General features: G+C 62.2%; 99 protein-coding genes and 1 pseudogene (2 of these 100 only partly in view). 34 read left to right on the plus strand and 66 right to left on the minus strand.

Annotated elements, in window-relative coordinates; all coding sequences use genetic code 11:
- Nucleotides 1–110 carry the 3' portion of a multidrug efflux SMR transporter gene (locus C0058_RS02880; protein WP_102367994.1) on the plus strand. It extends 196 nt beyond the left edge of the window, so only the last 110 of its 306 coding nucleotides appear in the window; the start codon falls outside the window, past its left edge; it ends in the stop codon at nt 108–110.
- On the opposite strand, the gene C0058_RS02885 is transcribed toward C0058_RS02880, so the two are convergent.
- Nucleotides 103–999, minus strand: a complete 897-nt coding sequence (locus tag C0058_RS02885) for a DMT family transporter (protein WP_102367995.1) — start codon at nt 997–999, stop codon at nt 103–105. The genes C0058_RS02880 and C0058_RS02885 overlap by 8 nt on opposite strands.
- A gap of 97 nt (nt 1,000–1,096) precedes the next feature.
- Here C0058_RS02885 and C0058_RS02890 point away from each other — a divergent pair, with 97 nt between their 5' ends.
- The 3 genes from C0058_RS02890 to C0058_RS02900 all read left to right on the plus strand — a co-directional run bounded on the left by C0058_RS02890 (nt 1,097) and on the right by C0058_RS02900 (nt 3,469).
- The gene (locus C0058_RS02890) at nt 1,097–1,891 is read left to right on the plus strand and encodes a helix-turn-helix transcriptional regulator (protein ID WP_102370215.1); all 795 of its coding nucleotides are present in this window, start codon (nt 1,097–1,099) and stop codon (nt 1,889–1,891) included.
- Nucleotides 1,892–1,954: 63 nt separating this feature from the next.
- Entirely contained in the window at nt 1,955–2,269 is a 315-nt protein-coding gene (locus tag C0058_RS02895) for a PsiF family protein (protein ID WP_003217404.1), read from the plus strand.
- 186 nt (nt 2,270–2,455) lie between these two features.
- Nucleotides 2,456–3,469, plus strand: a complete 1,014-nt coding sequence (locus C0058_RS02900; protein WP_003217402.1) for an AI-2E family transporter — start codon at nt 2,456–2,458, stop codon at nt 3,467–3,469.
- A 134-nt stretch (nt 3,470–3,603) separates the two neighbouring features.
- On the opposite strand, the gene C0058_RS02905 is transcribed toward C0058_RS02900, so the two are convergent.
- The gene (locus C0058_RS02905) at nt 3,604–4,872 is read right to left on the minus strand and encodes an Hsp70 family protein (protein ID WP_003217400.1); all 1,269 of its coding nucleotides are present in this window, start codon (nt 4,870–4,872) and stop codon (nt 3,604–3,606) included.
- A gap of 288 nt (nt 4,873–5,160) precedes the next feature.
- Between C0058_RS02905 and C0058_RS02910 the strand changes: the two genes are divergently transcribed.
- Both C0058_RS02910 and C0058_RS02915 read left to right on the plus strand, forming a co-directional pair.
- A complete protein-coding gene (locus C0058_RS02910; RefSeq protein ID WP_008439071.1) occupies nt 5,161–6,108 on the plus strand; it encodes a DnaJ C-terminal domain-containing protein in 948 nt (315 codons plus the stop codon).
- A gap of 2 nt (nt 6,109–6,110) precedes the next feature.
- On the plus strand, nt 6,111–6,419 hold the full coding sequence (locus C0058_RS02915; RefSeq protein ID WP_003217397.1) for a chaperone modulator CbpM: 309 nt from the start codon (nt 6,111–6,113) through the stop codon (nt 6,417–6,419).
- 5 nt (nt 6,420–6,424) lie between these two features.
- On the opposite strand, the gene C0058_RS02920 is transcribed toward C0058_RS02915, so the two are convergent.
- The gene (locus tag C0058_RS02920; protein WP_102367996.1) at nt 6,425–12,340 is read right to left on the minus strand and encodes an NEL-type E3 ubiquitin ligase domain-containing protein; all 5,916 of its coding nucleotides are present in this window, start codon (nt 12,338–12,340) and stop codon (nt 6,425–6,427) included.
- A 284-nt stretch (nt 12,341–12,624) separates the two neighbouring features.
- Between C0058_RS02920 and C0058_RS02925 the strand changes: the two genes are divergently transcribed.
- Nucleotides 12,625–17,769 (plus strand): dermonecrotic toxin domain-containing protein, encoded by a 5,145-nt coding sequence (locus C0058_RS02925; protein ID WP_102367997.1) that lies wholly within the window; start codon nt 12,625–12,627, stop codon nt 17,767–17,769.
- Here C0058_RS02925 and ureC read toward each other — a convergent pair.
- The 11 genes from ureC to urtA form a co-directional block, all read right to left on the minus strand.
- Entirely contained in the window at nt 17,754–19,454 is a 1,701-nt protein-coding gene (ureC, locus tag C0058_RS02930) for an urease subunit alpha (RefSeq protein WP_003217391.1), read from the minus strand. The genes C0058_RS02925 and ureC overlap by 16 nt on opposite strands.
- A 128-nt stretch (nt 19,455–19,582) precedes the next feature.
- Nucleotides 19,583–19,891 (minus strand): urease subunit beta, encoded by a 309-nt coding sequence (locus C0058_RS02935; RefSeq protein ID WP_003217389.1) that lies wholly within the window; start codon nt 19,889–19,891, stop codon nt 19,583–19,585.
- Nucleotides 19,888–20,418, minus strand: coding sequence for an N-acetyltransferase (locus C0058_RS02940; RefSeq protein WP_102367998.1), 531 nt, complete (start codon nt 20,416–20,418; stop codon nt 19,888–19,890). Before C0058_RS02940 ends, C0058_RS02935 begins: the two co-directional genes overlap by 4 nt.
- A gap of 5 nt (nt 20,419–20,423) precedes the next feature.
- The gene (locus tag C0058_RS02945) at nt 20,424–20,945 is read right to left on the minus strand and encodes a GNAT family N-acetyltransferase (protein WP_003217385.1); all 522 of its coding nucleotides are present in this window, start codon (nt 20,943–20,945) and stop codon (nt 20,424–20,426) included.
- A gap of 9 nt (nt 20,946–20,954) precedes the next feature.
- Nucleotides 20,955–21,257 carry an urease subunit gamma gene (gene ureA, locus C0058_RS02950; protein ID WP_003217383.1) on the minus strand — a complete coding sequence of 101 codons (303 nt, stop codon included), beginning with the start codon at nt 21,255–21,257 and terminating at the stop codon, nt 20,955–20,957.
- Nucleotides 21,258–21,405: 148 nt separating this feature from the next.
- Entirely contained in the window at nt 21,406–22,245 is an 840-nt protein-coding gene (locus C0058_RS02955) for an urease accessory protein UreD (protein ID WP_102367999.1), read from the minus strand.
- Between the two features lie 30 nt (nt 22,246–22,275).
- Complete coding sequence (gene urtE / locus C0058_RS02960; RefSeq protein WP_003217380.1) at nt 22,276–22,974, minus strand: urea ABC transporter ATP-binding subunit UrtE; 699 nt, start codon at nt 22,972–22,974, stop codon at nt 22,276–22,278.
- A 52-nt stretch (nt 22,975–23,026) separates the two neighbouring features.
- Nucleotides 23,027–23,887 (minus strand): urea ABC transporter ATP-binding protein UrtD, encoded by an 861-nt coding sequence (gene urtD / locus C0058_RS02965; protein WP_003217378.1) that lies wholly within the window; start codon nt 23,885–23,887, stop codon nt 23,027–23,029.
- Nucleotides 23,884–24,963: an urea ABC transporter permease subunit UrtC gene (gene urtC, locus C0058_RS02970; protein ID WP_008439056.1), complete on the minus strand. Its 1,080-nt coding sequence runs from the start codon at nt 24,961–24,963 to the stop codon at nt 23,884–23,886. The genes urtD and urtC overlap by 4 nt, the downstream gene beginning before the upstream one ends.
- Nucleotides 24,963–26,465: an urea ABC transporter permease subunit UrtB gene (gene urtB, locus C0058_RS02975; protein ID WP_003217374.1), complete on the minus strand. Its 1,503-nt coding sequence runs from the start codon at nt 26,463–26,465 to the stop codon at nt 24,963–24,965. Before urtB ends, urtC begins: the two co-directional genes overlap by 1 nt.
- Nucleotides 26,466–26,597: 132 nt before the next feature.
- A complete protein-coding gene (gene urtA / locus C0058_RS02980; RefSeq protein ID WP_003217372.1) occupies nt 26,598–27,863 on the minus strand; it encodes an urea ABC transporter substrate-binding protein in 1,266 nt (421 codons plus the stop codon).
- A 297-nt stretch (nt 27,864–28,160) separates the two neighbouring features.
- On the opposite strand from urtA, the gene C0058_RS02985 reads away from it, so the two are divergent.
- Nucleotides 28,161–34,082: a hypothetical protein gene (locus C0058_RS02985; RefSeq protein WP_102370216.1), complete on the plus strand. Its 5,922-nt coding sequence runs from the start codon at nt 28,161–28,163 to the stop codon at nt 34,080–34,082.
- Here C0058_RS02985 and C0058_RS02990 read toward each other — a convergent pair.
- The 11 genes from C0058_RS02990 to C0058_RS03040 form a co-directional block, all read right to left on the minus strand.
- The gene (locus C0058_RS02990) at nt 34,079–35,089 is read right to left on the minus strand and encodes an iron ABC transporter permease (RefSeq protein WP_102368000.1); all 1,011 of its coding nucleotides are present in this window, start codon (nt 35,087–35,089) and stop codon (nt 34,079–34,081) included. The genes C0058_RS02985 and C0058_RS02990 overlap by 4 nt on opposite strands.
- Nucleotides 35,086–36,033 (minus strand): ABC transporter substrate-binding protein, encoded by a 948-nt coding sequence (locus C0058_RS02995; RefSeq protein ID WP_008439045.1) that lies wholly within the window; start codon nt 36,031–36,033, stop codon nt 35,086–35,088. The genes C0058_RS02990 and C0058_RS02995 overlap by 4 nt, the downstream gene beginning before the upstream one ends.
- Nucleotides 36,030–36,818, minus strand: a complete 789-nt coding sequence (locus C0058_RS03000) for an ABC transporter ATP-binding protein (RefSeq protein WP_102368001.1) — start codon at nt 36,816–36,818, stop codon at nt 36,030–36,032. Before C0058_RS03000 ends, C0058_RS02995 begins: the two co-directional genes overlap by 4 nt.
- 139 nt (nt 36,819–36,957) lie before the next feature.
- Entirely contained in the window at nt 36,958–39,063 is a 2,106-nt protein-coding gene (locus C0058_RS03005) for a TonB-dependent siderophore receptor (protein WP_102368002.1), read from the minus strand.
- 152 nt (nt 39,064–39,215) lie between these two features.
- Nucleotides 39,216–40,598 carry a PepSY domain-containing protein gene (locus tag C0058_RS03010; protein WP_102368003.1) on the minus strand — a complete coding sequence of 461 codons (1,383 nt, stop codon included), beginning with the start codon at nt 40,596–40,598 and terminating at the stop codon, nt 39,216–39,218.
- A gap of 116 nt (nt 40,599–40,714) precedes the next feature.
- Nucleotides 40,715–42,787, minus strand: coding sequence for a TonB-dependent copper receptor (locus C0058_RS03015; protein WP_102370217.1), 2,073 nt, complete (start codon nt 42,785–42,787; stop codon nt 40,715–40,717).
- Between the two features lie 93 nt (nt 42,788–42,880).
- Entirely contained in the window at nt 42,881–43,252 is a 372-nt protein-coding gene (locus C0058_RS03020; protein WP_003217356.1) for a DUF2946 domain-containing protein, read from the minus strand.
- 64 nt (nt 43,253–43,316) lie between these two features.
- Nucleotides 43,317–43,799 (minus strand): copper chaperone PCu(A)C, encoded by a 483-nt coding sequence (locus tag C0058_RS03025; protein WP_102368004.1) that lies wholly within the window; start codon nt 43,797–43,799, stop codon nt 43,317–43,319.
- A 46-nt stretch (nt 43,800–43,845) separates the two neighbouring features.
- Entirely contained in the window at nt 43,846–44,241 is a 396-nt protein-coding gene (locus C0058_RS03030) for a DUF2946 domain-containing protein (protein WP_102368005.1), read from the minus strand.
- Between the two features lie 97 nt (nt 44,242–44,338).
- Nucleotides 44,339–44,626, minus strand: a complete 288-nt coding sequence (locus C0058_RS03035; RefSeq protein ID WP_008439033.1) for an addiction module antidote protein — start codon at nt 44,624–44,626, stop codon at nt 44,339–44,341.
- The gene (locus C0058_RS03040) at nt 44,619–44,933 is read right to left on the minus strand and encodes a type II toxin-antitoxin system RelE/ParE family toxin (protein WP_102368006.1); all 315 of its coding nucleotides are present in this window, start codon (nt 44,931–44,933) and stop codon (nt 44,619–44,621) included. Before C0058_RS03040 ends, C0058_RS03035 begins: the two co-directional genes overlap by 8 nt.
- A 644-nt stretch (nt 44,934–45,577) precedes the next feature.
- On the opposite strand from C0058_RS03040, the gene C0058_RS03045 reads away from it, so the two are divergent.
- A complete protein-coding gene (locus C0058_RS03045; protein ID WP_003217349.1) occupies nt 45,578–45,817 on the plus strand; it encodes a DUF6124 family protein in 240 nt (79 codons plus the stop codon).
- Nucleotides 45,818–45,875: 58 nt separating this feature from the next.
- Here the strand turns inward: C0058_RS03045 and C0058_RS03050 are convergent, their stop codons facing one another.
- From C0058_RS03050 to cbiE, 4 genes are all read right to left on the minus strand, one after another.
- Nucleotides 45,876–46,364, minus strand: coding sequence for a PIN domain-containing protein (locus tag C0058_RS03050; RefSeq protein ID WP_102368007.1), 489 nt, complete (start codon nt 46,362–46,364; stop codon nt 45,876–45,878).
- Nucleotides 46,361–46,639, minus strand: a complete 279-nt coding sequence (locus tag C0058_RS03055) for a hypothetical protein (protein WP_003217345.1) — start codon at nt 46,637–46,639, stop codon at nt 46,361–46,363. Before C0058_RS03055 ends, C0058_RS03050 begins: the two co-directional genes overlap by 4 nt.
- A gap of 125 nt (nt 46,640–46,764) precedes the next feature.
- A complete protein-coding gene (locus C0058_RS03060) occupies nt 46,765–47,490 on the minus strand; it encodes a cobalt-precorrin-6A reductase (RefSeq protein WP_102368008.1) in 726 nt (241 codons plus the stop codon).
- Nucleotides 47,487–48,692 carry a precorrin-6y C5,15-methyltransferase (decarboxylating) subunit CbiE gene (gene cbiE / locus C0058_RS03065; RefSeq protein WP_102368009.1) on the minus strand — a complete coding sequence of 402 codons (1,206 nt, stop codon included), beginning with the start codon at nt 48,690–48,692 and terminating at the stop codon, nt 47,487–47,489. The genes C0058_RS03060 and cbiE overlap by 4 nt, the downstream gene beginning before the upstream one ends.
- Before the next feature lie 95 nt (nt 48,693–48,787).
- Here cbiE and cobG point away from each other — a divergent pair, with 95 nt between their 5' ends.
- From cobG to C0058_RS03090, 5 genes are all read left to right on the plus strand, one after another.
- Entirely contained in the window at nt 48,788–50,089 is a 1,302-nt protein-coding gene (gene cobG / locus C0058_RS03070; protein WP_023659365.1) for a precorrin-3B synthase, read from the plus strand.
- Complete coding sequence (locus tag C0058_RS03075) at nt 50,082–50,708, plus strand: precorrin-8X methylmutase (RefSeq protein ID WP_003217338.1); 627 nt, start codon at nt 50,082–50,084, stop codon at nt 50,706–50,708. Before cobG ends, C0058_RS03075 begins: the two co-directional genes overlap by 8 nt.
- Nucleotides 50,708–51,439 carry a precorrin-2 C(20)-methyltransferase gene (locus tag C0058_RS03080; RefSeq protein WP_003217336.1) on the plus strand — a complete coding sequence of 244 codons (732 nt, stop codon included), beginning with the start codon at nt 50,708–50,710 and terminating at the stop codon, nt 51,437–51,439. The genes C0058_RS03075 and C0058_RS03080 overlap by 1 nt, the downstream gene beginning before the upstream one ends.
- The gene (gene cobJ / locus C0058_RS03085) at nt 51,439–53,079 is read left to right on the plus strand and encodes a precorrin-3B C(17)-methyltransferase (RefSeq protein ID WP_102368011.1); all 1,641 of its coding nucleotides are present in this window, start codon (nt 51,439–51,441) and stop codon (nt 53,077–53,079) included. The genes C0058_RS03080 and cobJ overlap by 1 nt, the downstream gene beginning before the upstream one ends.
- A 302-nt stretch (nt 53,080–53,381) precedes the next feature.
- On the plus strand, nt 53,382–54,173 hold the full coding sequence (locus C0058_RS03090) for a hypothetical protein (RefSeq protein WP_008439026.1): 792 nt from the start codon (nt 53,382–53,384) through the stop codon (nt 54,171–54,173).
- A gap of 1 nt (nt 54,174) precedes the next feature.
- Here C0058_RS03090 and C0058_RS03095 read toward each other — a convergent pair whose 3' ends face one another.
- The 13 genes and pseudogenes from C0058_RS03095 to C0058_RS03155 form a co-directional block, all read right to left on the minus strand.
- Entirely contained in the window at nt 54,175–54,771 is a 597-nt protein-coding gene (locus C0058_RS03095) for a MarC family protein (RefSeq protein ID WP_003217330.1), read from the minus strand.
- Nucleotides 54,772–54,982: 211 nt separating this feature from the next.
- Nucleotides 54,983–57,757, minus strand: coding sequence for a hybrid sensor histidine kinase/response regulator (locus C0058_RS03100; RefSeq protein ID WP_003217328.1), 2,775 nt, complete (start codon nt 57,755–57,757; stop codon nt 54,983–54,985).
- Nucleotides 57,758–57,859: 102 nt separating this feature from the next.
- On the minus strand, nt 57,860–59,152 hold the full coding sequence (gene purD / locus C0058_RS03105; protein ID WP_003217326.1) for a phosphoribosylamine--glycine ligase: 1,293 nt from the start codon (nt 59,150–59,152) through the stop codon (nt 57,860–57,862).
- Nucleotides 59,153–59,291: 139 nt separating this feature from the next.
- Nucleotides 59,292–60,899, minus strand: coding sequence for a bifunctional phosphoribosylaminoimidazolecarboxamide formyltransferase/IMP cyclohydrolase (gene purH, locus C0058_RS03110; protein WP_003217323.1), 1,608 nt, complete (start codon nt 60,897–60,899; stop codon nt 59,292–59,294).
- A gap of 81 nt (nt 60,900–60,980) precedes the next feature.
- Nucleotides 60,981–61,301 carry a DNA-binding transcriptional regulator Fis gene (fis, locus tag C0058_RS03115; protein WP_003186237.1) on the minus strand — a complete coding sequence of 107 codons (321 nt, stop codon included), beginning with the start codon at nt 61,299–61,301 and terminating at the stop codon, nt 60,981–60,983.
- Nucleotides 61,298–62,311 (minus strand): tRNA dihydrouridine synthase DusB, encoded by a 1,014-nt coding sequence (dusB, locus tag C0058_RS03120; RefSeq protein WP_003217321.1) that lies wholly within the window; start codon nt 62,309–62,311, stop codon nt 61,298–61,300. The genes fis and dusB overlap by 4 nt, the downstream gene beginning before the upstream one ends.
- Before the next feature lie 185 nt (nt 62,312–62,496).
- Nucleotides 62,497–63,759, minus strand: coding sequence for a DUF3426 domain-containing protein (locus C0058_RS03125; RefSeq protein WP_102368012.1), 1,263 nt, complete (start codon nt 63,757–63,759; stop codon nt 62,497–62,499).
- A gap of 30 nt (nt 63,760–63,789) precedes the next feature.
- Entirely contained in the window at nt 63,790–64,668 is an 879-nt protein-coding gene (prmA, locus tag C0058_RS03130; protein WP_003217316.1) for a 50S ribosomal protein L11 methyltransferase, read from the minus strand.
- Between the two features lie 288 nt (nt 64,669–64,956).
- Nucleotides 64,957–66,318 (minus strand): acetyl-CoA carboxylase biotin carboxylase subunit, encoded by a 1,362-nt coding sequence (gene accC / locus C0058_RS03135; RefSeq protein ID WP_003217312.1) that lies wholly within the window; start codon nt 66,316–66,318, stop codon nt 64,957–64,959.
- 17 nt (nt 66,319–66,335) lie between these two features.
- On the minus strand, nt 66,336–66,797 hold the full coding sequence (gene accB / locus C0058_RS03140; RefSeq protein WP_003217309.1) for an acetyl-CoA carboxylase biotin carboxyl carrier protein: 462 nt from the start codon (nt 66,795–66,797) through the stop codon (nt 66,336–66,338).
- Between the two features lie 25 nt (nt 66,798–66,822).
- Nucleotides 66,823–67,278, minus strand: a complete 456-nt coding sequence (gene aroQ, locus C0058_RS03145; RefSeq protein WP_003217307.1) for a type II 3-dehydroquinate dehydratase — start codon at nt 67,276–67,278, stop codon at nt 66,823–66,825.
- 264 nt (nt 67,279–67,542) lie between these two features.
- Nucleotides 67,543–68,037: pseudogene (locus tag C0058_RS33185) on the minus strand (methyl-accepting chemotaxis protein); the annotation flags it as partial.
- Between the two features lie 1,519 nt (nt 68,038–69,556).
- Nucleotides 69,557–71,227, minus strand: coding sequence for a PleD family two-component system response regulator (locus C0058_RS03155; RefSeq protein ID WP_102368013.1), 1,671 nt, complete (start codon nt 71,225–71,227; stop codon nt 69,557–69,559).
- Between the two features lie 274 nt (nt 71,228–71,501).
- Between C0058_RS03155 and C0058_RS03160 the strand changes: the two genes are divergently transcribed.
- From C0058_RS03160 to C0058_RS03180, 5 genes are all read left to right on the plus strand, one after another.
- Nucleotides 71,502–72,569, plus strand: a complete 1,068-nt coding sequence (locus C0058_RS03160) for a DUF2333 family protein (RefSeq protein WP_003217301.1) — start codon at nt 71,502–71,504, stop codon at nt 72,567–72,569.
- 2 nt (nt 72,570–72,571) lie between these two features.
- Nucleotides 72,572–73,108 (plus strand): NUDIX hydrolase, encoded by a 537-nt coding sequence (locus C0058_RS03165; protein WP_008439015.1) that lies wholly within the window; start codon nt 72,572–72,574, stop codon nt 73,106–73,108.
- A gap of 297 nt (nt 73,109–73,405) precedes the next feature.
- Nucleotides 73,406–73,777: a translation initiation factor Sui1 gene (locus C0058_RS03170; RefSeq protein WP_003217297.1), complete on the plus strand. Its 372-nt coding sequence runs from the start codon at nt 73,406–73,408 to the stop codon at nt 73,775–73,777.
- Nucleotides 73,778–73,989: 212 nt separating this feature from the next.
- Nucleotides 73,990–75,903: an arginine decarboxylase gene (gene speA / locus C0058_RS03175; protein WP_003217295.1), complete on the plus strand. Its 1,914-nt coding sequence runs from the start codon at nt 73,990–73,992 to the stop codon at nt 75,901–75,903.
- A gap of 181 nt (nt 75,904–76,084) precedes the next feature.
- The gene (locus C0058_RS03180; RefSeq protein WP_102368014.1) at nt 76,085–76,948 is read left to right on the plus strand and encodes an alpha/beta hydrolase; all 864 of its coding nucleotides are present in this window, start codon (nt 76,085–76,087) and stop codon (nt 76,946–76,948) included.
- On the opposite strand, the gene C0058_RS03185 is transcribed toward C0058_RS03180, so the two are convergent.
- The 3 genes from C0058_RS03185 to C0058_RS03195 all read right to left on the minus strand — a co-directional run bounded on the left by C0058_RS03185 (nt 76,932) and on the right by C0058_RS03195 (nt 79,337).
- On the minus strand, nt 76,932–78,278 hold the full coding sequence (locus C0058_RS03185; RefSeq protein WP_102368015.1) for an MATE family efflux transporter: 1,347 nt from the start codon (nt 78,276–78,278) through the stop codon (nt 76,932–76,934). The two genes, C0058_RS03180 and C0058_RS03185, sit on opposite strands and share 17 nt — an antisense overlap.
- 164 nt (nt 78,279–78,442) lie before the next feature.
- Complete coding sequence (locus tag C0058_RS03190) at nt 78,443–78,745, minus strand: DUF6124 family protein (protein WP_087693105.1); 303 nt, start codon at nt 78,743–78,745, stop codon at nt 78,443–78,445.
- A gap of 301 nt (nt 78,746–79,046) precedes the next feature.
- Nucleotides 79,047–79,337 (minus strand): hypothetical protein, encoded by a 291-nt coding sequence (locus tag C0058_RS03195; RefSeq protein ID WP_003212934.1) that lies wholly within the window; start codon nt 79,335–79,337, stop codon nt 79,047–79,049.
- 162 nt (nt 79,338–79,499) lie between these two features.
- Here C0058_RS03195 and C0058_RS03200 point away from each other — a divergent pair, with 162 nt between their 5' ends.
- The 5 genes from C0058_RS03200 to C0058_RS03220 all read left to right on the plus strand — a co-directional run bounded on the left by C0058_RS03200 (nt 79,500) and on the right by C0058_RS03220 (nt 83,935).
- Nucleotides 79,500–79,805 (plus strand): MazG-like family protein, encoded by a 306-nt coding sequence (locus tag C0058_RS03200; protein WP_017478435.1) that lies wholly within the window; start codon nt 79,500–79,502, stop codon nt 79,803–79,805.
- Nucleotides 79,802–80,551, plus strand: coding sequence for a methyltransferase domain-containing protein (locus C0058_RS03205; protein ID WP_076017967.1), 750 nt, complete (start codon nt 79,802–79,804; stop codon nt 80,549–80,551). Before C0058_RS03200 ends, C0058_RS03205 begins: the two co-directional genes overlap by 4 nt.
- Before the next feature lie 24 nt (nt 80,552–80,575).
- Nucleotides 80,576–81,181: a DUF4136 domain-containing protein gene (locus tag C0058_RS03210; RefSeq protein ID WP_008439011.1), complete on the plus strand. Its 606-nt coding sequence runs from the start codon at nt 80,576–80,578 to the stop codon at nt 81,179–81,181.
- Between the two features lie 45 nt (nt 81,182–81,226).
- Nucleotides 81,227–81,784 carry a DUF4136 domain-containing protein gene (locus C0058_RS03215; protein WP_003212927.1) on the plus strand — a complete coding sequence of 186 codons (558 nt, stop codon included), beginning with the start codon at nt 81,227–81,229 and terminating at the stop codon, nt 81,782–81,784.
- A gap of 129 nt (nt 81,785–81,913) precedes the next feature.
- Nucleotides 81,914–83,935 (plus strand): pilus assembly protein TadG-related protein, encoded by a 2,022-nt coding sequence (locus C0058_RS03220; RefSeq protein ID WP_250884790.1) that lies wholly within the window; start codon nt 81,914–81,916, stop codon nt 83,933–83,935.
- Here the strand turns inward: C0058_RS03220 and C0058_RS03225 are convergent.
- Nucleotides 83,932–86,679 (minus strand): PAS domain-containing sensor histidine kinase, encoded by a 2,748-nt coding sequence (locus tag C0058_RS03225; RefSeq protein WP_102368017.1) that lies wholly within the window; start codon nt 86,677–86,679, stop codon nt 83,932–83,934. The genes C0058_RS03220 and C0058_RS03225 overlap by 4 nt on opposite strands.
- Nucleotides 86,676–87,116: a TadE/TadG family type IV pilus assembly protein gene (locus C0058_RS03230; RefSeq protein WP_003212919.1), complete on the minus strand. Its 441-nt coding sequence runs from the start codon at nt 87,114–87,116 to the stop codon at nt 86,676–86,678. Before C0058_RS03230 ends, C0058_RS03225 begins: the two co-directional genes overlap by 4 nt.
- A 71-nt stretch (nt 87,117–87,187) precedes the next feature.
- Here C0058_RS03230 and C0058_RS03235 point away from each other — a divergent pair, with 71 nt between their 5' ends.
- Together C0058_RS03235 and C0058_RS03240 are read left to right on the plus strand one after the other, a co-directional pair.
- The gene (locus C0058_RS03235) at nt 87,188–87,673 is read left to right on the plus strand and encodes a prepilin peptidase (RefSeq protein ID WP_003212917.1); all 486 of its coding nucleotides are present in this window, start codon (nt 87,188–87,190) and stop codon (nt 87,671–87,673) included.
- Nucleotides 87,674–87,787: 114 nt separating this feature from the next.
- Nucleotides 87,788–88,576: a response regulator transcription factor gene (locus tag C0058_RS03240; RefSeq protein ID WP_003212915.1), complete on the plus strand. Its 789-nt coding sequence runs from the start codon at nt 87,788–87,790 to the stop codon at nt 88,574–88,576.
- Here the strand turns inward: C0058_RS03240 and C0058_RS03245 are convergent.
- Genes C0058_RS03245 through cpaB form a run of 8 tightly spaced genes read right to left on the minus strand, consistent with a single transcriptional unit; the run spans nt 88,573 to nt 96,018 of the window.
- Nucleotides 88,573–88,845 carry a DUF3613 domain-containing protein gene (locus C0058_RS03245; protein WP_008439006.1) on the minus strand — a complete coding sequence of 91 codons (273 nt, stop codon included), beginning with the start codon at nt 88,843–88,845 and terminating at the stop codon, nt 88,573–88,575. The genes C0058_RS03240 and C0058_RS03245 overlap by 4 nt on opposite strands.
- 22 nt (nt 88,846–88,867) lie before the next feature.
- A complete protein-coding gene (locus tag C0058_RS03250; RefSeq protein WP_032899853.1) occupies nt 88,868–89,590 on the minus strand; it encodes a tetratricopeptide repeat protein in 723 nt (240 codons plus the stop codon).
- A gap of 11 nt (nt 89,591–89,601) precedes the next feature.
- Nucleotides 89,602–90,486 carry a type II secretion system F family protein gene (locus tag C0058_RS03255; RefSeq protein WP_102368018.1) on the minus strand — a complete coding sequence of 295 codons (885 nt, stop codon included), beginning with the start codon at nt 90,484–90,486 and terminating at the stop codon, nt 89,602–89,604.
- Between the two features lies 1 nt (nt 90,487).
- The gene (locus C0058_RS03260) at nt 90,488–91,372 is read right to left on the minus strand and encodes a type II secretion system F family protein (RefSeq protein WP_003212908.1); all 885 of its coding nucleotides are present in this window, start codon (nt 91,370–91,372) and stop codon (nt 90,488–90,490) included.
- An 11-nt stretch (nt 91,373–91,383) separates the two neighbouring features.
- Nucleotides 91,384–92,655, minus strand: a complete 1,272-nt coding sequence (locus C0058_RS03265) for a CpaF family protein (protein WP_008438997.1) — start codon at nt 92,653–92,655, stop codon at nt 91,384–91,386.
- Nucleotides 92,652–93,842 (minus strand): pilus assembly protein CpaE, encoded by a 1,191-nt coding sequence (locus C0058_RS03270; RefSeq protein ID WP_008438996.1) that lies wholly within the window; start codon nt 93,840–93,842, stop codon nt 92,652–92,654. The genes C0058_RS03265 and C0058_RS03270 overlap by 4 nt, the downstream gene beginning before the upstream one ends.
- Nucleotides 93,839–95,062, minus strand: a complete 1,224-nt coding sequence (locus C0058_RS03275; RefSeq protein WP_008438995.1) for a type II and III secretion system protein family protein — start codon at nt 95,060–95,062, stop codon at nt 93,839–93,841. Before C0058_RS03275 ends, C0058_RS03270 begins: the two co-directional genes overlap by 4 nt.
- Before the next feature lie 20 nt (nt 95,063–95,082).
- Nucleotides 95,083–96,018: a Flp pilus assembly protein CpaB gene (cpaB, locus tag C0058_RS03280; protein ID WP_087693096.1), complete on the minus strand. Its 936-nt coding sequence runs from the start codon at nt 96,016–96,018 to the stop codon at nt 95,083–95,085.
- 315 nt (nt 96,019–96,333) lie between these two features.
- Between cpaB and C0058_RS03285 the strand changes: the two genes are divergently transcribed.
- Entirely contained in the window at nt 96,334–96,525 is a 192-nt protein-coding gene (locus C0058_RS03285) for a Flp family type IVb pilin (RefSeq protein WP_008438993.1), read from the plus strand.
- 64 nt (nt 96,526–96,589) lie between these two features.
- Nucleotides 96,590–96,997 (plus strand): response regulator, encoded by a 408-nt coding sequence (locus tag C0058_RS03290; RefSeq protein WP_003212897.1) that lies wholly within the window; start codon nt 96,590–96,592, stop codon nt 96,995–96,997.
- A gap of 115 nt (nt 96,998–97,112) precedes the next feature.
- On the opposite strand, the gene C0058_RS03295 is transcribed toward C0058_RS03290, so the two are convergent.
- The 4 genes from C0058_RS03295 to C0058_RS03315 form a co-directional block, all read right to left on the minus strand.
- Nucleotides 97,113–98,798, minus strand: a complete 1,686-nt coding sequence (locus C0058_RS03295) for a ShlB/FhaC/HecB family hemolysin secretion/activation protein (RefSeq protein ID WP_087693095.1) — start codon at nt 98,796–98,798, stop codon at nt 97,113–97,115.
- Nucleotides 98,799–98,973: 175 nt separating this feature from the next.
- Nucleotides 98,974–100,668 carry a collagen-like triple helix repeat-containing protein gene (locus C0058_RS03300; RefSeq protein ID WP_256579553.1) on the minus strand — a complete coding sequence of 565 codons (1,695 nt, stop codon included), beginning with the start codon at nt 100,666–100,668 and terminating at the stop codon, nt 98,974–98,976.
- Between the two features lie 292 nt (nt 100,669–100,960).
- The gene (locus C0058_RS03310) at nt 100,961–101,809 is read right to left on the minus strand and encodes a MaoC family dehydratase (protein ID WP_003218642.1); all 849 of its coding nucleotides are present in this window, start codon (nt 101,807–101,809) and stop codon (nt 100,961–100,963) included.
- Nucleotides 101,810–101,811: 2 nt separating this feature from the next.
- Nucleotides 101,812–103,164, minus strand: a complete 1,353-nt coding sequence (locus tag C0058_RS03315) for a 3-oxoacyl-ACP reductase (RefSeq protein WP_102368019.1) — start codon at nt 103,162–103,164, stop codon at nt 101,812–101,814.
- A gap of 114 nt (nt 103,165–103,278) precedes the next feature.
- On the opposite strand from C0058_RS03315, the gene C0058_RS03320 reads away from it, so the two are divergent.
- Nucleotides 103,279–104,556, plus strand: a complete 1,278-nt coding sequence (locus C0058_RS03320; protein WP_087693751.1) for an acetyl-CoA C-acetyltransferase — start codon at nt 103,279–103,281, stop codon at nt 104,554–104,556.
- Nucleotides 104,557–104,707: 151 nt separating this feature from the next.
- Complete coding sequence (locus C0058_RS03325; RefSeq protein WP_008438985.1) at nt 104,708–105,607, plus strand: PA4780 family RIO1-like protein kinase; 900 nt, start codon at nt 104,708–104,710, stop codon at nt 105,605–105,607.
- Between the two features lie 145 nt (nt 105,608–105,752).
- Here the strand turns inward: C0058_RS03325 and cueR are convergent, their stop codons facing one another.
- The 3 genes from cueR to C0058_RS03345 all read right to left on the minus strand — a co-directional run bounded on the left by cueR (nt 105,753) and on the right by C0058_RS03345 (nt 108,809).
- On the minus strand, nt 105,753–106,154 hold the full coding sequence (gene cueR, locus C0058_RS03335; protein ID WP_008430758.1) for a Cu(I)-responsive transcriptional regulator: 402 nt from the start codon (nt 106,152–106,154) through the stop codon (nt 105,753–105,755).
- On the minus strand, nt 106,151–108,352 hold the full coding sequence (locus C0058_RS03340) for a cation-translocating P-type ATPase (RefSeq protein ID WP_102368020.1): 2,202 nt from the start codon (nt 108,350–108,352) through the stop codon (nt 106,151–106,153). Before C0058_RS03340 ends, cueR begins: the two co-directional genes overlap by 4 nt.
- Before the next feature lie 76 nt (nt 108,353–108,428).
- Nucleotides 108,429–108,809 (minus strand): hypothetical protein, encoded by a 381-nt coding sequence (locus C0058_RS03345; RefSeq protein WP_087693477.1) that lies wholly within the window; start codon nt 108,807–108,809, stop codon nt 108,429–108,431.
- Between the two features lie 147 nt (nt 108,810–108,956).
- Between C0058_RS03345 and C0058_RS03350 the strand changes: the two genes are divergently transcribed.
- Nucleotides 108,957–109,157: a heavy-metal-associated domain-containing protein gene (locus tag C0058_RS03350; protein ID WP_003211150.1), complete on the plus strand. Its 201-nt coding sequence runs from the start codon at nt 108,957–108,959 to the stop codon at nt 109,155–109,157.
- An 87-nt stretch (nt 109,158–109,244) separates the two neighbouring features.
- On the plus strand, nt 109,245–110,438 hold the full coding sequence (locus C0058_RS03355) for a multidrug effflux MFS transporter (RefSeq protein WP_087693476.1): 1,194 nt from the start codon (nt 109,245–109,247) through the stop codon (nt 110,436–110,438).
- Nucleotides 110,439–110,444: 6 nt separating this feature from the next.
- Here the strand turns inward: C0058_RS03355 and C0058_RS03360 are convergent, their stop codons facing one another.
- The 3 genes from C0058_RS03360 to C0058_RS03370 form a co-directional block, all read right to left on the minus strand.
- Nucleotides 110,445–110,624, minus strand: a complete 180-nt coding sequence (locus C0058_RS03360; protein ID WP_003211153.1) for a hypothetical protein — start codon at nt 110,622–110,624, stop codon at nt 110,445–110,447.
- 145 nt (nt 110,625–110,769) lie between these two features.
- Nucleotides 110,770–111,783, minus strand: coding sequence for a zinc-binding alcohol dehydrogenase family protein (locus C0058_RS03365; protein WP_003211156.1), 1,014 nt, complete (start codon nt 111,781–111,783; stop codon nt 110,770–110,772).
- A 27-nt stretch (nt 111,784–111,810) separates the two neighbouring features.
- Nucleotides 111,811–112,104 (minus strand): putative quinol monooxygenase, encoded by a 294-nt coding sequence (locus tag C0058_RS03370; protein ID WP_003211158.1) that lies wholly within the window; start codon nt 112,102–112,104, stop codon nt 111,811–111,813.
- Nucleotides 112,105–112,221: 117 nt separating this feature from the next.
- On the opposite strand from C0058_RS03370, the gene C0058_RS03375 reads away from it, so the two are divergent.
- Nucleotides 112,222–113,151, plus strand: a complete 930-nt coding sequence (locus C0058_RS03375) for a LysR family transcriptional regulator (protein WP_087693475.1) — start codon at nt 112,222–112,224, stop codon at nt 113,149–113,151.
- A 138-nt stretch (nt 113,152–113,289) separates the two neighbouring features.
- A complete protein-coding gene (locus C0058_RS03380) occupies nt 113,290–113,982 on the plus strand; it encodes a helix-turn-helix transcriptional regulator (RefSeq protein WP_008430768.1) in 693 nt (230 codons plus the stop codon).
- Here the strand turns inward: C0058_RS03380 and C0058_RS03385 are convergent.
- Nucleotides 113,979–113,983, minus strand: partial view of an adenosine deaminase gene (locus tag C0058_RS03385; protein WP_008430770.1) — the end only. The gene runs 949 nt beyond the window's last position; the window shows 5 of its 954 coding nt (coding positions 950–954); its start codon lies beyond the right edge, outside the window; it ends in the stop codon at nt 113,979–113,981. The two genes, C0058_RS03380 and C0058_RS03385, sit on opposite strands and share 4 nt — an antisense overlap.

Raw genomic sequence — 113,983 nt, forward strand, 5'->3', positions numbered from 1 at the left:
GCTCACTGGGCACGGTGTTTCTCGGGTTCGCGTTGCTGGGGGAGAGCCTGACGCTGATCAAGCTGGTGTCGGTGGGCTTGATCGTCGCCGGAGTGGTGGGGCTCAAGTAGCTTCCTGCGCGCTGATATTGCTGCGAACCGGCGTCGTCCAGCGCTCCGACAGAATCACCCCGCCCAGGGTCAGCAAGCCGCCCACCAGGTGATACAGCGCCAGTTGCTCCTTCAACACCACTGCGGCAATCAACGCGGTGATCAGCGGCAGCAGGTTGAAAAACAGCGTGGTGCGGCTTGGGCCGAGAGTCTTCACCGAATGCATCCAGGCCAGCGGCGCGAGCATCGAGGCCAGCAGGCAGGCGTACAGCACCAGCGGGATATTCGACCAGCCAAGGCCGGCCTTGTCGGAGAGCAGGAACAGCGGAAACAACACCACCACCGCCACCAGCACCTGCAGGTACAGCAACACCAGTGGCGGCAAGCGCAGCTGCCATTTTTTCAGCAAGGTGCTGTAGACCGCGTAGGCGAGGGTGGCCACCAGCATCATCGCGTCACCCATATTCAGCCCGTGTTGCAGCAGGGCGCTGAGACTACCGGCGGAAACCACCACTACCACGCCGGCGAACGACAGCACGGCACCGGTCAGGGCGCCGAAGGTCAGGCGCTGGCCAAGGCTGATGATTGCGGCGGTAAGAGCCATCAGTGGCATCAGCGAGAGGATAATGCCCATGTTGGTGGCCGAGGTCAGGTTCGCGGCGTAATACGCCAGGCTCTGGTACACCGCCATGCCCAGCACGCCGAGGATGAAGATCTTGCCCAGGTTGGGACGAATCAGCGGCCAGTTGGCGATGACGGGTTTGAGCATGAACGGGGTAAACAGCAGGCCGGCCAGCAGCCAGCGGTAAAAACCGATCTCGGCAGGGAAAATCGTCCCCACCGCGAGTTTGTTGACCACGGTATTGCCGGCCCAGATAAAAATGGCCAGTAACGGATAAGCGTATTGCATCGAAAAGAACCAATTGCGTCTATGAGCGGTGATTATCCTTTGTCTGGATCGAAGCCTATACTTCGATCCAGCCATCCGACCTTTGTATCCAGACAACATGCTCAAGAAGTACATCAACCTTCCCGATTTTGACCAGTTGCCGGCACCGGTGTATTTCCGTTATTCGGAATTCGAGGCTGACACCCATGCCAGTGCGCACCAGCATGCCTGGGGTTCCCTGGACTACTCGGCCCGTGGCGTGATGCGCTTTGAAGTGGCTGGCAGTCGCTTTATGTCGCCGCCGCAATATGCGGTATGGATCCCACCCAACACCCAGCACAGTTCCTACAACGCCCAGGCGATCGTTTACCGCTCGGTGTACCTGGCGCCCGCCTTGTGCGAGCAATTGCCGGCGCAGCCGTGCACCCTGGCCATCAGCGATATCCTCAAGGCGATCCTCAGTGATTTCGCCGAGCGTGACGTCAACATTCCCCAGAACGAAGCCGACGTGCGCCTGGCCCAGGTGCTGGTAGACCAGCTCAGGCAGGCGCCGGTGCACGATTGTTTCCTGCCGTATGCCAGCCATCCCGGGTTGCTCAGTGTGCTGGAGGGCATGCAGGCCGACCCTGGCGATAACCGCGCGCTGGCCCAGTGGGCGCAGCAGGTGCATGTCAGTGAGCGCACCCTGGCGCGGCAATTTGTGCGTGAGCTGGGGATGAGCTTCGGCGAATGGCGCCAACGCCTGCGGTTCCTGGCGTCGATCGAAGCGCTGGACAGCGCGCGCAGCGTCCAGGAAGTCGCGTTTGACCTGGGATACAGTACGGCCTCGGCGTTTATCGCGATGTTCCAGCGCCAGGCCGGCTGCACGCCGGAGCAGTATCGCCGGACCCATATACGCGGCAGGAAGGTGTAACAGGGTTTGACTACACTGCTGGGGAGGCCGTGCCCCTCGGCACGGTAACAGGGAGAAAACTCCATGAAGATGCTGCGTATTCCGCTGTTGATGATGGGCCTGCTGCTGTGTTCCCAAGGCTTTGCCGCGACTGCCGCACAGACGGCTCAGCAACAAAAAATGACCACCTGCAACGCCGAAGCCAAGACCAGTGGCAAGACCGGTGATGATCGCAAGGCGTTCATGAGCAACTGCCTCAAGGCGGCCCCGGCGGCCAACGACGCCAAGACCCTGACCCCACAGCAACAGAAGATGAAAGATTGCAACGCCACCGCGAAAACCCAGGCGCTGACCGGCGATGCGCGTAAAACCTTTATGAGCACCTGCCTGAAGAAATAATGATGCAGAACTCTGTGGGCGCTGGCTTGCCTAAGATTGCGACCTGACAGTCGATGCCTTTGTTGGCTGACCCACCGCCATCGCAGGCAAGCCAGCTCCCACATTGGACCGCGTTTAGACTTCTCGCTTGATTCACCCAACGCTGGCAGACTGCCCATCCTTTAACGCCGTTCGTTTTGAGGCTGTATGCCAACGTTTTCTCAGCGTCACGTGTTGTTGTTGGTCAGTTGCGTGCTGATTTTTGGCGGGCTGCTGCTGGTTTTGCCATTGAAGTTGCTGCCGAGCCTGCTGGCCGGGCTGCTGGTGTATGAGCTGGTCAACATGCTCACCCCGCAGTTGCAGCGGCTGATCGAAGGCCGGCGTGCGCGCTGGTTGGCGGTAGCCTTGCTGGGAACCTTGATCGTCAGCATCCTGACCCTGATCTTTGCCGGGGCCATCAGCTTCCTGCTGCACGAAGCGGAAAACCCGGGGGCTTCCCTCGATAAGTTCATGGGCGTGGTCGACCGTGCCCGCGGCCAGTTGCCGCCGTTCCTCGACGCCTACCTGCCGGCCAGCGCCGCCGAGTTCCGCGTGGCCATCGGCGAATGGCTGAGCAAACACCTCAGCGAACTGCAACTGGTGGGCAAAGACGCCGCGCACATGTTCGTGACCTTGCTGATCGGCATGGTGCTGGGGGCGATCATCGCCCTGCAACGGGTGCCGGACCTGACCAAGCGCAAGCCCCTGGCGGCCGCGCTGTTTGATCGCCTGCACCTGCTGGTCCAGGCCTTTCGCAACATCGTTTTCGCGCAGATCAAGATCGCCGCGCTGAACACCGCGTTCACCGCGATCTTCCTCGCGGTGGTGCTGCCGTTGTGCGGGATCCACCTGCCGCTGACCAAGACCCTGATCGTGCTGACGTTCCTGCTGGGCCTGCTGCCGGTGATCGGCAACCTGATGTCCAACACCCTGATCACCATCGTGGCCTTGTCGCTGTCGATCTGGGTGGCGGTGGCGGCGTTGGGCTACCTGATCGTGATCCACAAGGTCGAGTACTTCCTCAACGCGCGGATTGTCGGTGGGCAGATCAGTGCCAAGTCGTGGGAATTGTTGTTGGCGATGCTGGTGTTCGAAGCCGCCTTCGGCCTGCCGGGGGTGGTGGCGGGGCCGATTTATTATGCGTACTTGAAGAGTGAGTTGAAGCTGGCGGGGATGGTTTAGGCATTGATGTTGCCTGGACTGGCCCCTTCGCGAGCAAGCCCGCTCCCACATTTGACCGAGTTCCAACTTTGGAATGCAGCCGAATGTGGGAGCGGGCTTGCTCGCGAAGGGCGCGCCACGGTTTCAGCTAAAACTCAGTAGCCGTAGCGCTTGCTGGCCTCAATCGCCAGACCACTGCCAATACTGCCAAAGATGTTCCCTTCCACATGCTGCGCATTCGGCAGCATCGCCGAGATGCTGTGGCGCAGCGCCGGAATCCCGCTGGAACCCCCGGTAAAGAACACCGTGTCCACCTGGGCCACGTCCACCGAGGCGTCGTTGAGCAGTTGCGTCACCGCATTGCGCACCCGCTCCAGCAAGCCATCGATGGCCGACTCGAACAGCGCCCGGCTCAATTCCACGCTCAACCCCGGCTCGACCCGGTCCAGCAGCACATGGCGGCTGTCCTGCCGGGTCAGCTGAATCTTGGTTTCTTCCACTTCCATCGCCAGCCAGTGCCCGGCGCGCTGTTCGATCAGGTTGAACAGGCGGTCGATGCCACCCGTGTCCTCGATGTCGTAGCGCATGCTGCCCAGCGCCAGCTTGGATTTCTGTGAATACACCGAGTTGATGGTGTGCCAGGTCGCCAGGTTCATGTGGTGGCTGGTGGGCATGTAGGCGCCGCTTTTCATGCGGCTGCCGTAGCCGAACAGCGGCATCATGCCGGCCAGCGAGAGCTGCTTGTCGAAGTCGGTACCGCCGATGTGCACACCGCCGGTGGCGAGGATGTCGTCGTGGCGGTTGTCGATCTGGCGGCGCTCGGGCGACAGGCGCACCAGGGAGAAGTCGGAGGTACCCCCGCCGATGTCGACGATCAGCACCAGCTCTTCTTTCTCGATGGTGGACTCGTAGTCGAAGGCCGCGGCAATCGGTTCGTACTGGAACGAGATGTCCTTGAAGCCGATCTTGCGGGCCACGTCCACCAGGGTGTTCTCGGCTTCCTGGTCGGCCATCGGGTCGTCGTCGACGAAAAATACCGGACGGCCCAGCACCACTTCGTCGAACTCACGCCCGGCGGTGGTCTCGGCGCGGCTCTTGAGTTGGCCGATAAACAGCGCCAGCAGGTCGGTGAACGGCATGGCCGTGCCCAATACACTGGTGTCGTGCTTGATCAGCTTGGAACCCAGCAGGCTCTTGAGCGAGCGCATCAGCCGGCCTTCGTAGTTTTCCAGGTACTCGTGCAGGGCCAGGCGACCGTACACCGGGCGGCGCTCTTCGAAGTTGAAGAACACCACCGACGGCAGCGTGATCTTGTCGTCCTCCAGCGCGATAAGCGTTTCCATGCCGGGACGAATCCAGCCGACGGTGGAGTTGGACGTGCCGAAGTCGATACCGCAGGCACGGGCTGGGGATGGGTTTTTCATGTCAATCGGGTTCCGGTTGAAAAACGGCCGCGCAGTGTATGCCACCCGCGTGCAGATGCGTAGGCCGACTATCCGCTAAATACAACGCACTTGTTACCTTGAAAGCCCGGCCTTTGCCCCCAAATCCTCCCCATACGGTTGGTGGCTGCAGGATTCTGCCCGCAGCGCCGATAAACTTCTGACGCACCCTTCGGTCACAAGATTGAGATCGGTCAATCCAGACGCCGCAAACAGGCGCATGCTGTGACGCTGGCAGTGCGATATCGATAATGGATGGTGATGCCCCCGATGGACTTCAAAGACTATTACAAGATTCTCGGTGTAGAACCCACCGCTGACGACAAGGCGATCAAGGCCGCCTATCGCAAGCTGGCGCGCAAATATCACCCGGACGTGAGCAAGGAAAAGGACGCTGAAGCCAAGTTCAAGGACGCGTCCGAAGCCTATGAAGCGCTGAAAAGTGCCGACAAGCGCGCCGAATACGACGATCTGCGCAAATACGGCCAGCATGGCCAGCCGTTCCAGGGCCCGCCAGGTTGGCAGAGCCGTGGTGGCTATGGCGGCGGTGGCCAGGACACCGGCGACTTCTCGGACTTCTTCAGCTCGATCTTCGGTTCGCGCGGCAATGGTTTTGGTGGTGCCCAGGGCCGCAGTGCCGGGCGTCGAGGGCAAGATGTGGAAATGGAACTGCCGGTCTTCCTCGAAGAGACCCTGTCCAACGAGTCCAAGCAGGTCAACTTCCAGGTGCCGCAATACAACGCGGCCGGCCAGCACGTCAGCAACACCACCAAGAGCCTGAACGTGAAGATCCCGGCCGGTGTGGCCGACGGCGAGCGCATCCGCCTCAAGGGCCAGGGCGCGCCGGGGATTGGCGGTGGTGCCAATGGTGATCTGTACTTGATCATCAAGTTCGCGCCACACCCTAAATTCGATGTGGAAGGTGAGAACCTGATCATCACCCTGCCACTGGCCCCGTGGGAGTTGGCGTTGGGCACGGAAGTGGCGGTGCCGACCCTCACCGGCAAGATCAACCTCAAGGTGCCGGCCGGCAGCCAGAACGGCCAGCGCATGCGCGCCAAGGGCCATGGCTTGTTGAACAAGGCCGGGCAGCGCGGTTACCTGTTTGTGCAACTCAAGGCGGTGATGCCGAAAAACACCGACGACGAGGTCAAGGCGTTGTGGCAGGAACTGGCACAAAAAGCCGCCTTCGATCCAAGAGAATCATGGAGTAGCTAACAATGAGCAGTCCCCGTTTGGTTCAAGTGAACATGGCAGAATTCTGTGAGGCCACCGACCTGTCGGTGGCCTACGTGATCGAAATCGTCGAGCACGGCATCGTTGAACCGGTGGGGACCAGTCCCGAGTCCTGGCGCTTCACCGATTACGAACTGGCCTTGGCCAAGCGCGCCTCGGCGCTGCAAAAGGACCTGGAGCTGGAATGGGAAGGCGTCGCCCTGGCGCTCGACCTGCTGGAGGAAGTCCAGCAACTGCGGGCCGAGAACCAGATGCTCAAGCAACGGCTGGGGCGGTTGGTGCAAACGCCCTGAATCCATCAGGTGATGCTGCAGCGCGCCTTGCACGGCACCCAGTCGCGCAGGGTCAGCGAGCGAATCAGTTGCGCCTCGTCCACGGCCAGTTGCAGTTGCACATTTTCAGCCTGGGTTGCGTATGCCTCATCACTGAGGGCGCCCGCATCGTGTTCCTCGGATAACGCATTCAAGCGCACGTCATGGGGCTCCCTCAGGACTCTGAACTCATCGTCATAATGGTTGCGAATAAAGGCCTGCCAGAATTCGCGGCCCAGCAGCGACTGTACGAGCTTCTTGGAGTTGTCCAGTTTTTCTATTGTGATGGCGGCATTATTCAGGATCTGCGGCGCTACCTGTCCCGTTGCGAGGTAGCGGGCATCGTTGGGCTGACCGGGCAGGCCGAGGCGGCGGGCCAGGCCCATGCGATAGGCCAGGCGAATTTCAATATCTTCCAGTTTTTCCAGGGCGGCGACTTTTTGTTCAGGGGTCATGGTCGACGTGCGAATCATGCCTTCTCGAACCCGAATGTCTGCGCTGGCTAATTTTTCCACCTCGTCCAGGCGAAAAAGACCTTTGGCCAACGTGTAGAGTGCCGGTCCCGCCTCGCCATCGGCGGCATAGCGCGTGGCTTGCCACGTCAGCACCTTGGTCTCCATGTCACTGAACACCAGGGCCGACCGATCGCCGCAGCGCGGGTCGCCCGCCAGGTTGAACAGCTCTTCACGCAAGCCATCGTCCCGGGCCGCATAGAGCAATTGCCACAGGCGCGATTGCAGGTCGGTATAGCGGCTGCGGTACTCCGCCGATTCTTTGAGGTTGTCGAGGATGTCGAGGAAGATCTGCGAACCGGGTTTCTCGGCAATCGACTCCCACAGGCTGCGTCGTACGTCGATTTCCTCGGGTGACAGACCATCCATCCAGTGCTGGTATGCCGGCTCCGGTGTGTCGTCCACGATCTGTTCTTGAGGCGCGTGAACCTCGACTGTAGCGGGCTGTGGCGCCCGATAACGCATCGCGCCGGGCTGCCGGCCCGCTGCTGCCTCGCGGTGGAGCAAGGTTGAATTGCTCCAATACTCGACCAACTGCCTGCGGGCTTCGGTGCTCAGCGGGTTGCCGTCGATAAAGGTGACGTTGTTGACGTAGATGAATGCCTCGGCCTCCTCGGGCAGCGGGTTGACCAGGGACTCGGGCAACTGCGTGATGCGGTTCTGCGCCAGGTTAACGATGTCCAACGCCTGATGTGGCCCCAAGCCCTGCGGCCACTCGGTGATCCCGGTGTTTTTCAAATTCACCCTACGCAGGTTCGGCAGGGTTGCGAAGTTGGGGGTACGCGCCAGGGGGTTGCGGCTCAGATTGATGATCTTGAGTGAGGTGAGCCCCTCCAGCAGATCCACGTCGGCCTCGCTCAGGGAAAGTTGGTTGCTCCTGAGGTCCAGGCGGGTAAGCCGAATCATCCGGGCAACGCTGGGCGGGATTGAACGCAACTCTCCGTACGACAGGTCGAGCCAACGGGTGTGACTGAAGTGGCCGAGAAACTCATCCAGGCCGTATACGGATTGCATGTCCTGAAGCTTGATTGACCCAACGTGGCTGAAATCTGCTTCCAGCGCAGGCAAGTCGCCGACTCTCAAGCCGAGTGCTTCAAGGGTGTAGCCGGCGGGAGAACCATCTTGGGCCAGCACTTTGGGAGTCATGCGCCGCCAGCACGCCTTGAGGTCTCGAGCGAATTGCTGGCGATGGTTGGCATCCCCTGCACGCAGGTTTTCGCTGTCGGCAGCCACCAGGAACCGTTGTGTGGCCCAGGCGTTCAGTTGGGTGCTCAAGGTTTGCCACTCGCCTTCCAGGCGCGTCAGTTCAGCCGGCGCCCCGTCGCCTGCGTGCAATACGAATTGCTCGTTTTCCTCCTCGCTGTAGCCGGGAAACAGGTCCCTTATCCGCCGCATTTCGTCGGTGTGGCTCAAGGGTACTTCGAAGGCGCCAGGCTGGCCGCCGTTGCGCCAGCCCGGGCGAGTTTGTGCCAGGCGAGCGATGTACGCCCGCATCTGCTGATTGGCTTGTGGGGTGAATGGGTTGTCACGCAGGCGGGTCATGCGGTTGAGACGGATGCTGGCTTCCACGTTTTCGGGGGCTGGGTTGAGCAGGCTGTCGGGCACCGCGCTCAGGTGATTGCCGGACAGGTCGACTTCTCTCAGCTCCGGCAGTTCCAGCAGGCCTGCGGGCCACTGATTGATCCGGGTGTCACGCAGCTCCAGCTTGCGCAGTCGTAGCAGCGGGCTGAAATCCGGCAGGGTGCCCAAGGGGTTGTCGTTCAGGCACAGTTCTTCCAGGCGGCTCAGGCCGGCCAGTTGGCCGGCGCTGATTTCGCTCAGGCGGATGGCATTTTTCGACAGGTCCAGGTGCGTCAGCGCCTTTATGGCCGTGATTGCTTCGGGCAGTTCGGTCAGCGTATGGCGTCCGATACCGCCGACTTGTTTGAGGGTCAAACGTTTCAGATTGGGGAAGTTGCCAAGGAACTGCCCGGGGCCGTCGGTGAAGCTCACGTAGTCGAGAACCAACTCCTCGACATGGCCAAAATCGGCGTTGAGTTTGGGCAGGTTCACCTGGGCGCTGATTTCCAGTCGGCGCCCGGTGTATGCCCCTGCACGGTCCACGGTCTGTCGACGCCAGCAATCTCTCAACGCATCGGCCACTGACTGCTCCCGGCGTCCCGGGTTTACCTCAAATGGACGCCGGCTCGTATCTTCTCGGGCACTGCGATTCACCCAGTCCTTGAGTGCGCGTTTGAGGGCGGCGTATTGGTCTTCCCGGCGCGTCAACTCAGTGCGCGCATCGCTCCCGAGGGTCTCGATGAAGGCTGTGGCCTGCTCGTCGCTGAACCCCGGATACAGCTTGCGCACCCGCGTATGGGTGCTGCGCAATTGAGTAAGTTTGTGCAGCGGGGAGCCGCCCCGCAGGCGCAGGTCTCCTGCCAAGGGTTTGCGCAGCAGCGGGTATTCCAGCAGCACCGAGCGCAGCTCGTCCCGGGCCAATGGCGTTTGTCGCACCCGCTGCTTCAGGGTGCCGGCGTCCCGTGCGGCTTCGCCAAGTGCTCGACGCTGGCCCTGTTCAAGACGTGCCAGAACGGCGCCATACAGGTCGGTGGCGCCGAACGCCCCGTCTTCACCCATCGCCAGCATCAGCGGCGGTGCGTCGGCCTCTGGACCGACGGCGTCGATCAGTGGCCCCTGTTCGCTGCCCAAGCGGATTTCCACCCGCAGGCTCGGGTCCCAACCCGGCAAGCTGGGCAGGGTATGCAGGGCCAAGCGCAGGCTGTCCGGGCTCTGCAGGGTGTCGAGGAACAAGCCTTCATAGGCCCGTGCCATGCGCACTTGCTGCTGGCTTTCGCGCGCCAGGGCGGTGAGCCTTGGTGACAACTGCTGATGGCCACTCAGCGTGGTTAAATCCGCGTCCGTGGCGGTTTCCAGCAACTGCCTGGCAACCTCCGCCGGCAGGCCGGAAAACCTGTCCATGAGCTGCTGTACCGGGGGCGAGCGAGTCAGGTTATGAGCGCGGTAATCCGCGTCGAACAGCGAGGTCCGACTGTCCCGGGCGGCCTGGGCAACTTCGCGGCGCCACAGCATCGTCTGTTCGTCCAGCACCCGGGGAGTCGGGTCGAGGACCGCCGGATAGGTCAAGCCTCGGTGCGCCACCACGCGCTCGGTGATCGCCGGGTCGGCCAGCGCATAATCCAGCGGGTCGTCACTGCCCATCTTCTCGATAAACGTCTCGATCCGCTGATGGATGCCAAAGCGCGCCAGGCTGTCACTCAACAGGGCGGGCGGCGGTTGCAGGTCCACATGCAGTTGGCGCAGTTGATCGGCGCGAGTGCCACTGGCCAGGCGTGCCTGTTCCAGTTGTGCGTCGCTCAAGCCCCGGGTGCGACAACCCAGGCGGCGCATCAGCGCCGGGCCGTCCCAGGTCAGCGGTTCTTCGCCTTCATGCAGCCAGGCGCCCGCGCCGTTATGCGCCACCTGCGGGGCATAAGCGTCGGAGCGGGTGGGGTGTTGTATGCGATAGGTGTCGCCGTCGGGCTCGGGTTTGACGGCATACAGTTGATCGTCGAGGGGCAGCAGCGGCTGCTGGTCGTGGCTGTGCAAGCCCAGGTCATCAAACGTGGCGTCCTTGGACAATACGACGGGGCTGCGATAAGGCGTAAGGTCCGGCTTCCACAGCCGCTGCTCGCCACCTGGCAAACGAACCGGCTTGAGCCCCTGTATCAACGCGGGTGTAGGCGGTGCAGCGAGTTTTTGCAGGCCTTTCCCCGCACCGGCCAGCAGCGCCATGGCGGCCAGGTTTTGCGCGACGTCGAACCAGTGCGTCTTGGCCGTGTCCCGGTCGCCTTCGCCCCAGTCGATCACACCTTCGAAGGTTTCGTAGAGCAATTGGCCCGCCATGGCGGCCAGCATGATTTCGCCGAGCACCGGGACGAACGCCAGTCCCAGGCCGAGCACGGTAGCGCCGGCCTCCAGCCAACGGGCGATTTTTTGCCCGCGCACCCGGGCGTCGACATCGGCGGTGGGCACTGCCTGGTCGCGTGCATCGCCGAGGGCCTTGTCGCGGCCATGCTCAAACAGGTTGGCCCACAGGTCGACGTTGTCAGCCCACAGGCCCTGTCTTGAGACCACCATCAGGTACAGGTCGGGAGCGCCCGTCTTCACCACCCTGCAGCCGGCTTTCGGGGGCGGAAGCGACTGGGGCATGACCGTCGTAGTCAATACCGGGAAGGCCAGTTGCAGCATTGTCTGGGTCACCGGCGAACGCGCTACTGCGTCGACGGCGGCGGTGGAGTCCGCAGCGGGTTCGGTAAACCGGTTGAAGAACGCCGGCTTGTCATGCTCATTGAGAAACTGGCTGAAAAAATGCTGGTAGCTCGTGGGCGTCGGGCGGTTGTTATTGCCGGATTCGCTTGGCGCTTTGTCGCGCGCCACCCACTGGCGGTTCAGTTCGGTTTTCAGCGCATCAAGGCTGTTGTAGCGCTTGAGCGGGTGCTCCGGATCGTGGGGCAGGTAGACGATGAAGTCGGTGGCATAGCGATATTTTTCCACCGGTGTAAACACCACGCTCCCCATGAGCGCGCGGTCCATCACGCTCAGGCAACTGAACCACACCGGCTTGCCGCCCAGCGTCGGGTTGCGTTCGCCGTCGACCACCTTGAGCACCATGGTGAAGTCATCCGGGAGAATGTCCTGCTTGAGCAGCGCCAGGTACGCCGCAGCCCTGAGGGCATCCTTCTGGCTGGTGATCACGGCGTCGCGCAACCGGGTGGCGGCCGTCTCGTCGGTGGGCAGTAATGTTTCCTTGAGGTGCGCCTGGTAGCGGGCACCCACGTCCAGCGTACGGCACAGCCTGATAAAGGCGGGTACGGTCAGCGCCGGGCTGATCCTGGGAGAGGCGCCTTCCCGGTCCGGGTATTGGGTGAACCCGGAGGCAGGATCGAATGCGCCGTCTTCACCTTCACTGGCTTCAAAGTTATGCAGGGCAGCCTGCACCAGCGACACCTCCAGTACTTTGTATTCGCCGGCCTTGATCCCCAGGGTGCCGAGCCTCAGCGGCTCATACAAACGAAGAGAGGTGCCTTCGACATCCACGGTGAGGTTGAATTGTTCTTTCAGCGCGCCGTTGAGCAGGCCTATGGCGAAGGGCTTGAGTGCCTGGACGTTGGCCAGGTGTTTATCCACCGCGTGTTGGGATTTGAAACTGGTTTCATTGAACCCCTTCAAGGTTCTTCGCTGCAGCGGCGACAAGCTGTCCATCCACTGCGCCTGTTCGAGCCTGGCCTGTTTCAACGCTTCTATGCGGTGGGCCGGCGCCTGTACCAGCCAGTCCGGAATGGCCTGGCGAATGAACGCACTGTTGTCGTCGGAAGATGAGAGGGGAGTAACGGAGGGGGCATCCTGCATGGGGGCATTCCTTTGGGTAAGCAAAGGAAAAAGGCTACTGAAAACCGCTGTGGATTAATAAGTCGAAAAGCCGCTGGATAGCACGCAATAGTTAACGCATCGGCCCCGGATTACCTATGGATCGACGACTTAATTACCCCATGGAAATCCCCCCGTGTGCATCAAGCCTGCCAGCGCTTTTTGAGTGTTCGTCCATGGGGGGCAATCCGTTCAAATAGCTACCGCCGAGTGCCGGGGGCGACTGATTAAGGTCATTGCCTTAATTTCCCTATCGGTACTCGTTTATGCCAGCACCTCAAGCCTCCACCTCGCTCCTGCCGGGCGGCGAAGGGCGTCACTATGCACAGATCAAAGCCGCCATCCCCGAAAGCCTGGTCAGCGCATCTCCTGCCCTGCGTGCAGCCATCACGCAGGCCAAGCCAGAGATCCCCGCCTGGTATGCGGCCACCACCCCGGCACAGAAGGCTGCGCTGCAAAACCTGTTGGAGGCGAGCATCAAGTCTCACACTGCACTGGAGCAAGCGACCGGCAAGGTGCAAGAGGTCAACGCCTTCGCCCGGCCATTGCTTGAAGCCGCGTTGAAGGCCGCCGGGTTTGAGCTGGACGTCAACCAGGTGCATCTGCGCCTCTATGTACCGGTCGAAGGACTAGCGACAGGCTACCGGACCAAGACTTTGTCCCTGTTGCAAGCGGCCTTGAACAATTTTGAAGCGCGCGAGACCCGCGCCGGGTTCTTCGACAGTGCTTCAGGCTTTATCACCGCTCCCGGCGCCGATGGCCGTTTCGAGCGCCATACCACGACCCTGACGATCGAGACCTTCGCCCGGTTATGCCGCGACCTGGACCTGGGCAGGCTGTACCAGGAACACCTCACCACCTACCTGCTGCCCGTGCAAACCGTGTCCAGGAACCTGCTGCGTGAACGCTTTATCACCCGGCAAAAGGACGCCTTCAGAGCCGCCGCCTACGTGGCGTTGCTCAAAGGTGATATTCGCAGCGACGACTACGCGCTACTGCTGCGCATCGCCAATGGCGAGCGACGCATCAAGCACGAAGGCAAGCAGGTCTGGCACCGCTGGCCCAGTATCATGGAACTGCAAATGCACGGCTGCCTCATGATCGACCCGAGCGTGGAGCATGGGTATGGCACCTGGCTTATCGTCTACATCCCCGACCACCCCGAGCACCCCATCAAGCGCTACAAAACCTTTGCCGACTATGCAGAGGAAACGACCCGTGAGCTGACCGCTTACAGACCCGAGGACTATTGGGACAGCAGGGGTGTTCAGGTCACGGCCCACCAACAGTTTTTCTCACGGTTCATCGGGAAAAAATACCTGGCTTACTACTACGGGCGGTTCACCGAGAAACGCGTCGATGAACCGCAAAGGCGCGTGGCCCTGGGCCCTGATCCAGCGTGGCGACAGTACTACGCAAGAAAATCCCTTACCGAACTCCAGGCGATCAACGCCGTCATAAAGTCCCCGCGACATATCAGCCGCACGCCGCAGGACCAGCCAAACCTGAACCTCAACGCCCACCCGATCAAGGGGCTGTGGATCGACGTCGACCCTTGGGACGAGCTGTACGCCGACATGCGCAAGCGCGCACTCGACGATGGGTTGAGCATGGCGATACCCACCGCTCACACCGACGCGGCTGGCCACGACCGGCGGATGGCGCATCTGATGAACATCGGCCTGTTCACCTTGAACCTGGTGTCGATGTTCATTCCGCCCTTGGGTGCACTGATGGCGGTGGTCACGGCCGGGCAACTGCTGTACGAAGTGCTGGAGGGCGTGGTTGAACTCGGCCAGGGTGACCGCGAGGCCGGCTGGGCGCATATCGCTGACGTGCTGGAAAATCTCGCGCAACTGGCGGTGGGCGGCGCTGCGTTGCATATCAGCCTGTCGCCGTTTATCGAAGGACTCAAGGCGGTCAGGCTGCCGTCGGGCAAGGCCCGCTTGTGGAAGCCGGACCTTGCGCCCTATGCGCAGGACATCCGACTGCCGGCAGGCTCGGTTCCCGACCAGGCGGGACTACATACCGTCAATGGGCGCCAGGTGGTGTCGGTGGACGGCAATCGCTACGCCGTGACCGCGCAAGACGAACCGGGCGTGTACCGGGTCCAGCACCCCAGCAGGCCCGAGGCGTATGAGCCTCAGATCGTCAACAACGGTTCTGGCGCCTGGACCCATGAGGCCGATGAGCCCCTGACGTGGCAAGGTGCTCCGCTGATGCGGCGACTGAGCCATGTAATGGAAGGCCTGAGCGATACGCAGTTGGAGCAGGTGCGCAAGATCAGTGACACCGACGAAAGCGTGCTGCGCCGGCTGTACGTGGAAAGCGAGCCCACTCCGGCCATCACACTCGATACGGCGGTGCGCATGCGGGCTTACGGGCGTGCCGAAAGCTTGAGTGGGCAGATCCTTGCGGGGTCGATGTCGATGGACCTGGGTAGCTACGCCGCGTCGTTGATGGTGGAAATGACCGGCTGGCCGCCCGGCAGGACCATCGAAGTATTTGACGGCCAGGGCACCAGCAGGACAGCTGCGTTGTATGGCCAACCTCATGCGCCCGGGACGGAACTGATCAGCATCAGCCGCATAGACCTGTTCGGCGGCAAGCTGCCGGCGTTGATCGTCGAGAGTTTGCCCGAGGAGCAGCTTAAAAACCTGCTCGGCCAGCATATGCCCTACGGGGCCGCGCTGCGTAGCCAGGCGTTGCAGGAACGGCTGGGGATCTATGCCAAACAGTCCCTGCGGCGGGTGTTCGACAGCCTTTACCTCGGGCGATCATCGCCTGGCAGCGCCGAACTGCAACTGTTCGCGCGCGACTTCAAAAGCCTGCCACCGGTCATGGTCGAGGAACTGCTGGAAGGTGCCAGCCCCTCGCAGCGGGCGAGCCTGGTCAACAATCGCAAGATTCCCCTGGAGCTGGCGCAGCAAGCGCGCCAGAAACTTGGGGAATTGCGCCTGGCCCGGGCGTATGAAGGGCTGTACCTGGATGCGTTGGCCAATGCTGACACTGAAGCCCTGGTGCTCAATACCCTTGAGCACCTTCCCGGTTGGCGGGACAGCCTGCGCATTGAAGTGCACGAAGGCTCGGTGAGCGGGCGCCTGCGTGCCAGCTATGGCCTGCCTGGGTCCAGCAACCTCAAACTGCTGGTGCGAGTGGGCGATGGTCAGTATCAGGTGTTTGACACCCAGGGCAACGAGTTACATGGGGTCGATAGCTTGTACGATTCCTTGCAGCACGCACTGCCGGAGGCTCATCGCCAGTCCGTGGGGTTGCCCGAGGTCGGGCAGGGGCCGCAACTTGGAAGGTTGATTCAACAGCACGCCCTGTCCCGTGCCGGCCTGCGCAAGGTGCTGGGCATGCAACCGTTGGGCTCACCCTTTTTCATTTCGCCGCAGCGCTCTTCTCGCGGGCGGATCGGTTATGCCTGGAGTGGTCGTGGTGCGGGCTCCTGGGAGCACAACGTTCGCCAGCGTATCAAAGCCCTCTACCCCACTTTTGACGAAGTGCAGATTGCCCAACTGCGTGCACCTTACACGCCGGCCGACGACACCTGGCTCATCTCTCTGGAGCAGGAGTACGAAATGCTCCGTTCCACCTTGGAGACCTGGGAAGCATCACCGATCCAGGGCTTTGGTGAGGCCAATAGCGCTGAATACCGAGAGCAGCGTGCCATCCGTAAAGAACTGCGCAAGGTGTTGATTCGCGCCTGGAGGCGTAACGGTGAGGTTGATGTGGATAGTTCCGGCAATCCCCTGGGCCAGAAGATCGAAGTGAGCGAGATTGACATACAACCTCAGTTGGCGTCGCTTCCGGCGCTGAGCGCCAACTTTGATCATGTCACTTACCTGGAAATATCCAGTGCGGAACTGACCAATGCCGTCGAGCCTTTCCTGGCTCCCTTTCGCGGCTTGCGCACCCTCAACCTGGAAGACAACCAGCTCACTCGCCTGCCCCTGTTGCTTGAGCATCTGCCCAGGCTTGAGACGTTGATACTGGCGGATAACGAGATTGTGCTGGACGTCGCGGCCGTCAACCGATTGAAGAACCTCACCCGGCTCCAGACACTCGAGCTGGAGTCCAATCCGCTGGGCATGGCGCCGGACATCAGCCGGATGCGCCGGCTGTATCACGTTTCATTGGGCGATACCGGGCAGCGTGGTTGGCCCATTGGGATCTTCGCCAGGCCCCGGCCTCGCGAGTTCAACCTGGACCTGGAAGGTAATGCGCTCGAGGTGCCGATAGTCGAGCCAGGTTCAGCGCAGGCTGCGATTCTTGCGCGCACCCGTGTTACTCGCTCCTTGCTGACGCCCGAAGGCCTTCGCCAGCTCAAGCAGTACATTGCATCTGTAGGTATGGACCCGGAGCGGCAGTTTCCACCCCGAGGGATGCAGGACAGCATCCAATGGAAGTCCGGCCTCACCGACATGCAGTGGAGGGACTTGCAGCCCCTATGGAATGCCTTGGAAGAGTCCAGGGGCGCCGAACCGTTTTTTAACGAAATCCGCAAGTTGAGCGAGTCTGCCGATGCAATGTCGGAAGACTTCGCGCAAGACCTTACGGCCAAGGTCTGGCGAATGTTGCGCGCCATGTACGACGACACCCGGCTGCGTGAGAAGCTTTTCGACATGGCGAGGGCGCCTACCAGCTGCGTTGATGCGGGTGCCCAATTGTTCAATGCCATGGGGATCGAAGTGATGGTGTATGAGGCTTGGACCAACCCTCACCCCGACGTGGTCGAGCAACTGATGTTGACGGTGGCCAAAGGCAGGACCCGGCTCAACAAGCTGGGAGAAATTGCTCGCGCCCGGGTGGCGGCATTGAGTGAGCAAGGCCGCAAGTTCCCCAATGATCGGGACCGGGGAACCGACTCTGCTGGAAACCCCGAACGGGCTATCGACGAAGTGGGGGTCCATCTGGCGTTTTCCACCGGGTTGGCCCAACGGCTTGAGCTGCCCTGGCAATCAGCGGATGTGATGTACCCGGAACCCGACGTCACCCCGCAGATGCTGGACGATGCTTTTGATCGGGTCATGGCATTGGAGGAGGGCGACCTGCTCAGGGATGCGCTCGTCGAGCTGGACTTCTGGGGTGAGTACCTTGAGCGTTCGACGCCCGCGGCCTTTGTCTGGCTGACGCGCAAAAGGGCGGCGCTGGAAGACTTGACGAGTGCCCTGAATGATCTGGCGGCCAATGGTCGATTGCTTGAGTCGCAGAAGATGGCCCTGCGCAATACCCTGCGCAATTCGGCCCTGATGCTGGACAAGTCGGTTGAGGATTTTCCTCCCGGCACGCCCATGCACCAGGACGTCTATGATGCGCTTGCGGTGAAACTGCACGAGGAGCGCAAGGCGATTCTCCAGAGGCTCACTGACGAGGCTCTGGAAATCGCGCTTCAGAACAGAAAGTAACGCTGCGCCATCGGCAGCACATCCGCCGGTTCACACCACAGCAACACACCGTCGGCCTTGACCTGGTAGGTCTGCGGGTCAACCTCGATATCCGGCAGGTAATCGTTGTGGATCAAGTCGGTTTTCTGCACCGCGCGGCAACCCTTGACCACGGCGATCTGCTTCTTCAACCCCAACTGCTCCGGCAGGCCTGCCGCCAACGCCGCCTGGCTGATAAAGGTCAGGCTGGTGGCGTGCAGCGAGCTGCCGAAGCTGGCGAACATCGGGCGGTAGTGCACCGGTTGCGGCGTCGGGATCGAGGCGTTGGCGTCGCCCATCAGGCTTGAGGCAATCGCGCCGCCCTTGAGAATCAGCGTCGGCTTGATCCCGAAAAACGCCGGGCGCCACAGCACCAGGTCGGCCCACTTGCCCACTTCAATCGAGCCCACTTCGTGGCTGATGCCGTGGGTAATCGCCGGGTTGATGGTGTACTTGGCGATGTAGCGTTTGGCGCGGAAGTTGTCGTTGCCTTCGCCGTCGCCAGGCAATCGCCCGCGCTGTTTTTTCATCTTGTCGGCGGTCTGCCAGGTACGTGTGATCACCTCGCCAACCCGCCCCATGGCCTGGCTGTCGGAGCTGATCATCGAGAACGCGCCGAGGTCATGAAGGATGTCTTCGGCGGCAATCGTTTCGCGGCGGATGCGGCTTTCGGCAAAGGCCACGTCTTCGGCAATGCTCGGGTCCAGGTGATGGCAGACCATCAACATGTCCAGGTGTTCGTCGATGGTGTTGCGGGTGAACGGCCGGGTTGGGTTGGTGGAGCTGGGCAGCACGTTGGGGAAGCCACAGGCCTTGATGATGTCTGGCGCGTGACCGCCACCGGCACCTTCGGTGTGGTAGGTGTGGATGGTGCGGCCCTTGAAGGCGGCGAGGGTGGTTTCGACAAAGCCGGATTCGTTGAGGGTGTCGCTGTGGATCGCCACCTGCACGTCGTACTCGTCGGCGACGCTCAGGCAGTTGTCGATGCTCGCCGGCGTGGTGCCCCAGTCCTCGTGCAGCTTCAAGCCAATGGCACCGGCCTTCACTTGTTCGATCAACGGCTCCGGCAGGCTGGCGTTGCCCTTGCCGGTGAAGCCGATGTTCATCGGGAACGAGTCGGAGGCCTGGAGCATGCGCGCCAGGTGCCATGGGCCGGAGGTGCAGGTGGTGGCGTTGGTGCCGGTGGCCGGCCCGGTGCCGCCGCCGATCATGGTGGTGACGCCGCTGGTCAGTGCTTCTTCGATTTGCTGCGGGCAAATGAAGTGGATGTGGGTATCGATGCCGCCGGCGGTGAGGATCATGCCCTCACCGGCAATCACTTCGGTGCTGGCGCCGACACAGATGGTCACGCCGGGCTGGATGTCCGGGTTGCCGGCCTTGCCGATGGCGGCGATGCGGCCGTTTTTCAGGCCGACGTCAGCCTTGACGATGCCCCAGTGGTCGATGATCAGCGCGTTGGTGATCAGGGTGTCGACCACCTCATGGGCGAGCAGTTGGCTCTGGCCCTGGCCATCACGGATCACCTTGCCGCCGCCGAACTTCACTTCTTCGCCGTAGACGGTGAAATCCTGTTCGACTTCGACGAACAGCTCGGTGTCGGCCAGGCGGACCTTGTCACCAACGGTGGGGCCGTACATGTCGGCGTAGGCTTGTCTGGAAATCTTCATGTGTTTAGTTCCTGATCGTTCCCACGCTCTGCGTGGGAATGTCGCCCTGGACGCTCTGCGTCCGCTCTTGAAGGTCGTGACGCGGAGCGTCACAGGATGCATGCCCACGCAGAGCGTGGGAACGATCATTAATCCAGGTCGCCCATGATGCGCCCGGCAAACCCGAACACCCGGCGTTTGCCACTCAGCTCAACCAGTTCCACTTCACGACTCTGCCCTGGCTCAAAGCGCACGGCGGTGCCGGCCGGGATGTTCAGGCGCATGCCACGGCTGGCAGCACGGTCGAACGTCAGTGCGTCGTTGGTCTCGAAAAAGTGATAGTGCGAACCAACCTGGATCGGCCGGTCGCCGCTGTTGGCTACGCTCAGGGTGGCGGTGCGCCGGCCCACGTTGAGTTCGATGTCGCCAGGCTGGATCTGAAATTCGCCAGGAATCATGCAGGTTGCCCCAGGGTCTTGAAGTAGATGGCGGTCGGGGTGTAGCGCCCGTCCGGGCTTTGGCAGTAGTCGGGCAATTCACCGATCTTGGTATAACGCAGCGACTGGTAGAAGGCTTCGGCGCCGGAGCCGGCTTCGGTGTCCAGGTACAGCAGCCCGCGTTTGTACTGGCGGGCGCTCAGTTCCAGGGCGCTCATCAGTTGCTGGCCAAGGCCACGGCGCCGGGCCTCGCTGTGCACCAGCAGCTTCTGCACTTCGGCGCGGTTTAGGCCGTTGGCTTTCATGCATAGCGCCAATTGCACGCTGGCGATGACGTGTTCATCACGCACCACCACCCACAGCAGCAGGCTGCCATCGTTAAGACTGGCCTGCACGCCGTTGAGATAAGTGCCGGCCTGGCCTTCATCGAAGTCGGCCATGAAGCCCACCGATGCGCCGTGCTTCACGGCGTCCAGCAACAGCTCAATCAAACCCGGGCGGTAATGGGCAAAACTTTCGGCATTGACTCGACGCAGTTGGGCGTTCATCGGTGTCACTCCTTGGGCGGCACAGCGCCTGGGTTGAGCGTCAGTTGCATGAAGGTCAGGTCCAGCCAGCGTCCGAACTTGGTGCCGACCTGGGGCATCTGCCCGGTGGTGATGAAACCCAGGCGCTCATGCAGGCGGATCGAGGCCTGGTTGCCGCTTTCGATGGCGGCGACCATCACGTGTTTGTCGCAGGTTTTCGCCCGCTCGATCAGCACCTGCATCAACTGTGGGCCGAGGCCTTTGCCGCGCTGGTCGTTGCGCACGTACACCGAGTGTTCGACGGTGTGGCGAAAGCCCTCAAAGGGCCGCCAGTCACCGAACGAGGCATAGCCGATGACCTGCTCGTCTTCGACGGCCACCAGGACCGGATAAAACTGCGACTGACGAGCGCTGAACCAGGCCTGGCGGTTGCCCAGGTCTACCGGTTGTTCGTTCCAGATCGCCGTGGTGTTGAGCACCGCGTCGTTGTAGATATCGCGAATCCCTGGCAAATCGGCGTGCACCGCATCACGAATCAAAAAGGACATGGTCGGGCCTCAGGCGATGGGTTGGTGGACGGTGACCAGCTTGGTGCCGTCGGGGAAGGTGGCTTCCACCTGGATGTCCGGGATCATTTCCGGGATGCCTTCCATCACCTGTTCGCGGGTGAGCAGGGTGGTGCCGAAGTGCATCAGCTCGGCCACGGTGCGGCCATCGCGGGCGCCTTCCATCAACGCGGCGGAGATGTAGGCGATGGTTTCCGGGTAGTTGAGCTTCACACCGCGCGCCAACCGTCGCTCGGCTACCAGGCCGGCGGTGAAGATCAGCAGTTTGTCTTTTTCCCGTGGGGTCAGGTCCATCGTTCAAGGTCCACTATGAAATACATTCGTAAAAACACCGGAGATCCAATGTGGGAGCGGGCTTGCTCGCGAATGCGGTGTGTCAGTGAATGCATCTTTGCCTGACCCACTGCATTCGCGAGCAAGCCCGCTCCCACATTTTTAATCTTCATGTGCTCCAGATTCTCGGTGATACAGCCTCGCGGCCCAGCACGGCCGGGCGCAGCAGGCGCCACAGTGCGATCAGCCAGGCTCGCGCCAGCAGCGCTTCACTGGCCAGGCAGCGGGCCACCAGCAGGCCGGGCAATTGGGTCAGGTCGCCGCGTACCGGGTGGGGCAGGGAGCGACATTGTTCGAGCAGTTCAGGGTCGATTTCGCCGGTCACCAGCAAGGTCGCAAACACCGGTTGCCCGTCCAGCCCGATGGGTGAGTCGAGCAAACCGTCGGCGCCCACAATGCGCTGGCGCTCATGCCAAATCAACTGGCCGTCGCGGCGGATATCCAGGTGCGACTGGAAGTGCCCGAGGTCGAAACGCTCGCCGCTGGCGGGGCGCCCGAGGGCGACCACGTCCCAGTAAAACAGCCGGGCATCGCCTTGCAGGTCGATGCGGGTGGTGAGTTCGGCCTGGGCGGCGCTGAACACGATGGTCTCCTGCGGCAGCCATTCCAGCGTCGCGCCCGCCTCAACCGTCAGCTCCAGTTTCTGATACGCCGGCCCGCCGGCGCGGTACCACTTGGCCGCGCCGGGGCTGGTCAGTTGCGCCCACGCACCTTCGGCGACATGGGTGCTGATATCGAGACGATCACCGCCGGCAATCCCGCCCGGCGGGTGCACGATGATGTGCTGGCACACCTCGGGGCCTTCGGCGTACAGATGCTTTTGCACCCGCAGCGGGCCGAGGTGGCGGCGCATCACCGGGCGCGTGGTGTCGCCGAAACGCGCGTAGCCGAGTTCCAGCTCGGCGTGCCAGCTTGGGGTGAACAGCGCGGTGGGGGCAGGTAGGGTCATGGTCAGTGCTTATCGTTAGGACGCTACAGATTAGATCGTAACGAGCCCGCGCACACCCTCGCTTTCCATATTTTCTCCACGCCCCTGCTGGACGATTTCGCCCCGGGACATCACCAGGTACTGGTCGGCCAGTTCCGCGGCAAAATCATAGAACTGCTCCACCAGCAGAATCGCCATGTCGCCGCGTGCCGCGAGCTTCTTGATCACCGCGCCGATCTCCTTGATCACCGACGGCTGGATGCCTTCGGTGGGTTCATCGAGGATCAGCAGGCGCGGGCGGCTGGCCAGGGCCCGGCCGATAGCCAGCTGCTGTTGCTGGCCGCCGGACAAGTCACCACCCCGGCGTTGCTTCATTTGCAGCAGCACCGGGAACAGCTCGTAGATGAAGGCGGGCACTTCCTTGGCTTCGGAGCCGGGGAAGCGTGACAGGCCCATCAGCAGGTTTTCTTCCACCGTCAGGCGGCCAAAAATCTCCCGGCCCTGGGGCACGTAAGCGATACCGGCGTGCACCCGCTGGTGCGGCTTGAAGCCGGTAATGGCGCGGCCTTCCCAGTTCACCGCACCTTCCTTGGCCGGCAGTAAACCCATCAGGCACTTGAGCAGGGTAGTCTTGCCCACGCCGTTGCGGCCCAGCAGGCAGGTGACTTCGCCGACTTTTACCTCAAAGGAAAGCCCGCGCAGGATGTGGCTACCGCCGTAGTACTGGTGCAGCTTGTCGACTTGCAGCATGTTCAGTTCCCCTTAATGATCGTTCCCACGCGGAGCGTGGGAACGATCAGGTTCAGCGGCCGAGGTAAACCTCGATCACCCGCTCATTTTCCTGCACCTGTTCCAGCGACCCTTCGGCCAGCACGCTGCCCTGGTGCAACACCGTCACGTGGTCGGCAATCGAGCCGACAAAGCCCATGTCGTGTTCCACCACCATCAGCGAATGCTTGCCCGCCAGGCGCTTGAACAGCTCGGCGGTGAACTCGGTTTCGGCATCGGTCATGCCCGCCACCGGTTCATCCAGCAGCAACAGTTGCGGGTCTTGCATCAGCAGCATGCCGATTTCCAGGAACTGTTTCTGGCCGTGGGACAGCAAGCCGGCCGGGCGATTGACTGAAGCGGTGAGGCGGATGGTGTCGAGCACTTCGCTGATGCGGTCTTTCTGCTCGCCACTCAAGCGCGCCCGCAGGCTGGCCCACACCGACTTGTCGGTCTTCTGCGCCAGCTCGAGGTTTTCGAACACGCTGAGGGCTTCGAATACCGTGGGCTTCTGGAACTTGCGACCGATGCCGGCCTGGGCGATCTGCACTTCGCTCATGCTCGTCAGGTCGAGGGTTTCGCCGAACCAGGCCTTGCCGTGGCTGGGCCGGGTCTTGCCGGTGATCACGTCCATCAGCGTGGTCTTGCCCGCGCCGTTGGGGCCGATGATGCAGCGCAATTCGCCGACGCCGATGTACAGGTTCAAGTCGTTCAATGCCTTGAAACCGTCGAAGCTGACGCTGATGTCTTCCAGGGTCAGGATCGTGCCGTGGCGGGTGTTCAGGCCTTTGCCGGCAGCCTGGCCGAGGCCGATGGCATCGCGGGCGCTGCCCTGGTCTTTATTGGGTTCAAGGATAGGTTCGAGCATAAATTCGGCCGTCGCTGTGATCCTCATTGGTCGCCCCTCTTCTTCAGCAGGCCAATCACACCCTTGGGCAAATACAGGGTGACGATGATGAACAGCGCACCGAGGAAGAACAGCCAATACTCAGGAAACGCCACGGTGAACCAGCTCTTCATGCCGTTGACCACACCGGCGCCCAGCAGCGGGCCGATCAAGGTTCCACGCCCGCCGAGGGCCACCCACACAGCGGCCTCGATGGAGTTGGTCGGCGACATTTCGCTGGGGTTGATGATGCCCACTTGCGGCACATACAACGCGCCCGCCAAACCACACAGCACCGCGCTCAACACCCACACGAACAGCTTGAAGCCACGCGGGTCGTAGCCGCAGAACATCAGGCGATTTTCCGCATCCCGAAGTGCCGTCAGCACCCGGCCGAACTTGCTCTGGGCCAGGCGCCAGCCGATGAACAGGCTCGCCACCAACAACACCACGGTGGCCACAAACAGCGCCGCTCGCGTGCCCGGCTCGGTGATGCCAAACCCGAGGATGCTGCGGAAATTGGTAAAGCCGTTATTGCCGCCGAACCCGGTCTCGTTGCGGAAGAACAACAGCATCCCGGCGAACGTCAGGGCCTGGGTCATGATCGAGAAGTACACGCCCTTGATCCGTGAGCGGAAGGCGAAGAATCCGAACACCAGCGCCAGCAATCCCGGCGCCAACACCACCAGGCACATCGCCCAGAGGAAGTGGCTGGTGCCGGTCCAGTACCACGGCAACTCGGTCCACGACAAAAAGGTCATGAACGCCGGCAGCTCATCGCCGGACGCCTGGCGCATCAGGTACATGCCCATGGCATAACCGCCCAGCGCAAAGAACAGGCCGTGGCCGAGGGACAACATCCCGGCATAACCCCACACCAGATCCAGCGCCAGGGCGACGATGGCGTAGCACAGAATCTTGCCCACCAACGTCAGGGTATAGGCGGAAACGTGCAGCGGATTTTCCGGTGACAACAGCGAGAACAACGGCAGCGCCAGCAGCAGGATCAGCACCACTGCACCGACCGCGACGGTCACCTTGGGGCCGGCCTTTTGCGCGGCCGTAAGCATCAATGGCTGGTTCATCAGTCGATCACCCGTCCTTTCAGTGCGAAGAGTCCTTGCGGGCGTTTCTGGATGAACAGAATGATCAGCGCGAGGATCAGGATCTTGCCGAGCACGGCACCGATCTGCGGTTCAAGAATCTTGTTGGCTATCCCCAGGCCGAAGGCGGCCATGACGCTACCGGCCAACTGGCCGACACCGCCGAGTACCACCACCAGGAACGAGTCGATGATGTAGCTCTGGCCGAGGTCCGGGCCGACGTTGCCGATCTGGCTCAGGGCCACGCCACCGAGGCCCGCTATGCCGGAGCCGAGGCCAAAGGCGAGCATGTCCACGCGTCCGGTGGGCACGCCGCAGCAGGCGGCCATGTTGCGGTTCTGGGTGACGGCGCGCACGTTGAGGCCCAGGCGCGTCTTGTTCAGCAGCAGCCAAGTCAGCACCACCACGAACAGCGCGAAGGCGATGATCACGATGCGGTTGTACGGCAGCACCAGGTTGGGCAGCACCTGGATTCCCCCGGACAGCCACTCGGGGTTGGCCACTTCAACGTTCTGCGCACCGAACACCAGGCGCACCAGTTGGATCAGCATCAGGCTGATGCCCCAGGTGGCGAGCAGGGTTTCCAGCGGGCGGCCGTAGAGGTGACGAATCACCGTGCGCTCCAGGGCCATGCCGATGGCGGCGGTGACAAAAAACGCCACCGGCAGCGCGATCAGCGGGTAGAACTCGATGGCCTGGGGCACGTAGCGCTGCATCAGCAACTGCACCACATAGGTCGAGTAGGCGCCGAGCATCAGCATCTCGCCGTGGGCCATGTTGATCACCCCGAGCAGGCCGAAGGTGATCGCCAGGCCGAGCGCCGCCAGCAGCAGGATCGAGCCCAGGGACATGCCGCTGAAGGCCTGGCCGAGAATCTCGCCCACCATCAGTTTGCGTTTGACCTGGGCCAGGCTGGTCTCGGCGGCGGTGTGCACCGTGGCGTCGGCTTCGACGCCGGGAGCGAGCAGGGCTTCCAGGCGAGTGCGGGCCAGCGGGTCGCCGGTGCCGCCGAGCAAGCGCACGGCGGCCAGGCGCACGGCCGGGTCGGGATCTACCAGTTGCAGGTTGGCCAGGGCGAGACTGAGGGCTGTGTGTACGTCATCATTGGTTTCGCCGGCGAGTTGCTGGTCGAGGAATTTCAGCTGCGCAGGTTGTGCACTTTTTTGCAGAGTCTGGGCGGCGGCAAGGCGCACCTTGGGGTCGGCAGCGAGCAATTCCTGGCTGGCTTGCACGTTGTCGATCAGGCCGCGCAGGCGGTTGTTCAGGCGTACGGTCTTGGTTTCGCCGTTGACGCTGATCTGGCCTTGTTGCAGGGCGTCCACCAGCTCGATGCGCGCCGGGTCGGGCTGGGCGGCCCAGTCCTGGAGCAGCTTGGCTTGTTGCATCGGGTTGGCGTTGATGAAGTCTTCGGCGTCGCTGGCGTGTGCGGCGAGGGGCAGCAACAGCAGGGCGGCGAGGATGAAACGGTATAGGGCAGTGGGCATGGCAGTTTCCTATAGATCGTTCCCACGCTCTGCGTGGGAATGCCGCCTTGGACGCTCTGCGTCCGCTGTGTGACGCAGAGCGTCACGGGATGCATTCCCACGCGGAGCGTGGGAACGATCAGTGCGGCGGTCTTAGTTGCTCTTGACGGCGTAATCCGGCTTCTTGTCGTTGCCAGGGATATACGGGCTCCACGGCTGGGCACGAATCGGCTCCTGGGTCTGCCACACCACCGAGAATTGCCCGTCAGACTGGATCTCGCCGATCATCACCGGCTTGTGCAGGTGGTGGTTGGTCTTGTCCATGGTCAGGGTGAAGCCGGACGGCGCGGCAAAGGTCTGCCCGGCCATGGCTTCACGTACTTTGTCGACGTCGGTGGACTTGGCTTTCTCCACCGCCTGCGCCCACATGTGGATGCCCACGTAGGTGGCTTCCATCGGGTCGTTGGTCACGGCTTTGTCCGCGCCCGGCAGGTTGTGGGCCTTGGCGTAGGCTTTCCAGTCGGCGACGAATTTCTTGTTCACCGGGTTCTCCACCGACTGGAAGTAGTTCCAGGCGGCGAGGTTGCCCACCAGCGGCTTGGTGTCGATGCCGCGCAGTTCTTCTTCACCCACGGAGAAGGCGACGACCGGTACGTCGGTAGCCTTCAGGCCCTGGTTGGCCAGCTCTTTGTAGAACGGCACGTTGGAGTCGCCGTTCACGGTGGAGATCACTGCGGTCTTGCCACCGGCCGAGAATTTTTTGATGTTGGCCACGATGGTCTGGTAATCGCTGTGGCCGAACGGGGTGTAGACCTCTTCGATGTCTTTATCCGCTACGCCTTTGGAGTGCAGGAACGAACGCAGGATCTTGTTGGTGGTGCGCGGGTACACGTAGTCGGTGCCCAGCAGGAAGAAGCGCTTGGCGCCGCCGCCTTCTTCGCTCATCAGGTATTCCACCGCCGGGATCGCCTGCTGGTTCGGCGCCGCACCGGTATAGAACACGTTCGGCGACATCTCTTCGCCTTCGTATTGCACCGGGTAGAACAGCAGGCCGTTGAGTTCTTCGAACACCGGCAAGACCGATTTGCGCGACACCGAGGTCCAGCAACCGAACACCACGGCGACCTTGTCCTGGGTCAGCAACTGGCGGCCCTTTTCAGCGAACAGCGGCCAGTTGGAGGCCGGGTCCACCACTACCGGTTCGAGCATCTTGCCGTTCACGCCGCCCTTGGCGTTGATCTCGTCGATGGTCATCAGCGCCATGTCTTTGAGCGAGGTCTCGGAGATCGCCATGGTCCCGGACAGCGAGTGCAGGATGCCGACCTTGATGGTCTCGGCGGCCTGTACCGTCCAGGTCATGCCCATCGCGGCGATGGATGCCGACAGTGTGAAAGCCTTGATCAAGCTGCGACGCTTCATTGTGCAATCTCCATGACTCAATGATGTGATGAGGGAGTGATTGCAAAGGCTGTGCCGGGGCGCGCAATCGTGGTGCGCGCGAGCCGTGACCGGGCTGTGGGGGTGGGCGATGCACCAATGCGGCGCCAATCAACGCAGGCTGTGCGTGCAGGCGCACCCGGATGGTGCCTGGCGCCCCGAGCCTTAACTATCTAATGCCTGCGTCCAGCCAAACCCTTGAAAGTGAAGCCTGCCTGGTGCCCCCGGCAACCCAGGGGCAGCGCCAGTTTTCTTAACTTCACTCAAGTGACGATGAACATGGACAGTACTCACATTCAAGACGATCAAGTGGCGAGCACGCGCAGGCCGGTTCCCCATCTGGGGCCGGCGTTCGTTACCGATCACGATGCCGCCCATTGGGCGCATCAACAGATCGGCAACCGGCGCGAGACGGTATTTGGCGGGCTGGTTTTCAAGCGTGATGACGGGATGTACCTGCCAAGCGTGCCGGTGGCCGGCACCGCCACTGCATTCGACTTCCAGAGCGACCTGCTCAAGGTCGATGCCAACAGGAATTTCCTGGCGTACGAGGGCCACAGCGTTCACGCCCTGTACAGTTCGCGCGGCGAGGATGGCACCCGACGCTCCGCGCAGATACAGCACTGGACAGGCGCGCAGCGCCGCCTGGATCGCAGCTTTTTCCCCATCAATATCCTGCGCATCATCATCCAGGTGCGCATGCTGTGCACCCGTTACTACCTGTCCGGGTTCTATGGCTCGCTCATCCAGTATGAAAGCAGCGGCTCTGCGACTGAGGCCAGCTTCTTGAACCAGTTGATGGCGGCCAAGCCTGCGGCCGATTTCGACGACTACATCGCCTTTATCAATGAGACGGCCAGGGCCGGCTACCTGCGGGTCATCGTTGCCAACGCCGAGCTGGGTGGAAAGCCTGGCCAACTGCTGGCGCCGTGGACCCTCAATCAAACCCTGTCGCAAATCGGGCAGGACGCACTGGCGCCTCTCGCCAGCCAAGTCAGCCGCCGGTGGCAGGACGCGGTGCGATCAGTCTTGCCGCCGCTGGGGTTTGCACGGCAGGAGAGTCTCTTTGGCTACCTGTACAAAAGCGCGTCGAACCAGTACGTGGCCGAATTTCCGTCGGATGAACTCAAGGCAGCGTTTGCGCTGACCAGTGGCAAGTTGTCACTGCCAAAAGTGCACAAGGCGGACAGTGAGTTTTTGACCTTCGGTATTTACTGCTCCCTATCACCGCAAGCGAAACCGACCGTGGCGAAAGAGTCGTGGCTGGCGGAAAACTTCTTCACGGCTTCTGCGTTGGCTGCCGTGGTGATGATGGCGGGGACCGACGACCTGGGATTGCACTTTTACTTGCGCGCCAACGACGGCGCGCTGCTGATGTACCACTGCACCGGCTCGCAGGCGCAGTCCCAGCTGTTCGCCAATCGCGGCGCGGATCTCGACGGACGCTTGAAGGACGCTACCTTGAGCCCTTCCGAGTTTGTCCGGCAAGTGGCTGCCGTGGGCACGCTGACGGTGGTTGAGCCCGGACGGGTATGGGACAAGGCCGGGGTGGTAGGAGCGCAATGGAGGGCCTTCGCGAAAGTCCATGCGTCGCTGAGCCCTGCCTTCGTCACTGCCGATGATGTCGCACGCTACCTGCATTACAAGGTGGGTTCACCCCACGGCTCTTTTCTCCAGGCTTACATCTTCAAGCGCAGCGATGGGCTGTTTGTGGCCTCCAGGCTGTCAGACCCTGACAGGTGGCTGTCGTTGTGGGGCGGGGCATTGCCCACCGACAACGCTCTGACGCGGGTCGAGCTTGAAGGGCACCAAATGGTTGGCGAGTTCAATCGACCTGTCTACGACCTGGCCGAGGTGCGTGCCAACTATCCTCAAAAAACCTCGCGACAGCTGGCGTTCCTGATCAGTACACCGTCGACTCAAGCGATCGACATGACGCTGGTTTTTTCCGATCAGATCAAGGTGCTTTACACCAGCGGAACGAACGGTACGTTGATCAAATACGCTGTCAGCGGCTCTCGGGCCGAGCGTGAATTCGGCGAGTACCTGGCACAAGTTGAACGCGATGGCCAGGGTGTGGCCCGCGTACAAGGGTTTGACGGCACGCGTGAAGGGCTGATCAAAGAGCTGGTAAAACTCGGTGAGTTGACGGTGCTGCTGGCGGATGAGACCTGGTACAACGTCCAGGGCCGGGTCCCGGCCACCTGGGAACCCGAAACGCCTTTCGCCGCCGCAGCCCCCATTGATACGCCGCTGAGCTGGGTTTTCACTGACCTGGCAACCGCCGCCCGTTATGCCCATGACCGTATGCAGACAACGGCGGATGGCCGGCGAGTCGGTTGCATCCTCAAGCACTCGAGTGCAGAGCAGTATGTGGTCAGCGAGCCTTGCGCACCGATACCCGCCGGCAAAACCCTTTTCGTGTTGGCGAATGTTTTTGGCAATGCCAGCCTGCCGCCAGGCTTCGCCCTGCGTGGCTGGTACTGCCGCAGCGCACCGGACGCCACCGGCATCGGCGCCGAACCCTGGTTGTACGAGGGCTTTATCGACACCACGGATTTTGCCCAGGGGATTGCCGCGCTGCGCATCCACCCCGAGAGCAATCTGGCCTTCTACCTCAGCACGGCGGACGGCGCTCAACTGGCCTATGACGCTTCCGGCTCGGCCGAGGAAAGCCAGCTCTACCAGGTGCTGCCCGATGGCCGGGTGACGGACAACGGGCTGGGGGATGAACTGCGGGCCGCCACCGTGACGCCCCACGAGATGATCCAAAAGGTCGCCGCCGCCGGGGCGCTGTCGGTGTTGCAACCGGGCACGTTGTGGGATGTGGCGGGGCTGGTCGCCGACACCTGGCGACCTTACGCACTGGCACCCCGCCCGCAACTGAGCCGCGGGTTTCTCCAGGTAGAAGACGCGGCACGCTATGCCCACGGGCAAATCGGCAGCTGGCGTGAGGGCGAATACTGCGGCTATATCCTGCAGCGCCCGGACGGTCTCTACGTGGCCACTGAGCCATTGCCGGCCAGCGACGCCGGGCGCTTTGCCCTGGGCGTTGTCTACCCTCAGGACGTCAAGGGCCGCTCACTGCTCCCGCCCGGTCACATGCTCAAGGCCGTGTACGGTTCCAGCCGCGGGGTTTCGTTGCTGGAACCCGAGCGCCTGCAGCGCCCGGGCTGGTCGCGGGACGATGCCTGCCTGGAGGCGCAGATGTTCAGCGCCCTGGACGTGCACACGCTGATCCGCAATCGCCAACAGGTGTCCGTGGCCTACCTGTCGGGCGCCGAAGATTGTTTGCTGGCGTATGACCTGATCGACTCTGCCGCCCAGGCGAACCTGTTCAAGGCGCTCGACCCCTTGCCCCATCGCAGCCCAACGGCCCTCAACCTGGCCAGCGGCACGCTGACGGCGCGGGAGTGGATCAGCCAGGTGGCGGCGGCCGGCAGCGTGCGGGTGGTGCAGGCCAACCCGTTGTGGGGCGCGCCGGGGCTGATCGCCGAACACTGGCGGCCACGCCTGCCGATACCCCGGCGCGAACGTCCGGAGCAGATTGCCTATGGCCCGGTCTGCGCCAGTGCCGCTGACGCGGCTCGGGCACTGCACACGCGCCTGGACCATGAAGCACCGACGCAAACCGGTTTCGGTTTCATGCTCAAGCATCGCGATCAGGACGCCTTTGTCTGCTCCGAGCTTGTACCCGCCTGGGATAGGGCCGGGCTGTTCGCCTTGAGCGCCGTGTTTGCCGTGGATGACGAAGGCGAGTTCATTTACCCCGCGGGTTATCAACTGCACGCCTTGGTTTACCGGCGCAACTGGATGCCACAGGGGCTGACCACCGCCGTACACTGGCTGGCGCAGCATTTTATTTCGGCCGGGGATCTGGCCAGTGCCACCGTCGAGGCCAAGCGCCAACGGGAGACAGGCGCACTGACGGGCTTGCCGGTGTTTATCTCGACACTGGACCAGGCGCTGCTGCAGGTACAAACGCCGGTGGCATCGACGCTGTTCAACCCGGTCCGCCAGCCGTCGGGGGTCTATGAAGACGTGCAGACCTTGATGGCCAGCGGGCAGCTCTCGGCGGTCGGGTTTGTCAACGAAGTGGCGAAGTTGAGCTGGTTGAGCGTTTTGGTGCCGAGCGAATGCTGGGCGTTGGCGGGTAAACTGGATGTCAGCCAGGCCCCATGGACCGCCTTCGCCAACTTTATGCGTCGCCCATTGAGCCCGCTGTTCAGCAACCAGGCCGATGCGGTGCGTTACGTCCACCAACAGCTGGGCACACAGCGCGACACGCTGCAAGGCGGGCTGGTGTTGCAGCGCAACGGCAAGTTTGTCGTGACCCTGGCGGTGCCGGTGTTGAGTGAAGACTTCGACCCGAACGTCATCCTGCCGGGCCTGGACGTCAGCCAGGCGCTGCTGGCCCCTGGTTGGAAAATGGTCGCGCGCTACCGGTCACGTGTCGCCCGGGTGCTGGAGTTCTGGTTACCCTCTGAAGAAAACGCGGTGTATCAAAACCTGTTCTCGACCAAAGTACTGGAGACCGCCCTGAAGTCGGGTCACCTGTGGACCCACGAATACCTGCTGACGCCCGACGGCTCACTCATCGGTTTCAGTACCCAGGACGCCGAGCGCAGCTTGCTGGATTCGGCCCGGCGCAACGAAGCGACGCAGTTGCTCAGCCACCTGGAAACCTCCCTGGCCCCCAACAGCCTGGCGTTGCACGACCCTTACAGCAATGCCGTCGAGCAGCAGATGCGCAGTGGCCGCAAGAGCCCCACCGAGCTGGTCAATCAGCTGGCGCGGGTGGGGACTTTGCAGGTACTGGAGGGCGGCCCGTTGTGGGGCTCTGCCCAGCGTGTGCTGCCGGGCTGGATGCCCGGCCTGGCCTACGTTGCGCCGCAGGCGGCGGTCCATGCCGTGGCGGATCGGCAGCTGGGCCCGGTGTTCAAGCATGCTGACGACGCGGCACGCTATGGTCATCAATACGCCCAGGGGCGCGCCGATTTGAGCTTTGGCGTGATTCTCAAGTCCTCCGACAATGGGCATTTTGTCGCCTGTGCGCCGGTCAAGGGCGACGACCTGGGCTTTGCCCTCGACCGGGCGTTCCTGCGCGGGCAGTTGCCGAGCGGGTACAGCCTGCAAGGCCTGTATCTGAGGCTGCCGCAGCGTGCTGCGCCCGAGTTGCCCCAGGCCGAAGGCTACGCGCAACTGATGGCTCCGGCTGTGGTGCTGGCGGCGCTGAGCTTTTTGCGGGTGGCACAGAGTGAGCGGTTCCTGGCGTTGCATGTGTCATGTGCCGACGGCTCACTGTTTCGGTATCAGGCGGTGAGGATCGACCCGGACTGGGATTCCAGCCGCCGGCAGGCGGCGTATCTGAAACACCTCAACAGTCGTGGCAGCATCGACAGCCATGTGTTGAAACTGGTGGAGTCCGGCGAGCTGCGGGTACTCGACAGCAGCCCGTTCTGGGATGCCTTGTTGCCCCGGATAAAGCGCCTGGCCACGACACTGGCAGTGCGCGATACCCGCATGGCCCTGGGCCCGTTGTGCGCCCACCCGGACGATGCCGCGCGCCAGGTATGGCAACAGGTTGTGCCGCTGGAGCACCAGGCGCGGCTGGGAGCGGTGCTGGGCAACGGCGACAGCGACACCTTCATCGCCGTGCAACCGGTGGCAGACCCGGGCCCCTCGGTGGCCGTGGGACTGCGGCCGGACACACCGGCCTACAAGGCATTGTTCGAAGGCATCATGAACCTCGGCTACCCCGGCACATCGACCCGCTACCCGGCGGGCTACAAGGTGATGGGCGTCCAGCAGTTGTTCAAGCTCGACACCGAGCGCCAGCATCTGGCGGATCGCTACGAAGAAGGCCTGGCCCACAACTTCATTGCCCAGAAGGAAATCCGCGGGTTCATCGAGATGCTGCGCCAGGACAAGATCGCGGGGGCGCGGTACTACTTCACCCCGGTGCACGGCGCGTTGATTGTGTATGAGCCCAGCTATCACGCGGACGAAAGCCAGTTGCTGCGCGATGACTGGATCGACGAAGACACGGGTGTGGTGAAGGTCAAGCCCAGCGAGGTGATCCGCCGGTTGGCGACCTCGGGCAAGCTGACCATCCTGGAAACCGATCGCTTCTGGCAACCCCGCAGCCAGGTGGCGCGGCGCTTGTTGCATGCATTCAAGCAGGCCGACCAGGGGGGTTAACGCCGCCGCATCAGCCCGATAAAAAACAGCCCGCCAATGGCCGCCGTGGCCACGCCGATGGGCAGGTCTTCGGGGGCAATCATTGTGCGGGCCGCCACATCCACCCACACCAGGAACACACTGCCCAACAGCACGCACACCGGCAGCAAACGCCGGTGTTCGGCACCTACAAGGCGCCGGGCAATGTGCGGCACCATCAGCCCGACAAAGCCGATGGAGCCGCTGATGGACACCAGCACGCCGGTCATCAGCGAGGCGATCAGGAACACCTTGAGCCGCACATTGCGCGCGTTCAGGCCCAGGGTCACGGCGGTCTGTTCGCCGGCCATCAGCGCATTCAACGGGCGAGCCATCCCCAGCAGCAAAACCAGCCCCAGCAACACCGTGGCGAAGGGAATGGCCAGTAGTTCCCAGCGCGCCAACCCGAGGCCGCCGAGCATCCAGAACATCACCGCCGAGGCCGCGCGATGGTCGCCCATGAACAGCAGCAAATTCGCCACCGCCATCATCACGAACGACACCGCCACCCCGCACAGCAGCAGGCGGTCACTCTCCAGCCGACCGTTGCGACTGGCCACCGCCAGCACCACGATCATGCTCAGCAACGCACCGATGAACGCGGCGATGGGCAGGGTCAGCAAGCCGATCACTTCACCCACATGCAGCACCACGATCACCGCGCCGAGGGTGGCACCGGAAGTCACGCCCAGCAGGTGCGGATCCGCCAGCGGGTTGCGCGTTACCGCCTGCAACACCGCACCGATCAACGCCAGCCCGGCGCCCACCAGGGCACCGAGCAACATGCGCGGCACGCGGATCAGCCACACGATATGTTCCTGCCCCGCGCTCCAGTCCATCTCGCCAACGCCGAAGGCTTTATGCAGCAGGATCCGCCACACCACGTCCACCGGTACCCGCGCCGAGCCGAACCCCAGCGAGACCACGCACGAGATCAGCAACAACGCGCCGAGGGCACTCAGCAGCAGGGCATAGCGACGGGTAATCATTCGCCGTGAAACCCCTTGGCCAGGGTTTCAACCGCCAGCACGTTGTCGATGCCCGGCGTGGCTTGCACGTAGGGGATGACGATAAAGCGCTGGTTCTTGATCGCGTCCACCGATTGCAGCGCCGGGTTGTTCAGCAGGAACTGCTCTTTTTGCTCGGCGGTGATTTCGCTGTAGTCGACGATCACGATGACCTGCGGGTTGCGCTCCACCACGGTTTCCCAGTTGACCCGGGTCCAGCTGGCGTCCACGTCATCGAGAATGTTGCGCCCACCGGCGGCGTCGATCAGCGCCTGGGGCATGCCCAGGCGGCCGGAGGTCATGGCGCGGTCTTCGCCGCTGTCGTAGAGGAACACGCGAGGCTTGTCGGCCGGCAGGTTTTCCTGCACTTGGGCGACCTGTGCCTGCATCTGCGCGATCAGTGCATTGGCGCGGTCCTGCACGTCGAAGATCTTGCCCAGGTTGCGCAGGTCGTTATAGGTGTCTTCCAGGGTGGCCGCCGGGCGCTTCATCACGAAGGCACAGGACTCGGTCAGCTCGTAGACGTTGATGCCCAACGGTTGCAGGGTTTGCGGGGTGAGGTCGCCACCGACGCGCATGCCGTAGTCCCAGCCGGCGAAGAAGAAGTCGACGTTGGCGTTGAGCAGGGTTTCCACCGACGGGTATTTGCTCGCCAGTTCCGGCAGGCCGTCGAGAATCTGCGCCATTTCCGGGGTGACCGACTTCCAGCCGGTCACGCCGCTGTAGCCGGCCATGTGCGACTTGAGGCCCAGGGCGAGCATCATCTGGGTCATGTTGATGTCGTGGCTGACCGCGTGTTTTGGTGCCTCGGCGAAGGTCACTTCGCGGTTGCAGCTCTGGATTTTCAGCGGGTAATGGGTCGCTTCGGCGAACGCTTGGGAAGTGCCGAGCAGCAACGCGAGAGACAGCAGGGAGCGCAGGATCATGGTTGGGTTATCCAGGTGATTCGGGGGTAGCCGGACAAGGGGTGAGTGTCGATCAATGCTTCAACGCCGAACACTTCGCGCAGTAATTCGGCGGTCAGCACTTGGTGAGGTGTGCCGCTGGCGACGATGCGCCCGTGGTTGATCACGTACAGCCGATCGCAGAACGCGGCGGCCAGGTTCAGGTCGTGAATGCTGGCCAGGGTGCCGATGTTCAGGCGCTTGACCATTTGCAGCAATTGCAGCTGGTAGCGCGGGTCGAGGTGGTTGGTCGGTTCGTCGAGGATCAGCAGTTGCGGTTGCTGGGCCAGGGCGCGGGCGAGGATCACCCGCTGTTTTTCTCCGCCCGAGAGGGTGGCGAAGGCGTGGTCTTCAAAGCCCAGCAGGCCGACGTTATCGAGGGCCTGGCGGATCAGGTCCTGGTCTTCAAGCGTATCGCTGTCGAACAGGCCCTTGTGCGGTGTGCGGCCCATGGCGACCACTTCATCCACCCGCAGGCCGAAGGCGTCGGGAAACTCCTGGAGCACCACGGCAATGCGTTGCGCGCACCACTTCGAGGATTGCTTCCAGACGTTCTGGTGTTCCAGCAGCACCTCACCGTCAGCCGGTTTGCTGAACCGATAGGCGCAGCGCAGCAGGCTGGTCTTGCCGCTGCCGTTGGGGCCGATCAGCCCGACGAACTCACCGGCGTTCACGTGCAAGCTGGCGTCACGCAGTTGGAACTGGTGATGACAGTGCTCGTGGCCTGGTGGGGTCCAGGCGAGGGCGGTGAGGTTGAGTGAGGTCATCTTTACTCTCAGGTCCAACACAGGACAAATGTGGGAGCGGGCTTGCTCGCGAAAGCGGTGGATCAGTAACAGATACAGTGCCTGACACACCGCATTCGCGAGCAAGCCCGCTCCCACATTTGGACAGTGTTGCGTTCAGTTAGAAGGTGTAGTCCGCCGTCACGAAGAACGAGCGCGGCTCGCCCAGGATCCATTGCTGGCCGTCGTTGTATTGGCTGACGGCGTAAGTGCGGTCGAACAGGTTATTCAATTGCAGGCCCAATGTCGTGTTGCGCATGGCTTTCCATGAAACGCTGGCGTCGACCACGGTGTAGCTCGGCACTTCGCTGGTGTTGGCGGTGTTGGCGAAACGCGAGTCTACATAACGCACACCCGCACCGGCACGCACGTCGTCATTGATGGCCTTGCTCAGCCACAGGTTGGCGGTGCGACGCGGCACGTCGGTGGGGCGGTTACCGTCGCGGGACACGGACTGGCCGTTGACCACTTCGGAGAAGTCGTCGTACTGCGCCCGCACGATCGCAGCGTTGGCTTGCAGTTGCCAGGCATCGGGCAGTTGCAGGTCGAGGCTGGCTTCCAGGCCGTTGGAGGATTGCTGGCCGACTTGTTCCTTGAGGGTGGTGCCTGGAACGCTCACCAACAGTTTCTTTTTGACGATGTGGTAGGCCGCCAGGGTCCATTCACCACGGGAATCCCAGAACGCCTGCTTGAGGCCGATCTCGGTTTGCTTGGCGGTGGACAGGCCGAACTGCTGCTGGCTCGGGCTCAGGGTGATCAGGCTGCCAACGCCGTCAGTGCTGGTGGCGTATTGGCCGTAGACCGAGGTGTCCGGGGTGATCGCGTAGACCAGGCCGGCTTTCCAGTTGTTGCCGGTAAAGGTCTTGTTGGAGTCGCTGCCATCCACCAGGGAGTCACTGTCGATGTGCAGGTAATCGCGGCGCACGCCGGTGATCAGCGACAGTTTATCGGTCAGTTGCAGGCGGTTTTCGGCGAACGCGGCCAGCTGTTTGGTGGTGCTGACGGACTGCGGGACGAAGGGGCTGGCGCTTTCAAACGGCTTCGGTACCGGGTGGTGGATGTCCACCGGTTGGCCGGCGCTCGTCAGGTCATCGAACGGCGAGTTGCTGGCCAGGCGGAAGCGAATGCGGTTGTACTCCACCCCCGTCACCGTCTGGCTGTCGAGGCCGAACAGCGTGTGCTTGAAAGTGAAGGTCTGGCGGTCGCCCACCTGTTCCTGGTTGTGCTTGATGCCCAGGTAGCTCTGGCGCACCAGGCCGCCGTCGACGTAGTTGTAGCTCTCGGCGTTCTGCCAGCGCCGCTGGTTTTTCAGGTAGGACAGTTCGTTGGTGGCGGTGACGTTGTCGTTGATCTGCCACTCGCTGGTCAGGCGCGTCCACTGGTCGTTGTAGTGCTGGATATCGTTGCTGACGTTGTAGTTCTTGTCCCGCAGGCCCTTGTGCAACTGGCCGTTGATCAGCGGTGTGCCGTAGTCGTTTTGCGGGGTCTGGTCGCCGTAGTCGGAGGCCAGGGTGAAGCTCAGGTTATCCGCCGCCTGCCAGCGCAGGGCACCGCTGACGAAGTCGCTGCCGGAGTCGCCACGGTCGATGAAGCCGTTGCTGCGCAGGCGGTTGATGTTCAGGCGATAGCTCAGGGTGTCGGTCAGCGAGCCGCCGCTGTCGAGGGCTTGCTGCTGGCGGTCATAAGAACCGTAGCCCAGGCGGATATGGTTTTCGATCTCGCCCTCGAAGGGTTTCTTCGCGATGGTGTTGATCACCGCGCCGGTGGCGCCCTGGCCGTACATCACCGAGGCCGGGCCGCGCAGTACGTCCACCCGCTCAACGGACCAGGTGTCCACCGGGAAGGTGGAAGTGCCCGCGCCATCGAACATGCGCGCGCCGTCGTACAACTGCAGCACCGAGCTCTGGCCGGTGAACCCGCGTGCCGACAACGAGGTACCACCGTCGCCCGGCGTGCCGGTGCGGCTGATGCCGGTGGCCCGGGAAATCGCGTCCTGCACCGTGGCATCGCCCCGGGCGCGAATCTGCTCGCCGGTCTGGCTTTCAACGCTGCCCGGGGTTTGCAGGGCCGTGAGGTTCAGGCGTGAACCTGCCGTGGTCGGGGTGTTCAGGTCGACGCGCTCGTCGTCGACGGCGGGGGCTGAGACGGCACTGGCGGGAAGCGTCAGGGCCTGGGCAGTGTTTTGCAGGGCGAGCAGGCACAGGCCGGACGCAAGGTACTTGTTCATCGGACGATAAATCGCTTCTTCGAGACGGTACTCGCCGCAGGGCGCGGCGAGTGGGAAAACACATTAAGTGTTACAACATAACACTTTGTGCGGCGTGGGCGAAAGCCCGCGTAAGACTACATAACGCCTCTAGGTAGGGCATCTCGTCTGTTTCACGCTGAACCTGAGGCAGATTCACGTTGGCCAAACCACCGTGAAAGCACCAGGCGATCCAGTGCCCAGACCACGATCAGCGAGGCGCCCACCAGCGGAAAGACAATCGCCAGCCCGAGCATGATCACCATCGCGGTTTTCCATTTCGGCAGGTCATGGCGCAACGGTGGAACCCCCAGGCTGCCCTGTGGCCGACGCTTCCACCAGATCACCACACCGCTGACGGCGCTGAGCAGGATCATCAGGCAAATCAGCAGCACGATGATCTGATTGACCACGCCAAACATCTTGCCTTCGTGCAGCATCACGCCCGATTCGGTAACCCGCGCCACGCTGTTGTAGTGCTCCCAGCGCACATCGGCCAGGACCTTGCCGGAGTATTGGTCCACATGCAGGGTGGCGTCATTGCGCGGGTCGTTGGCGAACACCGCGAGGGTGAACACGCCTTCGGCAGTGGTGGGGAAGGTGATGCTGTAGCCGGGCTCGACCTTGCGTGAGTTGGCGAGGTCGACCACCTGTTGCAGGCGGATACTCGGGGCTGCCGGGCCCTGGCTCATGCCGGCGAGCTTCATGTGCTCGGCATGCTCGCCAGACATCGGCATCGGCGTGTTTTCCATGGCCCACGGCACGGTTTGTTGGCTCGCGGTGTTGAGGCTGCGGGCCTGCTGGTCGGACTGCGGCACGTTGTTCCACATGGCCGCCGGGAATTTATTCCACAGCTCGGCGTATTGCTTGCCCCAGAAGCCGGTCCAGGTCATGCCGCTGAGCAGCATCACCAGCAGGAACGCCGCGCCCCAGAAACCGGCGACCGCGTGCAGATCGCGCCAGAACAAGCGACCGCGGCTGCCCAGCCGCGGCCACAGAATGCCCGCCGCCGACTTGCCTCGCGGCCACCACAGATACACGCCCGAAATCACCAGCATCACGCCCCAGCCGGCGGCCAGTTCCACCAGGCGATCACCGACGGTGCCGATCATCAACTCGCCATGCAGCGCGCGGGCGATGGCTTGCAGGTTGTACTTGGCGTCCTGTTCGCCGAGCACGGTGCCGCGATACGGGTCGACGAATACAGTCACTTCGCGCCCGTCGTTGTGCATCACGAATTGCGCGCTGCTGGTGGCGTCGGCAGGTGGCAGGTACTTGCTGATCTTGCCTTGTGGATAGGCAGCCTGGGCACGTTGCAGTTGCTCGTCGGCACTCAGCGCGTGTTCGGCGCTTTGCACGGTCAGCAGGTTGCCGTACATCAGCGGGTCGAGTTGGGGTTTGAACAGGTAGATGATGCCGGTCAGGGCCAGCAGCACCATGAACGGCGCGACAAACAGCCCGGCGTAGAAATGCCAGCGCCAGGCCAGGTTGTAGAAGGAAATCTTCGGTGGGTTCATCAGGGTGCTCCGCAAAGGCTTGGATTTTTTGTGTTATCGAGGACGCCATCGCGGGCAAGCCCGCTCCCACAAGGGAATGCATTGCAACTGTGGGAGCTGGCTTGCCTGTGATGCGCTTAGAAGCTCATGTCCACCTTGGTCCAGAGCGTGCGCCCCGGTTCCTTGATGGCTTGCGGGTCATTGGCCGGGTAGCCGAACCCGGCGTTGCCGGCCAGGTTCAGGTGCTCGGCGTACGCCTTGCCGAACAGGTTGTCGACGCCGGTGCTGACCTTGAAATTCTTGTTGATGCGATACGCCGCGTTCAGCGAGAACACGCCAAACCCCGAGCTTTTGTCGAAGTCCTTGCCCACCACGTTGCCCTTGTTCTGGTCGATGCGGTTTTGCGCCGCGACCACCCGCCACAAAGCACCGGCACTCCAGTCGTCCTGGCTGTAGGTCAGCCCGAAGCGCGCATCCAGCGGCGGGATTTGCGGCAGCGGTTTGCCGTCGCTGCTGTTCTTGCCCCAGGCGTAGGCGAAGGTGGCATCGGCCTTCCAGTTGGCGGTCAGCTTGTAGGCTGCGCCCAATTCACCGCCCATGATTCGCGCGTCCACATTGCGCGCCTGGGAGGTGGTGCCCATCATTCCCGGCTGGTAGTCGAACAGGATGAAATCACGCACCTGGCCGACGTAGCCCGAGGCCCAGGCGTCGAGATCGGCGGATTTGTATTGCAGGCCAAAATCCAGCTGGGTGGTTTTTTCAGGCTTCACACCGTCGAAGGCATTCACGGAACCGACCGACCCGGTGTCGGGAGAAAACAGCTCCCAGTAATCAGGGAAACGCTCCGAATGCCCAAGCCCTGCGTACAGGGTGGCAGGGCTGTCCGCCAGATCGTGCTCGTAGCGCACAAAGCCCGACGGCAGCGTATCGGCGCGGGTTTTACCGGCGGTGGGGTTGGGGCTGCTCATCATCCCGGAGCTGATGGTTTGCCGGAAATCCTTGGCCGAGGCGCGGTCGACGCGGGCGCCGGTGATCAGCCGGTCGCGGTCGGCGGCGTACCAGGTCAGTTCGCCGAACACCCCGTAGTTGTGGAAGTTGGCGTCCTTGCTGCGGGGCAGGTCCTTGTAGGTGTCGACGCCCATGGCGCTGCGTTCGCGGTGTTCGTTGGTTTGTGCATCAATGCCGCTGATCAACTGCACATCGGCCCAGCGCCAGGTGGCCTTGATACGGGCGCCGAGGGTGCGGCGGTCGACGTTGGCCGCCATGGGACCGGCCATCATCCCGGTGCCCGACGGGACGCGCAGGGTGTAGTTGTCCATCACGTGGTCGGCGTAGTTGTAGTAGACCTGCGCTTCGACCTTATCCAGCACCTCGCCGATGTTCGATTTCTCGAAGCGCAATCCGAGGCTCTCGCGCAAAAACTGCGAACCGTCCATGCCACGCCCGGCGTAGCGGGCTTCGCCATCGCCACGGCCGGCGCTGAGTTCCAGCAGGGTGTCGGCGTCCGGGGTCCAGCCCACGGCCACGTCGCCGTTCCACTTGTCGTAGCGCGAGGCGACGGTGTCGTTGTTGCCGTCCTTGTAGTCATCGGCGTGGGCCTGGTTGCCGATCACCCGCACATAACCCAGCGGCCCGCCGGCTGCTGCGTCGACGACTTTGTCGAAACGCCCGTTGGAGCCCGCCAGGATGCTGGCGTTGACCCGCGTGCCCAGCTCGCCGAATTGCTCGGGCTCGCGCTCGAACAGGACCGTGCCGGCTGAAGCGCCCGGGCCCCAGAGCACGGTTTGCGGGCCTTTGATCACGGTGAGCTTGTCGTAGGTTTCCGGTGAGATATAGGAGGTGGGCGCATCCATCCGGCCGGGGCAGGCGCCGAGCATCATGCTGCCGTTGGTGAGGATGTTCAGGCGTGAGCCGAACATGCCCCGCAGCACCGGGTCGCCGTTGGTGCCGCCGTTGCGCACCAGGGCGAAGCCGGGGATGGTCTTGAGGTAGTCGCCGCCATCGCTGGCGGGCACCGGTTGGCGCGGGTCTTTCGGGTTGGTGACGACGGTCAGTGGTGAGCTGGGGGCAATGGCGGTGATCACCGTCGGGCTCAGTTCGTTCTGGTCGGCAGGCTCGTCGGCGTGGACCTGAGGAACCAGCAGCGCGCCACACAGAACGGCGAAAACGGGAGTACATCCCAAACGGGTGTCAGCAGAAAACCTGGACATGAAAAATTCCATCATTCATTCGTAAACAACACGGCCAGCAGCCTGCGGCTGTCTGTCTAAAGTCGGCCGGGGTGAAGTAACGGTGTGAAGTGCTTACGCGATGATGGGCGGGGCGCGGCTGCGGGCACCGGGGAACACGGTTTGCCGGGCATGGCCCAGGCGTGGGGCGGGGGTCAGGGCGTTGGCGGGCGGCGGGCTGCCGAGGGTGACAAACGACACGCTGCCAGGCAGCGCCGGGCAACTGAAGAGCAGGCTGCAATAGCCGCACTTTTCCCAGAGCACGTGGTGTTCGTCGGGTGCTTTGTGGTGATCGGTCGCAGGCTTGGCGGCGCCATGGCAGCTCGGCGCGTCCATGGACATTTCCATCGACATGCCGGCGTGATGATCCATCGGCATCGCTTGGGAAATCAGCGGACCGATAAAGATCATCAGCATGGCGAACAGGCTGATCCAGCTGCCGCGCATAAGGCCTACAGGCTTACGGCGGTGCGGGGACAACCTGGCGCGTGGGGCGCCCATCAAGGTTTATCTATTGGGCGTGCATGTGTTCGTGGCCGGCCATGGGCGGCTGCTTCTGCACTGACACTTCCACCTTCACTGGCCCGGCCTTTTCAAAGTTCAGGGTCAGCGGAAAATGCTGGCCGTCGTGCAAAACGCTGCGGTCCTTCAGGTCCAGCAGCATCACGTGGTAGGCCATGGGCGCGAACGTCAGGTCACCTTTGGCCGGCACCGCGACGCTGGTCACCTGCTGCATCTTCATCAGATCGCCCTGCATCACATGCTCATGCAGTTCGGCCTTGGCGGCCACGGGCGTGTCGACGCTGAGCAAGCGATCCGCATGCTCGCCCTGGTTATGAATCACGAAATACGCCGCGACGGTCGGCGCATTGGGCGGCAGTTCCTGGGACCAGGGTTCGCTGACCACCAGTTCGCCGACCTTGAAGTCTTCGGCATTGGCAGCAGCACACACCGGCAGCAACAACGCAGCCAGAAGCAGGGAAGATTTGAGCATGGCAGTTCTCCAGAACGGTTCTAAACGCAGTTCACTTGCGAAGAAATCAGACCGTTGGAGAGGCGCGGGGGTTAAGGCTCGGCCATTGCTGGCGCGGGGTGGGGGATTGCAATGACGGCGGCGGCAGGTCTTGCACCGCGTCGAATCTTGCGAAATACAGTGTTGGTGAATGCCCCGGCAACGCCACTAATGGCGCCGAGCCCGAGCAGCACCAGCAATGCTGCATGGTGGAGTGATCGTCTTGCTGCGGCGCCGGAATCTCCAGCTTGCCCAGGGCAATGGCCGTCAGCTTGTTGGCATTGGAGGAGCAGAAACTGCCCCAGAGCAGTTGGTCGAGGGAATTGTTCGAGCGCTGCATCGCTCCGGCCATCGGCATGGCAAACGCATTGAACAGCACTGCAAAGCAGGCGATCCAGGCAATTGCAAAGCGTTGACGGGCCATGGCGGACAATCCGTAGGGTTAAGCGATCAGGTGGGTATTTAGCCTGATCGGGGAGGATAAGTAAAAAGGGGCGGTGTGGTTTGGTGTCGCAGTGCTATCAACCAGCTGTGGCGTGCAGCTTCAGGCCGAGCGCTTTCATGACCTTCATGATAGTCGCGAACTCGGGATTGCCAGTGCTGGAGAGGGCTTTATATAAACTTTCGCGTCCGAGGCCTGCGTCGCGGGCTACTTGAGTCATGCCTTGGGCGCGGGCGATGTTGTTGAGGGCTGAACGAATAAGCAGTCCGTCACCGGCATCCTCCTCGAAGCACGCTTCAAGATACTCAGCCATATCTTCAGGAGTCTTGAGGTGTTCCGCTATGTCGAAGTCTGTAAATTCAGTCATGGCTTACTCCTTTTTTTTCAAAGTCTGCTGCAATTTGCTTAGCGCGCTGGATATCGCGTTTCTGCGTTGATTTATCGCCGCCTATCAACAACAGGTAAACCACCTCCTCTCTACGAGTGAAATAAACCCGGTATCCAGGACCGTAGTGGATGCGCATTTCCGAAACGCCATTTCCTACTGTCTCACAGTCTCCGAAGTTGCCTGATTGTGCGTTATTCAACCTTGCCAGTACGCGTGCACGGGCCGGTTTATTGTTTAACGAATCAAGCCACTCCAGGAAATGCTTGGATTTCTTGAAGTGAATCATCTTGGATCGTATTCCTTGGGATACAGAATGACAAGTCACGATGCTCCGCAAAAGCAGTGCATCCCCATCGCAGACTCTGGTGCAAAACTGCGGGAGGGGAGCTTAGGGCGAGGGCTTTTGGCTGAACCAGCCGGCTGGTTCGGAGGGGGGTGTAAGGCGAATCAGTTTTTAAAGCGAGGTTGTCAAAAGAATGTCGATGATTGAGGCGCTTTCCTACGAGGTCATTGCACCTTGCGATACAGGCGACTCGGTCTTCCTGCTGGAACGAGGTGATGCTATCGCAGGCAAGCCAGCTCCCACAGTTTGGATTGTGTTCGATTCGAATGTGGAGGCCCTCCACAGAAATTTCCGACAGTGATTGGCGGTTGTCTCTAGGAAACTCAATCTCTAGTCTCCGAACACCACTGCAAACTCAGTGGTCGGGCGTCGCGGCCCGGATTTCTTCAGACGCAAAAGCGTCATCGTGTCCTTTCAGTTGGCGCTTTTTTATCGTCTACTGTGCGGCGCTATGGTGGCTGTGCGCGGGATACCTTCGGGTATGCCGGTGTTCTGGAGAGCCGGTCCGCGAACCCGCGTTCAGCTACCACCCCCATCGCATCGCGGCGATCAGTGGTAGCTCCTTTGTACTTCTCCGGAGCTTCACAATGATTAAACCTACCCCCAATCCCCCTTTTCGGCTGTTCACCGTAGCCGACGGAATCAGCACCGAAGACCTGTTGGTCAACCTCATTGAAACACTCGCCTCGGCCAATGCGCTGAGTTGCGACTTGGCGTTTAGCCTGGAAGGATCGAAGCGAGAGGAGTTGTTGGGCGTCGCTCAGTTGATCGAGCTGGCGGAGTTACTGGCTGATCGGGTGCACGAAGGTGGCGGAAAACGCATTTAACACTTCGATGATCGATCGTTCCTGCGCTGATGTGTGGGAATGATCCCGTGAGACGCCTTTAAACGTCCCAGCTTGCTTCCCGTATGTGATTGAAGTTCACGACATCTACGCTGTGCTGACGAGAAAATCCAGCGACTCTTAGGTCATCTGTCAAAACTAGATAATTATCTTTGGCTGCACAGATAATACCGACGTCGGTAAGTCCGTAGGGCGACAGCTCATAATCGCAACTTATATCAAGAGCAGGGCAGTGAATCTCAATGACTGTCGATAATGATTTTTTTAATGTTGCGTAGAAGTCGTGTAGCTTGCTCCCATAAAGCCCGTTTGTAAGGTTGCTGACTTCCGCAAGTATATGAGGAGTTGAAATAAGCTTTTCGAATTGATCAATCACGTTAAGCAGAAGTTTGTAATCTTTGGCGGTGTACCCGCTTGTTCTTTTGAAGCCTGCAATACTGGGTGTGCCTCCGATCAGTGCCAAGAGCAGCAGGTTAGTGTCGACTATGATTCCTTTTCTTCGATATTGCCGGATATATGTTTCGATCATACTTCGCGGATCTTCATGGAGCGGAACTCGCCAGTCTCCGAGTCAATGAAGAATGTTTTATATTTTCTTGCGTACATTTGTCCCGCTAAAGATGCGCCTAATCGTTGATATTTATCAGGGGCTGGAACATTGAAGCCAAGTGTTATTGCCCACGTTTTGTCGCCTGGGTTTAACTCGACTTCCTCAAGCATCAAGTCCTGAAGCACTGTTTCCTGGCCGAGAAAGTCATTGGCTGCTGCCTTGGCAACTTGCACGGCTTCTTTGACGTCTATCATGTCAGCTCCTGAATAGAATTGAGTCTGGCTTGAACTGTTTCTGGAGTGTAGCAGTTCATGTTGTGGATTCATCGCCGTCCCTTTAGTCACAAATAGAGTTGATAGAGGTGGGCGATGATCCTGATCTATCGAATGAAATCTGCCAATAACTCGATTGTTTCTGCGGGCGACAAAAGCTCCTGATCCACCGCCACCAACACCGGCCGCCTCAACACCAACACCGGCACCCCCCGCTCCCGTGCCACTTCCAGCTTCGGCTCGGTAGCCGTGCTGCCGCTGTTCTTGCTGATCAGCACATCAATTTGCCGTCGCTCAAACAATGCCCGCTCATCCTCGATCAAAAACGGCCCACGGGCGCCGATCACTTCGCAGCGTTCATTGCCGGGGTACACATCCAGTGCGCGCAGTGTCCAGAACTGCTCGGCGGGGATTTCGTCGAGGTGTTGTAACGGTTCACGGCCCAGCGTGAACAGTGGTCGCTTGAAGGGTTTCAGAGCTTCAATCAACTCCGCCCAGTCACCGACTTCGCGCCAGTCATCATCCGCCTGTGGCTGCCACGCCGGGCGGCGCAGGGCCCAGCAGGGAATGCCACACACACCAGCAGCACGGGCGGCATTGGCGCTGATCTGTGCGGCATACGGATGGGTCGCGTCCAGCACCAGGTCGATACCTTCATCGCGAATGAACTGCGCCAAACCTTCCGCGCCGCCATAGCCACCGACGCGCACCTGGCACGTAAGGTCGGTGGGAACGCGGCCAACACCCGCCAGGCTGTAGATATGTTCGGGCCCCAGTGTGCGGGCGATGGCCAGGGCTTCCGTCACGCCGCCCAACAACAGGATGCGTTTCATAGTGGCTTGATCACTTCCAGCAGGGTGATCGGCAGCGCCTGGCGCCAGGTATCAAAGCCCCCCAGTGGCTGGGCCTGGGCCACATGAATGCGGGTCAGCTCGCCGCCGTGTTGTTCGCGCCAGGCCATCAGGGTCATTTCACTTTGCAGGGTCACGGCGTTGGCCACCAGCCGGCCGCCCGGGCGCAGGTGTTGCCAGCAAGTGTCGAGCACGCCGTCGCGGGTGACGCCGCCGCCGATGAAGATGGCGTCGGGCGCTTCCAGCCCGTTCAGGGCGTGGGGCGCGGTGCCGCGAATCAGTTGCAGGCCGGGTACGCCAAGGGCATCACGGTTATGTTCGATCAATAGTTGCCGGCCTTCATCGGCCTCGATGGCCAGGGCGCGGCAGCTGGGGTGGGCGCGCATCCATTCGATCCCGATGGAGCCGCTGCCCGCGCCCACGTCCCACAGCAGTTCGCCGGGCATCGGCGCGAGGCGGGCGAGGGTCATGGCGCGCACGTCGCGCTTGGTCAGTTGGCCGTCGTGCCTGAAGGCCGAGTCCGGCAGCCCTGCCAGGCGTGACAGGCGCGCTGTGTTGGCGTCGGCCACGCAGTCGATGGCCAGCAGATTCAACGCGGCAATCGGTTCGCCAGGCCAATCCCGGGCGATGCCGTCGATGCGCCGCTCATCCGGCCCGCCGAGGTGTTCAAACACACTCAGGCGACTTGCGCCAAACCCGCGCTCGGCCAATTGTGTGGCAATCGCCGCCGGGCTCTGGCCGTCATTGCTCAGCACCAGCAAACGCACGCCGCTGGCCAGATGCGCATTCAGCGCCGCCATCGGCCGGGCAACCACCGACAGCGTCACTACCTCTTGCAACGGCCAGCCCAGACGCGCCGCCGCCAGGGACACGGAAGAGGGCGCCGGCAGAATCAGCAGCTCATCGGCCGGCACCTGCCGCGCCAGGCTCGCACCCACGCCATAGAACATCGGGTCGCCGCTGGCCAGCACGCACACCGCTTCACCACGCCTGGCCAGCACCGGCTCCAGGGAAAACGGGCTGGGCCACACCTGGCGTTCGCCACGGATGCACACCGGCAACAAGTCCAGCTGGCGTTGCCCGCCAATAATGCGCGAGGCGCGCAACAGGGCGTGCCGGGCGTTCCTGCCCAGGCCCTTGAAGCCGTCTTCACCGATGCCTACTACCGTCAGCCAGGGCGACATATGAATTCCTTGAACGACATCCGACGGGCAGGCTTTTCATGCCGCCGGACAAAGCAGGCATAATACCGCGCCTTTACCCGTGAACCGGTAGCCCCGTGAAACCAATACCACCCTCCAATACCTTGCGCCCCTCGGCCTGTCCGGGGTTGCTGCGTATTGTCCAGGCGTTGGATGGCGGGATTTGCCGGATCAAACTGGCGGGCGGTTCGATCCGCGCCGAGCAGGCGTTTGCCGTGGCCGACGCCGCCCAGGCCCATGCCGGCGGGGTGATCGAGGCGACCAACCGCGCCAACCTGCAGATTCGCGGGATCGGCGCCGAACAGGATGCATTGATCGCCGCCTTGCTGGCCGCCGACCTGGGCCCCAAGCGTGCCGCCGGTGATGATGTGCGCAACCTGATGCTCAGCCCCAGTGCCGGCATTGACCGCGAGATGCTGTTCGATACCCGACCGTTGGCCGACCAGATCCTCACCACCCTGGAAACCCACCCGCGTTTCCATGAGCTGTCGGCCAAGTTCGCCGTGCAACTGGACGGCGGTGAAGCCCTGGCCATGCTCGAGCATCATCACGACCTGTGGCTGTCAGCCTTCGATGCCAATGGCAACACGCTGTTGGCATTCGGCCTGGCAGGCTGCCCGGCGCGGGATGCGCCCTTGGCGGCGGTACCTTTGGCACAAGGGCATGCACTGGTGGTGGCGGTGCTGGAGCGGTTCCTTGAGCTGGCCCGGCCTGATCAAACCCGCATGCGCCACCTGCTGGCTGAAACCGCTGTGGATAACTTTTTGCGGCAGCTGAATATGCCATTGCAGCCGGTTGATGGCTTTTCAAGGCACTCCAACCCCGCGCCGCTGCACCTGGGAAGTTATCCACAGCGCCAAAAAAACCAGGTCTACGTCGCCGCCGTCGCACCCTTGGGCCGCCTGGATTCGGCGATGCTCAGGGGCGCTGCGCAACTGGCCGTCGACCATGGCGACGCCACCTTGCGTGTCACGCCATGGCAAGGCCTGCTGCTGCCCAATATCCAGGATGCGGCGGCTGTCACCGAACGCCTCGAACAGCTTGGCTTTTTGTGTTCGGTGGACCAACCCCTCGCACGGATGATCGCCTGCACCGGCGCCGGCGGTTGCGCCAAAGGCCTGTCCGACACCAAGGCCGACGCCGTGCAACTGGCCGCGCTAGCGCCCGGCCACAGCGTGCACCTGTCCGGCTGCCCGCGTTCCTGCGCGGCCGCACACACCGCGCCGGTCACCCTGCTGGCGGTAAGTCCCGGCCACTACGACCTCTATTTTCGCGACGCAGGCCTGCCCGGTTTCGGCCGCCTGCACGCGCGCACTCTTTCTATTGAAGCGGCGGGCGCCTTGTTGCGCGCTCACCCACGGAGCAACACCGATGATTGATTACATCCGCGACGGTCAGGAGATCTATCGCAACTCCTTCGCGATCATTCGCGCAGAAGCCCGGCTTGATCGCATCCCTGCCGACCTGGAAAAACTCGCGGTGCGGGTGATTCATGCCTGCGGCATGGTCGACGCCATCGACGGCCTGCAATTTTCCGAAGGTGCCGGCAAGGCCGGGCGCGAAGCCCTGGCCGCTGGCGCGCCGATCCTGTGTGATGCGCGGATGGTCTCCGAAGGCGTGACCCGTACGCGCCTGCCGGCCAACAATCAGGTGATCTGCACCCTGCGCGACGACAGCGTGCCGGAGTTGGCCCGCGAGTTGGGCAACACCCGTTCCGCCGCCGCCCTGGAGCTGTGGCGCCCGCACCTGGAAGGCAGTGTGGTGGTGATCGGCAATGCGCCGACAGCGCTGTTTTACCTGCTGGAAATGCTCGACGCCGGCGCGCCAAAACCTGCACTGATCCTCGGGTTCCCGGTGGGCTTTGTCGGCGCCGCCGAATCCAAGGCGATGCTGGCGGCAGACAGCCGCGGCGTACCGTTCGTGATCATGCAGGGCCGCCTCGGCGGCAGTGCGATGGCCGCCGCCGCGGTCAACGCCTTGGCCACGGAGGTAGAATGATGCCGGCACGCGGACGTTTGATTGGCCTGGGCGTAGGCCCCGGCGATCCGGAACTGATTACCCTCAAAGCCCTGCGCCTGCTGCGCGAATCGCCGGTGGTGGCGTACTTCGTGGCCAAGGGCAAGAAGGGCAACGCCTTCGGCATCATCGAAGACCATTTGGTGCCCCAGCAAACCCTGATGCCGCTGGTGTACCCGGTGACCACTGAAGTGTTGCCGGCGCCGCTGTCCTACGAGCAAGTGATCAGCGATTTCTACGACACCGCCAGTGTCGACGTTGCGGCACATCTGGACGCGGGGCGCGATGTGGCGGTGATCTGTGAAGGCGACCCGTTCTTCTACGGCTCCTACATGTATTTGCACGACCGCCTGGCCGAGCGCTACGAAGCCCAGGTGATCCCGGGTGTGTGCTCGATGCTCGGTGGCGCCTCTGTACTGGGCGCACCGTTGGTGTACCGCAACCAGAGCCTGTCGGTGCTTTCCGGCGTGCTGCCCCATGACGAACTCAAGCGTCGCCTGGCGGATGCCGACGCGGCGGTGATCATGAAGCTGGGGCGCAACTTCACCAAGGTGCGTCAGGTACTGGAAGAATTGGGATTGGCGAGCCGGGCGTTGTACGTCGAGCGCGCGACCATGGCCAATCAGAAAATCGTCGCTCTGGATCAGGTCGATCCGACGTCCTCGCCGTATTTCTCGTTGATCATCGTTCCTGGTGAAAGGTGGCAAGGCTGATGACGGCTCCCGCGATTGTCATCCTGGGGCAGGGCAGCCTCGCCACGGCCCGCGCTATCCAGCAGGTGTATCCCGACGCACTGATCCACGGCCTGGCCGGGCGGGTCGAGGGCGCAGATCAGGCCTATAACGAATTCGGCGCCACAGTGCGCCAGTTGTATCAACAGGGCACGCCGATCATCGCCCTGTGTGCCGCCGGGATTGTGATCCGCACCCTGGCGCCGCTGCTGCTGGAGAAAGGCGTCGAGCCTGCTGTGCTGGCCGTCGCCGAAGACGGCAGCGCGGTGGTGCCGTTGCTCGGTGGCCTCGGTGGCGTAAACGTAATGGCGCGGGAAATCGCCGCTGCCCTGGACGTTGCCGCCGCGATCACTACCAGTGGCGAGCTGCGTTTTGGTACCTGCCTGCTCAACCCGCCCCATGGTTATCAGCTGGGGGATCTGGAGCTGGGCAAACGCTTTGTCTCGGATTTGCTGGCTGGCGAATCAGTACGCATTGAAGGCGCGGCGCCGTGGCTGGATCAGGCCAACTTGCCCCAGGATCAACAGGCGCGCTTGGCGATTCACGTCGGCAGTGCCGAGCGCACACCTGCGGCCAATGAGTTGCTGATTTATCCGAAGACGGTGCTGGTTACCTGCCAGCCGGGGCCGCAACTGGCCGGGCGAATTCGTGCGGCGTTGCAGGATGCCGGGCTCGCCGTGCAGTCCCTGGCTTGCTTGCTGGCGGCTGAAACGGAGATGGCCGATTCGTCATTGCACGAAGCGGCGTTGGAGCTGGGCGTGCCATTGCGCTTCGCCGATCTGGCGCCTCAGGCGGACATCGCGATCACGGTGGCCGAGGCCCCTCTGGACCTGTCCCTGATCGGTCGTCCCCGTGGCCGCCTCGCGGTGATCGGTCTGGGCCCCGGCGCTGCCGAACTGATGGTACCGGCAGTAAAAGCCGAGCTGGCCCGCTGCACCGACGTGCTGGGTTACGAAACCTATGTGCGCATGGCCGGGCCGTTCCGCGCGGACCAGATCCAGCATTGCACCGACAATCGCGAAGAGATGCAGCGTGCGCGTCATGCCTTTGAGCTGGCGGCGCAGGGGCGTTCGGTGGTGGTGGTTTCCTCGGGTGACCCGGGTGTATTCGCCATGGCCGCTGCGGTGATCGAAGCCTTGCACGAGTCCAGCGACCCGGCCTGGCATCAGGTCGACCTGGAGATTTTGCCGGGCGTATCGGCATCCCTCGCCACGGCGGCCCAGGCAGGTGCCCCGCTGGGGCATGACTTCTGTGTGATGTCACTGTCGGACAACCTCAAACCCTGGTCGATCATCGAGAAGCGCCTGGACCTGGCGTCCCAGGCCGACCTGGCGCTGGCGTTCTATAACCCGATCTCCCGTGCGCGGCCCTGGCAGTTGGGACGCGCCCTGGAAATCGTCGCGCAGCACCGCACGCCTGAAACACCGGTGGTCTTGGGCCGTGACATCGGTCGCCCGGGCCAGACCCTGCGAGTCACCACCCTGGGGCAACTGACGCCGGAGCAGGTGGACATGCGCACCATGGTGCTGATCGGTTCGTCCACCACCTGCGTCTTTGCGCGGGCAGGTGGTGGCGAGTGGGTCTACACGCCACGTTGGTACGGCGAGAAACCCGCCTCCTGAAAACAACGGCGGCCCCGCCATGGGGCCGCCTTGAAACGTCAGTCATTGATGCCGGAAAGGTCTGCTTGCCGAGGTTTTTTTGCATCGGCTCAAGTCATACCTTTCTCTACGGCTTGAAGAAAAGCACGGCGCTTTTGTGTGCCGCCGCCTCATCCCCAGCGTTTACTCAGCTGCGCCGCCTGCAGTGATTTTTCCTGCGGGTCGCGGCGCGTCCCGTGGTCAATTTCCAGCAGCTCAAAATCCCCGGCAAGTCGACTAGTGTTGGCGTTGAGCCCCATGTTGGGGGTTATGGAGAAATGGCTATGGAGCGAAACAACAAACGGATCAACAGCGCAAAAAGGAGGAAGCTGATTGCCGCTTACCGGCTTCCGGGCGCGCCCGGCCTCGCGTCGGGGTTGAGCGCGCCGGTGAAGCCCGAGGCGGATGATGAGCTGGACGCGGCGGTGGTGAACAACAGCGTCATGTCGTTTGTGCAAGGCATGACCAGCCTCAACAAGGAGTACACCCGCAAAAGCTATTTGCTGGCGAGCAGCTACGTCAGCGATGTGCTGCGGGTCGCCCGGGGCACAGAGGCCTGGTACAACGAATTCATCAAGGTCATGAGCAGCCTCGGCTGGATGCCGGTCAGGAGCAGTTTCGAGCGGGTGTACACCTCTCGCAAGGGGCTGTCGGTACAGCTGGCGGCGCTGAACCTGATGGCGGCCACCGTGGCCTCGACGTTTCTGTCGGGGCCGCTGATCAGTGTATTGCCCAAACGGGTGGCGGAGGCGGTTGAAACCTTGAAGCAGCTCCCGGCCTCATTTGAGTTATTCAAGCGAAATACCACCACGCGTGACGGTGGCGATTTCGGCTTGGCGTCCTGCTCGGAAATCGCCGGGGAAGTTTCGATGGTGCTGGTGACGTACAGCTCCCACGGCGTCAGCAAGCAACTGGGCATACCGTTTCTGGAGTGGGACAGTGCATCCGTCGAGGCCTTCAGTGGCCGCACGTGCCTGGTGCTGAACAGCTCGGTGGTCAACGAAGACACGATTCAACTGCTGCGGGACAGCGCAGGGGACAAGGTCCGCCTGGCTATCGCCAACTACAGGATTTGATCTACGGCACCAGGTAACCGCGTACACCGGTGAAGATGATTTGTGCGGCCAGGGCGCACACGAACAGCCCCATCAACCGGCTGACAATCTGCAAGCCCTGGTCGCCGAGGATGCGTTCGATACGGTTGGACAGGTACAGCACCACGCCCACCGTCAGGCTGGCCAGGGCGATACTGAGGATCGCGGTGATCTTGTCGTCCCAGTGCGGCTGGCTGACGCCCATCACCAGCAGCGCACCGATGGTGCCGGGGCCGACGGTCAGGGGAATGGTCAGCGGCACGATGGTCACGTCCTGCTGCACGTTGTCGGTCTGCACCGCTGACTTGCCCTGGGCCATGCCCAGGGCCGAGATGAACAGCACACTGCCGGCGCCGATGCGGAAGGCGTCGACGGTGATGCCGAACACACTGAAAATCACCCGGCCGAACAGGTAGAGCAACACGCTCGATACCAGGGTGGCGAGGGCCACTTTCCAGGCCAGGCGCCGCCGCTCCTTGCTGGAGTAACCGCGAGTCAGGCTGATAAAGCAGGAGAGCACGAAGAAGGGGCTGTAGAGCACCAGCATCTTCAGGTAAACGCTGAATAGCACGTGGAGCATGGTGGGAGCTCGCAGCGAAGGAGGGCGAGCGGGAGTTTATCAGGCCTGTGGCTGAGCGCTATCTGTGAAGCGACAACAATCCAATGTGGGAGCGGGCTTGCTCGCGAAAGCGGTGTGTCAGCCAATACATGTTTGACTGACACACCGCTTTCGCGAGCAAGTCGAATCGTCGCACCGCCGCTCCCACATTTTGATCTGCGTCATGCATGGGTCAGGTGGGAGCGTGCTCAGGGCGCTGTTGGCGCTGTGCCACCCAGTACTCCACCAGCTCGCGCAATTGCGACAACTCCACCGGCTTGGCCATGTGCCCGTCCATCCCGGCCTGGCGTGCACGCTCTTTATGTTCCGAAAGAATGTGCGCGGTGAGTGCCACGATTGGCGTACGAATCCGCTGGTTGCTGACCTCCCACGCGCGCAGTTGCTGGGTGGCGGAGAAGCCGTCGAGGATCGGCATTTCACAGTCCATCAACACCAGGTCGTAGCGCTGGGCCTTCATTGCCTGCAGGGCTTCTTCGCCGTTGCTGGCGGTGTCGGGCTGCAGGTTGAGCTTGCCGAGCATGCCGCGAATCACCTTGGTGGAGATGCTGTTGTCCTCCGCCACCAGGATCCGGAAGTCACTCGGCACGGTCACCGGGGCCGGCGCGCTGATCGCCGGCTGGCGTGGTTGCACGGAGCCCTTGCTGCGCTGGGTCAACTCATCGGCAAGGGTGGTCTTGAGGGTATAGCCGGCCACGGGTTTGGCGAGGATGCGCTTGATCCCGCAGTTGCGCGCGATGATCTTGCTCGGCGCATTGCTGATGCCGGTGAGCATGATCAGCAGGATGTCGTGGTTCAGGCTCGGGTCTTCCTTGATCTTCGCCGCCAGTTGCATGCCGGTCATGCCGGGCATGTTCTGGTCCAGCAGCACCACGTCGAAATAGTCCCGCAGGTGCGCCTTGGTGCGCAGCAGCGCCAGGGCTTCCTTGCCCGAAGGCACGGCGCTCACGTTCAGGCCCCAGGCCGTGCATTGCTGCACCAGCACTTTGCGGCAGGTGTCGTTGTCGTCCACCACCAGCACGCGCGCGCCCTTGAGCGGGCCGTCGAGGTCGGAGGTCGGGTGCTCCAGGCGTTCCGGATCCAGCGGCAAGGTCAGCCACAGGGTGCTGCCTTGCTGGCTGCCACTTTTGATGCCGAATTCGCCGTTCATCAACAGGATCAGCTGGCGGGCAATGACCAGGCCCAGATGGCCGCTCAGGCGGGTGGCAGAGAGGAAGTTCTTGCTGTGCAACTCGCTGTGCAGCAGGGCGTCGCGCTCGGCGGGTTCCATCGGCAGGCCGCTGTCTTGCACGGCAATGCGCAGGCGCGGTTTGCTGCTGCGCTCGTCCAGTGCGACGACGATCAGTACTTCGCCTTCATCGGTTTTTTGCAGGGCATTTTCCAGCAGGCTCAACAGTGCCTGGCGCAGCCGCGTCGGGTCGCCGCTGATCACCCGGGGTACCTGGGGCTGGATAAAGCTGATCAGCTCGACGTTCTGCTGCTCGGCCTTGGCGCGGAAAATACTCAGGCAGTCTTCGATCAGCGCGTTGAGGTCGAACTGCACATCGTCCAATTCGATCTGCCCGGATTCCAGCTTGGAGATGTCGAGAATCTCGTTGATCAGGGTGAGCAGTTCGTTGCCGGCGCTGTGGATGGTTTGCACGTAGTCGCGTTGCTTGACTGAAAGCGGGGTGCCCAGCAGCAGTTCGGTCATGCCCAGCACGCCGTTCATGGGCGTGCGAATTTCGTGGCTGATCTTCGCCAGGAATTCGGCCTTGGCGGCGATTTCGGCGTTGCTGGCCGCCAGGTCGCGGCTGAGGCTGAAGTTGTCTTCGGTGATGGCGCGCTGGCGTTCGCCCAGGGCCAGGCTCATCAACAGGCCACTGAGGCAGATAAAGCCGAGCAGGGTGATGATCAAGCCTTGTGGCGGCACCAGCGTCAGGCCCAGCAAGGCCGGGAGAATAATCAGCGTGCCGATGTTGAAGATCACCATCGCCAGCATGAACAGGCGCGCCGGGCGGTAGCCCTTTTGCCAGTGATAGGCCGAGACGAACAACATGCTCAGGCCGGCCAGCGCCACCAGGGCGTAGGTGATGATGTTCAGGGGCAAGGTGTTGACGAACAGCAGCAACAGGCCGGTCAGGACGATCAGCAGGATGTCGGCCATCAACAGCTTGTTCAGCGGATGCGGGCCCAGTGGCGCAAAGAAGCGGTAGGCAAACATCAGCCCGCACGGCGCGGTCAGCAGCAGGGCGAGGTAGGCGCCGGGGGTTTGTACCGCGTGCCAGTTCGGCAGCCACGGGCCCAGCACGTTGAGCAGCAGCGCAAGGCTCAGCAGCAACAGCAATTCGCAGGCGGCGAGCCACAGGCTGCTGCGGGAGCGATGGTAGGCGTAGCGGGTGAGGTTGTGCAGGATCAGCATCACCAGGCAACCGAACAGCAGCCCGTAGATCAGCGTCTGGTTCTGGTTGGCCGCAGCCAGCACGGCCGGCTCAAGGGTGATGTAGGGGCGCAGCTCGTGTTCCGAGACCATGCGCAGGTACACGTCCAGCGGCTTCTGGCTTTGCGGCATCGGCAGCATGAAGTCGCTGCTGGGCAGCGGGCGCTCGGCCTGGGGCTGGCGGGTGCCGGTAGCTTCCTGCTCCACCAGGGTGTCGCCGTCGAGTACATACAGGTTCAGGTGAGACAGGTCAGGGGCGAATACCCGCAGCACTTGCTCGTGTTTGCCGGGTTGCAGCCTGAAGCGTACCCACAACGCACCGTCCGGTTGCGCGGCGGTAATCCGGTCCAGTTCGATGGGGCTGAATTGATTGATGTAGCGGGGCGAGCGGATGTCGCTCAGTTGCAGATCGGCCTGTTCATCAAGCAATACTGCCCAGCCACTGCCTTGTGCGGCGGCCTGGGCCGGGAGCAAGCAGAGCAAGGTCAGCAGACTGACAGTGAAACCTATGGCGATCCTGAGCCAGCGCACGGCGAAATCCCTTCGTAGGTTGATGCATGGGTATAACTATGCGCGGGGCCACAAGCGTAGGGCAAGGGCCAGAGGCCCCTGCCTAACCGAACGGATAGCTGTTTACTGACTTTCGCCACGCTCACGGGCAATGGCGCGGTAGCCAATGTCGGTGCGGTAGAAGCAGCCTTTCCAGTCGATCTTCGCCGCCAGCTTGTAAGCCTGTTGCTGAGCGGCATCTACGCTGCTGCCCATGGCGGTTGCGCACAGTACGCGACCACCGGCGGTGACGACCTTGCCATCCTTGAGCGCGGTGCCCGCGTGGAACACCTTGCCTTCCAGCGTAGCAGCCGCGTCCAGACCTTCAATCACATCGCCCTTGGCGTAGTCGGCCGGGTAGCCGCCGGCGGCCAGCACGATGCCGACGCTCGGGCGCGGGTCCCACTGGGCTTCGACCTTGTCCAGGGCCTGGGCCAGCGCAGCTTCAACCAACAGCACCAGGCTCGATTGCAGGCGCAGCATCACCGGTTGGGTTTCCGGGTCGCCGAAGCGGCAGTTGAACTCGATGACTTTCGGATTGCCGGCCTTGTCGATCATCAAGCCGGCGTACAGGAAACCGGTGTATACATTGCCTTCATCGGCCATGCCGCGCACGGTTGGCCAGATGACCAGGTCCATCACGCGCTTGTGCACTTCGGCGGTAACCACTGGCGCCGGGGAGTAGGCGCCCATGCCGCCGGTGTTCGGGCCGCTGTCGCCGTCACCCACACGTTTGTGGTCCTGGCTGGTGGCCATCGGCAGTACGTTCTTGCCGTCGACCATCACGATGAAGCTGGCTTCTTCGCCGTCGAGGAACTCTTCGATCACCACGCGCGAACCGGCTTCACCGAAAGCGTTGCCGGCGAGCATGTCGCGCACGGCGTCTTCGGCTTCAGCCAGGGTCATTGCGACGATCACGCCTTTACCGGCGGCCAGGCCGTCGGCCTTGATCACGATCGGTGCACCGACTTCACGCAGGTAGGCCAGGGCCGGCTCGATCTCGGTGAAGTTCTGGTAGTCGGCGGTCGGGATCTTGTGGCGCGCCAGGAAATCCTTGGTGAAGGCTTTCGAGCCTTCCAGCTGGGCAGCGCCGGCGGTTGGGCCGAAGCAGTCCAGGCCGCGGCTGCGGAACAGGTCCACAACGCCAGCTACCAAGGGCACTTCCGGGCCGACGATGGTCAGGGAAACGTTTTTCTCGGCAAAGTCCGCCAGTTGCTCAAGGGCCAACACGTCGATGGCGACGTTTTCGCACTTGGCTTCAATGGCGGTACCGGCGTTGCCGGGGGCGACGAAAACTTTCTGGACACGTGGGTCCTGGGCAACTTTCCAGGCCAGGGCGTGTTCACGGCCACCGCTGCCAATGATCAAAACATTCATTTCAAAAAACCTCGGATGACGCTGAATTCTGACCGTTCCCACGCTCTGCGTGGGAATGCCTCTTGTGACGCTCTGCGTCACGCTTTGGGACGCGGAGCGTCCCGGGCTGCATTCCCACGCAGAGCGTGGGAACGAGCAATCAGTGACGGAAGTGGCGCATGCCGGTGAAGACCATGGCAATGCCGGCTTCATCAGCCGCTGCAATCACTTCTGCGTCACGCATCGAGCCGCCCGGTTGGATCACGGCGGTAACACCGGCTTTCGCGGCGTTGTCCAGGCCATCACGGAACGGGAAGAATGCGTCGGACGCCATCACCGAACCCTGCACCTGCAAGCCGGCATGTTCTGCCTTGATCGCAGCAATACGTGCCGAATTCACGCGGCTCATCTGGCCCGCGCCGACACCGATGGTCTGGCGGTTCTTGGCGTAGACGATGGCGTTGGATTTAACGTACTTGGCGACTTTCCAGGCGAAGATCAGGTCGTTGATTTCCTGTTCGGTCGGGGCGCGCTTGGTCACCACTTTCAGATCGGCGCTGCCGATCATGCCGATGTCACGGCTCTGTACCAGCAAGCCGCCGTTGACGCGCTTGTAGTCCCAGGCAGCGGCACGCTCGGCCGACCACTCGCCGCACGCCAGCAGGCGCACATTGGCCTTGGCGGCAACGATGGCGCGAGCCTCTTCACTGACGGATGGCGCGATGATCACTTCAACGAACTGACGCTCGACGATCGCCTTGGCGGTCTCGGCGTCCAGCTCACGGTTGAAGGCGATGATGCCGCCGAAGGCCGACTCGGTGTCGGTGGCGTAGGCCAGTTCGTAGGCCTGGCGGATACCGCCTTCAGCGTCCGGGCTCACGGCCACGCCGCACGGGTTGGCGTGCTTGACGATCACGCAGGCTGGCTTGACGAAGCTCTTCACACATTCCAGCGCGGCGTCGGTGTCGGCCACGTTGTTGTACGACAGCTCTTTGCCTTGCAGTTGGGTCGCGGTGGCGATGCCGACTTCAGCAGGCTTGGCCTCGACGTAGAACGCCGCGCTCTGGTGCGGGTTCTCGCCGTAGCGCATTTCCTGGGCCTTGATGAACTGGCTGTTGAAGGTGCGCGGGAACTGGCTGCGACCTTCTGTGCTGAGGGTTTCAGCGGCCTGGTTCACGGTGCCCATGTAGTTGGCGATCATGCCGTCGTAGGCAGCGGTGTGTTCGAAGGCCTTGAGCATCAGGTCGAAGCGCTGGGCGTAGGTCAGGCCGCCGGCTTTCAGGCTTTCCAGTACGTTGGCGTAGTCGCTGGCGTTCACCACGATGGCCACGTCTTTGTGGTTCTTGGCTGCCGAGCGAACCATGGTCGGGCCGCCGATATCGATGTTTTCGATGGCGGTCGGCAGGTCGCAGCCTGGCTTGTTGATGGTGGCTTCGAACGGGTACAGGTTAACGGCCACCAGGTCGATCGGCTTGATGCCGTGCTCGCTCATGATGGCGTCGTCGATACCGCGACGACCGAGGATCCCGCCGTGGATTTTCGGGTGCAGGGTCTTGACCCGACCGTCCATCATTTCTGCGAAACCGGTGTAGTCCGCCACTTCCACTGCGGCCACGCCGTTGTCCTGCAGCAGTTTGAAGGTCCCGCCGGTGGAGAGAATCTCCACGCCCAGGGCTTCCAGCTCCCGGGCAAATTCGAGGATCCCGGTCTTGTCGGAGACACTGATCAAGGCACGGCGGATCGGCAGGCGGGTAGTCTGGTCGGTCATTTCAATTTCCATCAAAAGCAAAGGAGTCAGCAAAAAAGGCGTCCGTTTTTACGCGGGCGCCTTTCTGGTTTGATTGAATGCTTACAGCAAATCGTACTGCTTGAGTTTCTTGCGCAGCGTGCCACGGTTCAGACCGAGCAGCTCACTGGCCTTGGTCTGGTTGCCCTTGACGTAGTTCATCACGCTTTCGAGCAACGGCGCTTCGACTTCGGAGAGCACCAGGTTGTACACGTCCGTGACGGCAGCGCCCTCAAGGTGGGCGAAATAATTGTGCAGCGCCTTCTCGACACTCCCGCGAAGGGTCTGGCCTTCTTCGCTCGGCGTGTTGAGGTGCTGTTTCAAATTGACGTTGTCGCTCACGGGTGTTGTTCCACTCACTAAAGTCTCGGTCATCATCGTCATGCGGCCACCCCTTCTCCGTCCCCTGTCACCAGGCTCTTGTAACGCTCGGAGAAGAACTCACGAACGTTGGCGCACTGTGCTTCCGTATCATCCAAACGATTGAAGTGGGCGCGAAACTCCCTGGCGCCCGGCAAGGTTGCGAGATACCAGCCCACATGCTTGCGAGCAATGCGTACTCCCATCACGTCTCCGTAGAAGGCGTGCAGGGCGGCCAGATGCTCTAGCAGAATACGTTCCACCTCGATCAGCTCCGGTGCCGGCAAGGTTTCGCCGGTACGCAGAAAATGCTCGATCTCACGAAAAATCCACGGCCGCCCCTGGGCAGCCCGGCCAATCAACAGGCCATCGGCGCCGGTCGCGTGCAGCACGCGCCGGGCTTTCTCGGCTGAGTCGATGTCGCCGTTGGCAAAGACGGGAATCGACACCGCCTGCTTGATCGCGGCAATGGTGTCGTACTCGGCTTCACCGGTGTAAAGGTCGGCGCGGGTGCGGCCATGCACCGCCAGCGCTGTAATGCCCGCCTGCTCGGCGATCTTCGCCACCGTCAGGCCATTCTTGTTGTCCCGGTCCCAACCGGTGCGGATCTTCAGGGTGACCGGCACATCCACTGCAGCGACAACGGCATGCAGGATCTCGCTCACCAACTGCTCATCCTTCAACAGGGCAGAACCTGCGGCCTTGTTGCAGACCTTCTTGGCCGGGCAACCCATGTTGATATCAATAATCTGCGCCCCCAACTCCACGTTGGCCCGGGCCGCATCCGCCAGCATCTGCGCATCACCGCCGGCGATCTGTACCGAGCGGGGCTCGGGATCACCTTCGTGGATCATGCGCATCCGCGATTTGCGGGTGTTCCACAGGCTCATGTCGCTGGTGACCATTTCCGAGACTACAAGCCCTGCGCCCAAACGCTTGCAAAGCTGACGAAAGGGCTGGTCGGTGACGCCCGCCATCGGGGCGAGGATCAAGCCGTTGTGCAATGTGTATGGGCCGATGCGTACCGCCGACATAGGACTTCCCTGTTGTGGGGCCGGATCATTAGAGTTCGAAAAAGGGTTGGCATGATACCCGCTCTCGATGACTGGATAAAGGCTGAATTGGATAAAATCTGAGCAGTTATTTTCTTATCGCCGCAGGTTTGGTCAAAGGCGATGCAGTCAATAATCTGCCGTCAAGCACCGGCCAGGCAGCCGTTTCACTCGGGGGAGTGGAAGCTCAGGCTGTAATTCACCGCTTTGTTGCCCGGGTCGAGGATGTCCAGGGCAATGTGGATCGGCGTCTGGGAGGGCATCTCGGTCACGCCTGCCAACTCGCCGCTGAGGTATTCGGCGGGTTTGAAGCGACGACTGGCGATCATATTCCCGTTCATGTCGGCAAAGCGTAGCTCCAGCAGCGGGAACGGTTGGGAGAATGTCGCGCGGTTATAGATGATCGCGTCTACCACCAGGGCACCGGCAAACTCCGGGTGGCTGCGCACCACCAGGTTGCTGCTCTTGATGTGGGCGATATCGACCCGGGATGGCACGGTGCAGCCCAGTTTCGGGCACAGTTCCTGGAACCATGGGCGGTAGGCGTCCTGGCGTGCCAGGTCGTCGAATTGGTAGGCGACGTATTGTCCCGCCAGGCCGGCGGCGGCCAGCAGCACCAGCAAGCCCCAGAACAAACGGCGGCCCCAGCCGGAGGAGCGCTTCCGGGAATACAGGTGCAGCGGGTCGTCTTCCAGGTCCGAAAGCAGGTCGTCGTGGGCGCCGGCCTCGGGGCGAGGGCGCTTGCGTTTGGGCTGCGGGCGTTCCGGTTGTTCGGGTTCCGGCTCGTCTGCTACGGCGGTTACCGGTGGGTCGAGTTCGTCATCGGTGGTGCTTGTGTGCAGCGGTGGTTCGTCGTCCGGCTCGACCGCTTCAAACGACATCGACGGTTCGGTGCGCTTGGGTTTGCCTGGGCTTGCCTTGGCCGGTTGCGGTTCCTCGTCGACCGTTTGCGGGGCTTGGGCCCGTTCATCCCGGGGTTCGCTGAACAGGCTGGAGGCCCATTGCTCTTCCTCGGCCTTGGCCGTATCACGGCTGGCGCTGAGGGCATCTTCCTTTTGCCGACGATCGGCGCCGGGCTGGCGACGGTCGGCACCCACGGGTTGGGTGTGCTGGATCTCGCGGCGTTCCAGCTTGGCCAGTTCTACGTCGAGGTCCAGGTTATCCAGGTCCAGCTCTTCGGCGGTCCATTGCTTCTGGCTGATGGCTCGCGGCGCTTGGGGTGGCGGTTCTACGGCTGCCGGCGGCTCTGCCGCAGGTGGTGCCTGGGGCGCGGGCGCATTGGCGCGCTGCTCCAGCAGTTGGCGAGCGGCATTGAACACTTGCAGGCACGACCCACAGCGCACCACGCCACGGGCCACGCTCAATTGAGCGTGGTTGACGCGAAAGCGTGCTTGGCAGTGTGGGCACTGGGTGACGAAACTGTCGGTCATGCGGCCATCCGATTCATGCAGGCGCTCATTCTAGCGCCGACGACCACTGATGCGTACCCAGCCATCGCGGTTGGCGATCGGATCCAGCTCAAAATCCTGGGCGTAGGCGGCGGCAACGTCTTCGCCCTGTTCGGCGAGGATGCCCGACAGCGCCAGGCGGCCGCCCGGCTTGACCAGGCTCGACAGCTGCGGCGCCAGGGAAACCAGCGGCCCGGCAAGGATATTGGCCACCAGCACGTCGGCTTGCACCTGGGGCAATTGCTCCGGCAGGTACAGCGGGAATTTCTCTTCAGCGATGTTATTGCGCCCGGCGTTATCGCGGGAGGCTTCCAGGGCTTGCACGTCGATATCGGTACCGACCGCTTCCTTGGCGCCCAGCAGCAGGGCAGCGATCGCCAGGATCCCCGAGCCACAGCCGAAGTCCAGCACGTTGCAGTCTTTCAGGTCCTGGCCATCGAGCCATTCCAGGCACAGCGCGGTGGTGGGGTGGGTGCCGGTGCCGAACGCCAGGCCCGGGTCCAGCAGCAGGTTCACGGCGTCAGGCTCGGGGGCGGCGTGCCAGCTCGGCACGATCCACAGGCGCTGGCCAAAACGCATTGGCTGGAAGTTGTCCATCCAGCTGCGTTCCCAGTCCTGGTCTTCGATGATTTCGCTGTGATGCTCCGGCAGCGGGCCGCCGGTGAGCAGTTCCATGTGGGCCAGGACGCTGGCGGCATCGGTGCCGTCTTCGAACAGGGCCAGCAGATGGGTGTGGGACCACAGCGGGGTGGTGTTGAGCTCGGGTTCGAAGATCGGCTGGTCTTCGGCGTCCATGAAGGTCACCGACACGGCGCCCACTTCGAGGAACGCGTCTTCGTAGGTTTCGGCTTGTTCTGGGCTGATGGCGAGACGGACTTGCAGCCAAGGCATGGCGGGCACCTTTGAAAAAATGAGTGTGCAGCGGGGTAGGGCTGCGAAAGACGCGCAAGTTTACGCGAGCGAACAGCAGAAGACGACTGTACTGCTGGTGTACACAGAACAAAATGTGGGAGCGGGCTTGCTCGCGAATGCGGTGTGTCAGTAATGGATGTGTTGACTGGCACACCGCATTCGCGAGCAAGCCCGCTCCCACAAGGGGAATGTATCCATCCAGAAAAATCGGGTGGGCAGAAACAACAAAACCGCCCGAAGGCGGCTTTGTTGGGTGGAGCACTTCGCTTACTGATTAGCCAGCTTGTGTTCCAGGTAGTGAATGTTCACACCACCTTCGCAGAAGCCTTCATCGCGAACCAGGTCCCGATGCAGCGGGATGTTGGTCTTGATGCCGTCTACCACGATTTCGTCCAGGGCATTACGCATACGGGCCATGGCCTCGTCGCGGGTGGCGCCCCAGGTGATCAGCTTGCCGATCAGCGAGTCGTAGTTGGACGGAACCTTGTAGCCGCTGTACAGGTGCGAATCCACACGTACGCCGTTGCCGCCGGGCGCGTGGAAATGCTTGACCAGGCCAGGGCTTGGGATAAAGGTTTTCGGGTCTTCGGCGTTGATCCGGCACTCCAGGGAGTGGCCGTGGATCTTCACATCATCCTGGGTAAACGACAGCTTGTTGCCAGCGGCGATGCTCAGCATCTCCTTGACGATGTCGATACCGGTGACCATCTCCGAAACCGGATGCTCTACCTGCACACGAGTGTTCATCTCGATGAAGTAGAAACGGCCGTTCTCGTACAGGAACTCGAAAGTGCCCGCGCCACGGTAGTTGATGTCGATGCACGCCTTGACGCAGCGAGCCAGTACTTCCTGGCGAGCAGTTTCGTCCAGGCCCGGTGCCGGCGCTTCTTCCAGTACCTTCTGGTGACGGCGTTGCAGCGAGCAATCGCGGTCGCCCAGATGGATGGCGTGGCCCTGGCCGTCGGACAGTACCTGCACTTCCACGTGACGTGGGTTGGTCAGGTACTTTTCCAGGTAGACCATCGGGTTGCCGAACCAGGCGGCAGCTTCCGAGCGAGTCTGCTTGGCGGCTTCGATCAGTTCTTCTTCCTTGTGCACCACGCGCATGCCGCGACCACCACCGCCACCGGCGGCCTTGATGATCACCGGGTAACCGACTTCGCGACCAATGCGCAGGGCGGTTGCCTCGTCTTCAGGCAGCGGGCCGTCGGAACCTGGAACGGTAGGTACGCCGGCCGCGATCATGGCGTCCTTGGCCGACACCTTGTCGCCCATCAGGCGAATGGTTTCGGCTTTCGGGCCGATGAAGGCAAACCCGGATTTCTCCACCTGTTCGGCGAAATCGGCGTTTTCCGCGAGGAAGCCGTAGCCGGGGTGGATGCCATCAGCGCCGGTCACTTCAGCGGCGGCGATGATGTTCGAGACTTTCAAGTACGAGTTCGTGGCCAGTGGCGGGCCGATGCAGATGCTTTCGTCCGCCAGTTTCACGTGCATCAATTCGGTATCGGCCGTCGAGTAAACAGCGACGGTCTTGATGCCCTCTTCCTTACAGGCGCGCAGGATACGCAGCGCGATCTCGCCGCGGTTGGCGATCAGGACTTTTTGCAGTTTCTTCGCAGGTTTCAACATCGAAGGCGCTCCGCGGTTCAAACGATGGTGAACAGCGGCTGGTCGTACTCAACCGGCTGACCGTTTTCTACCAGGATGGATTCGATGACGCCGGCTTTTTCAGCCGTGATGTGGTTCATCATCTTCATCGCTTCAACGATGCAGATGGTGTCGCCCACTTTCACGGTTGCGCCGACTTCAACGAAGGCTGGCGAGGTCGGTGCCGGGGTGCGGTAGAAGGTACCGACCATTGGCGACTTGACCACGAAACCGTTCAGTTTTGGAGCCGCAGGGGCTTCGGCAGCAGCCGCGACCGGAGCAGCCGCCACGGGTGCAGCGGCCGGAGCCGGCGCTTGCATCTGTGGTGCGTAGAACTGTTGGGCCGGGGTCTTGCTGTGACGGCTGATCCGTACGGACTCCTCGCCTTCCTTGATCTCCAGCTCGTCGATACCGGATTCTTCCAGCAGTTCGATCAGTTTCTTAACTTTACGGATATCCATGAATCATCAACTCCCAAAGGGTCGGTCAGGGGCGCTTGGCCGTGTCTTCAAGCTGTTCCAGGGCGGCCTCCAGGGCCAGTCGGTAACCGCTGGCGCCAAGGCCGCAGATCACTCCTACCGCAACGTCGGAGAAGTAAGAGTGATGGCGGAAAGGTTCGCGTTTGTGCACGTTCGATAAATGCACTTCGATGAATGGGATGCTCACCGCCAGCAGCGCGTCACGTAATGCAACGCTTGTGTGCGTAAAAGCGGCGGGATTGATCAGGATAAAGTCCACGCCTTCGCTGCGCGCGGCATGGATGCGATCAATCAGTTCGTACTCGGCATTGCTTTGCAGGTAGAGCAAATGGTGGCCGGCATCACGTGCCCGTCGTTCCAGATCGAGGTTGATCTGTTCGAGGGTCACTGCCCCGTAGACGCCCGGTTCGCGGGTGCCGAGCAGGTTCAGGTTGGGTCCGTGAAGAACCAGTAAGGTCGCCATCGGCTGTTCCTTGTTATTGATGTGGGCACGGTAGAACCCGGCGACTATGCCGCAAAGGCTTTGTGACTGTCCAGTTCTATGCAGTAGGCAGCACGATTAGCGAGGATTGCGCAAAATATGTGACCGCAAGGCTGAATCCGGTCAGTGTGGGAGCTGGCTTGCCTGCGATGGCGGTGGTTCAGCCGCCACATGCGTTGACGGGTGCGCCGCCTTCGCGAGCAAGCCCGCTCCCACATTTTGATCTTCACAAGACGGGAGAGCCGGTCAGACGCGGAATGCCTGCACGGCGGTGTTGAGTTGCCCGCCTAGTACCAATAAGTGCTCGCCCTGGCGGCGTCCCTGGCCAATTCGCAGCAAGTTGTCCTCGCCCAACTGGTGAATCCTCTCACTGTTATCGCGGATTTCACTCACGGCGCCACTTTGCTGGGCCGTCACATCGGCGATCCGCACGGCGGTGTCGGAAATGGTCTGGATCGCCCCGACGATTTCATCCAGCGCACCGTCAGCCGCCTGGGCTTGTTCGGCAGTGGCCTCGGCGTGTTCGACCTGGGCACGCATGCCTTCCACCGATTGCCGGGCGGCGGTTTGCAGGCCGGCGATCAGGTGCTGGATTTCGGCGGTGGCGCCAGCGGTGCGCTGGGCCAGGGAGCGCACCTCATCGGCCACCACGGCGAACCCGCGCCCAGCTTCACCGGCCCGGGCGGCTTCGATGGCGGCGTTCAGCGCCAGCAGGTTGGTCTGGTCGGCAATCGAGCGAATCACCGTGAGAACGCCGCCGATGGTCGCGGACTCTTCGGCGAGTTTCTCGATCATCTGCGCATTTATCTGCACTTCGCCGACCAATGCGTGCAACCCGGTCAGGCTCAGGCCGATCACCCGTTGGCCCTGCTCGACGGCCTGGCCCGCGCTGCGGCTGGCCTCGGCAGCCTGGCTGGCGTCGCCGGCAACCTGCTGGATAGTCGCTTCCAGTTCGCCCAGGGAATCGCGAATCTGCGCGGTGTCACCGGCCTGGCGCTCGGCACCGTCGTGCATGCCGCTGCTCAATTCGGCCAGGGCGCTGCTGCTGCCGGCCACTTGCTCGGCGTTGCCTCTGATGGTGCCCACCAGGTCCACCAGGTAGGCGCGCAGGCGGTTCAGGGACTCTTCGATATCGTGCAGTTCGCGGTTGGTCTTGCCCAGGGCAATGTGTTGGCTGAAGTCACCTTCGGCCCAGGTGGACAAGGCCGGCGCCAGGTTGGTCAGCACCCGCGCCAGGCGCCGCTGCAAGGTGTCGATCAAGAGGGCGATCAGCAGAATCAGGCCGATCATCACGCCTTGCATCAGCCGCACTTCGCCCTGGATCTGCGCGTGCTGGGCGCGCACCACAGGCTCCAGCCCGGCGATGGCTTGCTGCACGGCGTTGATTTTCAAGTGGGTGGCGGTGGCCAGTTCGGTGCGTTGCTGGATTTGTTCGCGGGTGCGTTTCAGCTCGGCGGGGTAGCGGGTCAGCAGGCTGTTGAGTTCGCGCTTGAGGTCGACGCCGGTGTCCTGGGCCACGGTTTTTTCAGTGTTTTCCAGGCCCATCATGGCCGAGAAATCGTCGGTACTGGACTCGCTGCTGGCGGTCACCCCCAGTAATGGCAGCTGCCCCAGCACGTCAGCCTGGCTGCGGATATTACTGACTTCGCGCTCCACATCGTCAGCCAGTTCGCTGCGCCCGCTGCTCACCAGCTTGTCCCGGGCCAGGGAGAGTTTCGCCAGGTGCTGGGACGCAGCGAGCAACGGCGGCAGATAGCGCGCCGCCTCGGGCGTACTGACGCCGCTGGCGTACTGGTTCAGTTGCTCCAGGTTGGCACCGAGTTCGCGTTCGGCTTGCAGCAACAGGGCTTGCGGGTCGCCGGCCAGCTTACCGGCGGCCAGCAGGTCGGTCTTGCCGAAGGTGTCCAGGTCGGCAAGGCTGGGACGCAGGTTTTGCGCCAGCTCTGCGGGTAACTCATCCAGCTGCTGCAACAGGTTTTCCAGGCTCTGGCTGGCGCTGCTCAGGCGCAGGGCGTCGCCGCTGGCGAGGTAATCGTCGATATTGCGCGCGGCCTGGTTCTGGAACGTCTGCGACAGGCCAAGGTAGCGCTCCATCAGCAGGTAAGGCCGTTCCAGGGCACGTTGCGACCACCAGAGCGTAGCGCCCAGGGCCAGGCAAACGGCGACCAGAAGGAGGGTGTTCAGATTCGTCAGCAGCTTCAGGCGCATGCGTGGTTTCAACCGACAGCAGAAGTAAGTGCCTGAAGTTATTGCGTTTCCATTACAGAGTTATGACGGATTCGGTGGATTCCGGTGAAAAGGTGGCACTTTGCTTTGGTGCGCGCGCCGACATCACCCGGTTACGCCCGGCATCCTTGGCGCGGTACAGCGCCTCGTCGGCCTGGGCCGCCATCATCAGGCTGTCGGAGCCGTCGCAGAGCTCCACCACGCCGGCACTGAACGTGCACCACAAATCCTGGGGCTGGGCGGGATAGTGAATCTCGGCGAAGCGCCCGCGAATCTCGTCAAGTACTTGGCAAGCCCTGTCGAGGTCGGTGTCGGGCATCACGATGGCAAATTCTTCGCCGCCGTAACGGCCTATATAGTCGGTCTTGCGCAGGCGCTGCTTGAGAAACAGCGCGAGGCTCTTGATCACCCGGTCGCCCATGGGGTGGCCGTGGCTGTCGTTGACCCGCTTGAAGTGGTCGATGTCGAGCATCGCAAAACTCAGCGGCTTGCTCTCGCGGCGCGCGCGGAAGCTGCAGTCTTCGAGCAGTTGCAGGATGTGGGTGTGGTTGTACAGCCCGGTGAGGCTGTCGCGTACCATCCGCGCCTTGAGGTTGCGTGCCCGCGCGGCGCGGTTGCGTACGGTGGTGATCAGGTGCCGGGGCTTGATCGGCTTGGTGAGGAAGTCGTCGCCGCCTTCGCTCATGGCGTCCAGTTGCTTGTCCAGGTCGTCTTCGGCCGAGAGATAGATGATCGGCACGCTGACGTAGCGGTCATTGTGACGGATCACCTTGGCCAGCTCGGTACCGGTGCAGGCCGGCATATACATGTCGAGGATGATCAGGTCGGGCTGGAAGTCCGCCAGCTCGGCCATGGCCTGGATCGGTTCGATCAATGTGCGGGTGACGATGCCGGCGCTGTTGAGCAGGCGCTCGGTGTGCATCGCCTGGGCCCGCGAGTCGTCGATGATCAGCACTTTATAAGGTTCGTACTGGGCGACGCAGGTCAGCACTTCGATTTTTTCCAGCAGGCTCGACGCCTCCAGGGTGCCGGTGAGGAACTCCTGGCCGCCGGCGCGCACGGCGGCCAGGCGGGTGGGGGTGTCGGTTTCGTGCAGGCTGAAAAACAGCAGTGGCAGCTTTTGCTCCAGGCCTTCCTGAGCTTCGGCGGCGAGCTTCAGGCCGAGGCCGGCGCCGCAAAAATCCACATCCATCACAATGGCCGCCGGCAAGCGCTCGGCCATGGATGAGCGAAACGCCGCCACGCTGTCGAGGGACTGGGCGCTCAAGCCGAAAAATTCCAGCTGCTTGGCCAGGCGGTCGGCGCGGTCGTGATCGGCCAGCATCACGTAGATCGGCTTGCGCATCGGCGGCAGCAGGGTTTGTTCCAGCTGGTCGCCCTGGCGCAGCCCGGTGCGCGACAGGCGCTGCATCAAACGGTTGAGTTCGGTGATCAGGTGGCTGCTCAGGCGGCCGCGGTTGTCGTCCACCGCCTTGAGTGAAGCGCCGATCTGGTGCGCCAGCTGGCCGTGTTCCGGCTGCTCGAAGCGCTCGGCAAAACGCAGCAGGCGCAGGTTGGCCTCACTGAGCTCGGACAAGTCAGTGGTCGACCATTCGCTGCGTTGCAGGCGCTGCCAGATCTCAAGAATTTGACGTGCCTGATGAATTACCCGCTGGGCAAAATGGTGCTTGAGACGCTCACGGCTGGGGTCTTCTGGCTCGGTCATATCCTGACTACTAGTTAGGCTGCATGCTGAGGTCGAACTGATGGCTCTATGCTAGCACCTCTTTTCCGTTGCACGAGTGTCATACGTCAATTAACTGCAAGGTCGCAGAGATTCATTTATCGACCATGCAGTCGCGCGGGCGTAAACAGCGTGCATCCTTTATAGTCGAACCGCGTACTCGCGCCACCCTGGCTAAAAGCGCCGCACTGCTCGGCACGATGGGGCAGGGTTGTGGTCGTAGCTATTGAACTCAAGTGATTGAAAGGATATCGCCATGCTGGACTGGAAAAACCGCGCAGGCAGTGCAAAGGGCCCGGCCCCTGAAACCAAGTCGGCCCCCCGCAGCTATTTCCGTAACCTGCTGATGAGCCGCGCGTTGCTCTCGCTGGTTGCGTTGTACCTGTTGGTCACCGGTGCCCTGGGTTGGTACTGGAGCGAAGAGCCTGCGTTGTTCCCGGTCCAGCAGAATGCGCAAATTGCCGCCGAGAAGGATGGCAAGCAGATGGTGGTGGGCTTTACCACCGTCGAAACCCTCAAGACGGTGGTGGGCACCCTGCTGAACAAGCCGGGTGGCTACATTTCCAACGACCGTTTCCCGCCGGGCCTGTGGATGGACAACATGCCGAGCTGGGAGTACGGCGTACTGGTGCAGGTGCGTGACCTGACCCGTGCCCTGCGCAAGGACTTCGCCCGCTCCCAGTCGCAGTCGGCGGAAGACGCAGACCTGGCCAAGGCCGAACCGCGCTTCAACTTCGACAACAAGAGCTGGGTGCTGCCGTCCAGCGAGTCGGAATACCAGGAAGGCATCAATTCCCTGAGCCGCTACGAAGCGCGCTTGTCCGACCCGAATCAAAAAGGCGCTCTGTTCTATGCACGTGCCGACAACCTCAACAACTGGCTGGGTGATGTGGCGACCCGCCTGGGCTCGCTGTCGCAACGGCTGTCGGCCAGTGTGGGCCGGGTCAAGCTCAACACCGCGCTGAAAACCGAAGCGCTGGCGCCGGGTGAAGTGCCGCAGGTCGACGAAGAAGTGGTGGAAACCCCATGGATGCAGATCGACAACGTGTTCTACGAAGCCCGCGGCCAGGCCTGGGCCCTGTCGCACCTGCTGCGCGCCATTGAAGTCGACTTCGCCGATGTGCTGGCCAAGAAGAACGCCACCGTCAGCGTGCGCCAGATCATTCGTGAGCTGGAAGCTTCGCAAGAGCCGGTATGGAGCCCGATGATTCTCAACGGCAGTGGCTTTGGCATCCTGGCCAACCATTCGCTGGTCATGGCCAACTATATTTCCCGGGCCAACGCTGCAGTGATCGACCTGCGTCAGCTCCTGAACCAGGGTTGATGATGGACGCTTCCACCAGGGAGGCAGCGCACCGCGCCGCCTCCGACGCCGAACTGATTGCCTGGGTCGACGAGCAGGACAACCTGCTCGGCAGCCTCGTACGTTCCGATCTGCGCCGGCGCGGGCTGATCGGGCGCTGCACCTTTATCTTCCTGTTCAACTCGGCCGGTGAGCTGTGTGTGCACCGGCGCACCCTGAGCAAAGCCATGTACCCGGGTTTCTGGGACACGGCGGCGGGCGGAATGGTGGCGGCCCACGAGTCCTATGCCGAGTCGGCGGCCCGTGAGCTGGAAGAGGAGCTGGGTGTCAGCGGCGTCGAACTGACCGCCCACGATCACTTCTACTTCGAAGACGGCGACAGCCGGCTCTGGTGCACCTCGTTCTCGGCCGTGTGGGACGGGCCGCTGCGAATCCAGCCGGAAGAAGTCATGGAAGCGCGCTTTCTGCCCCTGGCCACGGTGCTTCAGGAGGCCGAGCAAAAGCCCTATTGCCCGGATGCCCAGGAAGGGTTGCGTCGTTATTTGGCCCTGCGTCGCTAAAGTTGCATAAATTGGCGCCATTTGGCTCTTAGCAAGGGGCGTTTTTGCCGTTACACTGCGCGCCTTTTCAGGCTGAACCGCTGTTGTTCCACCCTGTAGGAGCGAGCTTGCTCGCGAAAAACGTAAGCACGACGCGTGCTGTCTGAAGGCCCGCGTTATCGTTGACGACCTTCGCGAGCAAGCTCGCTCCTACAGTGGTTTGAACATCGGCGGCTCAGTAGCGCTGCCCCTGCCTGAGTGGGGCTTCGCGGTCGATGACCCCATCGATCAGTCTTTGTCCTCCCAAGAGGATTGCCGGTGGCCAAAAAAGCCGCATCCTTCGCCGCCCTTGGTGGCCTGGTATTTTCCACCGACGCAGGTCGACACTGCCCGGACTGTCGCCAGCCCGTGGACGCTTGTACCTGCAAAACAACCCTGATTCCCGAAGGCGATGGTATTGCCCGCGTTCGTCGCGAGAGCAAGGGCCGTGGCGGCAAGACAGTGACCACCATCACTGGCGTGCCCCTGGCCGAAGAAGCCTTGAAGGAACTGGCCACCACGCTGAAAAAGCGCTGTGGCACCGGTGGCGCCCTGAAAGACGGCGTGATCGAGATCCAGGGCGACCACGTCGAGTTGCTGTTGGCCGAGCTGATCAAGCTGGGTTACAAGGCGAAGAAATCCGGCGGCTAGCAGCCTCTGTGAAAACCACCCCGATAGCCCGCTGGCTGAACGCGAACTGTCGTCCCCATGGTTTTCACAGAGCCTGTTCCTGACTGGTGTCTAAACTCTGTCCTGCAAGTGGGGTCTACCCCTCTCACAGGCAAATCGTCATTTTCATTCTTTAGACTGCGCCAGCCTCTGATCAGGCCGGTGCACTTCGACTTCATTTATAGGGGACTTCGATGTCCGTACGACGCACACGCAAAGACGATGGCAGCCAATGGACAGTTGCGGACAGCCGCAGTGTTTACGGGATTCGCCATTGGGGGGCCGGGTATTTCGCGATCAATGATGCCGGTCGCGTTGAAGTCCGTCCGAACGGCCCGAACAGCACGCCTGTGGACCTGTACGAGCAAGTCGACGAGCTGCGCAAAAGCGGCCTGTCCCTGCCGTTGCTGGTGCGCTTCCCCGACATCCTGCAAGACCGCGTGCGCCAGCTGACCGGCGCGTTCGACTCCAATATCGAGCGCCTGGAATACCAGAGCAAATACACCGCGCTGTACCCGATCAAGGTGAACCAGCAGGAAGCGGTGATCGAGAACATCATCGCCACCCAGGACGTGTCCATTGGCCTGGAAGCCGGCTCCAAGCCCGAGCTGCTGGCCGTGCTGGCCCTGGCGCCGAAAGGCGGCACCATCGTCTGCAACGGTTACAAGGACCGTGAGTTCATCCGCCTCGCGCTGATGGGCCAGAAGCTGGGCCACAACGTGTTCATCGTGATCGAGAAAGAATCTGAAGTCGGCCTGGTGATCGAAGAAGCCGCCAACCTCAAGGTCAAGCCTCAGGTGGGCCTGCGGGTGCGCCTGTCTTCCCTGGCGTCGAGCAAGTGGGCGGACACCGGCGGCGAGAAATCCAAATTCGGTCTGTCGGCGGCGCAATTGTTGTCGGTGGTCGAGCGCTTCCGCGCGGCGGGCCTGGACCAGGGCATCCGCCTGCTGCACTTCCACATGGGTTCGCAGATCGCCAACCTGGCCGACTACCAGCACGGGTTCAAGGAAGCCATTCGTTACTACGGCGAACTGCGCAACCTCGGCCTGCCGGTAGACCACATCGACGTGGGCGGCGGCCTGGGCGTGGACTACGACGGTACCCACTCGCGTAACGCCAGCTCGATCAACTACGACATGGACGACTACGCCGGCGTGGTCGTGGGCATGCTCAAGGAATTCTGCGACGCGCAGAGCCTGCCGCACCCGAACATCTTCTCCGAGAGCGGCCGTTCCCTGACCGCCCACCACGCCATGCTGGTGGTGCAAGTCACCGACGTCGAGAAACACAACGACGACGTGCCGTTGATCGAAAACAAGGAAAGCCTGCCGGAAACCGTGCAATGGCTGGTGGACCTGCTGGGCCCGACCGACATTGAAATGGTCACCGAAACCTACTGGCGCGCCACTCACTACATGAGCGACGTGGCAACCCAGTACGCCGACGGCAAGATCACCCTGGCCGAGAAGGCCCTGGCTGAACAATGCTACTTCGCCGTCTGCCGCCGCCTGCACGACTCGCTGAAAGCCCGCCAGCGTTCCCACCGCCAGGTGCTGGACGAACTCAACGACAAGCTGGCCGACAAGTACATCTGCAACTTCTCGGTCTTCCAGAGCCTGCCGGACACCTGGGCCATCGGCCAGGTGCTGCCGATATTGCCGCTGCATCGCCTCGACGAAGAACCGCTGCGCCGTGCGGTGCTGCAGGATTTGACCTGCGACTCCGACGGCAAGATCAAGCAGTACGTGGATGAGCAAAGCATCGAGACCAGCTTGCCGGTGCACGCTGTGAAAGAAGGCGAGGACTACCTGCTGGGGATCTTCCTGGTGGGTGCCTACCAGGAAATTCTCGGCGACATGCACAACCTGTTCGGTGACACCGACTCGGTGAACATCTACCAGCGTGACGACGGTTCGGTGTACAGCGCCGGGATCGAGACCCACGACACCATCGAAGACATGCTGCGTTACGTGCACTTGTCGCCAGAGGAGTTGATGACTCACTACCGTGACAAGTGCGCCAGCGCGAAGATCACGGCGGCGGAGCGGACTCAGTTCCTGGATGCGTTGCGTCTTGGTTTGACGCGTTCGTCGTACCTGTCTTCGTAAGGACACCGCTTCCAGGCTGACAAAGATCTCAATGTGACAGAGATCCAGTGTGGGAGCGGGCTTGCTCGCGAAGGCGGTGTGTCAGTCGATACATGTGCAGACTGATACACCGCCTTCGCGAGCAAGCCCGCTCCCACATTTGGATCGCCGCAAGTCCTGCAGTTTTTATAGGGCCTGAATAATGTCGAAAAAACTCCTGCAAGTGTTCACTCTGGCCATCGCGACGCTGCTCGCAGCCTGCTCCCCGATCAAAGTGCTCAACGCACTCACCCCCACCAGCACCTTCACCAAAACATCCGCCATCGCCTACGGCGATGACCCCCGCCAGAAACTCGATATCTACCGCCCCGTCACCGCCTTGCCCGACGCGCCCGTCGTGGTGTTTTTCTATGGCGGCAGCTGGAACAGCGGCTCAAGGGATGACTACGGTTTCGTCGGCGAAGCCCTGGCTTCGCGCGGCATCGTGGTGGTGATCGCCGACTACCGGCTTTACCCGCAAGTGCGCTACCCACTGTTTTTGCAGGACGGCGCCCAAGCAGTCGCGTGGGCGTATCAGCACAGTGCCGAATACGGCGGCGATCCCCGCAAGCTGTATGTGATGGGCCACAGTTCCGGTGCCTACAACGCCGCAATGCTGGCGCTGGACCCGCAGTGGCTGGCCGGGGTTGGCCTGTCGCCGTCAGTCTTCAAGGGATGGATCGGCCTCGCCGGGCCGTATGATTTCCTGCCGATTGAAAACCGCGATGTGCGGCCGGTGTTCTTCTACCCGGACTCGCCGCCCGATTCCCAACCCATCAACCACGTGAGCCAAAGCGCACCCCCCAGCCTGTTGATTGCTTCGGTGGACGACAACCTGGTCAACCCCAAGCGCAACACCGGCGGGTTGGCGAAAAAGCTGCGAGCGGCGGGTGTGCCGGTGGAGGAGTTCTACTTCACCAGGACCAGCCACGCCACATTGGTGGCGTCGATGTCCCGGCCGCTGCGCTGGCTGGCGCCCGTGTTGGACCGGGTCACGGCTTTTATCACGTTCACGCCGGGCCAGTAAGCCAGCGGTCCTGTTTGTTCAGGCGCCAGGCAATTGCCCACAGCGTCAGGCTGCGCAGGGCCATAAACAGCAGGAAGGTTATCCACAATCCGTGGTTGCCAAGGCCCTGCAAGGCCCAGGCGAAGGGCAGCACAATCACCACCGTCAGCAGCATGCCGTTGCGCATTTCCCGGGCGCGGGTGGCGCCGATGAACAGGCCGTCCAGCAGGTAGCTCCACACGGCGATCAACGGCAGTACGGCGAGGTAGGGCAGGTAGATGTCGGCGGTTTCGCGCACGCTCGGGATATCGGTTTGCATGGCGATAAACAGGTGGCCGAACACGGCGAACAGGATCGCGAAGCCGACACTCGCCAGCAACGACCAACCACAGGCCACCACCAGCGAGCGGCGCAAGGCCTGGCGGTCGTGGGCGCCGATGGCGTGGCCGCACAAGGCTTCCACGGCGTGGGCCAGTCCGTCCAGGGCGTGGGCCGTCAGCAACAGACCATTGAGCAGCAGCGCATTCGCCGCCACCGTGGCATCCCCCAAGCGAGCGCCTTGCACGGTGATCATGAAAAACACCGATTGCAGGGCCAGGCTGCGGATGAAGATATCGCGGTTCACCGCCAGCAGCGGGCGCCAGCTTTGCCACAGCTTGAGCGTGGCCCAGGCGATATGGCCGGGGTAGGCACGCAGGGCTTTTTGGGTAAGGGCCAGGCCGAGCAGGGCCCCGGTCCATTCGGCGATCACCGAGGCGCGGGCCGAGCCGACCACGCCCCAATCCAGGCCCAGCACGAACCACAGGTTGAGGGCGATGTTGACGAGGTTGGTGGTCAGCAGAATCGCCAGCGGCGCGCGGGCGTTCTGGGTGCCGAGGAACCAGCCCACCAGCGCGTAGCTGGCCAGAGCGGCGGGCAGGCCGAAGAGGCGGGTGTGGAAGAATTCGCGGGTCAGTTGGTTCAGCTCGGGCGAGGGCTGCATCCAGTCCAGCACCAGGCCGCTTAACGGAATGCCGATGCTGCCGAGCGCTACGGCCAGGCCCAGCGCCAGCAACAGCCCCTGCAACAGAATCTGCCGCAGCGCGGCCCCGTCACCGCGCCCGGCAGCCTGGGCGGCAAAACCGGTGGAGCCCATGCGCAGGAAGCCCATGGCCCAGGCGAGGAAGGTGTACAGGCTGGCGCCAACGGCCACGGCGCCGAGTTGGTGGGCGTGGGGCAGGTGGCCGATGACCATGCTGTCCACCAGCGCCACCAGTGGTACGGAGATGTTCGACAGGATCATCGGCGCGGCGAGGGCCCACACGCGGCGGTGGGTAGGGCGGTCGCGCCAGTCGGTTAGCAGGGAAGTCATGCGGGCTCCTTTGGGGAGCGGTAGTGTAACTGTCCATTAGCTGCGCCGCAGGGCCAATGTGGGAGCGGGCTTGCTCGCGAAAGCGGTGTGTCAGTCGCCGGATGTATTGGCTGATCCACCGCTTTCGCGAGCAAGCCCGCTCCCACATTTTTGACCGCGTAGTGTCAGGTTTTGCGCGGGTGCAGGCATTCGATGGAGCGGTCGACGGTGGTCTTGGCAATTTCCAGCAAGTGCCAAACGGCCAGGATCTTCGCGCGCTGCGGGCTTTCCAGCAGTTCGCCGCAATCAAGCGCAGTCGCCGAGGCGCTGCTCAGCAAGCTGGCGGTGTAGAGCAGGGAATCTTCGAAGCTCAGGTCTTCGTTGATGGTGTGGAAGCCTTGGGATGGCAGGTAATGTTCGAGGGCGCGATTGAAGGCGGCGCGGTCGTTGAGGAGGTCGCTGGGTGGATCGGGGACAACCTTATTCATCGTGTAGCTCCTGTCTGCAGAAGGAGCCGGCCCTGTCGCGACTAAACGAAGGGTGGCGGCTATACGCAGGTTAGTCGACCGGTCAGACAGGAAAACTCCGGCGCACCCGAAGGTGCCCTGCGCACAGCCACCATAAAACCTCATGGGAGACATGCGCCTGTCTGAACTCGGGCGACTAAACCCGATCACTGATATGCAGTGAAGGGCCGAAGACTAGCCACCCATCCCAACAGGCACAAGGCCGAAAGATTGTCTCGGAAACGTCCCTCAAATTAAAGGGATTTACCCTGCTGGCCCTTTATTAATGCACCACCCAGCTGAGCACCCACAGCCCGAGCATCAACCAGATAATCCCCATGATGATCGAAGCCCGCATAAACGCGCGCACCGCCGAGTACAACAGCATCAAGCCGATAATCAGCATGAGGATGCTGATGATCGAGGTGTCCATCCCCAAGGATCTGGACAGCCCGTCGACAAAGTCGCCGCCCGCGTGGGACAGGGTATTGAACAGCCCGCTGAACAACTCGACGATAAAGTGGATGATCTGGCCGATCTTGAGACCCAGCCATCCGAAAAAGTCTGTTTGCATGTGTGTGTCCTGATAAGACGGTGGGCGTAGCTGCCGAACCTGAGCCTTTGTTCGTTATTGGCCCAAGCTAGTTCCCTTCTAGCATAGAGGTTTACGGGCCGCAGGGATTCACTTGCCTTCGCGCGGCTTGCGCCCGAAGCTATACACCTTCAGGAGCCCCCCATGAACCTCGATCACCTCACCGAACGCCTGCACCGCATCCGCGATACCAACGACTGGAAGCAGTTCCACAGCCCCAAGAACCTGGCCATGGCCGCCAGCGTTGAAATGGCCGAGCTGGTGGAGATATTCCAGTGGTTGAGCGAAGACCAGTCGCGCCAGTTGCCCGCCGACAAACTCGCCCATGCCGGCCAGGAAGTCGGTGACATCGTGCTGTACCTGCTGCTGTTGTGCAGTGAATTGGGGTTGGACATGGATCAGGTGGTACAGGCCAAGCTGGCCGACAGCGAACGGCGGTTTGCCAAATGAGCGACCGTCATTTCGACCAGTTGGCCACCCGCTTTGCCGAGAAGATCTACGGCGGCGCCAAGGGCGCGATTCGCCTGGCGGTGCTGCAAGCCGATCTGATTGAAGCGCTGCCGGACCGCCCGCTGCGGGTACTGGATATCGGCGCGGGGCTGGGCCATATGTCGCTGTGGCTGGCCGAGCGCGGCCACGATGTAACCCTGGCCGAACCCGCCGAGCCGATGCTCGAAGGCGCCCGCCAGCGTTTCGCCGAAGCCGGGCAGACAGCCACCTTCATTCAGGCACCCTGGCAGGACCTGCTGGGCCAACTCACCGAGCCCTACGACCTGGTGCTGTGCCACGCCGTGCTGGAATGGCTGGCCGAACCCCATGCGATCCTGCCGGTGCTGCACCAGTTGACCGCGCCCGGTGGCTGGCTGTCCCTGGCCTTCTATAACCGCGATGCCTTGATTTACCGCAACCTGCTCAAAGGCCACTTCCGCAAAATGCGCAAGAACGATATGGCCGGCGAAAAGCAGAGCCTCACGCCGCAACAACCCCTGGACCCACGGGAGTTGGCGACGCAACTAGAGGGCCTGTGGCAGGTCGAAACCCAAAGTGGCGTGCGGGTGTTCCACGACTATATGCCGGTGGAATTCCAGGCCCGCGCCGAGTTGCAGGATTTGTTGGAGATGGAGCTCGCACACCGTCGTCACCCAAGCTTTGCCGGACTTGGGCGTTATTTGCACTGGATCTGCCGTCCGGTTTAAGCGGCCCAGTCTGCGGAGGTCGAAATGAAGCGCTGTCTTGGACTGATCCTGCTGGGCCTGGGCCTGGCGGGTTGCCAAAGCCCCAACCCGTATGTGGCGGCATCTGCCCCGATGCCGCCGGCGCCTGCCCAGGCGGCCAACACCTTTGATGCCAGCGCCTACCCGGCGCCGGTGCGCGACTACGGCGCCTACCGCAGTTGGGCCTGGCTCAACAACCAGCTGCCGGCGGGCTCGGCCTGGGCGGATTCGGCGCAGATTGCCGAGGCGGTCAGCGGCGCCCTCGACCAGCGCGGCCTGCGCCCCTTGCATGACAACCGCGCCCCCGACCTGCTGGTGAGCGCCGACGTGCGCCTGGAAAAACGCCTGCGCCAGGTCCAGGACGACTATGGCTACGGTTACGGCGGCTATAACCGCTACGGCAACGGCTACGGCATGTACAACACGGTGCCGGTGGTACGCACTTATGAAGTGACGGTGGCCGTGGCGCGCATCAGCCTGTTCGACGCGCGCACCCGCCAGCCGGTATGGAGCACCAGCGCCGAAACCACGAGCCAGGGCAGCCTCAGCGAGCGCGCCGACTCGCTGCGTGAGGCGATGCAAAAGGCAATGACTGCCTACCCACCCAGTTAGCAGCTATTCTCATCTCAGGCCCGGATTGTCTTTTGGAGAAAAACCATGCTTCGTCGTATTGCTGCACTTGCTGTTGTTGTGTTGCTGGGCGGTTGCCAGACCAGCCAGGTCAACCATGATTTCGACGCCAGCCGGGACTTTGGCGCCTACCGCAGCTGGAGCTGGAAAGAACCCGCGCTGCAATACCGCCCGGATGACCCGCGGATCAAGAGTGACCTCACCGAACAGCGCATCCGCCAGGCCGTGGGCGAGCAGCTCGACCAGCGTGGCCTGCGTCCTGCCGCGCCGGGCACCAAGGCTGACCTGAATGTACAGACCTACCTGATCGTCGAAGACCGCCAGCAACAAGTCACCACCAATTACGGCGGCGCCTGGGGCGGCCCGTGGAATGGTTACTGGGGCGCGCCGATGTATAACGAAACCCGCAACATCACCTACAAGGTCGCGACCATCCAGATTGACTTGCTCGACGGCAAGGATGGCAAGCTGGTGTGGCGTGGCAGCGATGAGCAGATCCTCGCCAGCTCGCCTGAACCCCAAGACCGCAGTGCCGCTATTCGTGCCACGGTGACCAAGGTGCTTTCCAACTACCCGCCGCATTGATCGCCTGATCAGCCCTCCGCCAGTCGTCGATCTATGGCGACTGGCCTGCAGCCCCCGCCGCTCTTGACTACACTCCCAAGCAACACAGGAGAGTAAGCGCTCGGCAGTGTGCCGGCAAAGGAGTGCTCGATGTCTCTTCGACTTCGTTCCGGTCACCACGCCGGGCCTGCAAGGCAGCGCGGTGCGGTTGGCTTGGTGGCGGTCTTGACCCTGGGCATGGTGCTGGTATTCATGTTGCTGGTGGTTGATAGCAGCCGTTTGTACCTGGAAAAACGCCAGTTGCAGGGGATTGCCGATATGGCGGCACTGGAGGCAGTGCAGCGTAAGGGGGATTGCCTGCCCGCCACCAATACCGCGCCCACCTATGCCGGTGCCAGCGCGGTGCGCAACGGTTATGTCATCCCGCCGGCAAACGCCCTGATAGTGAAATGCGGCGTGCTGACCACCGGCGCCACCAACCAGCGGGTGTTCTCCGCAGACGCGACCAAGACCGATGCCATCCAGGTGACTGCCTCGCGCCCGATCATGACCAGCGTTGCCGGGGGGGTCTGGGCGTTGTTCAGTGGTAGCGGCTACAACTTCAACACCCAGTTGTCTGCCGTCGCGGTGGCGGCGCCGAAGATCCTGCCGCCTCAGGCGCAACTGACGATCAAATCGACCCTGGTCACTGTGGATTCGAGCAAATCAGCAGCACTGAACCTGTTGTTCGGCCAACTCTTGGGCGGCTCACTGAACCTGAGCGTGGCAGGCTGGCAGGGCCTGGTAGACACCAACATCAACTTGCTCAGCTACCTCAACCAGCTGGCGTTGAACGTGGGCGTCACGGCCGGAGCCTACGATCAACTGCTGACCAAGACGGTCAAGATCAGTCAACTGGTCGACGCAGCCATTACGGTGCTCAGTGCCGGAGGCAATACAGCCAGCGTGGCGGTCAGCGGTCTTACCAGTATCAACGCGATAATCGGCAACCTTGATGTCACCCTGGGCAGCCTGCTGCAGCTGCAAACGGGGGCGGTGTCGGCGGGGCTGAATACCAGCCTGAATGTGTTCCAGCTGGCCGAAGCCTTTGTGCAATTGGCCAATACCAAGAACGGGGTGGTGGCGACCATCCCGGTGAATATTCCGGGCCTGGTGAATGCAGGTGTTCAGGTCAAGGTGATTCAGCCACCGCAGTTGTCCGCTATTGGCGATCCGCGGTTTGCCGTGGATAAAACTTCAGCAACCCGCATTTACGTAAAAACGGCTCAGATCAGCGTCGGCCTGACGTTAGGGTTGCCACCGCTGGACTCTCCCGCGGTGCAGGCCGCCCTGAACGGCTTGATCGGGCCACTTTCGGACGTTTTGAACAACTTGTTGAGCTTGAACCTGGGAGGCACCATCAGCTCGGTGCTGTGTGTACTGGGTGGTTATTGCCAGATGACGAATTTGCAGGTGCTGTCGTCATCCTCAAACCCGCCGGCCGCCAGGATAGATGTGGTCCTTCAACTGGGCACGGCTGAAAGCTATGTCACCGGGTTTACCTGCGTCAGCGACGCTACCAAGACCCTGACCACCCAGACCAATGCCTCGATCGTTACCGTGCAAATTGGCCAGAGCCCGCAACTGATCAACGCGTTTAACAGCAACACCACCCTTAATCCGATTCCTCCAGTGCCGGTGGTGGATATCGGATCCATTACCTGTTTCAAACCCTTGCTGGGCCTGGGGCCTACCACTTGTGATCCGTCCACCCGCAAAGCGTTTTACGGGGGCGGCCTGGGCTTGAGCGTCAACAGTCCGGTGGGCGCTGCGACAAGTGCCTTGCCCCCCCACACGTACCTCCAACCGCCGGAAATCAACCTGCCGCCGCAGTACTACGCCTCATCGACAGCCAGCCTTCTCAGCGCGATCAGTAACGCGTTGAGCGGTATCCAGTTCCAGGTCTACAAGCCAACGGGGTTCAATCTGCTGGGAGGGTTATTGACGACGGCGGGCACAGTGCTAAACGGGCTCAACAGCACCTTGGGCACCGTGATTGGCGGAGTGCTCAGCCCTATTCTGGACCCGGTGGTGAACAGCCTGTTGTCGAACCTTGGGGTTAACCTGAACGCGGTGGAAGTGGGCGCCAACCTCAGTTGTCGGCCGCATGGGCAAGCGGCTCTGGTGAATTAGGCTTCAACCACCGGCAGCTCCACACAGAACTTCGCCCCATGCTCGCTGTTGGCGACGCTCAACCGGCCGCCCATGTTCTCGACAATGCCGTAGCTCACTGACAACCCGAGGCCGGTGCCCACGCCAATCGGCTTGGTGGTGAAGAACGGCTCGAAAATCCGCTCCAGCAGCCGCGGGTCAATCCCGCCGCCGTTGTCCTCGACCCAGATGCGTACGTGGCGGCTGTCGTGCTCGATCTGCACCGAGATCCACGGTTGCAGGTCGCGGTCGTGTTCGCGTTTGCTCAGCAGGGCATCGCGGGCGTTGACCATCAGGTTGATCAGCACCTGCTCCAGCTGGTCGACATAGCCTTTGACCTGCACCGTCACGTCTAGCTGTGCCACGCGCAGGTCCACGCCTTTGCCGCGCATGCCTTCACTGAGCAGCGACAGGGTGCCTTCCACCGCTTGCGCCGGGTTGAAGGGCTGCTGTTCGACTTCCGAACGGCGGCCGAACACCCGCATGTGGTCTACCACGCGGGCTGCGCGCTGGACCTGGGAGTCGATACGCTGGAGTTTTTCCGTCAGGTAGTCGATTTGTGCATCACCGTTGCTCAAGCGCTTGAGCACGTTGACGATGGCCATGCGCATCACATTCAACGGCTGGTTGATCTCATGGGCCAGGCCGGTGGCCATTTCGCCGAGGGTGGCCATTTTGGCGCTTTGGGTCAGTTGCTGCTGGGAGCGGCGCACTTCGGTGTTGTCGCGGCCCACGGCCTGCACTTCCTGCAATTGGCCCTGTTCGTCGAACACGCCCCGGTCCGACCACACCCACCAGGCATGTGTGTGCCCCGGCAGTTGCAGGCTGATTTCGGCGGTGCTCACCGGGAATTCCGGGGTGAGCTGGCGGATGCGCAGTACAAACGCCTCGTGTTGTTCGTCCGACAACCATTGGCTGAGGTTCATGCCCGGCAGCTGTCCAGGCAGGCATTCCATGTAGTTGGCCAGGGGCGTGTTGCCGAAGGTCAGGGTCAGGTCCGGAAGGTAGCGGCAGATCATGGCCGGGGAGTCTTCCACGAGGATTCGATAGCGCTCCTCGCTTTCCTTGACCCGTTGCGCCGCCAGGGTCGTCTCGGTCACATCCAGCCACAGGCCCACGGCTTCCACGGGCAACCCGAGGTCGTCGCGCAGCAGCCGGGCTTCATCCAGCAGCCAGTGGTAATTGCCCTGTGTGTCGAGCACCCGGTAGCGACTGCGCACGCTGCCTTCGCGCAGCAGTTGGCGGGTACGGTCGAAGTAGAGGTCGCGGTCTTCGGGGTGGATCCACTGGTTCAGCGTCGCCGGGGTGAAGTCGGCCAGGGTGCGGCCAAGCAGCGGCAGCAAACTGTCGCTGAAGAACACCGGTTGCAGCGTGCCCTCGACGTAGCGCTGCACATAGATCACAGCCGGGGAACTGGCGATCAGGTTATCCAGGCGTGCGTGGGCGGCGGCGGCCTGTTGCTCCTGGTTTTTTATGTCGCTGATGTCGAGCATGAAGCCCACCAGGCGGCGATGCTCACCCGAGCCCAACGCTTGCCCCTGCACGCGATACCAGATGGGGTTAAGCGCCGCGTCGGCACGTTGCAGGCGCACGCTGGTGGACAGCGGTTTGCCCAGGGTCTTCAGGTCTTGCAGGCGGCTGGCGAGTTCTTCCCGGTCGGCAGGGTGAATCAGCTTGAGCCACATGGGTAGCGACAGCGGTGTGATGGCCTCGCCTTGGCTCAGGGTGTGCAGCAGCGGTGGGGCGAGTTCGAGGTCTTCAGTGTGTGGGGACAGCTCCCACCAGCCGGTGCCGAGCAATCCTTGCAGCGCGTCGAGGCGTTCCAGCTGCTGTTGATGGCGCAGTTCGCGCAGGCGGCCGAGCAGCGGTGCCGCGAGGGCGGCGGTCAGTTGCAACCAGTCACGGTCGCTGGTGTGTTCCTGGCGGTGATACACCCCGCACAGCAGCCATGCGCCCACGCCCAGTCCGTCGCGGTAGGGCACCAGAAAACCATCGGTATTGCCGAACAGGCCTTGCAGGCGTGGGTGTTCGCTGTGGCCACGGTTTACCTCCAGGCTCACTGGCGCCGTGCCGCCCAGGCTGTCGAGGCTGGAGCCCAGGGCTTGGCCGTTGCTCCAGAGTACCGGCGCATCGTGGGCGGTGTAACAGCCCTCGATGCACCACGCCTGGCCCTGCTCATCCAGCAAGGCGATGGCGACGCAGGGGATGTGCCAGTGCTGGGAAATAGCCTGCAGAGTGTCTTGCAGTACTTCGGGCAGGCGCACCAGGCTGCAGACCCGCAGTTGCTCGCTGATCTGGTCGCTCACCCGTTGATTGTGTTCGCGCACCTGGGTGAGTTGGCGATGGGCAATCAGGTCGCCAATGTCCAGCAATTGCAGGAGCCAGCCCTTGCCTTCGGGTTGAACCCAGCCACGGGTATGCAGGGTTTGCCCGGCGAGCCCCTTGAGCTCCAGGTCCAGGCTTTGCCCCTGCCAGTCGCTGGGCGTGCCCTCGATCACCAGGCGGCTCGCCGCAGTGAGGTAGTCGAGCAGCGAGGGTGCCTGTTGCTGTTGCGCAGCGGGGTGTTCGAGTCGATGGCGAAGCGGGCCATGGACATCCATTACGCGGCCCTGGGCGTCCAGGTAGAACAACAACGCGGCGGTTGCCGGGATCGCTGCCGGTGCGTCAGCAGGCAGCTGGTTGCCACGTCCGAGCAGGCGGCCGAAGAGTTTATCGCCTGAGGTCAAAACTGCATGCTCGACTGGGCGGACAGCATGGGAGGCAGGGCGGGGACGGTACCGATGCCTGGCAGTACCAGGAACGGCAGCACACTTTGGAGGCTGGACGTCGGGTAGTTGATGTACACCGTCAACACGCCTGACGAGTTGTAGACGGCCGTCACGTACCCGGGAAGGAATTTGAACTGGGAGGGGATCCACGCCAGTTGTGCCTGCGCCGCACTGACGGCCTGCAGCGGCAGTGCCGTGACGTAGCCAGGCGTGGCGGGGTCCAGCGCGACGCTACGTCTTACGCCTTCGGCGGCGGCCTGGGTAAAGGACTGCATCAGCAATAACGGCAAGCTGTAGCTGACCAGGCCATAAAAAATGGCAAAAAAAATCATGAAGACCATCGCGAACTCCAGCGCGGCGGCACCTTTTTGCTTTTTAGCGAGGCCTTTTTTCATGACTCGTCTACCCTGACTACTACTACCTGATATCAGCATAGAATCATTCAGCAAAAAGGGATTTTTTTTACGTGATTCAAAGCCTCGTCCTGGTCGTTTGGCTCGCGCTGTGCGCTGTGCAAGATATCCGTCTACGTCAGGTCTCCAACCGTTTGACCCTCGGCGCAGCCTTGCTGGCGTTGGGTTACCTGTTCTGGAGCGGTACGACCTGGCTCGGTGCACCGGCTGTCGAGGGCGGTGTGGCCTTTGTCCTGGCGTTGTTGTTCACCCTGCCGGGGTACGCGCTGGGCCGCCTGGGCGCCGGTGACGTGAAGCTGATCGCGGCATTGGGGCTGGCAACCGACTACCTCTACGTACTGGGCACTTTTATCGGCGCCGGCCTCGCGAGCGCAGCCTGGCTGTTGCTGGCGCCCAGGGTGTGGCCGCTGATGAATCAAGGGCTTAGGAATACCTTGCAGTACCTTGATCCGGCACATTCGGCCAGGCAGCCGTTCGTGCCTTTTTTACTGATTGGTTTTTGCCTGTCCTGGTTTTGGATCCCATTAGTCGCCACGTAGGGTATCGCTATGTACATAGTAGGAAAGTACGTCTACGTTTATGGGTAAGTTGCATAGGAAAAATGGTCGGAATGGATACATCGGTCCTTTTGCTTGCCAGGCATGGAGTAGCGCGTGAACAAGCTTACCTCTCAAGTGAAAGTGCTCGTGGTGGACGATCAGCCTTTGATCGTGGAAGAGCTTTGCGAATTTCTTGAAAGCAACGGTTACCGTTGCGTCCCTTGCGCATCCAGCCAGGAAGCCATCGAGCGTTTTCGCGACGATGCCGAGATCGGCCTGGTGCTGTGCGATCTGCATATGCCCGAGATGGATGGCATCGAACTGGTCCAGGCCCTGCAACACCTGGCCGGCAAGCAACGGGTCTTTGAGGCCATCATGCTGACCGGGCGTGCAGACAAGCAGGACGTGATCAAGGCCTTGCGCGCCGGGATTGCCGATTACTACCAGAAGCCGATCAATTTGGGCGAGCTGCTCGAAGGGTTGCAACGCCAGGTGGTCGCGCTGCAGGACCGACAGAAAGATCTCGACCTGGGGCACCTGAACCAGAAGCTGCAGTTTCTCTCGGCGTCCATCGATGACCTTTATCATGACCTCGACAAGGTGCGCAGCAGTCCGCAATCCGGCCTGTCGACTGAAGCCGAGGGTGAAGTCAGCGACACTGACCGGGTTGAAATACCGGCGATCTTCAATCAGTTGTCGCCCCGCCAACTGGATGTCGCAAGGCTGGTAGGCAAGGGCCAGACCAACTACCAGATTGCCTGTGAGCTGGGCATCACTGAAAACACCGTGAAACTCTACGTGTCCCAAGTGCTGCGCCTGACCCATATGCACAACCGAACCCAGTTGGCGCTGGCGTTATCGCCGAACAATTCTGCGGCGCGCCAGCGCGTCACTGCGCATTAGTTGTTGCTGCCTGGGGTGTTGCCGCCCAGTTTCTGGTCGTAGTACTCAGGAATAGGGTGTTTGTAACTGTCCAGCAGGCGTTGCATGGCCTGGTCGCGTTCAGCGGGCGTGGCCTTCTGCCGGATGGGAGATGCGCGTTCGCCACTGACCTGCAGTTGCAGCCAGCCTTCGGTCTGTTTTTGCTGTGGCGAAGAAGGCCCCGGCTCAATAGCCAGCACCGTCAGCGGCAGGCTGGCGAACAGCAGCGTGGCGAGCAGTGTGAATTTCATCGTGTGTACTCCCTTTAGAGACCTATTTGACCGGCGCTTGCAGCACGTCGCCTACGGTTGCGACCTGATCTTTTGGCGCTGTCGTCGGTGAGACGGGCGCCTTGAGTTGCTGCGCCCGGGCCTGGGCTTGCGTCACTTGTTCCGGGCTCAGGCCCATGCGGCTGGCCACTTGTGCGGCTTGTTCCCAGTTGTCCTGGTAGATCATCAGCGTCACCAGATTGATCGCCGCCAGTTGATCGCTCTGCTTGAGCTCCATGGCCGTCAGGAATTCGAAGCGTGCATCTTCCACGCGCCGTTGATTGAGGTACACCACGCCCAGGTCGTTGCGGATTTTCTCGTCGGTGGGCGACATCCTGGCCGCGCGTTGCAAGTGCGCCATGGCCTGGCCGTTGTCTCCCCTGGCCGCTGCCAGCTGGCCGAGCCCGTGCTCGCCTTCGGCAGCCATGCAGGTGCCGAGCAGGCTGCGGTACAACGGTTCGGCTTCGCTGCGGCCCAGCAGGCGGTACACCTTGGCCTGGCGCTGGCGCACCTGGGGCAGGTTGTCCGGCAGGTTTTGCAGGTTGGCCAGGCTGGCGTGCAGCTTGCCCTCGTTGGCCATGTCGTCGGCCAGGTTCAGCGATAACTCCTGATTGGAGTTGGGCTTGGCACAACTGCCCTGCGCGCTGAAACCCGCCCACGGCAGTTGCCCGTTACTGGCGCAACCACTTAACAACAACAGGCTGCAGGCGACCATCAATGTCTTCATTGCATGTCCTCTCAAGGCACGAAGGCTTTGGCGATGGCGATAAAGCCAGGGCCGGCCAATACGATCAGTAATGCGGGAAACAGGAACAGCATCATCACCACGGACATTTTGGCGGACATCTTGGAAATGTATTCCTGCAGGCGGGTCAGGCGCCGGTCATCCAGCAACTGCTTGAGCGATTGCAGCGACTTCATCGCCCCGCCGCCCTGATGCAGAAGCTGCTGGAGGATCAGGCACGTGTCGCTGAGTTCATCGACGTCCAGCATCTGGCTGGCCTTGTTCAATTCCTCCCCCAACTCCAGCCCGGAATCGACGCGTGCCAGCACCAAGCGCAGTTCGGCGGTCAGTACCGGCAGCAACTTTTGCGCGTCGTAGGCCATGACCCGCAGCGCCTGCTCCACGGCCATGCCTGACTCAAACAGAATGCGCACCAGGGGGATGAAGGTCGCTACTTCCCGGGAGATTTTCCCCTGGCGCCTTTTGGCGAGTGCCACCAGTATTCGCTTGGGCAGCAGGTAGCCGATGATCAGGCCCAGCAGGAAGATCACAAACTCATGCTCGGTGCCGGGAAAGAACAGCTCCAGTGTCATCGCGGTCAGCCCCAGCAAAACTATCGGTGAACCGATCTGGCAAGCGGCGAACATCGAGCGTTGGCTGGTTTTTCTCCAGCCCATGCGGTTGAGCAGGATTTGGGTTTCGTTATCGAGGCTGATGGTGCGCTGGCCGATCCGGGTGCTGCCCAACTGGTGCAACCACTCACTCATTTTGTCATTGCGGCTTGGCTCGCCCTGCAGCCGCTGGGCGACCACGCGTTGTTGACGACGACTGCTCAGGATATTCGCCAGCAGCAGTGATAACGCGGCAAGAAACAATACGGCACTGATCAGTATCGCCATCTCAGATACTCCGCAACATGCGCCACAGCGCCACGCATCCGATGACTTGCAAGGCGAACGCACCGAGCATCAGGCGTTGGCCGCTGTGGTCATCCCACATGGCCATCAGGTACGTCGGATTAACGAGCAGGAAGTAGCCCGCGACACTCACCGGCAGTACCGCCAGCACCAGCGCGGTCACCCGGGTTTCACCGGTCATGGCGCGTAATTGCCGTGCGCCCTGGTCGCGCTCGCGGATCATCTTGATCAGGTTTTCCAGCAGCTCACTGGCGTTGCCGCCGTAGCGGTGGTTGACCTTGAGGCCCAGGGCAAACAGGCGCAATTCATCCTGTTCATAAAACTCGGCATAGTCATGAGCGGCCTCCGGCAGGCTGACACCCAATTGCACATTGCGCTTGATACGGCCCATGGACTTTTTCAACGGGTCGTCACTGGCATCGATTCCGCTCAGGATGGCGTCCGCCAGGGTGCGCCCGGATTTCAGGCTGCGTACGGCGTGATCGAGCAATTGCGGGAGTTGTTCGATCATCCGGCGCAGCCGCCGCTGGTAGCGTACGGCGATGTACAGGCGCAGTGCCAAGGGCGGTGCCGCCACCATCACAAACAAGCCTATCCACTGGCCCACGAGCCCCCCCAGCAGGGCGCCAAAGGCCCACAGGGTCAGCCACAGGCCGAGGCGCTCAGTTGGCCGGCCGAGGCCTGCACGGATAAACGTGCGTTCCAGGCTGGTGGTCACCGCGTTGTCTTTCATGGCCTGGGGTTGCCCTTCGGCCAGGCGTTCCAATACCCGGTCGGTCTGGGCCTTGCGCAAACCGTTGCGCATCAGGCCTATCCCCAGCACCAGAAGGGCTACGGCGAGTAGGGCGAGCAGAATCGGACCGATCATCGGGTTGCCTCCTACACCGGCAGGTGACCTTCGTGACGCAACTTGTCACCGGCCGGGTTGACCGCTTCGCGCAGGAAGCCAAAGCCGGTGCGCTTGTCGTGGCGAAACAGGGTGTTGGTGACGTACACGTCTTCGCGGATGCCCACCACTTCCACCACTTCGCTGACACAGCGGCGGCCATCGGGCAGGCGCGTCAGCTGGATCACCACATCCAGCGCCGCGCAGATCATTTGCCGCAGGGTTTTTTCCGCGACGACCCGGCCGGTCAGGCCCACCAGGGTTTCCAGGCGCAGCAAGGCGTCCTGGGCGTTGTTGGCGTGCACGGTACTCATCGAGCCGTCGTGGCCGGTGTTCATGGCGGTCAACACATCGATGACCTCCACGCCCCGGATCTCGCCGAGGATGATCCGGTCGGGGCGCATCCGCAGGGCGTTGCGGATCAAGTCACTGGCCTTCACTTCCCCATGCCCCTCGGCATTGGGCGGGCGGGTTTCCAGGCGCACAACGTGGGGATGGCCCAGTTGCAACTCGGCCACGTCTTCGATGGTGACCAGGCGCTCGCGGGGGTTGATCAACTGGCTGAGAATGTTCAGCAGTGTGGTTTTACCGGTGCCGGTACCGCCGCTGATCAGGATGTTGCAGCGCTTGCCGACGGCTTCCTTGAAAAAATCGAAAATGGCCTGGTCGATGGTTTGCATGGCCACCAGGTCGCTGCTTTTAAGCATGTCCTTGCGAAACTTTCGAATCGACAGGCACGGCCCGTCCAGGGCAATCGGCGGAATGATCGCATTGACCCGGCTGCCATCGGGCAGGCGCGCATCGACCATCGGCGACGACTCATCCAGCCGGCGTCCCAGGGGTGCGAGGATGCGCTGCATGACCCGCTCGACATGGTGGTCGTCAATGAAGCGCAAGTCACTTTGTTGCAGCAGGCCATCGCGTTCGACGAATACCCGGTGCGGGCCGTTGACCAGGATCTCGGTGACGGTCGGGTCGCGCAGCAGCACTTCCAGCGGGCCGAAACCGGTCAGCTCATCGACGATCTCTTCGGCCAGGCGCTCCATCTCATAGCGGGAAATCGCCAGGTGCATACGTGTAATGTATTCGGCCACCTTGTCGATCACAAACTGCGCCAGGGACTGGCGTGTGCCTTCCAGCAGATTTTTTCCCGAATCCTCGATGGCATCGATGATGTAGCGATGCAGCACCAGCTTCAGGCCGTCGTGATCAGTGTTGCCGACGTTGCCGCGCGGGGCGACGCCAAACAGCTTCTCGCCGTTCATTTGGTCCTCAGAAGGCGGTTGAGCCAATTGGTGGAGGGTTTTTCCAGGCCCTCGGAGCGTTTTGCCAGGCGCTCACCCAAGCCGCGCAACGTCTGTGTCAGGGCTTCCCGTGGGGCCAGGGAGAACAGGGTCTGGGCCTGGTTCTTGGCACTCAGGCGCACTTCCGGGCTCCAGGGCAGGACGGCGATTACCTCCAGCCCGAAGCTATTGCCCAGTGCCTCCGAGTCCGGGGCGGCCCCCTTTAGGTAGCGGTCTACCAGCAGGCGGGCATGGTCGAGTTTCATGCCTTTTTCCCGCCACAGGTTGAGTACGGCCAGGTTGCGGCGGCAGTCCGGCACGCTTTGGTCGGTGCACCACAGCAGTTTGTCGCAATGGCTGACAAAGGTGCGCAAGGCTTCGCTGTCGGGTTGGCCGGTCAGGTTCACCACGATGTGCTGGAAGTGCTGGCGCAGGGCGCTGAGCAACATGTACAGCTCGGCCGCGCTGGTACGCTCCAGGGGCTCGTCGTTGTTGTGGTAGGCGAGGATGCGCAGACCGGCTTCGGCGGTGGTGAAGGCGCTGTTGATCAGGGTTGAGTCCAGGCGCCGCAAGTGACGCAGGGCGTCGCCGAAATGAAAAGAACTCTCCAGCCCCAGCAGTGCGAGGCTGTCAGCGAGTGGCAGGCCCAGGTCGAGCAACAGCGTTTGCTGCCCGCTTTTTTGTACCACCAGCGCCAGGTGGCTGGCGATCAGCGCGCCGTCGGCATTGCCTTGGGTGCCGTAGAGCACGGTCAGCCCGCCCAAATGGGTATTCGGGGTGACCGCCGGCAAGCGTTTGCTCAGGCGCCGAACCAGGCCGGCAACCTCACTGGAGCGCGAGCCGTAGGCCACGAAATCCCGTGCGCCGGCGCGCATCGCGTTCAGTACAAGCTGGTTGTCCATGCCATCGCCCAAGGCCACAATGGCAAGCATCGGCTTGGCTTCCAGGGCACCTTCGATCAGGGCGCACTGGGTGGTGACGTGTTCCCGGTCCAGGCCGATGAACACCAGGTTGGCGAACGTCACGTCTACCAGTGCCAACAGTTCGTCGAGGCTGCCGGCACCGGCGCTGACCACTTGCCCCAGGGGCGCGAGCGCGCCCTGAAGCCATTCCAGATCCGTGGTGTTGCGGGTAATTGCCAAAAAGGTCTGGCTCAGGCTCTCACTCATTCGGACAGTCCACTGCGGCGGTCGAAATTGCCGTTTTCGAGGAAGTACAGGCGGTACCAGTTCGGGTCGTAATTGCGCAGCTTTTCCCCAGGCAACGAGGGCAACTGGGCGTTGGCGGCCAGCGGCTGTACCAGGTGCGGGGTGACGATCATCAGCAGCTCTTTTTCCTGGCGGTTGATGCTGGAGTCGCGAAAGAATGCACCGAGGATCGGGATGTCACCCAGGCCCGGGAATTTGCTGACGCTGGAGGTGTTGTTGGTGCTGATCAGGCCGCTGATCACGAAGCTTTCGCCGTCGGCCAGGGAGATGCTGGTGTCGGTGCGCCGGATGGTCAGCGCCGGCACGGAGATCCCCTGGATGTTGACCGCGTTGGTGTAGTCCAGCTCACTGACCTCTGGCGCGACCTTCAGGGAAATCCGCCCATGGTCGATGACGGTCGGGGTCAGGGTCAGGCGAATACCGAACTCTTTGTATTCGATGGAGATGGTGTTGCTGCCGCTGCTGGGCACCGGGATCGGTACTTCACCACCGGCGAGGAAGGTCGCACTTTGGCCACTGAGCGCCACCAGGCTCGGCCGGGCCAGGGTGTAGGCAAAGCCGCTGCTTTCCAGGGCGTTGATCATGGCCGAGACACGGCCGCCGCCAAAGCCGATGTTGAAGGTGTCGTTGTTCACCGGGAGCCCACGGAATCCTGTGGCCGCCGCATTGGCAACATTGTTCGGGGCGCCGAACAGAAAGTTGCCGCCCCGGCCAAAGATCGAGGTACTGGCCTCCTTGAGTTTGGTGCGGCTCACTTCCACAAAGCGGATGTCGGTTTGCACCTGGCTGGGCAGGGTCGGGTCATCGGACGGCGACAGGGCCAGGCTGGTCAGGGCCGACGTGGCCTTGCCCTTGACGAACACCATGCTTTGGCGCGGGCTGCTGGAGCAGGCCGTCCAGACCATCAGGCTGGTGGTGCCCGAGGCGATGCCGGTGAGCAGGAACGCCTGGTTGCCGTTGACCTGCACATCGGCCACTTTCGGATCGCCAATGGCCAGCCGCGTAATCGGCACCGGCGACTGGATAGCCTGTTGAGCGCCTTCACCCACCTCCAGCACTGCCGGCAGCTGGCCCAGGCCCGTGCAGTTGCCGGGTGCTGCCAGTGCAACGCCGACAGGCAGGCTCAGGGTGAGAAGTGCCCAGAAAATTCGCGAAAAAGACCACACGAAACGACTGCTCATTCAAGGCATCCTTAGCTCTTTCAGGGCGTTTGTTGGGTAACCTGATTGCCACGTATTACTTCGACGCCTGAACGCCTTGGCGCACCATTGCCGGCGGGACTCAGGCCGTTGACCGGCGCTGTACTGAAGGCCAGCTGGTTGAACTGGTAGAGCTCGCGCCGGGTGTTTTCCAGGTGGGTCGCGGACTCCGTTTCACCGGCCCAGTATTGGCTCAGCAGTTGTTCGTCGGCACTGCGTACAGCCAGGCGCAGTACGCCGGACTGGGCTGCGAGCATCAGCCGGCTCAGGAGCTCCTCCGGTACGGCGAGGAGTACCGTGCGCGCGCTGGCGCGACTCTGCTGCGCCTTGAGTTTTTCGTCGGGGGTGGTCGGTGGCACGGAGCCGGGCGTGCCGTCGTTGGTCAGCCCCAGTTGATCGCCGACGCCCAGCAGGCGCAAGGCGGGCACCACGATTTGTGCGGACTGCTGCGGGTTGCTGGCTTCCTGGCGCAGGAAGAGCAGGACGTCCACATAGTCCCCCGGGGAGAGTTGCCCGCTGGCGCCGATCACTTCATCCACGGCGACGGCAAGCGCGCGTTCGTTAGGGCGGATCATTCGCGCCACGGTGCCGCCGGAGTTGAAGCTCTCCTCGGTCAGCCAGGTCCCGGCCGACAGCGGCCGCCACGGGATCTTGCCCACGGCCTGGTCGAGGCTGGTGAGGCTGCCGGCGGGAACCGTGCGCAGTTTTTCCAGGGTCAGGTCGGCGGCGGTGAGCGCAACAAAAGGTGCAACGTCATGGGCCAGCACCACCACGGGTTGGCGTGTCTGGTCTTCGGCTACGGGTTGCACGACTTCAGGCGTTTGGGGCACGGGCGGTGCGACAGGGGCAGGGCGGCTGAGTACCAGGCCCCAGTAGCCTGCAATCAGTGCACCTACCAACAGCAGCCCGGCGAGGATCAAGCTAATCCGACTGTTCATGAAGGCTCTCCCTTTCCTGCTGCATCCACTGCTATTCCCACTAATGCTTGCGTATCCAGATCGCTTCAAGCTTCTAACTATTTCGCTATTTGAAGGTAGTTCAGCTAAGACAAAACGCCATTACCGGGCGAAAAATATCTCCAGAAACCTCTGCGAAAGTTGGATTTTTGGCGTCAGCCGGCCGACTAATACTTTGTGATTAATCAGTTCTTACAGTTGTTGGTCTGGGGTTTGTTGACAATGCTCTAGTGGCACACCGAAATCATTTTTGTGATGCCGCGATACCAGCGCCGTGGGCGCAAAGGAGAAGTCATTATGTTCCTTGATCTTATTCGCATGGGTTTCATCAAAGTCCAGATTTTTTTCTATTCCAAAGAGGGCGCATCGGGTATCGAATACGCACTGGTTGCGGCGATGGTCGCTGTGGCGCTGGCTGCTTTTATTACACCTATCCGGACGGCCATAACCGGCGTCTTCAACTCGATACAGGCCGGCATTCATACCTGACCCCGGTACTCGCCTAAACGTGCAGGTTCCGCTGAATGATCTATTGCGTATCAGGCATTTCCACATGAACTCCTCTTCGGCTCCCCGGCAACAAATCCTTTTGGTGGATGACGAAGAGGACGCCCTTATTGAACTGGCCGAGTCGCTGGAGAATGAAGGCTTTGTCTGTTTTACCGCGACCTCGGTCACCTTTGCCTTGCAGGAGCTGACCCTGCACCCCGATATCGCACTGGTGATTACCGACCTGCGCATGCCCGAGGAAAGTGGTATTTCCTTGATCAAGCGTCTGCGCGAACACACCGCTCGCCAGCACTTGCCGGTGATCGTCATGTCCGGCCACGCCGAGATGGATGATGTCAGTGACATGCTGCGCCTGCAGGTGCTGGACCTGTTCCGCAAGCCGATCTACCTGGTGCGCTTGATCGATACCCTCAACAACCTCTTCCCCATCCCCAAAATCAGATTGATGTAGGAGCGAGCTTGTGTGGGAGCGGGCTTGCTCGCGAAAAACGTCAACGATAACGCGGGCAGTCTGGTTCCCCGCGTTGTCTGGACGTTCTTCGCGAGCAAGCTCGCTCCCACAGGGTTCAGAGTTGGTAGCTGAAACTCAGGGTATACCGTGGCCGCCGATTGAAGCTGTCCAGGGCGATATCCGACATTGGCTTGGCCGCTTCCAGCGCGATGTTGTAGTACTTGTTATCCCCGAAGCGCAGGCCCACTGCTGCCGATGACATGTTGTTGCCCTTGGCCGGCAGTTCGTTGAACCAGGTCTTGGCCTTGTCGAGCACCACGTACGGCTGCAGGATTTTTACCCACTCGCCACTGCGGTTGAAGCTGTAGTTGACCTCATACGCCACGCCCCAGCCCTTGTCGCCCGAGCCCTGGTCATCCGGGTAACCACGCCCGAAATTCTGCCCGCCGAACGTCGCGCGTTCGCTGTCGGGCAGGGTGTCGTTGCTCCAGTAGAAGGCACCCGATGCCACGCCTTGCCAGTTGTCGAAGAACTTGTCGCTCTGTACGCCCGAGACGCGCAGGCGGAAGAAGTCGATGTCGGGTTTTATACCCTCGAAGTCACTCCGGGTGCTGGCGCCCAGGCCGTCGATGCCCTGGTACAGGCCGGCGCTGAGAATGCGCAGTTGGCGCGTGTCGGATTTGCGCCAGTCACCTTCGAACGCCAGGGCGCGCAGGTTGGTTTCCAGGTCGAAACGTTGCGGGAAACCCACCAGTTGATAACGGGTGGTCTGGTCCACGGCATAGAGTCGCGTGCCCAGGGTCAATGACTCGGTAGGGGAGGCAATCAGCGGATGGCTGAGGCCGACGGAGTAGCGGTCAACCTCCTGGTGTGGCTTGAGTTCAAAACCGCCGTCCAGCTGCACGTTGCTGCGCGGGTCGGCGCGGTAGCGCTCGGCGTTGACCACCAGTTGAGTGCCCTCGGCATTCACGAACTGGCTGTAGCCCAGGCGGTAGTAGTGCTCCTTGTCCTCGCCGGGCGGGAACAGGCCGCTGACGCTCAGTTGTTCGCCCATGGATGTCTGGGAATTGCTGGTGCCGGTGATCAGGGCTTGCAGGCCGCCACGGCTGTCGTCCGTCATGCTCATGCTGCTGGTGAAGGGTTTGCGCGAGGCCTGGATCTGCATGCGCGTGCCGCCATCGGTGGTGCCCGGCGGCGGTACTTGCGCCTGCAGCGTTACACCTGGAATGCGGCCCATCAAGGTGGTGTAGCGTTCGAAGGTCTTGCGGGTCAGCGGGCGCTCGGCCAGCAGCTTGGCCGCCAGTTTGTCGACGTAGGCCGAGACCGAGCCAATGTCGCCCTGCACGTTGTAATCCTTGATGTAGCCCTCCACCAGCACCACGCGCACCAGGCCGTTTTCGAAGCGCTGGTCGGGCAGGTACGCGTAGGACAACAGATAGCCGTCCTGCTGGTAGCGGCGGGTGATGCCGCGGGTGGCTTCGATCAGTTGTGCCAGGTTGGTTTCATGGCCAATCAGCGGTTCGAAAACCTTGGCCACATCCTGAAGCGGGTAGATCGTCCCACCGTCGATTTGCAGCTTGCGGATGGTCACTTTGGTGTCCATCAACAATGGCTGGCCCTGGGTTGCCGCCGGCTCGGGCAGTTGGGTCTGTGGGGTGACCGGGCGATAGGCATCGGCGGGGAGGTTGGGTACCGGCAGGTTGCGAATGGTGTCGTTGCTGTTGAGGTAGCTGGGCAGGGTCTCGGCATGGACGCTGGCAGCAATGAGGGTGAGCAGAAACAAAGGCGTCAAGGCGCGCATAGGACACTCCATGGTCAAAACTGCTGCAGCGTTTTCGCTAGGCCCGCCGGGTTCTGGGACACGGTTCGCAAAGCCATTCATTGGCCAATAAAAAAGACGAGAGACTCGTTGGAATCTCTCGTCTCAACCAAGCGTAGGCGCTGTAGGGGAGGCCGTCTAATGGCCAGGTGCAATTCTATTTTTTGCCGGTCAGCCCACCGAGCAGACCTCCCAGGCCGCCGCCTGTGTTTGCATTTGCATTGGCAGTGCCCGTAGCGGAGGCACCGGCACCCACGTTCAAGCCACCGAGCAGACCGCCACCGTTACTGCTGGTGCCGCCGGTTACCAGGCCACCCACCGAGCCGACGGTATTGCCGACGGCATTCAGGGTACCGCCCACAGCGTTAGTCACCGGATTGGCATTCGCCGCCGTCAGGTTGGTGCCCAGGCTGCTGACTGCGCCGCCGACCTGGGTAACCAGACCATTCACCGGTGCGCCGATACCGGTGCTGGTGCCGATGTTTTGCGTCAGATTGGCAACACCCGAGGTCACTGGGTTGAGTGCGGTGCCGACATTGGTCGCCAGGCCTGCAACGGGAGCCGTGGCTGCAGTGTTGGCCACGCCATTGCCACCGATCAGGGTGCCGAGCGACGCGACGGTGTTACCCACTTGGCCACCGGTTACACCGGCTGCACTGACAGTGCCGTTGGTGTTGCCGGCATTCAGGCCGTTGCCGACGTTGGCGACAAGACCGCCGACGAGTTCAGGCAGGCCCGATTGAGGGGTCGTGGTGGCCGGGTTGACGTAACCGCTCGACTTATCAAGGGTGGTGCCAACGCCAGTCAACACGCCACCGACGAGTGTCCCGACAGGGTTGCCTGCGCCGCCGGCGCTGGCCACCTGGCCGCCAAGGCCGGTGACAGTGGAGCCGACTTTATCCAGTACGCCGCCGACCGGGTTGCCCAGGCCTGTTTTATTGCCCAGGTTGCCGGTGGTGTTTTCCACCAGGGAGACCACCGGTACCAATACGCTTTTACCCACCGTATTGGTCACGCTGCCCAATGGCCCGGTGGTGCTGGCAGTGCTCAAGGTATCGCCGAGCATGGTGACGGCCTGGCCGACCTGATCAACCACGCCACCTGCCGCACCGCCAACGCCACCGGTCAAGCCGCCGACTACGGGAATGCCGCCGAGTGTGGTGCCCAGGGATTTGCCGGTGTTGGAAACGCCGGTGCCCAGGTCGGCAACGCCATCGGCCACACCGGCAACGGTTGTGCCCACGGAGTTGCTATTGGTACCCAGCGTGCCCAGGCCGTTGCTCAAGCCGCCGCCGATACTGTTGACGGCGGTGCCTGTCGCGGTGACCAGCCCGCCGGCAGTGGTGCCGACAATGGGAACCGTGGTCAGGGTTGTGCCCAGGTTACCTACCGTGGTGCCGACATTACCGACGACACCGCCCACAGCGCCTACTACCTGGCCGGTGACCAGGGGAGTGGTCGAGCCGGTGCCGCCGCCAGTACCACCGCCAGTGCCGCCACCGCCGGTACCTCCACCAGTGCCGCCACCGCCGGTACCTCCACCAGTACCTCCACCAGTGCCTCCGCCGGTGCCTCCACCAGTGCCGCCGCCGGTGCCACCACCGGTACCTCCACCAGTGCCGCCGCCGGTGCCACCACCGGTACCTCCATCAGTGCCGCCGCCAGTGCCACCACCGGTACCGCCGCCGGTGCCTCCACCTGTTCCACCGCCAGTACCGCCGCCAGCATCCGGAGAGGAGGCTGCGACGCTACTGTGATGACCACCACCACCGCTGCTGCAGCCTCCGAGGCTTACTGCCAGAATCAGGGCCAGCGCGGTACTTGCTTTCCACAACACGACTTGAGTTTTCATGATTGAGTTCCTTGCACCTGGTACAGCCTTTGTTGTTTTCGAAGTTCGCTGTTTCTAGGGGCAGCGATACATTCGTCCGTTATGGCTATAACAGTCCCGGGTGCGCGCTCTCGCAACGCTCAACTTGGTATTAACGATTTATATACACGAAGAGTTAGTTTGCTTAACGACTAATACCAAGGGTGTAGAAGGCGGCGGTGTTTAAGTTGTAAGTTTATTAAAATCAATGAGTTGATAAGAGTAGCGAGCTATCGATAGCTCGCTATAACTTAAGATGTATATATACAATTTATCAGGCGATGGGCCGCCAGCGGCCGACCATGTGTTCAATGTCCCCGGCGCCTTTAAGTTGCAGCTCACCGCTGGAGCCGGGGGCGCTCGTGAACAACGTTACCTCACTGGGCAAGCGCACCGGCTTTTTAAACTCGACATCTATCTCGAGATTGGCGGCTGGCAAATGCTCACTCAGTGCCGCCAGTGTGCGGGCCTTGTTCCACAGCCCATGGGCGATGGCCTGGGGAAAGCCGAATAACCTGGCAGTGAGGGCGCTCAAGTGAATCGGGTTGTAGTCGCCGGACACCCGGGCGTAGCGGCGGCCAACATCGGCGGGGGCTTTCCAGCGGGTCAGTTCGGCGACAGCGGCAGGGGGTTGCAGCGGGTTGTCCGTTGCTGCGCCATCGAGTTTCACACCGCGACAGAGCATCCGGCTTTGCGCTTCCCACAGTAGCCCCAGTGAATCTTCGACCGTGGTCACAATATCGAATGTCGCGCCCTTGGCATGGGGCTGCAAATTCTGCGCGTAAACGCCGACCGTCAAGTCACTCACACCGCCCAACGGGCGCAGGATGCGGATCCGGTTGCTCAGGTGGATCAATCCCAGCAGCGGGAAAGGAAACGCCTTGTCAGTGAGCAATTGCATCTGCAGGCCGAATGCCAGGATATGCGGATAGGTGGCCGGCAAGACCGGGCTGTCGGCAAACCCGCAGACCTTGCGATAGGCCGCGACTTCCCTGGGGTTCACACTGACCCGGCAGCGCAACCCTTGCTCGGGCAGCGTGGTGCCGGTGATCTTGCGCTTGAGTGCCGCGCGCCAATACAGCGGCGGCAGGAACGGGGTGCTGCCTAATGTGTGCCACTCCATGCTTACGCTCCCAATAGACTTTGCCCGCACACCCGAAGTGCCTGCCCGCTGACCGCGCCCGAGCCCGGCTGGCCGAGCCAGGCCACCGCCTCGGCGACGTCCTGGGGCAAGCCGCCCTGGCCCAGCGAACTCATGCGGCGCCCGGCCTCACGCAGGGCGAAGGGAATGTGTGCGGTCATCTGGGTTTCGATAAAACCGGGGGCCACGGCATTGATGCTGATCCCGCGCTCACCGAGCAACGGCGCCCAGGCCTGGGCCAGGCCAATCAGCCCGGCCTTGCTCGCGGCGTAGTTGGTTTGCCCGCGGTTGCCGGCGATGCCGCTGATGGATGCCAGCAGCACCACGCGACCGTTGTCGTGCAGGGTGCCGCTGTCCAGCAGCGCCTTGGTCAGCACTTGCGGCGCGTTGAGATTGACCGCCAAGACTGCGTCCCAATATTCCGGCGTCATGTTGGCCAGGGTTTTATCGCGGGTGATGCCGGCGTTGTGCACCACGATGTCGATGCCGTCCGGCAGGTGTTCGATCAGTTGGGTGGCGGCGTCTTCGGCGCAGATATCCAGGGCGATGCTGCGGGCGCCCAGGCGCGCGGCCAGGGAATCGAGGTCGGCCTTGGCTTGTGGCACGTCCAGCAGGATCACCTCGGCACCGTCGCGGGCCAGGGTTTCGGCGATCGAGGCACCGATGCCGCGGGCGGCGCCGGTCACCAGGGCCTTGTGCCCGGCGAGCGGGCGCGTCCAGTCCGCGACCTGGGTCGGGCAAGGGTTCAGGCGAATGACCTGGCCGGAGATATAGGCACTTTTCGGCGAGAGGAAGAACCGCAACGCACCCTCCAATTGATCCTCGGCCCCGTCGCCTACGTACAGCAATTGCAGGACGCCGCCGCTGCGCAGCTCTTTGGCCAGCGACCGGCTGAAGCCTTCAAGGGCCTGTTGGGCACTGGCGGCAAACGGGTCGCCGAGGCTTTCCGGGGCGCGGCCAAGGATCACCAGGTGCGCGCTGTGGTCGAGGTTCTTCATCAACGGCTGAAAGAATTCCCGCAACTGCTTGAGTTGATCGGTGTGCTGCAACTGGCTGGCGTCAAATACCACGGCCTTGAGCTTGGGCCCGTGGCCGGGAATCCAGGTGGTTGCCGCCGACGGTTCGGTGCCGTAGCTATAGATAGCGTCGGTCAGCTTGTTGGCGAACGGCAGGATTTTTGTCGCCAGCGGGCCGCCGCCGATCAGCAGTGCACCCTCCACCGGGCGCAGGCGTCCGGCCTGCCAGCGTTCCAGGCGTACCGGTGACGGCAGGCCAATGGCGGCGACCAGGCGATGGCCGAGGCTTGAGTTGGCGAAGTCGATATAACGGTCAGACATGGAACGCTCTCCGAGTGCTGGGGTTCAAACGGTGGACCATCAATAGGTGAAAGTCGTTCGATTGAGCCTAGGCTAGGCTCAGAGATTCACCCCATAACCTCAAGGGAGCTTTCCATGACTCAATTGCGCCGTGTAGCGATCATTGGCGGTAACCGCATCCCCTTCGCCCGCTCCAACGGCCCTTACGCCACGGCGAGCAACCAGGCGATGTTGACCGCCGCCCTCGAAGGCCTGATCGAACGCTACAACCTGCACGGCCTGCGTATTGGCGAGGTGGCCGCCGGGGCGGTGCTCAAGCATTCCCGCGACTTCAACCTGACCCGCGAGTGCGTGCTGGGCTCGCGCCTGTCGCCGCAAACCCCGGCCTACGATATTCAGCAGGCCTGTGGCACGGGGCTGGAAGCCGCGTTGCTGGTGGCGAACAAGATTGCGCTGGGGCAGATCGAAAGCGGGATTGCCGGCGGCGTCGACACCACGTCCGACGCGCCTATCGGGGTGAATGAGGGCCTGCGCAAAATCCTGCTGCAAGCCAATCGCAGCAAATCCATGGCGGATAAGCTTAAAGTCTTGTTACAACTTCGTCCCCATCACCTCAAGCCGGAGCTGCCGCGCAACGGCGAGCCGCGCACCGGGTTGTCCATGGGCCAGCATTGCGAGTTGATGGCGCAGACCTGGCAGATCCCCCGCGCCGAGCAGGATCAGTTGGCGCTGGAAAGCCATCAGAAAATGGCTGCGTCCTACGCTGAAGGCTGGCAAAACGATTTGCTCACGCCCTTTCTTGGCCTGACCCGCGACAACAACCTGCGCCCCGACCTGACCCTGGAAAAACTCGCCAGCCTCAAGCCCGCCTTCGAGCGCAGTGAAAAGGGCACCCTCACCGCCGGTAACTCGACGCCGCTGACCGATGGCGCCTCGTTGGTGCTGCTGGGCAGTGAAGCCTGGGCCAAGGAGCGCGGCTTGCCGATTCTCGCCTACCTGCGCGATGGCGAAGCGGCGGCGGTGGATTTCGTCAACGGCGCCGAAGGCCTGCTGATGGCGCCGGTGTACGCCGTGCCGCGCCTGCTGGCGAGGAATGGCCTGACCCTGCAGGACTTCGATTACTACGAGATTCACGAAGCCTTTGCTGCCCAAGTGTTGTGCACGCTGAAAGCCTGGGAAGATCCGGAATACTGCAAGACCCGCCTGGGGCTGGATGCACCGCTGGGCTCTATCGACCGCAGCCGCTTGAACGTCAAGGGCAGCTCATTGGCCGCCGGCCATCCGTTTGCTGCCACGGGCGGGCGTATCGTCGCCAACCTGGCCAAGCTGCTGGACGCAGCCGGCAAGGGCCGGGGCCTGATCTCGATCTGCGCCGCCGGGGGCCAGGGCGTCACCGCGATTATTGAGCGCTGATCTCGGCTATGATCGGGCCGCCGGTCAATTTGGCATATTGGATGCATTCTTAAGCGGTCAAAGGTCGGTACCCTCTCCCCGCGGCGAGAGGATTGCCGTATAACGAGTGCCATACGCGTGTTTGGTAATAAAGGACCCACAATAAAAGCTGATGAAGACTCCTAAACGCATTGAACCCCTGATCGAGGACGGTCTGGTCGACGAGGTGCTGCGCCCACTCATGAGTGGTAAAGAAGCAGCTGTTTACGTGGTGCGCTGCGGCAACGAGTTACGTTGCGCCAAGGTCTACAAGGAGGCGAATAAACGAAGTTTTCGTCAGGCGTCCGAATACCAGGAAGGCCGCAAGGTCCGCAACAGCCGGCAGGCCCGGGCCATGGCCAAGGGCTCCAAGTTCGGCAAGAAAGAAACCGAAGATGCCTGGCAGAACGCTGAGGTAGCGGCGCTGTTTCGCCTGGCCGGTGCGGGTGTTCGCGTGCCCAAGCCGTACGACTTCCTCGAAGGCGTGCTGCTGATGGAGCTGGTGGCCGATGAATACGGCGACGCGGCGCCACGTTTGAACGACGTGACGCTGGAGCCGGACCAGGCCCGCGAATACCACGCCTTCCTGATTACCCAGATCGTGCTGATGTTGTGTACCGGCCTGGTGCACGGTGACCTTTCCGAGTTCAACGTGCTGCTGACGCCGACGGGCCCGGTGATCATCGACCTGCCTCAGGCGGTGGATGCCGCGGGCAACAACCACGCGTTCAGCATGCTGGAACGGGATGTGGGCAACATGGCTTCCTACTTCGGGCGCTTTGCCCCGGAATTGAAGAAGACCAAGTACGCCAAGGAGATGTGGGCGCTGTATGAAGCCGGCACTCTGCACCCGGCCAGTGTGTTGACCGGCGAGTTCGACGAACCGGAAGAGCTGGCTGACGTGGGCGGTGTTATCCGCGAGATCGAAGCGGCGCGGCTCGATGAAGAGCGTCGCCAGGCGATTCGCGCGGCAGACGATGCGCCACCGAGCAAAGCGTCGGAAGAACCGCCACCGCCGCCCTGGATGCAGTGATCCAACGGCGAGTGGATATCCAAATGTGGGAGCGGGCTTGCTCGCGAAAGCGCTGGTTCAGTCAACTGATGTATTGACTGACACTCCGCATTCGCGAGCAAGCCCGCTCCCACATTAGGTTCCGTGCATGCCTGGTTAAACTTGCTCAGGTGCAACAACTGCCCGACGCCAACTCCTTGAGAATCGGGCAATCCGGCCGGTGATCGCCCTGGCAGTGTTCCACCAGGTCTTGCAACGTATCGCGCAATTGCCCCAGCTCGAGGATCTTCTGGTTCAGCTCATCGATATGCTGGCGGGCCAGCGCCTTGACGTCGGCACTCGCGCGTCCCCGGTCCTGCCACAGCGTCAGCAACTTGCCGACCTCTTCCAGGGAAAACCCCAGGTCCCGCGAGCGCTTGATAAACGCCAGGGTGTGCAAGTCATCGGCGCCATAAATGCGGTAGCCGCTGTCGGTGCGATGGGCGGCTTTCAACAAGCCGATGGATTCGTAGTAACGAATCATCTTCGCGCTCAGGCCGCTTTGGCGTGCTGCTTGGCCGATGTTCATGGACGCTCGTCCTCCAGGTCCTTGGGTTTCCAGGTTTTCAACAGCAGTGCGTTGCTCACCACGCTGACACTGGACAGGGCCATGGCCGCGCCAGCCATCACCGGGTTGAGCAGGCCGAACGCCGCCAGCGGAATGCCGATCAAGTTATACACAAAGGCCCAGAACAGATTCTGTCGAATTTTCGCATAGGTCTTGCGGCTTATTTCCAGGGCTGCCGGCACCAGCCGTGGATCGCCGCGCATCAGGGTAATACCTGCCGCGTGCATCGCCACGTCGGTACCGCCGCCCATGGCGATGCCGATGTCGGCCGCGGCCAGGGCCGGTGCGTCGTTGATGCCGTCGCCGACCATTGCCACCACGCCGGTCTTTTTCAGCTCGGCGACGGTAGCCGCCTTGTCCGCAGGCAACACCTCGGCGTGCACGTCATCGATGCCCAGGGCTTCGGCCACCACGCGGGCGCTGCCACGGTTATCGCCGGTCAGCAGGTGGCTGCTGATATGCCGAGCCTTGAGTGCTTGTATCGCCTGCAGGGCGCCCGGTTTAAGCGTGTCACCGAAGGCAAACAAACCCAGCACGCGGGGCTGCGGGCCTTGCTCGATCAGCCAGGACAAGGTGCGGCCTTCGGCCTCCCACGCACTGGCCGAGTCGGCGAGATCACCGGTGCTCAAGCCGGTTTCTTCCAGCAGGCGACGGTTGCCCAGCGCCAGTTGCCGGCCATCTAGGGTGCCTGCAATGCCACGCCCGGTAAGGGACTGGCTGGCGCTGACATCCGCGACGTTCAAACCTTGTTCGGCACAGGCATCCAGCACCGCCTTGGCCAATGGGTGTTCACTGCCGCGCTGCAGCGCGCCGGCCTGTTGCAGGAGCGCCCCTTGATTGCCGTCAATGGCGGCCAGGTGCGCAATTTTTGGTGCGCCGGAGGTCAGGGTGCCGGTCTTGTCGAACACCACGGCGCTGACTTCATGGGCGCGCTCCAGGGCTTCGGCGTCCTTGATCAGGATGCCGTGGCGGGCGGCAACGCCGGTACCGGCCATGATGGCGGTAGGTGTGGCCAGGCCAAGGGCGCAAGGGCAGGCGATCACCAATACGGTCACCGCATTGATCAGCGCGACTTCCAGCGGTGCGCCATACAGCCACCAGCCGACCAGCGTGGCCAAGGCCAGCACCAGCACCACCGGCACGAACACCTGGCTGACTTTATCCACCAGTTTCTGGATCGGTGCCTTGGCGGCCTGGGCGTCCTCCACCAGGCGGATGATCCGCGCCAGCACGCTTTCCGCGCCGAGGGCCAGGGTACGCACCAGCAGCCGGCCTTCGCCATTGATGGCGCCGCCGGTGACTGCGTCGCCAGGCTGCTTCGGCACCGGCAGGCTTTCACCGCTGATCAAGGCTTCGTCGGCGTGGCTTTGGCCTTCGACCACTTCGCCGTCCACCGGGAAGCGTTCGCCGGGTTTGACCAGCACCAGGTCATTCAGCTTGAGGGCGGTGATGGCGACGTCCTGCTCGCGGCCGTCGATTACTTGAATCGCCCGCTCGGGGCGCAAGGCTTCCAGAGCGCGGATGGCACTGGCGGTCTGGCGCTTGGCGCGGCTTTCCAAATATTTGCCCAGCAGCACCAGGGCGATCACCACCGCCGAGGCTTCGAAATACAGGTGGGGCATTGTGCCGGCGGACGCCGTGAGCCATTCATAGATACTCAGGCCGTAACCGGCGCTGGTGCCAATGGCGACCAGCAGGTCCATATTGCCCGCTCCGGCGCGCACGGCTTTCCAGGCCGCGATATAGAAGCGCGCACCGAAGATGAATTGCACCGGGGTGGCCAGGGCAAATTGTACCCAGGCCGGGAGCATCCAGTGCAGCCCGAACGGTTGCACCAGCATCGGCAGCACCAACGGCGCGGCGAGCAGAATTGCCAGCAGCAGCGACCAGCGTTCATGGCTCAGGCGTTGTTCCTGGCTGGCCTGGGTGGCGGTTTCGCTTTGGGGCAGGGTGGCGGTGTAGCCGGCCTTGTCGACGGCGGCGATCAGGACGCCGGGGTCCATCTGGCCGAGCACTTCAATGTGGGCGCGTTCGTTGGCCAGGTTGACGCTGACACTTTGCACCCCGGGCACTTTGCCCAGTGCCCGTTCAACCCGCCCGGCGCAGCTGGCGCAGGTCATGCCGCTGATCGGCAGGTCGAAGGTGGTGGATCCGTTCATGGGCAGTACTCCAGGAGAGATTGCCCCTAGGATCAACCTTGACCTGTGGGGAAGGTCAAGGCGTTAGATCAATGTTTCAGTATTCCAGTGCGGCCGGCTTCAGGTACATGCCGTCCGGACCTTGCGCGATACGCAGCTTGCGCACGTCACCCGCCTTCAACGTGATGTTTTGCGCCGGTGGTGCGAGCATGCCCGGCAAGCAGCCCTGGGACTGGCCCGGCAACAATTTCAGGCGCAACGACACGTTTCCGGCCGGCAAGTTGAACGAGGTGGCTTGCTCCTGGAACAGCCGCCCGGCCAACTGGTCCTGGATGTACAAGCCAATCTCGCAGTTGGTCGGCACTTCCAGGCGCTCCCGGGAAATGATCAGCACCGCATAATCTTCATCTGCGCTGGCCGGTGGCACAGCAGCAAAAAAGCCCATCAGGCTGACAAGGCCAAAAAATGACCAGCGCATGGCGAATTCTCCGAGGTTCACATCGTGGATAAGTGCAGCTTGGCCGAGGGCGCGAATGAATGCCAGCCCGGCCGATGTTTTCAGAACTTGACCTTGCCATCGTGGCAAGGTCAACACTGCGGGCAACCTCATTAAAGGAGTCATGTCATGCAAGTATTCAGCGTTGAAGGAATGACCTGCGGCCACTGTGTCCGCTCGGTAACCCAGGCGGTGCAGGATAAGGACCCGGCGGCCAGCGTGCGCGTCGACCTCGCGACAAAGGAAGTCGGCGTGGAAAGCAGCCTGCTGTCGCCGGCAGAGGTGATCAACCTGATCAGTGAAGAAGGCTACAGCGCCAAGCTCGCCTGACTTTTTGAATAGTTAGCGAGCTAACTTAATGTTCAAGGCACCCGAGCCCGGCTAGACTGTTGGGCTGCCGACTCACCTGGGTGCCTGATGAACCTTCGTATAATCCTGATCTTGGGGGCCTTGAGCGCGTTCGCGCCGCTGGCCATCGACTTCTACCTGCCGGGTTTCCCGGCCATGGCCGTGGCATTCGGCACCGACGAAAAACATATTCAGCTGACCTTGGCCGTGTACTTCACGGGCCTGGCGATCGGCCAGTTGATCTATGGACCGCTGGCAGACCGTTTTGGCCGGCGCGGGCCGCTGCTCAGCGGCGTCACCCTGTTTACCCTGGCGTCCTTCGCCTGTGCGTACGCGCCGTCCCTGGAATGGCTGATCGGCGCGCGTTTCGTCCAGGCCCTGGGCGGCTGCGCGGGCATGGTGATCTCGCGGGCGGTGGTCAGCGATAAATGCGACGCGGTGGGCTCGGCCAAGGTGTTTTCCCAACTGATGCTGGTCACCGGGCTGGCGCCGATCCTCGCGCCGCTGGCGGGCGGGGTGATGGTTGGCGTCTGGGGCTGGCAGTCGATCTTCCTGGCGCTGACGGTGTTCAGTGTGATGGCGGCCATTGCGGTAGCAGTCGGGCTGCCGGAAAGCTTCCCGGCCCATCAACCGCGCCAGCCGCTGTCAGGCGCACTGCGCCAGTACGGCCGGTTGCTGTCGGACCGGGTGTACCTGGGCTATGCCTTGACCGGCGGCATCTCGATTGCCGGTATGTTTGCCTACATCGCGGGCTCGCCCTTCGTCTTTATCAAGCTCTATGGCGTGCCCGCCGAACACTATGGCTGGGTATTCGGCTCGAATGCCGCGGGCTTTATCCTGGTGGCACAGGTCAATGCGCGTTTGCTCGCGTCGCGTGGCCCGGCATTTTTGCTGTCGCGCACGGTGTGGGTTTACTTGGCGGCGGGTCTGTCGTTGCTGGCAATTACTGCGCTGCGCACGGACGCTTTGTGGCCACTGCTGGTACCGCTGTTTATCTGCATCGCCAGCCTGGGCTGCATTTTGCCCAATACCTCGGCCTGCGCCATGAGCGGGCAGGGCGCTCGGGCGGGCAGCGCGTCGGCGTTGCTCGGTTGCATTCAGTTTGGTGTGGCCGCAGGCGCAGCGTCGTTGGTCGGCGTGCTGCACGACGGCACGGCGATGCCGATGGCAATGGTCATCAGCTTGTGTGGCGTATTGGCCGTAACGTTCGCGATGCTGACCCGGCGCCTGCAGCGCCAACGGGCACTGCAAGCGGCGGACTGATCAGGATCAGCCAGCAGAACGCTGCTGGCTTTCGGGGAATCGGTGAGGCGCCTGGATACGGGTTTGCAGGGTGTCGGCAAACGCGCGGGCCTCGGCCTCACTGCGGAAGGTAAAGGCGTTCTGGTCGAGACGGACCTGCCATTTGTTGCCTTCGGATCTTGCTAGCGCTTTTATCAGGATCTTCATTGCTGACTTCCTCACGTAAATTGCGTGGCAAAGGCGGCCAATATAAACCCGAATACGCTCACAAATATGACAAGGATCAAGTCTCTGACTAGCGGTGTCGTCCATTACTCACATGAATAACAGACGACACTGACAGAACCTTTCGTTAGAACCCTTCCAGCACGATCTTGCCCTTGGCCTTGCCGCTTTCCAGCAGTTCGTGGGCGCGGCGCAGGTTGGCCGCGTTGATCACGCCAAAGTGCTCGCCCACGGTGGTTTTCAGAGTACCGGCGTCGATCAGTTCGGCGACGCGATTGAGCAGGTTGTGCTGCTCGATCATGTCGCTGGTCTCGAACATCGAACGGGTGTACATGAACTCCCAATGCAGCGACAGGCTCTTGCGCTTGAGCTTGCTTACGTCCAATGCCTTGGGATCGTCGATCAGCGCCAGTTTGCCCTGGGGAATCAGCGCTTCCACCAGTTGGTCCAGGTGCTGGTCGGTCTGGGTCAGGCTGGCGACGTAGTTCACCTGCGGATGGCCGGCGTTTTTCAGCTCTTCGCTCAACGGTTTGCTGTGGTCGATCACCAGGTCGGCGCCCAGGTCCTTGGCCCATGCCTGGGTTTCAGGACGGGAGGCGGTGCCGATGACTTTCAGGCCGGTGAGCTGTTTCGCCAGCTGGGTCAGGATCGATCCCACACCACCCGAAGCACCGACAATCAGCAGGCTCTGGCCTTCATCGGCCTTGCCTTCACGCACTTGCAGGCGTTCGAAGAGCAATTCCCAGGCGGTGATGGCGGTCAGCGGCAGTGCAGCAGCGTCGGCAAAACCCAGGGTTTTCGGCATATGGCCGACGATGCGCTCATCGACAGTGTGCAGTTCGCTGTTGCCGCCGGGGCGTACCAGGGAGCCGGCGTAGAACACCTTGTCGCCGACCTTGAACAGGCTGACTTCGCTGCCCACGGCCTTGACCACACCGGCCACGTCCCAGCCCAGCACTTTGGCCGCGCCGTTTTCCGGGGCGACGTTCTGGCGCACCTTGGTGTCCACCGGGTTCACCGAGATGGCTTTGACTTCCACCAGCAGGTCGCGGGGGCCGGCGACCGGTTCGGGCAGTTCGATGTCTTGCAGGGATTTTGGATCGTTGATCGGCAGTGCGGCGTAGTAGGCGATGGCTTTCATGATGGTTTCCAAAAAGGGGGCGGTTGATCAGGCAATAAACTTCAGGCGCTTGAGTTCGAAATGCTCAAGCACGTCGGCAGCCTTGGTGCGGAAATTCTGGATATGCGCGCTCTGGTCGTGGTCGGCCAGCGCGGCGTCGTCACTCCAGCGTTCGAGCATGTAGAAGGTCTCGGGGTGTTGCAGGTCCTGGTGCAGGTCGTACTGCTGGCAGCCGGCTTCGATGCGGGTCGGTTCCAGCAGCTCGCGCAGCAGGGTTTCCAGGGTGGCCTGTTGGCCGGGTTTGGCGATCAGCGTGGCGATGACGTTAAAGGCAGCAGACATATTCGACTCCAGACACGTGATGAACGGGATGGACAGATGATTGGCTATTTCTCTGGAAGACAAAACCCGCTAAAAGAGCAGTCTCTTTCAATGCTTTTTTGATAATGGGCGGTCGGCGTGCTGCGTTTTGATGACTTGCAGTTGTTTGTGCGTGCGGCAGACCTGGGCAGCCTTTCGGCGGCAGCACGGGTGATGGACATGTCGGCGGCGGTGGCCAGCGCGGCGTTGAAGCGCATCGAGCAGCAGTTGGGCGCACGGTTGTTGGCGCGTTCCACCCGCAGCCTGCGCCTGACGGCCGAGGGCGAAGGCTTCCTGGAATACGCCCGGGCCGCCTTGAGCAGCCTGGATGAAGGCCGACGATTGTTGGCCAGCGGCCAGGATCAGGTCAGCGGGGTGCTTCAACTCTCGGCGCCGTCGGACTTTGGCCGTAACCAGTTGTTGCCCTGGCTCGATGAGTTCCAGCGCGAATACCCCGACCTGAGCGTACGCCTGTTGTTGGGCGACCGGATTGCCGACCTGTTCCGCCAGCCGGTGGATATCGCCCTGCGCTACGGCGAACCCGAAGACTCCAGCCTGATCGCGTTGCCCATCGCCCCGGACAACTGCCGCGTGCTCTGCGCTGCTCCCAGCTATCTGGCGCGGCACGGCGAGCCGCGCCACCTGGAGCAACTGACCCAGCACAATTGCCTGCTGTACATGCTCGGCAGCCGAGTGCATGACCATTGGGGGTTTAACGATGGCAAGCGTGATGTCGGCCTGACGGTGACCGGTGACCGCTTCAGTGATGATGCCGATGTGGTGCGACGCTGGGCGGTGGCGGGGGTGGGTATCGCCTACAAGTCCTGGCTGGATGTCAGCTCGGATGTGCTGGCGGGGCGCCTGCGGCTGATCCTGCCGGAGCTGCGGGGCGAACGTACGCCGCTCAATCTGTTGTGTGCCCATCGCGCGCAACTGAGCAAGCCGATCAATCTTCTGCGGGAAATGCTCGTTGCCCGTTGTGCGACATTGACTGCGCAATTGCCGGAGCGATCAGCCTCTACACCATAACCCCGGGGATATCGGGAAATTTCCTTCAGCTTCTGTCCTTGGTTGCGCTGTAAGACGGCACGGAACCCGGCGTTTTCACGCTTATACTTTTCCGCCAGACGCAGCAGACAAATGATTCAACAGGGAGTGAATGAGCACATGGAACAGGCACCTTGCATCAGTCAGATCGCCACCTTGCTGGCCGACCCGAAACGCACCGCGATGGTGTGGGCATTGATGGACGGCTCGGCCAAACCCTCCGATGAGTTGGCGACACTTGCCGGGCTGTCATCGGCCTCGGCGAATGCGCATCTGACGCGATTGACGGCCGGTGGCCTGTTGCGTGTCGAAGCCCGCAGCGGCAAACGCTTTTTCCGGGTGGCCGCCGCCGATGTGGCGGCCGCCGTGGATGCATTGGCCTGCACCACGATGGCCAGCGTCGCCCGCAGCACGCCCATTCATTCGCGGTCATTGACTGCGCCTGCGGCTTTACGGCGAGCGCGGCTGTGCCATGGTCACCTGGGGGGCGAGCTGGCAGCGGGTTTGTATCAACGGATGATGGCGGCCGGGTGGATCGAGCGCGCGGAACAGCGTACGGACGTGACGCCGTCAGGTGCGCGCAAACTCGCAGCGCTGGGGATTTTTACCCAGGCACTGGCTCAGCCGATCGTGTGCGATTGTTTTGATTGGAGCGAACAGCAGCCACACCTGGGCGGTGCGTTGGGGGCCGCGTTGTTGCAGTTGTGCCTGCAGTCGAACTGGGTCAGCGTGATCAATGAGTCCCAGGCGTTGCAGGTCAGTGAAGCCGGGCAACTGGAAATTGCCCGGCTCGCCAGACCGGTCGGTGATTAAG

The organism is Pseudomonas sp. NC02 (assembly GCF_002874965.1).
GTDB lineage: Bacteria > Pseudomonadota > Gammaproteobacteria > Pseudomonadales > Pseudomonadaceae > Aquipseudomonas.

Excerpts from the sequence above, each read along its gene's own strand:
- C0058_RS03320 (WP_087693751.1), top strand. The coding sequence starts at position 103,279 with ATGACTCAATTGCGCCGTGTAGCGATCATTGGCGGTAACCGCATCCCC.
- C0058_RS03340 (WP_102368020.1), bottom strand. The coding sequence starts at position 108,352 with ATGAACGGATCCACCACCTTCGACCTGCCGATCAGCGGCATGACCTGC.
- C0058_RS02945 (WP_003217385.1), bottom strand. The coding sequence starts at position 20,945 with ATGTCCTTTTTGATTCGTGATGCGGTGCACGCCGATTTGCCAGGGATT.
- C0058_RS03195 (WP_003212934.1), bottom strand. The coding sequence starts at position 79,337 with ATGCAAACAGACTTTTTCGGATGGCTGGGTCTCAAGATCGGCCAGATC.
- C0058_RS03300 (WP_256579553.1), bottom strand. The coding sequence starts at position 100,668 with ATGAAAACTCAAGTCGTGTTGTGGAAAGCAAGTACCGCGCTGGCCCTG.
- C0058_RS03200 (WP_017478435.1), top strand. The coding sequence starts at position 79,500 with ATGAACCTCGATCACCTCACCGAACGCCTGCACCGCATCCGCGATACC.
- C0058_RS03075 (WP_003217338.1), top strand. The coding sequence starts at position 50,082 with ATGATTGATTACATCCGCGACGGTCAGGAGATCTATCGCAACTCCTTC.
- C0058_RS03350 (WP_003211150.1), top strand. The coding sequence starts at position 108,957 with ATGCAAGTATTCAGCGTTGAAGGAATGACCTGCGGCCACTGTGTCCGC.
- purD (WP_003217326.1), bottom strand. The coding sequence starts at position 59,152 with ATGAATGTTTTGATCATTGGCAGCGGTGGCCGTGAACACGCCCTGGCC.
- C0058_RS03125 (WP_102368012.1), bottom strand. The coding sequence starts at position 63,759 with ATGACCGACAGTTTCGTCACCCAGTGCCCACACTGCCAAGCACGCTTT.
- C0058_RS03315 (WP_102368019.1), bottom strand. The coding sequence starts at position 103,164 with ATGTCTGACCGTTATATCGACTTCGCCAACTCAAGCCTCGGCCATCGC.
- speA (WP_003217295.1), top strand. The coding sequence starts at position 73,990 with ATGTCCGTACGACGCACACGCAAAGACGATGGCAGCCAATGGACAGTT.
- C0058_RS03205 (WP_076017967.1), top strand. The coding sequence starts at position 79,802 with ATGAGCGACCGTCATTTCGACCAGTTGGCCACCCGCTTTGCCGAGAAG.
- C0058_RS03230 (WP_003212919.1), bottom strand. The coding sequence starts at position 87,116 with ATGAAAAAAGGCCTCGCTAAAAAGCAAAAAGGTGCCGCCGCGCTGGAG.
- C0058_RS02925 (WP_102367997.1), top strand. The coding sequence starts at position 12,625 with ATGCCAGCACCTCAAGCCTCCACCTCGCTCCTGCCGGGCGGCGAAGGG.
- C0058_RS03060 (WP_102368008.1), bottom strand. The coding sequence starts at position 47,490 with ATGAAACGCATCCTGTTGTTGGGCGGCGTGACGGAAGCCCTGGCCATC.
- C0058_RS03275 (WP_008438995.1), bottom strand. The coding sequence starts at position 95,062 with ATGAGCAGTCGTTTCGTGTGGTCTTTTTCGCGAATTTTCTGGGCACTT.
- urtC (WP_008439056.1), bottom strand. The coding sequence starts at position 24,963 with ATGAACCAGCCATTGATGCTTACGGCCGCGCAAAAGGCCGGCCCCAAG.
- C0058_RS03005 (WP_102368002.1), bottom strand. The coding sequence starts at position 39,063 with ATGAACAAGTACCTTGCGTCCGGCCTGTGCCTGCTCGCCCTGCAAAAC.
- accC (WP_003217312.1), bottom strand. The coding sequence starts at position 66,318 with ATGTTGAAACCTGCGAAGAAACTGCAAAAAGTCCTGATCGCCAACCGC.
- C0058_RS02985 (WP_102370216.1), top strand. The coding sequence starts at position 28,161 with ATGGACAGTACTCACATTCAAGACGATCAAGTGGCGAGCACGCGCAGG.
- C0058_RS03365 (WP_003211156.1), bottom strand. The coding sequence starts at position 111,783 with ATGAAAGCCATCGCCTACTACGCCGCACTGCCGATCAACGATCCAAAA.
- C0058_RS03055 (WP_003217345.1), bottom strand. The coding sequence starts at position 46,639 with ATGATAGACGTCAAAGAAGCCGTGCAAGTTGCCAAGGCAGCAGCCAAT.
- C0058_RS03155 (WP_102368013.1), bottom strand. The coding sequence starts at position 71,227 with ATGACCGAGCCAGAAGACCCCAGCCGTGAGCGTCTCAAGCACCATTTT.
- C0058_RS03295 (WP_087693095.1), bottom strand. The coding sequence starts at position 98,798 with ATGCGCGCCTTGACGCCTTTGTTTCTGCTCACCCTCATTGCTGCCAGC.
- C0058_RS03220 (WP_250884790.1), top strand. The coding sequence starts at position 81,914 with ATGTCTCTTCGACTTCGTTCCGGTCACCACGCCGGGCCTGCAAGGCAG.
- C0058_RS03255 (WP_102368018.1), bottom strand. The coding sequence starts at position 90,486 with ATGGCGATACTGATCAGTGCCGTATTGTTTCTTGCCGCGTTATCACTG.
- C0058_RS02940 (WP_102367998.1), bottom strand. The coding sequence starts at position 20,418 with ATGAACGCCCAACTGCGTCGAGTCAATGCCGAAAGTTTTGCCCATTAC.
- C0058_RS02890 (WP_102370215.1), top strand. The coding sequence starts at position 1,097 with ATGCTCAAGAAGTACATCAACCTTCCCGATTTTGACCAGTTGCCGGCA.
- C0058_RS03095 (WP_003217330.1), bottom strand. The coding sequence starts at position 54,771 with ATGCTCCACGTGCTATTCAGCGTTTACCTGAAGATGCTGGTGCTCTAC.
- urtE (WP_003217380.1), bottom strand. The coding sequence starts at position 22,974 with ATGCTGCAAGTCGACAAGCTGCACCAGTACTACGGCGGTAGCCACATC.
- C0058_RS03030 (WP_102368005.1), bottom strand. The coding sequence starts at position 44,241 with ATGGCCCGTCAACGCTTTGCAATTGCCTGGATCGCCTGCTTTGCAGTG.
- C0058_RS03245 (WP_008439006.1), bottom strand. The coding sequence starts at position 88,845 with ATGAAATTCACACTGCTCGCCACGCTGCTGTTCGCCAGCCTGCCGCTG.
- C0058_RS03345 (WP_087693477.1), bottom strand. The coding sequence starts at position 108,809 with ATGCGCTGGTCATTTTTTGGCCTTGTCAGCCTGATGGGCTTTTTTGCT.
- C0058_RS03285 (WP_008438993.1), top strand. The coding sequence starts at position 96,334 with ATGTTCCTTGATCTTATTCGCATGGGTTTCATCAAAGTCCAGATTTTT.
- ureC (WP_003217391.1), bottom strand. The coding sequence starts at position 19,454 with ATGAAGATTTCCAGACAAGCCTACGCCGACATGTACGGCCCCACCGTT.
- C0058_RS03310 (WP_003218642.1), bottom strand. The coding sequence starts at position 101,809 with ATGGAGTGGCACACATTAGGCAGCACCCCGTTCCTGCCGCCGCTGTAT.
- cpaB (WP_087693096.1), bottom strand. The coding sequence starts at position 96,018 with ATGAACAGTCGGATTAGCTTGATCCTCGCCGGGCTGCTGTTGGTAGGT.
- C0058_RS03260 (WP_003212908.1), bottom strand. The coding sequence starts at position 91,372 with ATGATCGGTCCGATTCTGCTCGCCCTACTCGCCGTAGCCCTTCTGGTG.
- C0058_RS03000 (WP_102368001.1), bottom strand. The coding sequence starts at position 36,818 with ATGACCTCACTCAACCTCACCGCCCTCGCCTGGACCCCACCAGGCCAC.
- urtB (WP_003217374.1), bottom strand. The coding sequence starts at position 26,465 with ATGCCCACTGCCCTATACCGTTTCATCCTCGCCGCCCTGCTGTTGCTG.
- purH (WP_003217323.1), bottom strand. The coding sequence starts at position 60,899 with ATGACCGACCAGACTACCCGCCTGCCGATCCGCCGTGCCTTGATCAGT.
- dusB (WP_003217321.1), bottom strand. The coding sequence starts at position 62,311 with ATGTCGGCGGTACGCATCGGCCCATACACATTGCACAACGGCTTGATC.
- C0058_RS02920 (WP_102367996.1), bottom strand. The coding sequence starts at position 12,340 with ATGCAGGATGCCCCCTCCGTTACTCCCCTCTCATCTTCCGACGACAAC.
- C0058_RS03180 (WP_102368014.1), top strand. The coding sequence starts at position 76,085 with ATGTCGAAAAAACTCCTGCAAGTGTTCACTCTGGCCATCGCGACGCTG.
- C0058_RS03160 (WP_003217301.1), top strand. The coding sequence starts at position 71,502 with ATGCTGGACTGGAAAAACCGCGCAGGCAGTGCAAAGGGCCCGGCCCCT.
- C0058_RS03020 (WP_003217356.1), bottom strand. The coding sequence starts at position 43,252 with ATGCGCGGCAGCTGGATCAGCCTGTTCGCCATGCTGATGATCTTTATC.
- C0058_RS03090 (WP_008439026.1), top strand. The coding sequence starts at position 53,382 with ATGGAGCGAAACAACAAACGGATCAACAGCGCAAAAAGGAGGAAGCTG.
- C0058_RS02995 (WP_008439045.1), bottom strand. The coding sequence starts at position 36,033 with ATGATCCTGCGCTCCCTGCTGTCTCTCGCGTTGCTGCTCGGCACTTCC.
- C0058_RS03325 (WP_008438985.1), top strand. The coding sequence starts at position 104,708 with ATGAAGACTCCTAAACGCATTGAACCCCTGATCGAGGACGGTCTGGTC.
- C0058_RS02955 (WP_102367999.1), bottom strand. The coding sequence starts at position 22,245 with ATGACCCTACCTGCCCCCACCGCGCTGTTCACCCCAAGCTGGCACGCC.
- C0058_RS03080 (WP_003217336.1), top strand. The coding sequence starts at position 50,708 with ATGCCGGCACGCGGACGTTTGATTGGCCTGGGCGTAGGCCCCGGCGAT.
- C0058_RS02910 (WP_008439071.1), top strand. The coding sequence starts at position 5,161 with ATGGACTTCAAAGACTATTACAAGATTCTCGGTGTAGAACCCACCGCT.
- prmA (WP_003217316.1), bottom strand. The coding sequence starts at position 64,668 with ATGCCTTGGCTGCAAGTCCGTCTCGCCATCAGCCCAGAACAAGCCGAA.
- C0058_RS03035 (WP_008439033.1), bottom strand. The coding sequence starts at position 44,626 with ATGACTGAATTTACAGACTTCGACATAGCGGAACACCTCAAGACTCCT.
- C0058_RS03025 (WP_102368004.1), bottom strand. The coding sequence starts at position 43,799 with ATGCTCAAATCTTCCCTGCTTCTGGCTGCGTTGTTGCTGCCGGTGTGT.
- C0058_RS02990 (WP_102368000.1), bottom strand. The coding sequence starts at position 35,089 with ATGATTACCCGTCGCTATGCCCTGCTGCTGAGTGCCCTCGGCGCGTTG.
- C0058_RS03015 (WP_102370217.1), bottom strand. The coding sequence starts at position 42,787 with ATGTCCAGGTTTTCTGCTGACACCCGTTTGGGATGTACTCCCGTTTTC.
- C0058_RS02915 (WP_003217397.1), top strand. The coding sequence starts at position 6,111 with ATGAGCAGTCCCCGTTTGGTTCAAGTGAACATGGCAGAATTCTGTGAG.
- C0058_RS02935 (WP_003217389.1), bottom strand. The coding sequence starts at position 19,891 with ATGATTCCTGGCGAATTTCAGATCCAGCCTGGCGACATCGAACTCAAC.
- C0058_RS03265 (WP_008438997.1), bottom strand. The coding sequence starts at position 92,655 with ATGAACGGCGAGAAGCTGTTTGGCGTCGCCCCGCGCGGCAACGTCGGC.
- C0058_RS03050 (WP_102368007.1), bottom strand. The coding sequence starts at position 46,364 with ATGATCGAAACATATATCCGGCAATATCGAAGAAAAGGAATCATAGTC.
- cueR (WP_008430758.1), bottom strand. The coding sequence starts at position 106,154 with ATGAACATCGGCCAAGCAGCACGCCAAAGCGGCCTGAGCGCGAAGATG.
- C0058_RS03290 (WP_003212897.1), top strand. The coding sequence starts at position 96,590 with ATGAACTCCTCTTCGGCTCCCCGGCAACAAATCCTTTTGGTGGATGAC.
- C0058_RS03380 (WP_008430768.1), top strand. The coding sequence starts at position 113,290 with ATGGAACAGGCACCTTGCATCAGTCAGATCGCCACCTTGCTGGCCGAC.
- C0058_RS03185 (WP_102368015.1), bottom strand. The coding sequence starts at position 78,278 with ATGACTTCCCTGCTAACCGACTGGCGCGACCGCCCTACCCACCGCCGC.
- cobJ (WP_102368011.1), top strand. The coding sequence starts at position 51,439 with ATGACGGCTCCCGCGATTGTCATCCTGGGGCAGGGCAGCCTCGCCACG.
- C0058_RS02895 (WP_003217404.1), top strand. The coding sequence starts at position 1,955 with ATGAAGATGCTGCGTATTCCGCTGTTGATGATGGGCCTGCTGCTGTGT.
- cbiE (WP_102368009.1), bottom strand. The coding sequence starts at position 48,692 with ATGTCGCCCTGGCTGACGGTAGTAGGCATCGGTGAAGACGGCTTCAAG.
- C0058_RS03270 (WP_008438996.1), bottom strand. The coding sequence starts at position 93,842 with ATGAGTGAGAGCCTGAGCCAGACCTTTTTGGCAATTACCCGCAACACC.
- aroQ (WP_003217307.1), bottom strand. The coding sequence starts at position 67,278 with ATGGCGACCTTACTGGTTCTTCACGGACCCAACCTGAACCTGCTCGGC.
- C0058_RS03370 (WP_003211158.1), bottom strand. The coding sequence starts at position 112,104 with ATGTCTGCTGCCTTTAACGTCATCGCCACGCTGATCGCCAAACCCGGC.
- C0058_RS02905 (WP_003217400.1), bottom strand. The coding sequence starts at position 4,872 with ATGAAAAACCCATCCCCAGCCCGTGCCTGCGGTATCGACTTCGGCACG.
- C0058_RS03190 (WP_087693105.1), bottom strand. The coding sequence starts at position 78,745 with ATGAATAAGGTTGTCCCCGATCCACCCAGCGACCTCCTCAACGACCGC.
- C0058_RS02900 (WP_003217402.1), top strand. The coding sequence starts at position 2,456 with ATGCCAACGTTTTCTCAGCGTCACGTGTTGTTGTTGGTCAGTTGCGTG.
- C0058_RS03355 (WP_087693476.1), top strand. The coding sequence starts at position 109,245 with ATGAACCTTCGTATAATCCTGATCTTGGGGGCCTTGAGCGCGTTCGCG.
- C0058_RS03210 (WP_008439011.1), top strand. The coding sequence starts at position 80,576 with ATGAAGCGCTGTCTTGGACTGATCCTGCTGGGCCTGGGCCTGGCGGGT.
- C0058_RS03250 (WP_032899853.1), bottom strand. The coding sequence starts at position 89,590 with ATGAAGACATTGATGGTCGCCTGCAGCCTGTTGTTGTTAAGTGGTTGC.
- urtA (WP_003217372.1), bottom strand. The coding sequence starts at position 27,863 with ATGAAGCGTCGCAGCTTGATCAAGGCTTTCACACTGTCGGCATCCATC.
- C0058_RS03165 (WP_008439015.1), top strand. The coding sequence starts at position 72,572 with ATGGACGCTTCCACCAGGGAGGCAGCGCACCGCGCCGCCTCCGACGCC.
- C0058_RS03040 (WP_102368006.1), bottom strand. The coding sequence starts at position 44,933 with ATGATTCACTTCAAGAAATCCAAGCATTTCCTGGAGTGGCTTGATTCG.
- C0058_RS03010 (WP_102368003.1), bottom strand. The coding sequence starts at position 40,598 with ATGAACCCACCGAAGATTTCCTTCTACAACCTGGCCTGGCGCTGGCAT.
- accB (WP_003217309.1), bottom strand. The coding sequence starts at position 66,797 with ATGGATATCCGTAAAGTTAAGAAACTGATCGAACTGCTGGAAGAATCC.
- C0058_RS03045 (WP_003217349.1), top strand. The coding sequence starts at position 45,578 with ATGATTAAACCTACCCCCAATCCCCCTTTTCGGCTGTTCACCGTAGCC.
- C0058_RS03360 (WP_003211153.1), bottom strand. The coding sequence starts at position 110,624 with ATGAAGATCCTGATAAAAGCGCTAGCAAGATCCGAAGGCAACAAATGG.
- ureA (WP_003217383.1), bottom strand. The coding sequence starts at position 21,257 with ATGGACCTGACCCCACGGGAAAAAGACAAACTGCTGATCTTCACCGCC.
- C0058_RS02885 (WP_102367995.1), bottom strand. The coding sequence starts at position 999 with ATGCAATACGCTTATCCGTTACTGGCCATTTTTATCTGGGCCGGCAAT.
- fis (WP_003186237.1), bottom strand. The coding sequence starts at position 61,301 with ATGACGATGATGACCGAGACTTTAGTGAGTGGAACAACACCCGTGAGC.
- urtD (WP_003217378.1), bottom strand. The coding sequence starts at position 23,887 with ATGAGGATCACAGCGACGGCCGAATTTATGCTCGAACCTATCCTTGAA.
- C0058_RS03215 (WP_003212927.1), top strand. The coding sequence starts at position 81,227 with ATGCTTCGTCGTATTGCTGCACTTGCTGTTGTTGTGTTGCTGGGCGGT.